This is a genomic window from Pseudoalteromonas tetraodonis (assembly GCF_002310835.1).
Taxonomy (GTDB): domain Bacteria; phylum Pseudomonadota; class Gammaproteobacteria; order Enterobacterales; family Alteromonadaceae; genus Pseudoalteromonas; species Pseudoalteromonas tetraodonis.
Window position 1 is genome coordinate 1,869,385 of sequence record NZ_CP011041.1, and the last position, 115,343, is coordinate 1,984,727.

Here is a 115,343-nt window from a genome sequence, read left to right on the forward strand (position 1 = left end):
AATGCCGCTACTTTTTCATCGCTGACATTGTGCTCTTTTAATATTGCAATAATTGGATTCATTATTAACCTTAAAATCGAAATAGTTTGTTAAAGTATATGGCTTCATATAGGGATTAACAATATTAATCCCTGTGGCATTACTTGTTTCACTCTACCAACAATACAACTTTACCTGAGTTTTCATTACCCTCTAAAATGGCATGTGCCTCACTAGCTTGTTGCCATGGCATGGTTTTATAAATATTAAAGTCATATTTCTGATTGGCAATATCATCATAAAAGCGCGCTACAAATGCATCTCTTAACGCACGCTTAAACGCGATACTGCGATTACGTAATGTGGAGGCATGAAACGAAATACGTTTTTGTAATAAGCGTGCAAAATCGACTTCGGCAAAGCGACTATCTAAAAATGCGAGCATCACAATCTGACAATCCATTGCGGCCACTTTGGCATTTTTATTCAAATAGCGGCCAGAAACCGGATCGACTATGGCGTTTGCACTTAAGTTATGTGCCTTCATATATTCAACAAAATCAGTGGTTTTATAATTAATCACATGGTCAGCACCCAAGCTTTTAGCGTGTTCACATTTTTCATCAGACCCTGCTGTTATTACCACCTGTGCACCGGCACTTTTTGCCATTTGAATAGCCGCTCCGCCTACGCCACTGGCACCGGCATGAATAAGCGCCGTTTGCCCTGATTGTAGTTTTCCTAACTCAAAGAGTGCACCAAAGGCAGTTAAATACACTTCACTAATAGCAGCACCTTGTGCCATAGAAATATTATCTGGCAATTCTATTAATTGCTGCGCATCTACCGCGACATATTCACTGTAAGCACCTCCAGCACATAGAGTAAAAATACGCTTATCTTGCCATTTAGGGTCTACCTCACTGCCAAGCTCACACACGGTACCTGCACATTCGAGTCCTAGAATAGGGCTATCCCCTTCAGGAGCAGGATACTTACCTTGACGCTGCATACAATCGGCACGGTTAACGCCAATCGCTGCTACTTTTACCAATACTTCATTACTGCTAATCTGCGGCTTATCGGTTTGTTCAAACGCTAATTGCTGATCTTGATGTGAAATGTACTGCATAAATCTCCTCGTATTTTATTCTATTTGATTTTCGCCATACTTCGGCTTCAACTAACTCGTTATTTTCTGTGTAATATATTTAAAGTGTGTAGTGGTTAGTAATTTTATTGATGTAACCTCGGGGTTTTAGCACTGGCAAACACAAAGCCTGACAAAAAAAGCGAAGCCAACTAATTTAAACTCATAATACTCCTTTTGGAGTTAACAGCGCCTTAAGCACAAAAATTCAGTGCTGATTTAATCAGTTTATTGGCCTTTGTGGACTAACCTTTGTTCAATTCAGACCGAACTCGTTGGGCAGTACATGTTCTGCATTTATGCTGCGTTATCAGCAATTGCTGGGGAAGCATTGCCTAAAAACACAACTTCAAATTTAACCTTGAAAGATAAACAAAACTATAAATTATTAAAGCGCCAGCTTTGTTTATAAGGATATACATCAGGAAGCTGACCTTGCTCAATACCTTGCTGAGTCATTTGCCAGTACTTTGCCGTAAATAAATCACTATGATAATGATTAAAATGGCTAAAGGCACTGCTGCTGGCACTAAAAAACACCTTAAATTGACTCGGGAATATATCATTTTGGTCTATATCAAAATAAGAATGTGAGCTTATTTCCTCTAACGCGTTGTCAGTATTTGGCACTTCTCTAAAATTACAATCAGTAAGAGGGCAAATTTCATCGTAATCATAAAATACCACTCGCCCCCAACGTGTCACGCCAAAGTTTTTCATTAGCATGTCACCGGCAAAAATATTAGCACTGGCAAGCTCTTTAATCGCTTTACCATAATCAACCATCACCTGCTGCAGTGATTTACTGCTACATTGACCGATATATAAATTAAGCGGTGTCATTTTTCGCTCAACATAGACATGTTTGAGTATTAACGCTTTACCCGAAATAATTAAGCTATCACCAATGTGTTTTTTCATTTGTGTAAGCAGTTCATCACTAAAACGACTTAAATCAAAGGCTAGGTATCTAAATTCATGAGTATCAACTAATCGCCCTACTCTATCAGCCTGTTTTACAAAGTTATATTTATCTTTTACCTGCTGTTTTGTCGCCGTTTTTGGTGCACTAAATTTATCTTTTATTACTTTGTACACATAGTCTAGGCCATCAATTGTAAAAACAAGCATCACCATACCTGGTGTACCTGGCGCTAAATGATATTTATATTGCTCGGGGCTACTTTTAGTCGTATCCACCTTATAGCGATAAAATTCTGTTTTCGCATGTTTAATAAAACCTATCGCATTAAACAATTCAAACCGTTGTTTGTGAGGCATTAACACACTTAAGTAATCTACATACCTTGCAGGTTGGTCGGTATCTACCATAAAGTACGTGCGCGCAAAGCCAAATAACAAGCTCAGCTGATCAGCACCCATCATCACAGCATCAATTGTAAGCCCGTCAGGGGTATTTAAAATGGCTATTGCAAAGGGCATATTATCGCCATTTTTAGCAATACATCGTCCTATTACATAACACGCTTTATTTCGGTAAAAGTGTGAATTGGCGTACTCAATATAGCCGTCATTTAAACTTATTAGCTCATACACTTGTCTGCATTGTTGCTGCGCCCCTTGGGTTAACGTTGCTTGTAGTTTAGCTAAGTCCTCGTTTAAATTTTTAAATGGCACTCTAAACACTTGTTCATTGACTAAAGTTTTAACTGCGCTATCAAAGCCTTCTTTTAAGGAAATACGACTCACAAGCCCTTCATAAGAACGTGGTTGCCCCCGGTACTTTGCTTTTAAGACAAATAAATGCACCGTACGAATTTTTTTATCATCCCAAATAGCGCCAAAAGTAGAATTAAAAAACGTATGTGCAATTGGCTGGTTTTCATGCTCTTTAACCATTTCGCCATAAATATTTTTTGCTCGTTGCCATGTTTGTGGGCAGTTTAGTTCATCATAGGCAATCACTTTAACGGCCTCACTCACCTGCTTTACTTGACGCTCATACACTTGCAAGCGCGCTCGCATTGCCGCTTGCACCTCATGATATTGGCGTTGTTCAAAGCGACTTTGTGCCCCTAAGGTAATATTTAAGAACTGTGCAAACATAGCTTCAAAGCCAGCAAATACAGCGCGTGCTAACTTAGTGGCTATGAGTTCTTGTATAGGATTGTGGGTAGACGTTAACGACGTGCTAGGCATAGTATAGGCGCTTCTATTTTTAGCAATTATGCTGATTATTTTTTATTAGAGGTTTACACCTTAGCAAGCACGCTTTAATTTAGATAATTAATACAGCAAATAAATAAAATTGATCATATGAATATAAGAAATGTCGATCTCAACCTACTCGTCTATTTAAATGTATTAATAGATGAAAAAAGTGTGTCTAAAGCGGCCAATAAACTCGCATTAACACAACCGGCTATGAGCAATGCGTTAAAACGCCTAAGAGACTTATTTGACGATCCTTTGCTTGTTCGTGCAGCTGGCTCCATGACCCCAACAGCTAAAGCCCTTGCCCTTAAGCCCGAAATTGAAGCGCTGTTAAAAATGGCAGAAGAGATCACGCAGCCCAGTGAGCAGTTTAATCCGGCTACCGCCAACGTGACGTTTCGTATTATGGCAAACGATTATATAGAATCGACGCTAATTGCCCCCTTTATTTGCGAGCAGCTAGCTAAAAATCCGGGCATTGACTTCGATGTACTTAGCCCCAGCGACGTTAACCTACAGGATATGGAAAAAGGCACTATCGATTTGGCAATAAACCGTTTTAATGGTCTGCCGCGCTCTTTTCATCAAGCTACTGTATGGCGAGATAACTACTGTTGTTTAACCCATCCACATAATCCATTTTTAAACGATGCAAACTTAGACCAATACTTAAAAAGTGAACATATTTGGGTTAATCGAGCCGGCTGGGGCCCCGAACCCGCTGTGACCAATAAATCAGGTAAACAAAAATTAGGCTGGGTCGATGAAGCATTATGGCAATTAGAACAAACACGTAAAATACGCGTATTTACTCGTCATTACATGATTGCCAGTTTACTGTGTCAATCTGAGCAACTCATTGCAACCCTTCCGCGTCGTCAAGCAAAGCTTTTAACTAGCCATACTAATTTAGTGATTAGCCCTGTGCCATTTCAAATCGTCCCCATAGAAGTAAAAATGATATGGAGCCCGTTATTACACCATACGCCAGCGCACCAATGGCTTAGACGCGAGTTGTTGGCGTTTGCAAATACAGTGATTGATAGGTAAAGAATTAAAATATTGATCAAATCAATATCAGTTATTGAAAACAACAATTTCATTAATATTACACTTAGCGCTACAGTGAAGTTAAGCCAACAAACTAAGAGTAATAATTATGCAAACATCAGCAAGCTTCACACAACAAGACGGATTATTCATTGATGCAAATTTACATCAATTCATTGAACAACAATTGTGTCGTAAAACAACACTTCAAACGCAACACGTTTACCAAGCGTTAGCCACGTTAGTTGATGAGTTTGGGTGTGCATGTCGTAAAACAAAACACCATGAAAACGACATTCTCGACGTGAATACTTTATTAAATGCATATCAACGTAAAAGTCATCCACATTGTCATGTCGATGCACAAACAACCGCAGCCGTTCTAGATGAATACTGTTGCCAAGTGCCTGCAATTATTGTGGTTGCTTTAATGGATACGCTTAGTGGCACACTCTGTGATGAGCCAAGCGCCCATAAACTTTACCACAGAGCTGCAGAGCTGACAGAGCGTCCATGCGTTCATCGCGAGCAAACAGCTAACGCCTCTGCAGCGTAAAATGCTGCCCTTTAAAAGTGCTCGATAACCTTGTTGGCAAATTGTTTGCAACTTAAGGTTGTCGAGTTATGATTTGATTGAGCTAAATCAAATGTAACCTGTCCACTGGCAAATGTGCTTTCAAGCGCGTTTTCAATTAAACAAGCAGCCTCACTCCATCCCATAAACTTAAGCATTAGCACCGCACTTAATAAGCTACTGCTCGGATTTGCCTTATCTTGCCCTGCTATGCGCTCAAATGTACCATGTGTGGGTTCAAAAAAAGCAACTTCGGTATTTAAGTTTGCCGTCGGCATAATCCCTACTCCACCGACTTGTGCACTGAGCATATCGGCTAAAAAGTCTCCGTTTTGATTAGTGGTGGCCACCACATCAAATTGAGCAGGATCCATTAAACACTGCTGAAGCATATTATCGGCAATTACTTCTTTAATAACCAGCGGCGGTAAATCAGCACGTTGTATTTCAAGCCAGCGCCCGTTTTGATGCTCAACGGCAGCGTATTCATGTCTGGCCAGTGCAAATCCCCAGCGCTTAAATGCGCCATCGGTGAACTTAAGTACATTACCTTTGTGAACTAAAGTGAGTGATTCACTATTATTTTTTAGGGCATAATTAATTGCATAGCGTATTAATCGCTCTGATCCCTCTTTAGAGATATTTTTAATACCTAAACCACACTCTTGGGTAAAACGAAGCCGAGTTACGCCCATTTCTTCACATAAAAAATCGAGCATTTTTTCACTTTCAACACTGCCCGCTTGCCACTCAATTCCTGAGTACACATCTTCACTGCTATCACGCAGCACGGTAATATGCGTGGTAAATGGGTTTTTTAATGGTGACGGTAATGCACTAAATCCTTTAATGGTTCGCATATTTACATACAAATCCATTTCATGACGAAGCGCGACATTTAGCGAGCGAAATCCGCCTCCAAGCGGTGTTGTTAAAGGGCCTTTAATCGCGATTTTACAATCTCGTACTGCATTAATCGTTTCTTGAGGGAACCAATCACCGTCATAAAGCTTGGCAGCTTGCTCACCATTGTAAACTTGCATCCAATGAATTTTTCGTCTTGCGCCATAACTATGCTCTATGGCGGCATCCACTACTTTTCGCATCACTGGCATCACATCGAGGCCGACGCCATCACCATCAATATAAGCAATAATAGGGTGTTCGGGTATATGCCACTGTCCTTGTTCATCAATAAGTATATGTTCACCATTTTCTGGCACAGTAATATGTTGATATTGCATTGTTAACACCTAGAAAAACATCCTCTTTCCATTAAAGCATGTTCGTTAATAGGTGTCTGTAATTGCATTTTTATAATTGATATCACCGCAGCGAATAACTGCACGGTATTCACTATTAGTAAAAATAAGGGAACGATTTTTTAATAAAGGTGGCATCAGGCATTTTATTTAACACCCGACCAAATAGAACATTACTGAGTAGAGCATAACTGCAGATTAATTTTAACCACCGGATGATTATAAAATTAACCTGCTAAGTGAGATTATTTATAATAGGCAAATAAGTATTTATTGAAACTATATTGGCTTTGTATAACCGCAATAACAAATCCTGCTTTACCATCTAAAAAGCCACGTCTTAAAAAATAATGGCGGATAAAAGCAAAAAAAGCGGAACTACTTGCCTTCAAGAGTGATGGTTTTTTACCCTTATTTACCATTTGCTCTGCACCTATGTGCGCATAATGATTTCTTTTATTCATATAGCCAAAAATATCTTCATGCTGAAAATGTAATATATTTTCTTTCAACTCAATTGGTTTACAATCAAGCATTACAACAGACTCATGCACTAAGTTTTGGTTATAACCTGTTATTTTTTTATTGTAGATACGCGCAATACGATCAGGATACCAGCCGCTGTGTCGAATAAATTGGCCACAAAAATACGTTAAACGGTTAAGCTTTAAAATATTTTTCTCATTGCATTTTGCCAATGTCGTTATTATTTCTTCCTTTAAACGCTCACTGACAACTTCATCACAGTCAATTGCAAAAATCCAATCGTTAGTTGCTAATGCTTCTGCCCTTCGTCTTTGCTCACCAAACCCTTGCCAGTCATCACGCACAAATACTTTATCTGTGTATTTATTTGCAATAGCACGTGTTTCATCAGTGCTACCTGAATCAAGTACAATGATTTCATCTGCCCACTTTACTGACTCTAAACAACGCTCAATTTTATCCTTTTCATTTTTACATATAATACAAACAGATAGCTTCACAAAATTTCCTTTTTAATAACGCTGTATTTTAAAAATTATCTTCCTATTATAAACAGATCATAACAACACAGGAAACAAGGCTTTAAAAAGTATGGTTTTAAGCTTCTAAAATAACGTCAATTGTATTGAGTAAAGCCTCTACTTGATGTCTATCAAGCACGGCGTTAGCGGATTTTAATCGTTTTTCAAACTCAACAGCTTGTTGATACAGTGCTTGGCATTCAAACATCCCTGCCGTTCCCTTAATCATATGTACGCTGCGTGCAAAACCGGTTATATCACCCTGCTTAAATTGCGATTGTAATGTGTGTTTTTGTTTTTTTAATCCTTTAATGTATTCTTGCTTGAGCAGTGCAAACTCATCATCAGGCAGCTTAATATTTTCGCATATATCAATATCAAGATAACTTGCGATTTTACTACTAAAGCACCGTCTATCGATGGGTTTGGCAATATGATCGGTAAAACCTTGTTTTAAATAGCGATCTACTTCATGCTTCATCGTATTCGCAGTAAGCGCCACAATCGGTGTTGTTACACCCGTGGCTTGCATAATATTAATTGCTTGTTCACCATCCATAATTGGCATTTGAATATCTAATAAAATTAAATCAAATTGTTCATCAAGTGTCGCTTGTGCAGCATCTCGGCCATTTTCTACTGCCACCACAGTTAAACCCATTCGCTCTAAAATCCGCTTAATCAGCTGTCGGTTTTCTGGGTGATCTTCAGCCACGAGTACCCTACCAATCAAATTTCGCTGGTTACTATTTAAAGGGAGCTCTTTGTTTTGTGACTTACAGATATCGTCAAATGCGTAAACCCATTTTGTATGCTCCGTTGTATGCAGTGCCATAGTAAAACAAAACTCACTGCCGCTACCGAGTACAGAATAAACCGTAATATCCCCATCTAGTTTAGTTGCTAAGCTTTTTGATATGTTTAATCCAAGTCCAGTGCCACCGTATTTACGAGAAATCGACGAGTCAGCTTGATGAAAGGGAGTAAATAGATCTTTTTGCTCACTGTCGGTCATACCTATTCCCGTATCTTTCACTTTAATAATTAGTTGTTTTTTATTACAGCTAACCGTTAGCTTTATATAACCTTGGCTGGTAAATTTAAGCGCATTGCTTGCTAAATTTAATAATATTTGTCTCAATCGAGTTGGATCTGAGACTATCCAATCAGGTAGCGGAAATTGATAATCAACTTTAAATTTTAAGCCTTTATCACGAATTTGTTTTCCTAATAACGATTCGATTTCAGCAATAGTGGCAAACAAGTCCGTTTCAACTAGCTCTATCTCTAGACGGTTAGCCTCAATTTTTGACATATCCAAAATGTCATTAATTAAGCCAAGAACATGACGACTATTTTGCAAAATCACCCGAATGCCATGGTTTCTCTCATGAGGCTGTATATCACCTAAAATAATACCATCAGCATAACCAATGATTGATGTCATTGGGGTGCGAATTTCGTGGCTCATATTGGCTAAAAATCGACTTTTAGCTTCACTTGCATCACGAAGTTCTTCAGCTAATTGTTGTAACTCTTGAGTACGCAAGTGTACTTTGTGTTCTAAATTTTTAGTCAACTCAACATTCTCATGGTGTAAAATGCTAAATTTATTTGCCACGGCAAAAGCAAGTAGCACTGCATCGAGTGCGGTACCAATGAGCCCAAGTAAATAGAGATCCATCTTTATGGGTTCAATTAGCCCTAAATTAGTTAAATTGCCGACCATATTAGGAATGGCCATCGCCAAATACGCTAAAACAAAATAGCGAGCGGGCTTAAAGCCACTTAACCAACTTCGTATACCAACAATCATACCCAGGCACAAAGTAGCCCCCGTTACTAAAGTAGCCCATATAAAGCCAAAACCTGGCCAAATGATTGCAAATGGAGTACCTGCGGTAGCAATAATGCCCAAATAAATTGAAAACCGTGATAATTGAGGAGACGTTTCCTTTAATTTAAGTAAGCTGTTAAAAAATAAGATATTTGTGATGGGAATTAAGGTAAAACCTAGCCAATGAAAATGGGCGTTGTAAAAACCAAAAATTTGATCTGGTATATGAAAAAACTGACTCCAAGCTAATACCCAGCACGCGGTAAACAGAGCGTAATACAAATGGGTTTTATCTCTATCACCCAAGTAAATAAGAAAATTATATAAACCTAATGCAATACCAACCCCGAAGCACAGTAGCATAATCATGTTATCTGATGTTTTTTTCACAAAAAAATCATCATAAGGTGAAAGCACTAATTTAGGTGGGGTATAAAAGTATTCACTTTGAAATTTTGCAATTAATATGTAGGGCCGATTAGGCGTCAGCTCGATTCTATTACCATAATGAAATGCAAACTCATTAGGGTAAATGCCACCCGTTGTATAACGATTTATTGGCTCATCAAAATTCGACATATCATAAATACGCGTCTCAATTTTTGAAAGCAGCGTGTTATAGGGATATAACACAAGTTCATTTAAATCAGTTTTGTTTTCCAGCTTAATCACAAACCAAAAACTACCACCAAAAAACGATGTTCTCGATTGTGGTTGCTTTTTTTCAAGCCACGTTTCTATATCGCTATGGTCTCGGGGAAAAGCGCCATCAGTGACTTGAAATACACTGCCTTGATTAAGCAAATCAGTATCTTGTTGTTTCAAAGTATAAGCAAAAGGCTCAAGTGCATTTGCCACTGCTAAATTGCTAAAGCATATAAATACACAATATATAAATAGCTTTAGAGCTGCCTTTATTGGCATACTTTGCACCTTAAATTAAAACTGATAACTAATATCCAAGCCAAAACGCCGGTCTTCACCCTTAAAATCTTCAAGCATGCCAAGAAAAGAACTTAAATCAAATTTTAAGTGACTGTATTGAGTACCAAACAGGTTTTTACCCCAAATGGCAACCCTCCAGTTATCGTGTTGATAGTGTATATTGGCGTTAAAAATACTATAGCTATCTTGCATCGCATAGGGGTTTTGATTCTGATCAAAATAGTAATCGGATTGATAATCAACTAATAATTGAGTAGTTAGTGGGTGATTAGCCACCTCAAGAGTGTATTCAATACCCGCACTGAGATTCCATTTTGAGGTAAACGGCAAACGATTATTAGTTAACGCATTCCCTAGTAGATCAACATATTCTTCAAACTCTGCATGAGGTATATAACCCATAGCAAACTTAACATTCAAATTATCGGTCAGCCAATACTCAAGATCAGCTTCTAAGCCGTAAATAATGGAGTCAGCCACATTTTCTAATAATTGAATTGGCGGGCTCTGCTCAGATGTTGAAGGCTGATTCATAAAGACTTGTTGATCATTATAATCATAATAAAATGCAGCCCAGTTAAATCGAATACCCTGCTGTGGCCACCAGGACTTTGATCCGATTTCATGTGAGTTTAACCGCTCTTTTTGATAGTCAGCGAGTTGGGCCTGTTCAACCGATGATAAAAAGCCACCGTTATAGCCTCCGCTTTTGGCGCCATTAGCAAAACGATAATAGGCGTAAGTTGAATCATCGACTTTAAAGTTCACTCCTAACTGCCCAGAAATGCCATTATCTGACTGCTCTCCTTGAACACGATAAAATGGAACCTTAACCCCCGTTAAATCGTTAGCATCTAAAATAACATTAAGCTGTGACACTGAGTCGTAGTCTAACGATTCATAAGAGTAACGAAGCCCTGCAGTGATCAGCCAATCTTGGTTTAATTGATAATCGAGTTGCGTAAACGCAGCCATACTCTTTGTGTTTATTTTATTATTATAAAAAAAAGTAGCGGTTAAATCTGTCGATAAAATTCCCCGATAGTCGCGTAAAATATCATTTACATTATCTTGAACAATAGACTCATCAGCATAATATATTCCCGTCGTTAAAAAATGCTCACCCAACTGAGATTGCAATCGCAATTCTTGCGTCACCAAATCAGTATTTAACCCTAAGTTGCCCTCACATAACTTTGCGGGAGAGCCATCACAATTAAAAGCATGGTCCCGTTTTAATTTGTTATAACTGCTTAAAAAAACAAGCTCATTGTGTGTGTCTAATTGCCAATTAGCATGGGCGCTAATGCCCTTACCATCTGTTTTATGAGGCGAATTATTATTTACGCTGACTGTATAAAAATCATCACTGGCATCATTAAAGCCAAAATTATCAAAACAGCTGGTTGAACCCGCTTGTGCTGGCGAGCATCGCTCTCCTGTTAGTGGATTAGCAACAATTCCAATACTACCAACCGGCTGTACTATGCCATCCCAATCGGCAATATGCCCTTTTATCAATAGCTGTACCGTGTCAAAATCAGCTAAAAAGGAAACTCGGCCATTCGTTTGTCGCATGCCAGCTTTCGGTGAGTCGGCAAAAATATTGTTAGTGGAATAATCATAATCTTGATGATTAAGCGCTATACGAACGGCAGTGTTTTCACTAATTGCTGAATTAAACATAGCATCAACACTGGTCGCATTGTTATTAGCAATGCCAGTGCTTAAATAACCACTTTGTTCAAACTCAGGGCGTTTAGAGCGGATTAAAATAGCGCCCCCTGTAGAGTTGCGACCAAATAAAGTGCCTTGAGGACCACGCAAAATATCAATTTGTTCAATATCAAATAAATTAACAATTTGGTTACTTGCAGAGCCAACAGCAATGTCATCAACATACATCGCCACAGGGGATGTATTCGCCGTATTGTAATCAACTAGCCCTACACCACGAATGTTAACCGCTGGCGGTGTGCCTTCCGCTGCGTTTTGACTAATTTTTAGATTAGGAGCAAATACAGACAACTCTGTCGAATCTTTAACGTGTTGTACTTGAAGATCATTACCTTTAATGGTGCTTACAGAAATGCCAACTTCTTCAATTTTTTGCGCTCTTTTTTGCGCATAAACTTCTATGATTTCCATATTACGCGCATTCGCACTTTCATCATCTACAAGTACTTTCGCCTGCAGTGGCAGTAAAAAGCCTGGTAAGCATATCAACCCTATTTTCTTATTGAGAAGCTTGCCTTTATTTTTCATTTCTTGTGACCTTTACGCTAGACAAATGTAAACAGCATGTTTAATTATATACTAATCAATCGATAATACGGTTATATGAATAATATTTTAATGTTTGAGGGCTGCAAATGCATCTTCGCCACTAATGTGTTGTGGGTAACCTACCATTGCTCTTGCTGTTTGCATACCAGCCATGACAGCCGCTTCAACACAACCGGCATTAACGCCTGTTTTTATCCAGTCACCGGTAATAAAAAGATTGGTAAATTGTGTTTCATCGGTTGCTAGACGATATTTACTTGAGCCCGCAACTGACAGTACATATCGCTCACTGGGATCCACATTTACTCGCCAGTATTGAGCATTTAATCGTTCATCCCCTGATAACTGAGAGCCATGCAAAACAGACCAGTCAAATTGATTATTTTGATACGCTAATGGCCAAATAGCCTGTATGTTATTTTCTAGCATACCTTTAAGATTAGCTTTTACTTGCGATTTTGCTTGAAAAACAAATTGATGTTCACTTTGTGGCGGGTAATAGTCACAAGGAAAAACACTGCAAAAGTAAGCAATGTTTTTAGGAGGACAATCGATAGGCCATTGCTCTTTGTCGATTAAATTCATCATCGCCGCCCATGTATCAAATGGTTCGCTAAAGCTACTGAGAATGGGGCCTTCTTTGCTAGGTGGCCTATATTGCCAACCTAATTGCTCGTCAGTCTTACTAAGCCACAATTGGGCTGCCTGCGTTGCCACCGTTTTAACTTGCTTTGCTTGAGCTGCAAAATTTGTATCCAATGCAAGTAAAGAAGGACATACATGTTCAAGTGAGGCAACAGATACGCCAAGAATAATCCTGTCAAAGTCATCTTTGTAGCGTAATTCTTTTATTGGTAGGGGCTGCCCAAAATGGTTTTCATACTGAGCAGTCCAGTTAGACCAAAAAGATTCTAAGTTAATATTATGCTGTTTTAATAGTGCAGCTTGTTCACTATTAATTTGCGCATAAAGCGGCTCACTTGGCCAACAAGGTAGTTTTTTCACATCAACAAGTGGTTGATATTCAGCGCCTGATTTCAAAGTAACTTGTTGCTGTAACTTAATTACCTCAACAAAACGTTCACCCTGCTCATTTAGGCTGGGTTCCAGGTTTTGCAATTGATGGAAATATTCAAACTTAACCCCTCTTTTTTTTAGTAGCTCATACAGTGGAGCAAAAATGACATCGCCCATCCCCGCTTGCATTTTCCACATGACGCCACCGCGATAACACAGCGCAATACGTAACATAGCTAGTGATGCAACACCGGCTTCAACATTAGGCTTACTGATGTCTCCATCAGCGTAAGCAAATACTAAATCATAAAATCCCCGTATTGGCGCAGAACTAGCGCTGTAATGCTCATTTGCCCCATTTCTTATCAGCCACTGTCTAAAATCAAATTTGTTTATGACCCCAAACCCATCTCGATATACTTTGTCTTTGACCAGGCCAACCAACATTGCAATAGCAAGGTCTGCACAAATATATAATCGTCTAAGCTGCGCATTATTGTCTAATAACTCAATCATTTCGCTATTTAGCCAACGCTTTAGTTTTCTAACTATATACCAAATGACAAGGCCATCTTTTTTCTCTTGTACTTGGGGTTTTAATGTATTGTCAGCGTGAGCAAACTGATTTAATTTACTTATTAATAAGCTGGGAGTAGAGGCTATTTCACTCGAGTATTGTTTTATATCATCAGCAAAGTGTTGCCAAGTTTCCTCTTTATCATCAACCAAGTCCGCTATTTGTTGATGTAAATGGCGTAATAAAGACTGATCACGAGATTTTTTTGTGCTCAGTTTTATATTTTTATTGGCTTTTTTTGCGGCTAATTGTAAATCCAGTATCCACTTTTTTAGCCAAGCTAGGGTCATTTTAATAAAGTCCCATGGCGTAATATCCAAACTACCCTCCGCAGGATTTCCAGGTAATAAGAGGAAATCTATTGGCCATGTTTGCCATTGATCATTAATATATTCTTCTAGTGCTATAAAACTATGCGGCTTTAATGCTTGCTGCCATGTAGATAAAGGTGAATCGACTGGGCGTTGTAACTGAGTGTAAACCGTTTCTATTGTTTTAAAGCTATTTACATAAGCACCAAACCATACATGCAAGCCATGCTCTTCAATACGCTGCCCACGAGCCGCATTGCGGCCACTTGTGCCTTTACCACCTAAACGCCAACCTTGTTGGTATACAGTAATAGTTCGATGCTGTTGCCAATCACGCTGCTCGGTTAAATACAGTGCAGCAGTCATAGCCGATACACCGCCACCAATTATCACAATTTTTTCTTGGCCCATGATAAATCCTTCTAAGTAATTTAAATTTTAGTTGCGGCTAACTGGTCAAAATCCATTTGAACATAAAATGGTAAGTGCAGCGCTTGACTACCTAACTTCAGACCAAACATATCGGCAAGGTGGAAACTATCTAATTTATTAAGATGTAAAGTAAACTCAGGTTTCAGAAATTTAAAGCGATGTATTTTTTTAATCATAGAGGGTGAGTGCATTACGCTTTGGTATACCGCTGAATCACTACTGCCATCGGGAAATTGCTTAAACAATATTTGATCCATTTGTGGATTAACAAACCCACTCAATAGCTGCTTTAATAATGACAAATCAATGCCTAAATGTTTACGAGAAAACAAATTTGCTACTTGCTCGCCAAAATCATCTAGGACAGAGAAAAAGTCATTTTCGTGCCCCTGAGAGTTTATTGTGATTGTAAATAACTCATGCATTTGCAGCTTTGATTCAGGCGAAAAATGATCAAAGCATTCTAAAGATAGTGAAAAATTCGAAAGCTCAGTTACACACTCGGGCATAATGTAATCACATAAATATTTATTATAGCCCCACGTTTCGCGACCATTTATAAGTGCATAAATGTTATTAACGCAGATAAATGCAGGATACCAATATAGGTAGGTTATATCCTCATCTTCAACTTTAGCGACAGGCAACCAGATGATAATATCTGTTTCTTGCATCCAACCATGCTGATCGAAAGGCGGTGTCATTGAGGCTATTTTTTCAATATCTGTAAATGTAATAAGTGCAAACTCGCCAAGTATTTTAAGACGAATATTCCCTTTAACGCCTCCGTTTAGCGTTGAATCAATATATCTTTGTGATTTAGCTAATTCTATCTCAGCAAAAAAACCATACATATTCGCATTGTGCATACGACAAGGCGGCTTTGCTATTGGATTAGATAAAAAATGTTGATATGGCGCAGATAGTGAGCTCATTTGACCCCCTCAGTTAAAAACTGAGTATAGTCAGATATATTTGGGTCTGCTGACCTTTGCGAATTAATATTTATGGCTATATGTGAATTCCACTCGATTCAAAGTATTTTAATAAATTGCTTGCAAAGTAAAATGTTGTGAAGTAGTATTGCTGCTTGGCTATAAAAAGCCCTAGCGGTTAACCTCTTTACCCTGATCCAGTAAGCCCCGCAAAACGTATATTCAAAAGCTAAGTTATTGTACGGCGAGAACCCCTATTAATACCTTGATGATTTATTTTTAGTATCATCGTAAAAGTGTCATAAAGATCGTCAACACTGTAATGAAGCTAAACACAATTAGATTATTTATCATCTGTAATGTGCTTTAAGAAAAAGCCCAGAATAAATAACAAAAATAAAGTGAGTTTTATTATGTCATACAAATATAACGGATCTATGATCCAAATAGCACATCCAGTGCAATCAATTTCGGTTAACAAACATCGTGTAATCTTTAGCGATACACAAGGTTTGAAAAATGCATTGTTTCAAAAAGCAAGTGATGCACGTCAATTTGTAAAGTGGCTCAAAGCCAGCTAATTATCATTGATAAGTTAAACACTTATAAATAAATCTAAATGCCAGCGTGAAGCTGGCATTTTACTTTTTGGTGTATTATTGACTACACTTAAATCCTTGTTTATTTATTCGTTGTAGTGCAAATGCGGTTTTCGTGGTTAATACTGTTAGTCTGTGTATTTTTAAGCACAAAGTGTAATGCCAGAACAATAAAATGGTTAACACATGATTTTGCGCCCTACTACATTATAAGCGGGCCGAACAAATCCCAAGGTCGTGACGAAAGTATTATTTCGCTTTTAGAACAGCAGCTGCCGCATATTACCTTTGAAAGAGTGATCATCCCCTCAGGTAAAGTGATTCAGGAACTCGCAAACCTGCAGTCTAATGCCTGTGCTTTGTCGCTCTATAAGAATAAATACCGCGAAGAGCGTGTTTATTTCACACATCAAAGCTCTACAGCAGGGCTTTCGCCATCAATTGCCATGCATACCAAGCTAAGTAGTGCGCTAGAGATTGAAGACGCTAAACCGGTGTCATTAACCAATTTATTAGTTAATAAAAAGCTTACCTTAGGTGTATCTATGAATCGCTCCTATGGCAGTGAAATTGATAAAATAATCAACACCACACCCGGTATAAATCTGGTCATTCGACCAACCCGCGATACCCTCAGTACGTTAACATATATGCTTAACCTTAAAAGAATTGATATTTTATTAGGTTACCCAAGTGAACATTATTATTTAGCAAAAACAATGGGCTTTACTGATAATTTAACCCAGCGGATGCTCACTGAAGCACCAGAAATAAGTTACGGTTACATTGGTTGTACTAAAAACGAGCAAGGTGCAGAGGATATTGCTACGCTTAATCAACAACTCAAACTGATTAAGCAGACTGAAGACTATAAACAGATATTAACTCGGTGGTTACCAAGTCATTTAAAACCCAAATTAGAAGCACATTTACAATAAAAAGCTAAGCGTGTTACTAATTAGCGCTTAGCTTTTTTAAAATAGTCTTACTGGCGAATACCTTCAATAAATAAACCAATATCAACATGGGTAGATGCTGGGCCTAAGTTATAGTCAATACCGTAGTCGGCCAGTTTTAAGCTAGTTTCTCCTTCAAAACCAACACGGTAACCACCCCATGGATCTTTACCTTCACCAATTTTATCTATTTCAAAGGTAATTGTCTTCGTAACACCGTTTAGAGTAAAGTCACCAGTTACTGTGGCTTCTTCACCGTCTTCGTCAAACTTAATCGCTGTACTCTTAAAGCTTGCCTGTGGGTATTTGCTTACGTTTAAAAAGTCACTACCACGTAAGTGTTTATCACGTTCTGCGTGATTTGAATCTAGACTTGCCGTATCAATATTTACACTAATTTGAGACGCATTTGGATTTTTAGCATCGTAGTTAAATTTGCCATCAAAGGTATTAAAACGCCCATGCAGCCAGCTGTAGCCTAAATGTTTAATCTTAAAGTTTACAAAAGCATGCGCACCTTTTGTGTCAATAACATAATCTGCGGCATTCGAAGTGGTCGCTGTCATAAACATCGCTGCTGATAACGCTGAAGTTAAAAATAATTTTTTCATTTTAATCATCCTTTTGTAATGTGAACATTCTAATTAATGTTTTATCTTTATCGATAAAGTGATGTTTTAGCGCACCTAACACGTGCAATACTACAAATCCAATTAATAAGCATGCGCTATAGAAATGGATTTGCCCGGCTATATCAGCCTGAGAATCAAACGCAAAGTCGATAGCTTTTACATAAAAAAAGCCAAATACTTCTATGGGTCGTCCATCAGCCGTCGAAATTAAATACCCTGACACCATAATGATCAGTAAAAACAGATACATTAAAATATGTGCTGTTTGGGCTAATTGATTTAACTGCTTGTTACTGCCAATCGGACTTGGTTTAACACTAAAGTGTCGCCATAACAGCCTAAAAACAAAAACCGCTGCTAAGCTAAGGCCAATGCTTTTGTGTAGGTCTAATGATCCTTTATACCAACTATCATAATAAGTCAGCTCAACCATATATAAACCTAAACCAAACAGACCAAACACGGTCAGCGCCATTAGCCAGTGTAAAAATATAGCCACCACGCCATAGCTGGTTTTTGAGTTTTTAAACATTCCCTACTGCCAATCTCTTATTTAGTAATAACACTACGATATAATGATTAAGTGGTGATTAAAATAGCATATGCAAACACTCATCGTGCGTATACGCACAGTAAAATGTATAAGGTTAATATAATTGCAAATGACGTTGAGAAGGGATTAGCTAGCAGCTGACTCGTTAAGAGACACGTATATTTGGCTATTAGGTTCAACCTGTAAGCAGGCAATCAGGCCCTCTTTTATTAGTTCTAATATGGCGATAAAACTAACAACAACCCCACTGCGTCCCTCTTCAAAGGTAAATAATTGAGTAAACGCAACAGGCGCTTTTGATTGGGATAAGGTATTTAAAATCAAGCTCATGCGCTCACGCGTTGAAAGGGTTTCAGCGCTAATTAAATGATGCTCGAATGTTTTTGCACGCGCCATGACATCGCTTAGCGCTAACAATAAATCTTTGATTGCCAGTTCAGGTAATGGTTGGTTTTTTTCTGCTAGCTCTGGCACGCTTGCCTGCGCTATAAAGATATCGCGGCCAACACGAGGTAGGCTGTCTATATTTTCGGCCGCTTTTTTAAATTGTTCGTACTCTTGTAAGCGTTTTATAAGTTCGGCGCGGGGATCGTCTTCTTCTTCTAACTCTTCATGAACAGGCAGTAACAGCCTAGATTTAATTTGGGCCAGCAATGCCGCCATTACTAAATATTCACCCGCGAGTTCTAGCTGGAACTCGCTCATCATTTCTACATATTTAACATATTGCTCAGTAATGCTAAAAATAGACAACTCAAGAACATCTAGCTTATGCTTTTTAATTAGATAAAGCAGCAGATCCAAAGGCCCTTCAAAGGTTTCTAAAATAACTTCAAGGGCATCAGGCGGGATATATAAATCTTCGGGTTTATCAACAACGGCTTTACCATGTAAAAATGCCAGAGGCAGCTTTTGCTGCACTGGCATATCAGGTGTTGGCGTTGATGATAGCGTCTCAGACTGTTTCATTGTTATTCAAATGGCGTTGTATCACCGCAACCAACACGAAGAATTTGAATATCATCTTCTGATAAATCAATCACTGTGGTCGCCTGCTCAGGTAAATACCCACCATGAATAATTAAATCCACATGTTTATCAAGGCGCTCTAAAATGTCATCGGGATCAGCTTGAGTAAACTCTTCGCCCGGTAAAATAAGTGAGCACGACATTAAGGGCTCACCCAGCTCAGCTAATAAAGCACACGCTATTGGGTGCTCTATAACACGTATGCCTATGGTTTTTTTCTTGTCGTTTAATAACCGCTTAGGCACTTCTTTTGTACCTTTAAAAATAAACGTGTAAGGCCCTGGGGTATTATTTTTAATAAGCCTAAACATTTGGTTATCAACACGCGCATAAGTAGACAGCTCAGATAAATCACGGCATACCAAAGTAAAATTGTGATGTTTTTCAATGCCACGAATACGTTCAATGCGCTCTTTAGCTTGCTTATTACCTAAATTACAGCCTATCGCGTATCCTGAATCTGTAGGATACACAACTACGCCGCCTTGTTTAATAATATCAACAGCTTGAGAAATTAATCTAGGCTGTGGATTATCTGGATGTATATGAAATAATTGACTCATAATGCAACTCCTTCGTGCTTTTCCCATGTTTGCCAAACCCCTTGGCAATCTTTAGGTAAGTATAAATTTTTTCCAAGTTCTAAATAGCTAGTCGGAAAATGAAAATCAGAGCCTTGTGAGCAAAGTAGCTCGTATTCTTGGCTCAATAGCCCTAAAAACTGACGTTCACTTGGCGCCTGCTGCGGCTGAGCAACTTCCATTGCATCTCCGCCTACTGATTTAAATTCCACTAACAATTTACGTAGCCACTTGTTCGACATTTTATAGCTACTTGGGTGCGCTAAAACGGCCACCCCACCTGCGGCATGAATCGCCGCAATAGCTGTTTGCATATCACACCAATTACTTGGCACGTAACCGGTTTTACCTCGCCCTAAATACTTTTTAAATACCCCAGGAAAGTTTTTAGCTACACCACGCTCAATCAATGCTCTGGCAAAGTGAGCGCGAGTAATTTGTGCATTTTCGGCCAGCTCGCGAGCTTGTTGGTAAATACCCTCAAAACCATTTTTATTTAGTCGATGGCCAATCTCTATCGCGCGGGTTTCGCGTTTTTGCTGCTGCTCGCTCAGTAATGTATGCAAGGTACTATCGTTGGTATCAATATTTAGTCCAACAATATGAATTTCAAAACTTTCCCACTTGGTTGATATTTCAACCCCGTTAATAAGTTTAAGCGGCAAATTTTCACGTTTGATAAAAGCCCGTGCAGGTTCGATAGCAGCCACCGTATCGTGATCGGTAATAGCAAATACATCAATATTTTTGTCGACTGCTCGCGCTAATAATTCCTCAACGGTTAAATGGCCGTCTGAGTGCGTGGTGTGACTATGTAGGTCGTATTTTATCAAATGAAAACTACTTAAATTTAGGGTTTAACGGTGTTTCACCCAGTATAACAAGTTTTTTAACTAAATTGTTTTAAATAAACACTTGACACAAAAGCAGTTGATACGTTTTACTGTAGCCACTTTTAGACATTAAAGAATTAAGAACAATGAAAAATACAATTCACAACATCATTTGGTGGTGGCACTCTTAAAATCAAGGGTGATGAATTGTCGTGTCTAAACAAAAAATTCTAACCCGCTACCATGCGGGTTTTTTTATCACTAAATTTTGCAATACAAGATTAACAGGAATTAAAAACATGAATAACGTAAACACTCTTACACATCATTGGTGGTGGCGCCTGGCATAGCGGGACGGTAATGGTCTATCTATAATTTAGACATCGTTATTCAAACCCCGCACTGCTTAGCATTGCGGGGTTTTATTTTTTTTAGGGGATGAGGTTTGATTTTTAGTCATATAACAACAACACCAGGTGAAGTGACCAGCATAACGCAAGTACGAGACTACATAAGTAGCCCACTTGCATTGTATGCCGCACTTGATAAACCTAACTCACTATTACTTGAGTCTGCAGAGATAGATTCTAAAGATAGCGTAAAAAGCTTAATACTTGTTGATTGTGCACTGCGTATTGTCTGCCAAGGCAACCAAGTGAGCGTAACAGCACAATCAAATAACGGTCAGCAGTTACTCAACTATTTACAAGCTAATGTAAAAAACTGCGCATCCCAGTTAACCGATACCACATTAACACTGGAGTATCACCCAGCAGATGACACAATTGACCAAGCCAGTAAGCTGATTGCAGATAACGCTTTTAGCGCATTACGCACCTGTTTAAATAGCATCAAAAGTACCACTAACAATCCATTCTCGGTGTTTTTAGGCGGTGTATTTGCCTACGACATGGTGGCTAATTTTGAACAGCTAAGCGATGTACACGACGGAGAAAACACCTGTCCAGACTATGTTTTTTATTTAGCAGAAACACTGGTTGTTATTGATCATCAAAAACAAACAACGGAATTAATTGGTAACGTATTTAATGGCCCTGATGTACATGCGAACTGCTTTGAAGTAGGCAAACAATTAGAGCGCTTGAATACATTATGCGACCACGCTGCTGACTTTAGCGCACCGAGCCAAACTGGCGACTGCCCAGTGAGTGTTGATATTAGTGATGAGCAATACTGCCAGCAAGTAATTAAGCTCAAGCGACACATAGTCGATGGCGATATTTTTCAAGTGGTGCCTTCTCGTACCTTCTCACTACCCTGCCCTGACTCTTTACATGCCTACAGCCAGCTAAAAAAACAAAACCCTAGTCCGTATATGTTTTACATGCGCGATGAAGATTTCTCATTATTTGGCGCATCTCCTGAGTCCGCGCTTAAATACGAAGTTCAGTCTCAACAGGTCGAGGTTTATCCGATTGCCGGCACACGCCCTCGCGGCAAATTTGCTAATGGACAAATCAACCCTGATTTAGATAGCCGTATTGAGCTTGAACTTAGAAACGATCAAAAAGAACGTGCAGAGCACTTAATGCTGGTTGATTTAGCGCGTAATGATGTAGCCCGCATTAGCGTACCGGGTACGCGCCATGCCAAAGAGCTTTTAAAAGTAGACCGTTACTCACAAGTAATGCACTTAGTGTCGCGCGTGGTGGGTAAATTAAAACCCGAACTAGATGCCCTACATGCTTATCAAGCCTGTATGAACATGGGCACATTAGTGGGCGCGCCAAAGGTAAGAGCTGCAGAGCTTGTACGCCAAACCGAAGGGAAACGCCGCGGCAGTTATGGCGGCGCAGTTGGCTATTTAACTGGTGATGGTGCAATGGATAGCTGTATTGTTATTCGTGCAGCCTTTGTTAAAAATAATATTGCTTATGTGCAAGCTGGCGCTGGGGTTGTGTTTGATTCAGACCCAATGTCAGAGGCTAACGAAACCCGCGCTAAAGCACAGGCGGTGATCACCGCGATTAAATCGACATATGAGGCTGTATAAAATGAGTGAAGCACACCCTATTAAAATTTACTTTTTAGATAACTTTGACTCATTTAGCTATAACCTTGTTGATGAACTAACAATGCTAGGTGCTGAGTTAGTTGTTTACAGAAATAACATTAGCGCTGAAGTAATATTCAACAAAATGCAGGCAGAGCATAAGCAGGTATTACTGGTTTTATCGCCAGGCCCAGGGGCACCCAGTGATGCGGGCTGCCTAATGGAATTAATTAGCTTGTGCAAAGGTAAATTTCCAATGCTGGGCATTTGTTTAGGCCAACAAGCACTAACACAAAGTTATGGCGGAGTAATCGGTCATGCTGGTGAAACCGTACATGGTAAGTCATCAATTATTGAGTTAGACGATCATCCGGTGTTTAATGGGATGGGCAGCACTATGCCAGTGGCGCGTTATCACTCATTAATGGCCACAAAAGTGCCTGATAACTTAGCGGTTATTGCAAAGTATCAAGATATCCCAATGGCTATTTATCATCATCAAGACACTGCGCTGGGTTATCAATTCCACCCAGAATCTATTTTAACGCCCAATGGCGCTATGCTGCTACAGCAAAGCGTTGCCTATTTAACGCGTGCCAAATAAAGGGAACATTATGACTACACAATTACAAAACTCGCTTAATGTTCAACAGGCTATTGAGCACGTTATTGCCAAGCAATCATTGAGCTATGCACAAGCAAAAACACTTTTTGATCAAATAATGCAAGGGAATATGAGCGATATTGAGCTCTCTGCACTGTTAATTAGCCTTAAAATGAAAGGTGAAATAAGCGATGAAATCGCTGGTGCTGCGGCCTCAATGCGTGAAAACGCCTTGGCATTTACAACCAATAAAACTCAACTTGCCGATAGCTGTGGTACCGGTGGCGATGGTTCGAACACTATTAATATCAGTACAACCGCGGCAATTGTGGCAGCCGCTGCCGGTGTTAATATGGTAAAACATGGCAATCGCAGTGTATCGAGTAACTCGGGGTCTGCTGATTTACTCAAAGCCTTGGGGATCAATATTGATATGACTCCCACGCAAGCGGCTAAATGCCTTGAACATACAAATTTTACTTTTTTATTTGCACCGCACTATCACAGCGGTGTGCGCCATGCGATGAACGTTAGAACCACTTTAAAAACCCGTACTATTTTTAATATTCTTGGGCCGCTAGCTAATCCTGCTGCCCCAGATGTTCAATTGCTGGGGGTATACGATGAATCCTTGTGCCTACCTATGGCGCAAACTCTTCATACTCTGGGCACTAAACGCGCTATGATAGTTCACGGCTCTGGCACCGACGAAATTGCCTTGCATGGCCCAACACAGGTTGTAGAGCTGGATAACGGCAAAATCACCCAATACACGCTCAACCCTAGTGATTTTGACCTTGCAAACTATTCACTTGAACAATTAGCCGGTGAAGGCCCACAATACAATGCAAACGCCAGCCTTGCCATTTTACAGGGCAAAGGTAGCGAGGCACATAACGCCGCTATTATTGTTAACGTTGCTGCATTGCTGTACTTAACTGGCCAAGCACAATCGTTAAAACAAGGTGCACAAATAACACACTCATTATTACGTTCAGGCAAGGCCATGGACACACTAAATGCAATTATTGAGGTAAGTCATGGCTAATGTATTAGACAAAATTATTGCCGATAAAAAAATAGAACTCATTGAACGCAAAGCAGCGCGCCCACTTGAGAGCTTTAAGCATCAAGCTAAACCCACCACACGTAGCTTTTATCAAGCGTTAGCGGCACCTGGCACGCAGTTTATTTTAGAGTGCAAAAAGGCATCGCCTTCTAAAGGGTTAATTCGTCAGCCGTTTGATTTAACAGAAATCACCCAAGCGTATAAGCAGTATGCCACTTGTATGAGTGTATTAACTGACGAAAAGTACTTTCAGGGTAGCTTTGATTACCTTGAGTTTGTGCGCAGCCAAGTAGAGCAGCCACTTATTTGTAAAGACTTTTTTATTGATGAATACCAAGTCTATATGGCACGTATTTATGGTGGTGATGCTATTTTACTGATGCTATCAGTGCTTGACGATAAGCAGTATAAAGCGCTGCATGCCGTCGCCGATTCGTTAAATATGTCGGTACTAACTGAGGTGAGTAACGAAGAAGAAGTGCATCGTGCACTGGCACTCAATGCACAAATAATTGGGATTAATAATCGTGACTTGCGCGATTTAAGCACCGACTTAGCCACAACCGAACGACTACGTAAACTTATTCCTAACGATAAAGTGGTTATTTCAGAGTCAGGTATTTATACCCATCAAGATGTAAAGCGTTTAGCGCCTTTGTGTAATGGTTTCTTAATTGGCAGCTCATTAATGGCTGAGGCTGATTTATTACAAGCGTGTCGCCGCGTAATTCTAGGCGAAAACAAGGTTTGTGGATTAACCCGTAATCAAGATGCCATTGCGGCTTACGACAACGGTGCCCTTTATGGCGGATTAATTTTTTATCCAAAATCACCGCGCTTTGTCGATTTAGATTGCGCCAAAGAAATCAGCCAAAGTACCCCTCTAAAATTTGTTGGGGTGTTTGTTAATGCCGCCATAGCAGAGGTTGCTGAGCACGCTAAACAACTAAAACTGTCTGCTGTTCAATTACATGGCCAAGAAGATGAACATTACATTGCATCGTTACGTAATGAACTACCACGTCATTGTGAAATATGGAAAGCACAGGCCATTAAAGATGCTTTGCCTCAACCTATTACAGGAGCCGATCGCCATTTATACGACACTCACAGTGATTCACAAGTTGGCGGCACAGGCAAAACATTTGATTGGTCGGTGCTTCGCGATGCCACGACCCCATTTATGCTTGCTGGCGGCTTAAACCCAGACAATATTAGCGATGCACTTTTTCAAGGTGCTCTTGGGCTTGATTTAAATTCAGGTGTTGAAGAGTCTCCAGGTAAAAAGTGTGCAAACAAACTACATCATGCTTTTACAAGTATCAGAAATTATTGAGGTTAAAATGCAAAATCCAGCTTATTTTGGCGAGTTTGGCGGTATGTTTGTACCCGAACTGCTTGTCCCTGCGCTTAAGCAGTTAGAAAACGAATTTAATAAAGCACAAAAAGATCCTGAATTTCAGGCAGAGCTAAGTAAATTACTTAACGAGTATGCGGGTCGTCCTACCCCGCTTACTTTAACGCGTAACTTAGTTAAAAACCCAAAAGTAAAACTGTACTTAAAGCGTGAAGATTTACTCCACGGTGGTGCGCACAAAACAAACCAAGTTTTAGGCCAAGCACTGCTTACCAAACGTATGGGTAAAAAAGAAGTGATTGCTGAAACAGGCGCCGGCCAGCACGGCGTTGCAACGGCACTTGCCTGTGCGTTACTTGGACTAAAATGCCGCATTTATATGGGTGCAAAAGATGTTGAACGCCAACAACCAAATGTATTTAGAATGAAGCTAATGGGCGCTGAAGTTATTCCGGTAACCGCAGGCTCGGGTACATTAAAAGATGCGGTTAACGAGGCACTGCGTGATTGGTCTGCCAATTATCAAGAGGCTCATTACCTTTTAGGTACTGCAGCGGGTCCTCACCCATTCCCGACTATTGTACGTGAATATCAAAAAATTATTGGTGAAGAAGCAAAACAACAAGTACTTAAAGCCGAAGGCCGTTTGCCTGATGCGGTTATTGCGTGTGTAGGCGGTGGGTCTAACGCAATTGGTATGTTTACCGATTTTATTGATGAGCCAAGCGTTAAACTCATTGGCGTTGAACCTGCAGGTAAAGGGTTAGACACGCACGAACATGGCGCAACTATCTGTAAAGGATCAAAAGGTATTTTGCACGGTACTTACACTTATATTATGCAAAATACAGATGGCCAAATTGAAGAGTCTTACTCTGTATCGGCGGGACTAGATTACCCCGCAGTTGGCCCTCAACATGCCTTTTTGCACGAAACTGGCCGTGCTCAATATGTCGGTATTACCGACACCAAAGCACTTGATGCCTTTCAAGCATTAGCTAAACACGAAGGGATTATTCCTGCGCTTGAATCAAGTCATGCGCTAGCCTATGCCCTCGAATATGCAGAAGAGCAAACGCAAGACAGTATTATTGTTATTAATTTAAGTGGTCGTGGCGACAAAGACTTAGCCCACGTACACAAGGTATTATCAGAGGAAGGTCAACTATGAGCCACGTAAAAACTGACCGTTATGGACAAATGTTTGCCGCGCTTAAAGAGCAAAACCAGGGTGCTTTTGTACCGTTTGTAACCATTGGCGATCCAGGCAAAGCGCAAAGCATCGAAATTATTAAAAGCTTAATTGATGGCGGCGCTGACGGGCTTGAATTAGGTATTCCGTTTTCCGACCCGATTGCCGATGGCCCTGTCATTCAAAAAGCCAATATTCGTGCCTTAAATGTGCATATTAATACGCAAGACTGCTTTGATATTATTAAAGAGATCCGTGAATATAACGCCGACATTCCAATTGGTTTGTTATTGTATTCAAACTTAATATTTAAACGTGGCTTAGAAAAGTTCTACACCGATGCAAAAGCAGTGGGTGTTGACTCTATTTTAGTGGCTGATGTGCCATTACATGAGTCTAAAATGTTTAGAAAAGCCGCCATGGCCAATGGTATCGACCCGATTTTTATCGCTACACCGAACGCCAGTGACGATACACTGCGTGAATGTGCCTCATACGGCCGTGGCTACACCTACTTGCTTTCTCGTGCTGGGGTAACAGGTACAGACACCAAAGCACAAATGCCAGCAACACATGTGGTTACGCGCTTACAAGAGTACCACAGTGCACCTGCATTATTAGGCTTTGGTATTTCAACGCCTGAAGATGTAAAAGCGGCACTTAAAGCCGGTGCTGCGGGGGCTATTTCGGGCTCTGCTGTGGTAAAAATAATTGAAGCAAACTTAGATGATTTAGATGCGATGACCTCGCAGCTAAAAACATTTGTAAGCGATATGAAAGCCGCTACTGCGCTTTAATAGCAAGCTGTGTTTTATCATTATCAATAAAAAAGGGCATGTAATATGCCCTTTTCTATTTAAAAGCCCACAGCTAATGCGCTTGGTGCTTACCTTCGATTATTTCTTCAATAAATTTTGCATTAAATGCATCTAAATCTGCAGGGCTGCGGCTAGTGACTAAGCCGTTATCAACACACACTTCTTGATCTACCCAATGAGCTCCGGCGTTAATTAAATCGCTTTTAATACTAGGGAAAGAAGTCACTTTTTTATCTCTGAGCTTATTAATTTCAGCTAATAACCACGGTGCATGACATATAGCGGCCACAGGTTTGTTTTTCTTAGCTCCAAAAAAGCCATCAACAAACGCTTTGGCATCTGTATTTTGACGTAAGCTATCGGGATTAAACAAACCACCCGGCAATAAAAGTGCATCGTAGTCAGCGGCATTGGCATCTGATGCTAATTTATCAACGGTTACTTTTTCACCCCAATTATCTTTATTCCAACCTGTGATCTGCCCTTCTTTAATAGACACCACCTCTATATCGGCGCCCGCCTCTAGTAATGCGCTTTGCGGCGAAAGTAGCTCGCTTTGTTCAAATCCATCGGTGGCTAAAATGGCAATTTTTTTACCTTGTAAACGGGTGCTGCTATGTAAATTACTCATTAAATACTCCTTATCTTATTTTTTGATACACAGAGAGGTTTGCATATCACATACCAAAAATAACATACTGATAATATTGGCGTTTTATATAAAGAGATGAGAGTGCTATGTAAATTATTTACAGTGGTTGCAGATACTACACAGCCATTTTTTAAAAATAAAAATAGCCTGCAAGGTACATGCTTTGTTTGAATAACAAAACTCCCTTACAAGCACTGACAATTAAAGGCTGTCTTTTAACGCTTTGGCTGGCTTAAATACGGCTTTATTAGCCCCTTCTATTTCTATTGCTTCGCCGGTTTGTGGATTACGACCCGTACGGGCTGGGTAATAACTTAATGCAAAAGTGCCAAAACCAGATATTTGTACCTGATCGCCTTCAGACAATGATTTGGTAATCACCTTTTGTAAGCTGGTTAACGCTGCTTGTGCGTCTTTTTTTGTTAACTCGCTCGTGTGTGCCATGGCTGTAACCAGTTCTGCCTTATTCATTTTTTGCTCCTAAATACACGCGCTGGCTTTAGCCAACTAGCGTGGCAATACAATGATGTAAAAATAAAAGCAGGCAGGCTAAGGGTTGCAAGGGGGTAAGTCAACCTTAACCAAGGGCTAAGGGGCTTAGTGAGAGTCATTGGGTTTAAATATAATCAGCTTGGCTGTTTTATAGTCATAAAGATGACTTAATCGCTTGCTAAGGTAAAATAAAAATCACCGTGAGCAAACGTGAACGCTAATCAATACCGCTGGTTTGAATTTACCTTTATTTTTATCATCCTGCCTTTAATTGGCTTTAATATTCGCCAGTATTTATCTAACTGGCTTATTCCAGCACTGATCATTTTAATGAGTGTGTGCTGTATGCTGCTGCTAAACGACATTCACTTTAAGCGCTTTAGATTAACCAGTATGGGGCAGTTTTCTGCTGTGAAGCGCCGTATGTTTAGCTTTTTCTTTATTGGCGCATTATTTTCAGGGGTGTTTTATAACCTACTCTACCAAGGACACTGGTTTACTTTACCGCGTGAAAACCTCACCGATTGGCTGATGCTATTGTTGCTCTACCCTTTATTGTCGGTGATCCCGCAAGAGTTAATATTTAGAACCTACTTTTTTCATCGCTATAAGCGCATTATGCCCAGTAAATGGTTGCGCATTATTATTAGCGCCAGTGTATTTGCATTGGCACATATTATTTACGCCAATTGGATAGCTGTTAGTTTAGCGTTTGTCGGTGGCTTACTATTTGCCTATACCTACGCGCAAAGCCGCTCAACTTTTGCCTGTGTTATTGAGCACAGCTTATGGGGCATTTGGATGTTTACCCTAGGGATTGGTGACTACTTAGATTCGGGTGCACTGAATTAACTAACCGCAAAATAAAGCCGCGACAAGCGCGGCTTTATTAAATTAGTTTTTAATTAAAAACCAAAAATACTGATATTAAAAAACTTGGTCGCAACGGTATTTACAAAAATAAGCAGTAAAATCGCTGGGATAAATGTTTGTAGTGAAAAGTTAACGTACTTTTCCATAAAGCTATTCGCATAATTAGGCGAACCTTGTCTTAGCTCTTCACTTAAACGAACCTTCTTCCATTTATACATTACAAACAAACACACCATTAAACCATTGAGTGGTAAAATAGTGTCGTAGAACACGTCATATACAATATCAAAAAAGCTCTTGTTACCACTGCCGTAGCTAGTAAAGGTAGTTAGGCTGTCAATCATACCAAACGACATAATACACATAATGGTTAACACACCGGTTGATAAGGTAAGTATGCCTAGCGCTTTTTTACGGCTAATGCCTTTACGGTCGCTGAGTGTGGCAGTTGGAACTTCAACAATAGATACCAATGATGTGATCGCAGCAAAAAATACCAGCAAAAAGAAAATAAACGCCACGGCTGATGCGCCAAAGTAACCAATATCGTGTTGTAACGCTAATAATATTTTTGGTAAGTACACAAAAATCATTGAAACTGACGAGTCAGATAACTTTGTTGGATCGGTATTTGGGTCAAAGCTAAAAATAGCCGGTAATACCATTAAGCCTGCAACAAAGGCAACTAATGAGTCGGTAATGGCAACCATTTTCGAACTGCCCACAATGTCATCTTTTTTAGAAATGTAAGAGGCATACGTAATTAAAATACCCATACCTAACGACAATGAGAAAAACGCTTGGCTCAATGCGCCATTAAGAACACTGGCATTCATTTTACTAAAATCAGGAATAATATAGTACTTCACACCCGCCATTGCGTTATCAAGGGTGAGTACGTAACCCACTAATATAATAAGCATGACAAATAACGCCGGCATCAAAAATTTAGCCGCTTTTTCTATGCCATCTTTTACGCCACCGACCAATATTAAGTTAACAATCACCACAACCAGTGCCATATAGCCAAACACCGTGTAGCTATTAATAAACTCATCAAAGTGCCCAGGGTTTGCCAACTTATCCAAATTACCAAATGCGGTTTGGCTTAAGTAACCAAAAATCCACACCGTGATCACCATGTAAAAAACGGCAATCATAAATGGCGTTAACACGGCTAAAAAGCCAGCAAACTTCCATTTTTTGTCGTTATTGGCTAACGCCTTGTATGCACCAAGAGGATCTTTCTGTGCGTGGCGACCCATAGCCATTTCGGCCATCATGACGGGTAAACAAATGAATGCGACGAACAAAGCATAGACGAGCAAAAATGCACCACCGCCATTCTTAGTCGCAGAAACGGGAAAGCCTACTAAGTTACCAATGCCCACAGCAGAACCTGCCGCTGCTAATATAAATCCTAAGCGGGAGCTAAAGTGCTCTCTATTTTCACTCATGTAATAACCTTGTTATTATTTATCTTATCCAAGGGACTCTACCAGTGTTACGCAGCGCTTTTCAAGCAATTACCGCGTAAAAAAACATTCTTGCTGTAAACATCGCCATAAACACTTTTAATTCACCATTTATCAACGCTATGCTAGTATGCAGTTAATTAAATTTAACAAGTTTTGAGAGTATTTTTATGTTGTATATGATTTATTCAACGGACGTCCAGAACAGCTTAGAGCACAGAAAAGCCGCTCGCCCTGCTCATTTAGCACGTTTACAAACGCTAGAAAACGAAGGTCGACTATTAACAGCCGGCCCCCTTCCAGCGGTTGATAGTGAAGACTCTCAAGATGCTGGCTTTACTGGCTCTTTAGTAATTGCTGAATTTAACTCTTTAGAAGATGCCAGAGAATGGGCCGCAGATGATCCTTATGTTGCGGGTGGCGTATATGAAAACTCAATCGTTAAACCATTCAAAAAAGTGTTCCCTGCTTAACATTAACGTGAGTTCCCCTGTTTAACTGCAACCAGTAATTCAGGGTTTGTTCACTCATTTTTAATTAGACTTTGTCTTATAAAAATTTAAATACCCAATAGAGTACTTAAATTTTAGTGGCTTAGTTTTTTAGGCTAAGCAGGTATGTTCTAGGAGTTTCGTAATGCGTGTATTATTAACACTCAATTTAATTGCTGTTTTTTGTTTGGCTAATGTTGCCCATGCAAATAATACTAACAGCACACCCGATAAAGTTGAGATAAGCAAAAAGAAAGCAGTAATACTTGCAAAACAAACTACAGACGGTACAACATTAAAAATTTCAGAAGAAACACAATTTTATACAGTACGAATTTTAAAAGCTGACGGCCACGTCGTCGATTTGAAGATAAACAAAAAAACTGGCGAAGTGAAAAAGGATTAACCAATGCGAATTTTAGTAATAGAAGATGATTTACATTTGGCAGATAATCTGCGCAATGCATTAGAAAAAGAGCGTTACAGTGTTGATTTATGTCACGATGGCGAAGCGGGCCTTTTTCATATAACAGAATACCCTTTAGACATGGCAGTGGTTGATTTAGGCCTGCCTAAAATAGATGGCATAGAGCTTATAAACAAAGCCCGCGCCCAAGGGATCACTATCCCTATTTTAATTTTAACGGCGCGCGATCGCTGGCAAGACAAAGTTGAAGGCCTCGATGCGGGCGCTGACGACTACCTAACTAAGCCATTTCATGTTGAAGAACTCATTGCTCGCTGTAATGCGCTTATTCGTCGAAGTGCAGGTAAAGCAAACCCAGAAATGACAGCCGGCCCTATCAAAATTCATACGCGTTCACAACAAGTGTGGGTAAACGACAAAGAGCTAAGCTTAACCGCATACGAATATAAAGTACTTGAATACTTAATGGTTAACCCGCAAAAAGTAATTTCAAAGTCTGAGTTAACAGAACATATTTATGACCAAGATTTCGATCTTGATTCAAACGTCATTGAAGTGTTTGTATTGCGTTTACGTAAAAAGCTCGACCCTGACGGTGTGCTTAACCCAGTCGAAACACTACGTGGGCGTGGTTACAGGCTTAAAAGCCAGTGGTAGCACCGCAAATTTCGTTAAAAATAAGGCAAGGATTTATCCTTGTCTTTGTTTTATTAGTTGCCTTACCTATTTTGTTTTACTCCATAGGTAAGGCGTATTACGCGTCACTTGTTGATGCCACCGAAAAAAACCTCGAAGCGCACCTGTATTCACTCATCTCCGAGGTTGATTTTACCGAGCGCGGTATTATCATGCCCAGCTCTATCTTAACGCCCGAACTCAATAACCTAAACTCAGACACCTACGCCATGATTTACCGTGACGATGTGCCTATTTGGCATTCTGAGTCGGCGGTTAACGTTAACTTTGTTCCCCAATATATAGAGCCCAAAGCCGGTGCTGCAGACTTTAGACGCGTGGTTTATAACAACACCGCCTATTGGCAGTTAAGCTTAACGGTCATTCTTAATAATATTGACCAATCAGAGCAAGCACGATTTATTTTATTAAAACGCAACGATGCCCTACTGCGTTTAATGGACGGGTTTAAACAAACCTTAGTCGATTGGATGTTTATAATGGGGATTGCTATAGCAGGGTTAATGGCTATTGGTTTTATTTGGAGTGCAAGGCCGCTGCAGCGCCTAGATAAAGAAATAAAAGCTATTGAATCAGGCGATATTCAAGAAATTAAAGGCTTATACCCCGTTGAACTACAAACAATAAAAGCCGACCTCAACCTATTGTTAGAGTCGCAGCAGCGCCAAAAAGAGCGCTACCGCGCCTCACTCAGCGATTTAGCACATGCACTTAAAACGCCCCTAGCTGTATTAAAATCAAGCCCACTGGCCAACGATGCCGACGCACAAGAACAACTCGACCGAATTAATGTGATGATCGAGCACCAATTAAAACGTGCTGCTACTGGGGCTTCCGATACATGGAAAAAGCAAACCCCCATCAAACCGGTTATCGACTCTATCTTAAGTGCAATGGGTAAGGTTTATCGCGATAAAGACATCATATTTAATTGCAAAGTGAGTGATAAAGATTACTTTTTAGGCGATAAAACCGATTTAATGGAGTTATTAGGTAACTTAATAGATAATGCCTGCAAAGCCTGTCGCTCCCAAGTCAGTATTGACGTTTCACAAGCTAAAACGCTCAGCATTAGTATTTGTGATGACGGCCCGGGTATTCAACCAGATAAACGCGAGTCATTGCTTCAACGCGGTACGCGCCTTGATACTTACGAGAGTGGCCATGGTGTTGGCATGGCGATTGTATCTGACTTGGTGAAGTCGTATCACGGGTTGTTAACTATTTCTCAGTCGCAAAGTTTGGGCGGCGCAAAATTTATTCTCGAGTTTAATTACCATGAAAAAAAATAACTATATTCTTTGTTTTACTCTAGCTCTGTTATTTTCTTGGGCTGTTCCAAGCGTTGCAGCGCCGCTTGAATGCACACTTGAAAAAAACGCCCTACCCGTACAAATCAAAGCATATACACAATGTTTAGATGCCAAATTAAATAGAGTACAGCAAGAACAAGATAGCTGGATCCAAAAGCGTACCTTTGAACTATCTGCATTAGAAAGCGAAACCGGCAACACCCAAATTTTGTCATTATTTAAACTAAGTATTAACGCTAAAGACAATTACATTCAAAGAAGTTGCCAATGGCGCTACATGCTAAAACAACCTAATGCACAACAAGCCGTTGTTACCTACAAAGAATGTGAAATAGCCATGACCGAGCAATTTATTCAGCAGCTTAAAACGGCTCTTTAATTAGCTCATAGGTAAGCGATGTGTGCTGTGGCTTGGTAATTTAGAGTTCAGTTTATTAGTGTTTTAAAAAGTGCAGCCTCAAAGGCTGCATTTTTGTTAGTTTTTATACTTTGTTATGTGATTACTCTGACCATACCGCAAATTCATTTCCATTAGGGTCGCTAAAGTGAAATCGTCTACCACCGGGAAATGAAAATGTAGGCTTAATTATTTTGCCTCCAGCTTTTTCAATTTTATTTTGAGTCGCTTCAAGGTCATTACTGTATAACACAATTAACGGGCTTCCGTTTTTAGTAGAAACAACTAAATCAGATTTAAAGAAACCACCATCAACCCCTTGCGCGGTAAAACTACAATATTCTGGGCCATAATCTACAAATGACCAGCCAAACACCGTACTGAAGAAAGCCTTTGTAGCTGCAATATTTTGTGCAGGAATTTCAATATAGTTAATTTTATTATTTTGAGTCATTTTAGTTTTTTACCCTTATTCTAGTTTGTATTATTTGCGACTTGAACTAGTAATAAATAAAGATAGCAGCAAAAGCATAAACAGCTGATAAAGTTTAATAAGAATGCGCTTAGACACTATTTATAATTTATACTGAATAAAACCCACTTAGAAAGCATTTGAAAGTACAAAATTAAGGGCTGATTTAATATTAATTATCGTTATTCATACGTTTCTTTTGTTTATTTTCACTAGATCGCACAACCATTCCGTTAAGGATATGAAAAAAAAGAACATAAACAACCCGACGCACCAAGTTACAAAAACCCAAATTGACGGTTTGAGCTCATACCAGCCTTGAATATTAATCGTGGCAAAGTAAAACATCCCTAACGAAATAAATGGCAGAATAAACAAAGAGTAAAAAGCTCCCGTAACAGCATGCAGTAATATTTTCTCACGAATACTTGAGCTATTAGATCCCAAATTCACAATTCCAAAAACACATTGTGTAGCGATAAACAGGCAACAAACCTGTAAAAAGGTCCAGCCTAAAGCTGCCAGAATAGCAACTAACTGAATGTATATTCCCTCACTCATCTTATCCTATTAACGAATACTGGCTTTAGCGAAACATGCATCAACTTTACTCTGTTGTTAATTGTTCTTCATAAAAGGATTATTTTCAGACATAAACTCTATCAATCATTCTCACTGATAAATTAGTCCTGTCATTTTTATCTTTTAAAAAGTTTTATAGTTTAATTTTCTTGGTTAACTTTAGTGGCATCAATGTCGTTTTAAGTTAACAGAACAAGTGCGGAAATTTAATTACTGCCAACCACACTATGTTTAAATATTGCCTTAGTCGTCTGAGACTTAAGTGAAATTACTTCAGCTTCTGAAAAATTAGGAACGATCTTGCTACTAATCTAATGATTTCTTCCTGAGCACCATACTTTCAACCATTGCGATGAGAACAAAAACAAACCCAGAATCCGATAAAAAATAAGTCGAGTTTTCAATACAGACTGCCACGTATACTTGCACCAATAATATTACAATATCGATCCTGATAGCCGTTGCTCTATTTCTTTTTAACTTAACTAAGATGAAGTAAAGATAACAACATCTAAAAAAAGATATAAACATAAAAAACAAAACTAATATCACTCTTCATCTCCATTGAAACAGAACTACTTGTACTTAAATTTGATTTGCATCATAAACGATCATGGGGACGGTTGCTGTTTGTAATGTCTTGCCGCACTGCATAGAAAGATTAACAAAGATTGTTTAAGTCTATAAAATATCAACACTTTTAATGGGTGTTTTCTATTTTTTGTTTTAAATTGGGTGTCTACATTATTTTTATTGAATAATAAGCTCATGGGCTAAAATCCGAGCGAAGCGAGTCAACCCACGTGTTAGCGTCCCAGCGACCAAATGGAGCCACAACAGCGTTTTGTTAGCTGCTCAGCTGCGTGATATGCAACAGTTCACCCACTGGCCCCCATAAATAAAAGATCTTACCCCAAGCTTCTTGTTGGATTGGGGTAATCTTTGTTTTGTGTTCGGATTTAGAGCATAACTCATATGCTTCGTAGATGTCTGAAACGCAGATTTGCAACATAAAATTTTTGGCAAAATCTTCATTGTAAAAGCGCTGCAAAAAGAAAAGACAATCACCGTTTTCAAAAAGTGTGAGATCGTCGGTTACGTACTCTGATTTAAATCCAATTTCCAAGTAGAAAGACTTTGAAATTTCGAAGTCCTTACTTGGGATAAATGTTTTTATATCTATTACATCCATGATTCTTTCCAAAAGCAGCTAACAATTTTATATTGCGCGACTCGCGTATATCTCTACCAGCGCTGCGCTTATTTTTTCTACTACATATAGTTTTAACAAATTAGCTAACACATTGCTATCATTAAGTTTTATTCTTTTAAGTAGTGCTAATTAGCATACTATACGCGCGTCGCTCATTTTCCTGAGTATGAGTGCACACTAAAGCTTACTCACTCAGCCCATAAAACGTTTTGACAAATCTGCATAAAAACCACAAACTACCTACCAGTAGATTGATTTAGCTAAAGTGATTTTAAAATGCATAAACCTGTGGTTATTATTGGTGGTGGCTTAGCGGGCTTATATGCCGCTTACAACCTAAAAAAGCGAAATATTCCGTTTTTATTATTAGAAGCCAAAGCCAATTTGGGTGGCCGAATTGCCTCTCACTTTTTGGCAACTAACAACATCATTGGCCATGATTTGGGCCCTACCTGGATATTTCCGCACCAGCCTAATATTCAACAGTTAGTTGCTGCTTTAAACATCCCTGTGTTTGAGCAATACACCCAAGGCGATGTGTTGTATCAAGCATCGCATACTGCCCCTGCCCAGCAAATTGCAGGGGCGGGTGAAATGCAGCTATTTAGAATACAAAACGGCATGACCCAGCTTATTAATGCGCTTTATCAGCAGCTTGACCCAAACACCGTTAAATTAGAGCACGCTGTTAGCGAAGTAAAAAAGCTCTCCGATGGCTGGCATATAAGCGCTAATTACCAAGGGAGTACGCAGCACTTTACTTGCGATCAGTTACTGTTTGCGTTACCCCCTAGAATGATCGGCCAGCATTTAACCCCGCATTTATGGGCTGATAATGTTTTAACTCAGCGTTTAACGTCGGTGCCGACGTGGATGGCTGGCCAAGCAAAATTTGTTGCCACCTTTGAGCACGCTTTTTGGCGAGATAAAAACTTATCTGGGCAATGTTTTAGCCGTGTTGGCCCGTTAGTAGAAATACATGATGCGTCAGCAAGTGATCATGCTCACCCTGCTCTATTTGGCTTTATTGGCGTGCCTTACTTACAGCGAAGTCAAGTAACTCGCGAGCAATTAACCCAAGCCTGCCTTGATCAGCTTGGCTATTTTTATGGTGAGCAGGCTTATACTGCCACTGATTGCATTTTAAAAGATTGGGCTGAGGATGAATTTGTGGCCAACAAAGATGACCAACTAGGTGTATCGCAGCATCCTGAATTTAATTTTTCAGGGCTTAGCGAGCAACTCAAACAGTTAAAAGTGCATTTTGTGGGCAGTGAGTTTGCAAAGCAGGAGGCTGGCTATTTAGAGGGGGCTATAAACGCCGTAGATAGCGCCTTAGCTAATTTAATAAATACTTAATAATGTTAAAGGCGTGCTTAGGCACGCCTTTGTAAGGTATTAGTCTTCTGATTTAATGACGGTTTCTTCACCTGTGCCAAGCATAGTGGCTAACCAACGCCCTTCGTCACTGGCTTCTAGCGCTATTTTTACAATCATAGTTAACGGCACCGATAACAACATTCCCACAGAGCCTAATAGCCAACCCCAAAATATTAACGATAAAAATACCACTAACGTAGAGAGCCCTAACCCTTTACCCATGTATTTAGGCTCTACAATATTACCCATTACGGTATTTATAGTTAAATAACCCGCACCAACGAGGCCTGCCACTAAAGGACCTTGAGTAATAAGCGCCAGTAACAGTGCTGGAACAGCCGCTATGATTGAACCAATGTTAGGAATGTAATTAAGCATAAATGCCAGTACGCCCCAAAGTACAAAGTAATCAACATCGAGTATCCATAAGTAAAAACCAGCAATTACACCGGTGGCTAAACTTACTAGGGTTTTAATAGCCAAATAAGAGTTGATAGAGTCTAAAAAGCGGTCAATTTGCTTAATTTTACTATCGGGGTCGTCTAGTGCTAAATGTATTTTTTTACCAAGTATGGGCCCTTCAAACAGCATAAAAACAACCGTTAAAATAATTAAAAACATATTGGCCATTACGCTACCTAAGCCGGTTAACATATTGGTGGCAACATCAACCATTTTACCGGGGTCGAACATAGACAAAATTTGTTCTTTATTAATTAATATATTGTATTGCGACGCCATATCAACCAGCCATACAAATTCTTCTTTTAACTGTGCTTTGTATTCAGGTAACTGCTTTGAAAAGTCATTAACCGACTGCCCCACTAAACCGCCTAAGCTAACACCTAAGCCCATAATAATAAGCACCACAAGCACCACCGCTATGCCTTTTGGAATACGGTAGCGAGCAAAAAAATTAATGAGTGGGCTACAAATAATGGCGATGAATGCTGCCAAAATAAACGGAATAACAATAGCACTTGCGGCTTTAATGCCCGCCAATACAATAACCAACGCTGCAAAAATAATTAAGCTTTTATTTACCCCAGTTAAACTTGCCAATACTCTTATCCTATTGCTGTTATTTGGCTTCAGTGTAAGGCAAAACCCAATAGAATGAAATATTTATGGGTGATCATAATAATGATTAGTACGTATAAATTTGCAAATCGTTGAGCTGGGGAGTATAAATTTTAAACATCCCGCTTTATTTATAATTTTGGAGTTGCAATGCATATATTTTTTACAGGCGCCACGGGCTTAATTGGTAGGCACCTTTGCCCTTTCTTGTTGCACCACCACGACATTACGGTACTAAGTAGAAACCCAACCAAAGCTAAAGTTTTGTTAGGCCACAGAGTAAATGCTGTTAGCAGCTTAGACGATGTCGATTTTAATACGGTCGATATTGTCATTAATTTAGCCGGCGAACCTATCGTTAATAAACGCTGGAGTGATAAACAAAAAGCAAAAATACGCGATAGCCGAATTATTATTACCCAAGCCATAAGCGATGCAATTAATCAGTGTCATACACCGCCACATACGTTTATTTCAGGCAGTGCAATAGGCTATTATGGTCGCCAAGGTAAAACCCAAGTTGATGAAAACAACACAGAACCACACGATGAATTTAGTCACCAACTTTGCAGGGATTGGGAACTCGCTGCATTAAAAGCTGAGTCTGACGATACTCGTGTTTGCTTACTTCGCACAGGCATTGTACTGGCTAAAAAAGGCGGCGCACTTGGAAAAATGTTGCCTGCATTTAAGCTTTGTTTAGGCGGGCCAATTGGCAATGGCGAGCAAGGTATGTCGTGGATCCACATTGATGACATGGTGCAGCTCATTTTATTTTTGATTCGTAATCAAGATATCTCTGGTGCTGTAAATGCCACTGCCCCGCATCCGGTAAGCAATAAACAATTTAGCCAATCATTGGGTAAAGCATTGTCACGCCCTGCCTTTATGCCCATGCCTGCAGCTGTGCTCAATGTTTTAATGGGAGAAATGGCAGATCTACTCACAACCGGCCAATTTGTGGTGCCTAAAAAAGCATTAGAAAATAATTACCGTTTTCACTTTTCTGAAATCGATGCCGCATTAAAAAGTTTAGTTTAACGACTGACCTTAAAGGGTTAAGTTTGTAGCAAGGGAGTATAAAGTTAATACTTTTTACTCCCTTGCTATTTTAGTGTTACTACCTAATAATGAGTTAAGCGTTATTTCTTATTCAGCTAAAAGAGCAACTAAAACATGCTTCATTTACCCACATTAATTAGCCTCTGTTTTATTCTTAACTTGTTTATTGCAGTGTTCTTTTTTTCAGTGTATTCATATAAAAAACAACCTAGCTTTTTATTTTTTGCTACTGCCTGCTGCTCGTTTATAACCGCTATTGCCCTGATTGGTTTGAGAGGAGTGATTGACTATCCACTTTTAACTTACTTTTTTGCTTACCTATTTATTATTTTAACCCCACTCCTGCTTATTTTAGGGTTAATACCACAAAGTACGGTGCCTGCAGTGAAGCTAACGCCTTTATATTATGCTTGTGCTATATGTTGCACATTGCTACTTGCTGTGTATCTCATTGATGCGGGACAAATTATTACCAGTATCATTACTACCGTACTATTTAGCTACGCGGCCTATTTAATGATCAAAACCCCCAGTGTTGCTAAAGTACAGCAACGACTACTAATTGCCTGCTTTTCACTACACAGTGTAGTAATGCTGTTGCAAGTTGTACTCCTTGTTTTACCCTACTTTAGCCAAATTAGTCAGGCGAACTTAGCCGCAGGGTTACAACTATTATTGGTCTCGCATTTATTTTTAACCACAGCCAGTGCGTTAATTCTGCCGTTTATTGCTTTTGCCAATGAAGAATCAAAACTAATAAACTTAGCTAATCACGATCCGCTCACACAATTATTAAACAGGCGAGGCTTTTTCCGCCTGTGTAAAAAAATAACCCACACTGCACCACTTAACAGCAGAGTGTCGTTAATTATGCTCGATATCGATCTTTTTAAACAAGTGAACGACCGATATGGTCATGAAACTGGCGACGAAGCAATAAAGTGGATTGCACAACATATTAACGAATTGTTTTTTGAAGCAGGCATTACCGCTCGAATTGGCGGAGAAGAGTTTGCTATTTTCCTTAATCAAAAAAATCTTACTCAAGCAAGGCAGTTAGCCCAAAAGCTATGCAGAAGTATTGATCAATATCCCTTTTATTTTAACGGTAATAGTATTGCACTGTCTGTTAGTGCTGGAGTAAGTAGCGCACTTATTCGCGATTTAAATATGCAAGAGCTGCTATTGCAAGCTGATAAACGCCTTTACCTTGCTAAAGAAACGGGCCGAAATAAAGTTGTTACTCATGATGAAAAAAGCGCGCTCATGAATAGCCACTCTGCCATTATTTAATTTAGCAATAAAAAAAGCGGGGTCAAACCTGACCCCGCTTTATAATCAAACCAATTAATTTTATTACTTACTGATCCAAGGCGTTACTTTAACTACCTCGTTTATATCAGCCAATACTTTTGTGTCGTTTTGCCAGCTGTCTGTTACTTCAAAATAACATACTGATTCTTCGCATGTTATGCGCTCATCATCAAATTGTTTAGGCGCATTAAAAGTAACAACCACCCCTTTTTGCTCAGGCAGTAAAAACCACATTAGTTTGCTAACAAAAAAGCCCGACAAGTCTGTTAAAAGCGCTTCAAGCTCATTATTAATGGTTAATAATGATTGCTTTGAAAAGGTTAGCCCTTCTAGCTCGTTGGCCTCTATTTGGAGCTTTAACTGACAATCATGAATCGGATTTTTAGGCTGAACCACAATCACCGCTTTGTCAGTATCGAGCTGCTTATCATACGGTAATAACAGTTGCGCTTTGTCAGTGTAATTAAGCGGGTACTCATTTTTTTCAGTTAAAATAGTCCCGCTTTTGATACTACATACTTCGTTAGTACCAATATCGCTAATATAAAAGTTTACGCGGGCGTACTGAAAATCGCCTTTGTTTACTACTTTTAAACGGTCGTAAAAACCGTCATACGACATAACAAACTCTTTAGCATAGGTGTTATTTGCCGCTATTGCTAAAAAGCAGGTCGCTATAGTCGTAACTAATTTTAATACTGGTTTATTCATCAAAGTACGCTCGGTTTTGATTGATCATCGTATTTAGCTCTTCAATATACGCTTCACCACGCTCTGAGTAGGACATCAGCCCAAGGGTTAGCTTAGTCGCCTTAATTGGCTTTTGCTGTGCGCGTAAATCTTCACGTATACTGCGTAATTGTTTATAGGCATTATGCGTATTAATATTTCTAAAATATGACGTTACAGCAGCGCGAACCGATTTAAATGCAGCCACTTCATGCTCGGCTTCATTATTACGTCTTCTTGGCACCATGCCACAGCCTTTTTTGTAGCACCATTGGCCAAAAAAGTTTAAGCCTATTCGGGCAAAGCGTGAGGTACCCCATGCCGACTCATTAGCAGCTTGCATTAGGGCAAGTTCTTTAGGAATAATATCTACACGGCGCAGCGCTTGAGTTAGTGTAAGCGTGTCTAAGGTTTCAGGTAAGCGGTATAATTTAAGTATTTTTTTAATATCGCTCGCTTGTTTTTTACTTAACGGCTCGTCGTGTTCTAGCATCATGCGCGCAATTTCAATGTTTGCACGTTGCTGTAAAATCTTTTTGTTTTCGGCTTCTACATGGGGCTTAATGAAGTTAAAAAACGCATGCTTTTTCTCTTTTACATCGGTGTATTCTGAGAATTTTGGCAACTTAACATTGTGCAATGGTTTTTCTTTCTTCTTTTCTTTTTTAATGTCGTCAGCACGTGTTTGTTCATCTGAAACAAACTCATCAGTTTGTATAAATGGATGAGTAAGTGCCCAAATAACAAGGGCGGCTAACAACAACTGAAAAATAGTTTTTAACATGTATTATCTCAATTAAACTCTAAGTTATGTATGGTGTAGTCACATACATACGAACACTCATTATACCTAAGCCACTTTATAAACGCGAATACCGAACAACTGAATAAAATTCATACGCCTATTGTGAGTTATTTATAATATACTAAGCGTTAAAGTCGTAGATATAGAGATAGGTTGTGACATGGATAAACAGTGGCAAAATAGAATAATTGAACAATATAAGCACCGCCCAAACGATAACCGCTCTCCTTGGCAAATAGACCGCTCTCGAATTATTCATGCTGCAGCATTTAGACGCCTTCAAGCCAAAACTCAAATAATGGGTATTGGTTTAAATGACTTTTATCGCACACGTCTTACCCATTCTTTAGAAGTATCGCAAATAGGCACGGGCATATTACGTCACTTAAAAGCCCAGCACCCTCGTTTTGAACATTTTCCATCAACCGGATTACTCGAAACCTTATGTTTAGCGCACGACATCGGCCATCCCCCCTTTGGGCACGGCGGAGAAATTGCACTTAACTACATGATGCGTGATCATGGCGGGTTTGAAGGTAACGCACAAACGCTACGAATAGTCGCCAAACTAGAGCCTTATAGTAATGGCTATGGCATGAACTTAACAAGGCGCACATTATTAGGGTTTATAAAGTACCCTGGTTTTATCGATCAGTTGTGGTACAACATTCCCAAAGTAGATAAACAACGCGCGTTTATAAAAGCCGACGACTGGCGACCTGCTAAAGGTATTTACAATGACGATGCACCTATATTTAATTGGATCATTGAACCACTGAGTCAAAATGATAAAGCATTATTAACCAGCCAAAATATTGTAGATTCATACCGAGCTAAAACACGCTATAAATCTCTCGATAGTGCCATTATGGAACTGGCTGATGACATTGCCTATGCCGTACACGACCTTGAAGATGCCATAGCCACCGATGTGTTAAGCCTAGACGATTGGTTAACCCATGCATTGCCGCACTTACAAGCACTCAACTATGATTGGTTAAATACGCTACTTAAATCACTTACAGAGCGATTATTTTCAAGGCACGAACATGAACGCAAAGATGCCATTGGTGAATTAGTAAATACCTTTATTATTCATATTCATTTAGACATACAAAACGATGCCTTTGAATGCCCTATTTTAAAGCACACCGCTAAATTAGATCAGCAATACGAAAACGTATTACAAATACTTAAACATTTTGTATTTCAACGCTTGATACGCGATCCACAAATGCAACAAATAGAATTTAAAGGGCAGAACCTGCTTATTGAACTGTTTACCGCATTTGCCAGCGATCCAATGCGGTTATTACCCGAAACCACGCAAGCACTTTACCTAGAAGCCGAAAAACACCATCAAGGCATGCGAATTATTTGTGACTACTTAAGCGGTATGAGTGACGAATACGCTTATAAAACTTATCAACGGTTGTTCTCTCCCATACAATAAAGTAGTGAGCATAAAAAAAAGCCGAGTCATTTAAGTAACTCGGCTTTTCGTTAGCTTATAAAGTCACATTAAAGTGATTTAATGCCCATGTTGTAAAGCGTAAAACCGTACATGTCGGCATAAAGGTCAATAATTTTACTTGTTGGCGTACCCGCACCGTGGCCTGCATTGGTTTCAATACGAATAAGCGTTGGATTAGTGCCCGCTTGGTTCGCTTGAAGCTCTGCTGCAAATTTAAATGAATGCGACGGTACAACGCGGTCATCATGATCGCCTGTAGTGATCATAGTCGCCGGATATTCAACCCCTGCTTTTACATTATGAATTGGCGAGTAGCCTTTTAAGTAATCAAACATTTCTTTACTTTGGTCGCTAGTACCGTAATCGTATGCCCAGCCAGCGCCCGCTGTAAAAGTATGATAACGCAGCATATCCAGTACACCTACCGCAGGTAGCGCCACTTGAAATAAGTCAGGTCGCTGGGTCATTACGGCACCGACTAATAACCCGCCGTTTGAACCACCTCGCAGTGCTAGGCGCTTTTTAGAGGTGTATTTTTTATCTTGTAAGTATTGTGCGGCGGCAATAAAGTCGTCAAATACGTTTTGCTTTTGCAATTGCGTACCCGCTTTATGCCACTCTTTACCATACTCACCGCCACCACGAATGTTTGCCACTGCGTATACGCCGCCTTGCTCAAGCCAAGCCGCTGTTGTAGAGCTAAAGCGAGGTGTTAAGCTTATATTAAAGCCACCATAGCCATATAAAATAGTTGGGTTGCTACCGTCTAATTTAATATCACTTTTGTAAGTAATAATCATCGGTACTTTAGTGCCATCTTTAGAGGTATAAAATACTTGCTCAGAGGTGTAGTTGTCGCTATTAAAATCAATCCCTGACTTACGATATACTTTAGACTCACCACTTTGTACGTCAAAACTGTAAGTCGTGCCAGGTGTTTTGTAGTTAGTAAATGAGTAATAAAGCGTAGTTTGCTCTTTTTTACCGCCAAAGCCACTCGCTGTACCAACACCTGGTAAGCTAATTTCGCGGATCAATTCGCCTTTTTTGTTGTACTGTTTCACTTTAGAAATAGCATCAACCATGTAGTTGGCAAAAAACGTATTTCCGCCAAGCGTTACATTAAGTACGTTTTCGGTTTCTGGAATAAAGTCTTGCCAGTTTTCAGGTTGCGGGTTGCTTGCATCAACCGTCACTACTTTTTTATTCGGAGCATTTAAGTTAGTAACCAAAAATAGCTTGCTGCCTTCGTTATCAATCACACTGGTATCAGAGTCGGTATTACCCACTACGGTAACAAACTCGCTATCTGGCTTAGTTAAATCTTTAATAAATAACTTATTGCCTGAGGTCGATACGCTAGCACTAATAAACAAATAACGGCCATCTTTGGTCGCTTTGGCGCCTACATAACGGTGTTTTTGCTCAGCGGTATCGCCAAATACTAGCGTATCCTCGCTTTGGGCTTGGCCTAATTTATGGTAGTACACTTTATGTTGATCAGTTTTTGCAGAAAGCTCACTGCCCTCTGGCTTATCGTAGCTTGAATAATAAAAACCATCATTTGCCAACCAACTTACGCCACTAAATTTAACATCAACCAGTGCTTGCTCTACTTGCTCTTTGGTTTCGGTGTCTATAACAATGATTTTACGCCAATCACTGCCACCTTCCGATATTTGGTATGCTAACAATGAGCCATCTTCTGAAAATGATAAGCCCGACATTGAAGTGGTACCATCTTCACTAAAGGTATTAGGATCTAAGAAAATCTCAGCCTCGCCGCCGTCTTTACTGCGGTATAAAACGTACTGATTTTGCAGGCCATCATTTTTGTAAAAATAGGTGTAATCACCTTCGGTGAACGGCGCGCTGATTTTTTCGTAGTTCATTAACTTTTCAAGGCGCTGCTTTAACGTATCTCTGTACGGTATTTGCTCTAAATATGAAAAGGTTAGGTTATTTTGTGTTTTAACCCATTGAGCCGTTTCATCACTCATATCATCTTCTAACCAACGATACGGATCAGCCACATTTTCACCAAAGTAAGTGTCAACCACTGTGCCTTTTTTAGTTTCAGGGTAATCTAGAGAGTTAACTGCTTTCATTGCTGTTTTTACTTCATTTTGAGAGGTGTTTTCTGCAGGTTGTGAACAACCCGCAAGTGCGATTACAACCGCACAGGTAAGTGTTTTTTTTAGCATTGTTATTTTATTTCCTTGTTGATAATCACTCTAAGTTATTAACTTTTCCTGCTTTTGTCTATTAAGATGCGGTAAACGTCATTTATCGCTGTTAACCTGCGCTTAGTTACGCTTAAATACATTAATGAACAACGTTTAAACACCAATAGGCTAAGTAATGACAGAAACCCAATCCTTTAAAAGCTTTAAACGCTTTTACCCTTATTACTTAAAAGAGCATCGTAATCAAACCTGCCGTAGATTGCATTTTATAGGCAGTAGTTTAGTACTGTTACTGGCAGGTTATGCGTTTTTTAGCTCACAACTTATGTTGTTATGGTTATTACCAGTGATTGGTTATGGCTTTGCGTGGGTTGGGCATTTCTTTTTTGAAAAAAACCGCCCTGCTACATTTAAGCACCCGTTATATAGTTTATGGGGCGATTGGGTAATGTTTAAAGATATGCTCACAGGTAAAATTAAATGGTAAATGGCGACTTACGCTACAGGCTACTCAAATAGTCCACCTGCTGCTGTAAATAAATTGTAGATTGAATGTAATTCAATTGACCTTGGTTGTAAAAATGGTCTACCTTGACAACAGAAATTTCAATTAGTTCATTAACAATTGAATTACCTGTAGAGCATTGAATGAGGGAAACTAATCATGCAACTAAAACAGCTATTTACAGCAAAAAAAACCATTACACTCAGTGTTGCCGCTGCACTACTTGGCTCGTGGTCGGTAAATGCCGCACAGCAAGAAACACAAGCAGAAGAAAATATTGAACAAATTAGTGTAATTGGCTCTCGCCGACTCGGCCGCACAGTTGAAGACAGCCCAGTTCCGATTGATATCATTAGCGGTGATGCCCTAAAAAGTTCAGGGCAAACTGAAACCAATGCACTACTGAGCACTTTATTACCAAGCTTTAATTTCCCTCAGCCATCAATCACCGATGGCAGCGACCATGTGCGCCCCGCTCAACTGCGTGGCTTAGCACCTGATCACACCTTAGTGCTCGTAAATGGTAAACGTCGCCATAGTAATGCACTGCTTAATTTAAATGGTTCAACCGGTCGTGGGTCATCATCGGTTGATTTAAACGCTATTCCAGCCAATGCCATTGAGCGAATAGAAGTATTGCGCGATGGTGCCGCTGCGCAATATGGCTCAGACGCCATTGCCGGTGTGATTAATATTGTCCTTAAAAGTAATAGCAGTGGCGGCAGCCTAGGTGCTGTATATGGAGCAAACATCACCGAAATGCAGGGTGTGCCTCAACTAGAATCCGTTTCTGAAGATGCCAATGGCAACTTAGCCTTTAATGAAGGCAGCGACCGTTCGCTTACCGACGGCCACACCTTAACCCTGCAAGGTAATATGGGGTTTGAATTGGGCGATAACGGCTTTTTAAGTATTTCTACTGAATATCGCGACCGTAGCTCAACGAATCGCTCTGATTATGACCAGCGCGAAAATTACGCCCGCCTACCTGATGGCTCTCTTGATCCGCGTGAGTTCACATGGGATCGTTACAATCATAACTTTGGTAATGGCACCGTTGAAGACTTCGCGCTGTTTTATAATGCCGGTTATCAGTTAACTAACGATGCCGAGCTTTACTCGTTTGGCTCTTACAGCAAGCGTGAAGGCGAAGGCGGTGGTTTTTATCGTCGCGCACAAGACAGCCGTAACGTAACAGATATTTATCCTGATGGCTTTTTACCGGTGATCACCTCAGATATTGACGATTTTTCATTAGCACTTGGCGTAAAAGGTTTTGCTAATGAATGGAATTACGACGCTTCTGCTGTATACGGCCAAGATGCCTTTAACTTTGGTGTTATTGATAGCTTAAACACCTCATATGGACCTAGCAGTCAAACCAGTTTTGATGCCGGTACACTTACCTACGATCAGCTGACTATTAATCTTGATTTTAGCCGCGAGATTGATGCAGACTTTTTAGCTAGCGGAATTAACGTCGCAGTGGGCGCTGAGTATCGTCGTGAAGGCTACGAAATTCAGGCAGGCGAAGAAGCCTCATACGCACAAGGCACTTTTGGCCCTGGTGGCGCAGTAACCGACCCAGTTAATGGCCCATTTGGCTCTGCAGGTTCGCAAGTATTCCCAGGTTTCACACCTGAGTCTGCGGGTGATAACAGCCGCCATAATGTTAGCCTTTACATTGATTTAGAAGCCTTTATTACAGATAACTGGAACGTTGCCGTCGCTGCGCGTTACGAAGACTACTCTGATTTTGGCGATACGCTTAATGGTAAAATTGCCACACGTTATACGCTAACAGAAGATTTAGCATTACGCGGCTCTGTATCAACCGGCTTTAGAGCGCCCTCTCTGCAACAGCAATATTTTACTTCAGTGGCCACCGTGTTTGTTGATGGTATTCCAACACAAACAGGGACGTTTGCCCCAAGTAGTGATGTAGCCGTTGCATTGGGATCACCGGGCTTAGATGCAGAAGAAGCCACCAACTACGGGGTAGGTTTTACCTGGTCAACCGACTTTAATTTCAGCTTATCTGTGGATTATTACCAAATATTAATTGATGACCGTATTGTGTTATCAAATAACCTGTCGGGTGCAGGTGTAGCAAGCTTACTTGAGGGCACTGGAGCTAACCAAGGGCGGTTTTTCTTAAACGCGATTGATAGCAAAACCCGTGGCGTTGATGTGGTTGCCTCTTACAACCTAATGACCGATAACTACGGTGATGTAGCATTTAATTTAGGCTATAACTACGGCAAAAACGAAGTGACTAATATTATTGCCCCACCCGCTGAGCTACAAAGCGTAGGTGTTGAACAAGATAATTTGTTCTCGGGTAATGAACTGCGTCGTTTTGAAGTAAGTACCCCGCGTAACAAATACAACCTAAGCGCTACATGGACACTAAACGAATGGCGTACCACACTTCGCAGCACTCGCTATGGTGAAACACAAGACCCATCAGAAATTCCAGAGCGTAACGAAGTGCTCAAGCCAAAGTGGATCACCGACTTAGATGTTGCTTATGCACTTAATAACAACATTACTCTGAGCTTAGGCGCGAATAATGTGTTTGATGTATACCCAGATCCAACTCGGGATTTAGTGAGCGATGTAACCACTTTCTCTCGTTTGTTCTCTTACTCGGGCTTTTCGCCATTTGGTTTTAATGGCCGCTATGTTTACGGCAAAGTTGAAATGAAATTTTAAGCTGCAGCTAAAAACAAAAAGCCACACTATTTAGTGTGGCTTTTTAATGAATTTGAACCCGATTAGATTTTAGTTAACCAACCGTGTGTATCTTCACTTTTACCCCATTGAATATCGTTCAATGCTTGGCGTAAACGTGCTGTTGTTGGTCCTGGTTCACCATTACCCACTTTGTATTCTTTATCGTTATGGATAAACGTACCTACTGGTGTTAATACTGCTGCAGTGCCTGAAAGTGCTGCTTCAGTGCCTGGTTTTGCTGCACGCTCTAAAAGCTCAGTTACGGTAAAGTTACGCTCGCTTACCGTCATTCCTAAATCTTTCGCAATGGTTAAAATACTATTACGAGTAACACCATGTAAAAAGGTGCTGTCGAGTGCTTTAGTAATGATTTCGTTGCCATCAATTAATATGAAGTTGGCCGCGCCGGTTTCTTGCACATCGCCACCTGGGCAAAATAAAATTTGGTCGGCTTTATATTTAGTGCGCGCTGCTGATATTGGGCCAAGCGCGCTAGCATAGTTACCACCGCTTTTAATCATACCCATATGCGGGGCACAGCGCATGCCGTCTTCTTCTAATAAAACACGTAACGCGGTAGCACCACCTGAAAAGTAGTCACCCACTGGCGATAATAACGTATAAAGCAATGAGCTCATTGAAGGCGCAGCCGCTTTGCCAATGGCAGCTTCAGTACCAATGTGGGTTGGGCGAATATACATAGAACCAGGAGGAAGCGGCGTTTCATCGGCGTATTCACGAACAATATCGATGATCATTGTTTTTAGCATCTCGCCATCAACCGCTGGTAAACTTAATAATTCAGAACTTTGCTGCATACGCGCAATATTTGCATCCATTCTAAAAATATTTACCGAACCATCTTCATGGCGAAAGGCTTTTAAACCTTCAAAACATGTACTTGAATAATGAAGAACGTGTGCACCTGCATGCAACTCAAGCTTATCGCAAGGAACAATTGAGCTTTCGCCCCACTGATTGTCAGAAAACTTAGCTTGAATCATCTGCGGCATAAACACAGTACCAAATGCGGCCATTTTTATTCTCTCTTGTGTGGTCTATTTTTCTCCATTGTATGACAACCCGCTACTATTTAACCATAGCAAAACAGGCTGTTTTTAAATTAATTAGACGAATTTTTTGCATGTACTGATGATTATTTAATCAAAAAAGCACTTGCTAACTCTTTAATGCAATAATCAGCTAACAATTTAAGGCTAGCTGATTATTTAATGCATACATTATAGTAGCGGCTATTTTATTAACCTCTATTTAAATGAATAACGAAATATACGTTTTAACACCGAGGTATATTGGTGAAAAAAACCGCCGGTGTTGTATGCAATGCCCTGCTTTTGTAAAGCAGCTTGCACTTGTGGTGCTATTTCTTGGTAGCGTGACGATGGCATATCAGGAAATAAGTGGTGTTCAATTTGAAAACTTAAATGCCCCGTTAAAATATGAAACCAACGCGCCCCTTTAATGTTTGACGACCCAAGCGCTTGGCGATAATACCACTGACCCTGGCTTTCGTTTTCACAATCTTGCTCGTAAAAGGTATGCGTTTGCTCGGTAAAATGGCCACAAAAAATAATGGTTGATGTCCATAAATTACGAATTAGGTTCGCCAATAAGTTACCGCTTAGCACCCATAAAAACAGAGGCCCCGCTAAAAGTGGAAACAGCACATAGTCTTTAATTAATTGGCGCGCCCCTTTACTAAAAAAGCGTTTTTTTAACGTACTATGCGCTACAGCCCCTTTGCGGTTTGGCTTCTTTTTACCTATAAACACACGCTCACCCGCCAGCTCATGGTACGACACGCCCCACTGAAATAGCACACTTAAATTTAAATAGGTAATAAACTGCCAAGTATTTTTTAAACGCCATTTAAAGTCATTACTTAATCTTAATAAGCCATAACCAAAATCGCGGTCTTTGCCAATAATATTAGTGTAAGTATGGTGCTCAAAATTGTGTACTCGGTTCCAACTTTGGCCGTCGCAGGCTATATCCCACTCGTATGTTTTTGAATTAAGCTGTTTGTCGTTCATCCAATCGTATTGACCATGCATTACATTGTGGCCAATTTCCATGTTGTCGAGAATTTTAGCCAAAGCCAGTAACAACACACCCGCCACCCACAATAAAGGCTGTACAAAACCAAGCATTAATAAAATGCGCCCACCTATTTCGCACAGTCGCTGCTTGCGGACAATAGAGCGTATATAATTAGCATCCTTTTGCCCTACTTTGGCAAACGTCGACATTTTTATGCCATCTAAATCTTCGGCTAATTGTTGATAATTTATGGTTGTCATAGCTGTAACTCCAAATCACTGACCGCTTGGCTAACACACAGTTGAATTAACTGCTCGCCGTTATCTGATAACTCACCGGTTTTTAAATTGCGCACCACGCCCGTTTTTTTAATGCACTGGCATTGATGACAAATACCAATCCCACACCCTCGCTGCACAGGTAGTTTTTTTGCCTCAAACTGAGTTAACAACACCTCATTCGCTGCTACGTCGTGGTGATCATTATTAATTTTTACAGTAAATTGACTGTCATCATTTAAGCTTGGCAATGCAAGGCCAAAGGCTTCTTGGTAATAGGTTAAATGATGCTGGTTTGCAAAATGTGCAATTTTTTGCATAAACGCTGCTGGCCCACAGCAGTAAATATCAGGATTGTCATCGATGTTTATATGCGTAGTTAATTGCGGGCTCATATCGCGAGTGAGTAACAAGTAAGAAAAATGCGCATAACGCTCTGCTAATGCGGCAAGTTCTTCAACGCATTGGTGCTCATTAGCTTTTGCAAAATACAGTAATTTGATAGTGTGCTGAGTATTTGCTAATTGCTGGCTAAGCATTGCCAGCATAGGTGTAATACCCGAGCCACCAGCAACAAAGGTGCTGGCTTTATGCCAGCTTTTAAATACAAAGTCGCCACTTGGCGCAGAAATATTACACCACGACGGCGCCTTTAATGTGCTTTGCAACTGAGCTGTAAAACGTCCTTGCTCATTGGTTTTAATTAAAACTCGCAGCAATCCGGTTGCTTTGTATTGCGCGGGGCTGCAAGCAATCGTAAATACACGGGTAAGCAAACGCCCGTTGAGCTCAAGCGTTAAACTAATATACTGGCCCGCAATGTGGGCGCGCCACTGTTTATTGGGTTTAAGCGTTACACTTAAAAACTGACCACTCAACGCGTGTACATCAACAATTTGCGCACGAAAAAAGCCGGCTCGCCATGCAGGTTTAACGACCTGTATTAAAGGCTCTATGTAAGCGGCAAAGCTTTGATGGTGTAAAAACCATTTTGAAAATTGGTCTAATACCGAAGTTAGCATGGTTATTAATTCTCTACTTAAATCGACTACCCATCACTTTGTGTTAAGCGAATTCAAGCAAACACATGTGCTGGGCTTTAAATATTTGAGCCTACACGTGTAAGCTCAACTTTCAGCGCACAAGTGTACGCTCGAATTTTTAAATTTCAACCCTAATAGAGTAATTATTCAATTTTTTTAAAGCGGTCTTTAATTCCTATACCCGTAAAGTTAGTTAAACACCTGAGGGACATAAACAAGCTCATTAAGCTAAAAACCAACATTAAAGCGGTTAAATAGCGTGCAATTTCATTCATCCCAAATACTTAACACTGTGATCAATAGCGTGCTAAGGTAGTTAAAATTTAGTTAATTTTGGAAGCCATTATGAACAAAGTAACAACGCGTAAAAAATTTTCTACACTCGCCACAGCCAGTTGTGCATTGGCATTTTCGGCGCTTACCAGCCTTAGTGCTCATGCAGTTGATTTTAAAGAACTGGATAAATTAGCGCTTAATGTAAAACCGGTCACTGTTGCCCAAGGGATTTCTATTCCCTGGGCTATTGAGGCTCTACCAAACGGTGATTTATTAATAACCGAGCGCAGTGGCACCTTATATTTATTGCGTAAAAATACCACCAGCTTAACTAAAATTTCTGGGCTACCTAAAATTGATGCCAACGGCCAAGGCGGCCTACTTGATTTAGAGCTGCATCCTGATTTTGCTAATAATCAATGGCTGTATATCACTTACTCAAGCAGTGAAGGTGACGGTGCTGGCAGTAACACCGCACTTATGCGCGCAAAATTAAGTAACGATCACAGCCAATTACGCGAGCCACAACAATTATACAAAGGCGAGCATAATTCTAAAAAAGGCCAGCACTACGGCAGCCGTATTGTGTTTGATAACCAAAATTATGTGTATTTTTCGATTGGCGATCGCGGCTCGCGAGATATTAACCCACAAGATTTAAGCCGCGATGGCGGTAAAATTTATCGTTTACACGACGATGGTAAAATTCCAACCGACAACCCATTTGTAAAACAAAAAGACGCAAAATCAGCGATTTGGTCTTACGGGCATCGTAACCCACAAGGCATGTGGTTCGATGGTGAAAATAATGTATTTTGGGCACACGAACACGGCCCCCGTGGCGGCGATGAGCTTAATATGATTAAGCCTAAAACTAACTACGGCTGGCCAGTGGTAAGCTATGGTATTAACTACAGTGGCACCTCGTTTACCGATTTAACTGAAAAATCAGGCATGCAAGCGCCCACATTACAATGGACACCCTCTATTGCTCCTTCAGACATGCTGCTCGTAAAAGGTGACAAGTATCCTGAGCTTAAAGGAAAATTTTTACTCGCTTCAATGAAATACGCGTTTATTAGCGTACTTGAAATAGCAGATGACAATGTCGTTAAACAAAGTAAATTACTGGAAGGCATTGGTCGTATTCGCAGTCTAGCACAAGGTGATGATGGCACTATTTACTTAGGATTGGACGGCCAAGGCATTATGCGCCTTGACCCACAATAATCTTTTAATACGCTAATTACAGTAACAGCAAACTTTTTGCGTCTTCACTGCGTATTGTTAATGTAACTAGCTAATAAACAACGAGGGTGTTGATGTTTTCATTTTTAAAGCCAGATCCAATCAAAAAATTACGTAAAGAATACGACGCAAAATTAGAACAAGGCATGCAAGCGCAAAGAAAAGGCGATATAAAAAGCTACGCTATGTTAACCGACGAGGCTGAAAAAATTTGGAATGAAATAGAAGCGCTCGAAGCAAAAAAGGCCAAGTAACATTAAACTAAATAAGTTTAAACCTATCCCCCGCATTAACAGTGCGGGGTTTTTATTTCCCCGACTAAATAACTTCGATAAACATTTACCCAACTAAGTAAAATTAAATACACTTCTTATAAGTTCACTTTGCATTTCCCCCATCACGTTATTACAGCCCTATTGGTGCGACACTCAAAAGCCATTTTATTTCTCGCATAATCAGTTGTTTACATTAAAGTTAATTAGTGGAATTATTAACCAATAATTACTTTCCTCTGTTTGAGGGATATCCACTTTTAGGTCACGGGGTATTTATGGAATTTAAGCAAGCACAAAAAGACATGGATCTCGCCTATTTTGGTGGCGCAACAGGTGTTGTTATTTCTGGGTTAGTTTGGTGTTTTGCTGGTTTAATTGCAGTACTGTATTCAACTAAAGCGAGTATGCTTACCCTGTTTATTGGTGGTATGTTTATACACCCGCTGGCTATGTTGCTATCAAAAGTACTTAAGCGCCCTGGACAACATGACTCCACAAACCCATTAGGCAAACTTGCTTTAGAAAGTACCGTTATTTTATTTGTTGGTTTTTTCCTCGCCTTCTATGTTTCTAAGCTGCATCTGCAATGGTTTTATCCAATAATGCTGTTGGCAATGGGTGTGCGTTATTTAATTTTTAATACTTTATATGGTGCAAAAGTTTATTGGCTTTTAGGTGCTGTGCTTATGCTAGCGGGAGTAGTTTGTATATTATTAAATGCTAACTTCGTCATTGGTGCTTTTGTTGGCGGCATAACAGAAGTTATATTTTCTATTGTGATCTTCAATAAATCAAAAGAGTCAGCAGTAAAAGCCTCGTAGCGAATTGTTATCTAAAAGGAAAGTTACAGATAAAGATACTCTTAGCTTAACACTATGCATCATTAACTTTAACGTCTCCATTATTTAAAAAATAGAAGTACACTGTCAGCACAAATTTAACTTAAATTTTTGCTAACAGTCCACTAATTCTCAGGCTATTTATATTCTACCTTGGCGGTTAAGCGATTAAATAAACTAGGGAAAAACCGTTTTATAAACGGTGCCCAACCACTTAACCCTTGGCCAACCACTACTTCGTCTTTTTTATTGTAAATTGCGGTGATCATTTTTGACGCAGCCACATTAACGTTCATACCATTTTCTATAGAGGGTTCAGGCTTATTTTGTGCCTCTCCCTGCTCGTTTAATGAGTTATGGGCAATAGCCGTTTTAATGGAGCCGGGGCAAATAGTTAAGCAATGTATATTGTGCTGCGCGACTTCGGCGCGTAAGCAATCCATAAAGCCTACTACAGCGTATTTACTGCCTGAATAACCCGTTCTAAACTTAGAGCCCACTTTGCCTGCCACGCTACTAATAGCCACTACAGAACCACTTTTTCGCGCCACCATTGAAGGTAGCACTGCTTTAGTGAGTGCAATTAAACCAAAGTAATTTACTTCCATGAGTTGGCGGTACACTTTAAAGTCGTTTTCTAAAAATAAACTACGCTGCGAAATTCCGCCGTTATTAATTAAAATATCAATCGGGCCTAAGCTATCTATTTGCGCTGATACATCCTGCAGTACGATTTCGGGCTTTGATAAATCAAGCGGTATTACCCGATGCCCTTGCCCTTTTAACTGTTCTTTTATCTCGTTGAGTTTATCAACGTTACGCGCTGATAAAATAACCTTCGCACCTTGCTCTGCAAATTGTTTTGCAAGCTCTTCACCAATACCTGATGATGCACCGGTGATCCATACTGTTTTATTGTTATAATCCATGGTTTACCTTATAGTCTTTGACTGATTATGCTTTAGTTGGGCCCGCTATTTCATTAACTTGCTGTTCTAAATTTTTATAAAAGCCCATTAAAAATAACAGCTCTGCGGTGACATACAAAGGGCCAATAATTAAACCCACTAAATCATCAACAAAGGCGGGCTTTTTGCCTTCAAAATAATGACCAATAAACTGTAACACCCAGCCAAATACAAACACACCCACACCAATCGTCAGCCAAGACGTAAAGGGCATTGCGGCGATAGGCTGCGCTGCCACTAACAATAAAGTAAAAATGATGCCCATGATTAAACCTAGCGAAAAGCTCAGCATAAAATAGTAAACCACACTGGCAAGGACAAAAAGCTGCGCCCCATCGACATTAAAACTCCCTAGAGTAATTTCAACACGCGCCAGTAAGCACAATGCCGCAAATACAATCAGTGGAATACCAAAAAAGTGAGTTAATACGTTACGCTTTGAACGATGATACAAGCCATACTGGCCAAGTTGTTGTTGTAGAGTTTTCATAGGTTGATCCCGTTGTTATTTTTATAAGCAAAGTTCACCTTATAAAAAAGTGCGCACAATAACAACAAATACCGATGGTTATAAATTAAAAGGCTAACTAATGGCTCTCTAATTGGGTATTGATGTAAACTATTTAAAATAAATGTTTAACTGTTGGCCCTTGTAATATAAGGAAATCATCATGTTATTAAAAGCTCTAGCCATAGGCTTATTACTTGCTTTAGGCGAGATAATTAATGGCAACATTCGGGTGCGAGTTCTGCATCAATTATATGGGCAACGACGCGCTAAAACACTTAGTTTACTCTCAGGCATCGCCATTATTTTTGCTATAGCTTGGTTAGCCCTGCCATGGGTTGCCCCTAAAAATTACCTAGATTGTTTTAAATTAGGCTTAATGTGGCTAATAATAATGCTTAGTTTAGATATTTTTGTGGGTAGGTATTTATTTAAATATAAGTGGCAGAGAATTTTTGATGACTTTAATCTCTTTAAAGGCAACTTGCTTAGTGTAGGCATGTTGATACTTTTTATATGCCCAAGCTTGGTTTTTTGGTTGCAGATGAAAGTTATGGTTTAGATCACTGCTCTAAAAGCGCAGCGTCTCTTCGCTCTCTTTGTGTATTAATCACTTAAAAATAATTTAAACTGATAGAAATGAATGAGGAATAAATGAGTAGAAAAATTTATTTATTTCAGCCACTTACTTTAAAAGCACAGCGTCTCTTCGCCCTCTTTGTAAATTGATCATAAAAAACAGTATGAACTGAGAGAATTGAATGAGGAGAAAATGAGAAGCCATAAAAAGTATGCTTTAGATCACTGCTCTAAAAGCGCAGCGTCTCTTTGCCCTCTTTGTGCATAATTCACTTAAAATCTATTTAAAGTCAGGAGTAAATGAGCTTGCAACGTGTCGTTATCTAAGCTAACGCGGTTACAAGCTTGCCTTTTTCATGCGTAGGTTGCATGGCCATTCGATCAGTGCCTTTTTCGTATTCTTGCTCCAGCATTTTTTGTAACTCTGCAAGCTGCTCTTTAATGGTGTCTATATCAGCACCTTGCTCTTGAAGTTTTTCTGCCAATGCTTCGATTGCTGCTTTTAACTCAGCAATTTTTTCTTTATCAACTCCTAATCGTTGATAGATAAGCGCCTCTTGCGCATTTTCTAAAAAGCTTTTGTCTTGTGGCTTAGCGCTTGCGATTTGCGTTTGTTCGCTATCGCTGGTTTTAGCTGTTGCCGCAGGGCCAGAAGTTGCCGCTACTTCGTCAGCTTTTGCCGGTTTATTTATTGTACTAACATAAGTACTATATTGATTTTTAAAGGTTATTGATGTCATCAGCTCAAATCCATTTTTGCGTTAAAATATCTATCTTTAACTATTTTCACTTAGATACTTGTATGTGAATAACTACAGCAACTTTAATACCAACTTATATTTGTTATTCGCTTCGCTTTAACTCTTTATTTTAAATTAAGCCCATTTAGCTCATTACGCACCCATTGCTTATCGAGATATTGCTCTAAATTCAGCTGGGCAAATTTTAAAAAGCTGCGCGCAGCATGAGAAATATGCCTGTCTGTGCGCACTACAAAATACCAATGGCTGGCTAAGCAGGTGTCGGTTACATTGAGCACTTTAAAACTGTTATCGCCTTTTGGTAATACATGATGGGAAAGCACAGCAATCCCCATTCCAGAGGAAACAGCAACTCGTATGGCTTCGTTACTGGCCATTTGCACACTATCACTAAGGACTAAACCACGGCTTTGTAATTCGCTTTCAAAAAGCATACGCGTAGCAGAGCCTGGCTCTCTTAATAAAAATCGATATGGCATTAAATCAGCTAATGTTAATGCTTTTACATCGGCAAGCGGATGATCAAGCGGCACAATAAAGACCAATGGGTTATGTAAAAAACGCGCGGCTTGGGCATGTTCAAGTGATGGTGGGTGGCTAAACACATAAATGTCGTCTTCTCCACGCTCAAAACGCGCTAACACTGCAGAGCGGTTGCCAATTTCCAATGGCAGCTCGACATGGGGATGGGCATTACTGTAAGGCCCAAGTAACTTAGGCAAAATATATTGTGCAGTGTTTACCATGGCAATTTTACAGCGCCCGCGCTCCCCGCCTTTAAGCTCGGCTAAATAGTCTTGGTAATCATCAAAGTGCCCAAACACTTGCTCACAAGTTCTAAATAATTGTAAGCCAGCCTCGGTAACCTGTAATTTTTGCTGTTGCATAACAATTAAAGGCTCATTAACGGCTTCTTGTAAGCGCTTAATTTGCAAAGAAACGGTAGGCTGGGTTAAATGCAATTGCCGAGCTGTTTCGCTAATGGAGCCGGTTTTAACTACACTCATAAAGACTTCGAGTAGCCTAAACGATAGTTGCCTTATGTTCATTATTCACCTCATAGATTTTTATCTATAAGATACTATCATTCATTTTATTATTTACTATACAAAGATAGGCTTACAATAGCGCCGCTTAACAAATTGAGTAACTAATAACAAAAAGGAGAACAGTGTGCCTGATATCGTCGTAATGTTTTTTATTCTAGGATTAGTGGCGGGGATTTTACGTTCTGATTTAGCAATACCTAAAGCCACTTATGACACACTAAGTCTATTGTTAATGCTCACCATAGGGTTAAAAGGTGGCATGGTGCTGCATGGTAACTTAAGCTGGCAACTTCTTCCTGAAATGGCCTCGGTTATGTTACTCGGTGGTCTTATTCCCCTTACTCTTTACCCTATTTTAAAATATGTTGTTAGACTCAGTGTGGCCAATAGCGCCAGTATTGCTGCGCATTATGGCTCGGTAAGCGCAGGTACCTTTGCAGTTGCATTGGCTTATGCAGAGTCAGCTAAATTAGAGGTAGGTGCTGAGGTTACACTGTATTTAGTGATGCTCGAATTACCTGCCATTATTGTCGGTTTAATGCTGTATCGTAAACTCGACAAACAACATAGCCAAAGTAATACACTGTCACTCAAAGCGCTTTGGCACGAAACACTTACTAACAAAAGCGTGATTTTGTTAGTTGGCGGTGTGATCATCGGAATGATGTATGGCACACAGCAAGGCAGTCAAGTAACCAGTCTTTTAACCAGTAGTTTTAAAGTAGTACTGGCATTGTTTTTACTTGAAATGGGTTTAGTGGCTGCGCAAACTCTGCGCCCATTTCCTTGGCAGCATTGGAGACTCGCTGCATTTGCTATTATTACTCCGCTATTTTTAGGTACTATCGGCGTGGCTGTAGGCACACTATTAAAATTAGAATTAGGCTCGGTGGTGATACTCGGTAGTTTAGTGGCTAGTGCGTCTTATATTGCAGCCCCTGCGGCAATTAAAGCAGCCGTTCCCAAGGCTGATATTGGCCTAGCTATGCTCAGCTCTTTAGGGGTAACGTTTCCGTTTAATGTGATTGTTGGTATTGGTTTGTACCATAAGCTTGCGCTTGCCATGCACTAAAATAAACACCAATAAAGCCCAACATGGGCTTGTATTTTTTAACTATGCCCCGCCATTACTAAGTTATTACCCTCTTTAAAAACTCAACAAATATAAAACAAAAACGCTAACTTATTTCTACAATCAGATTGCAATTAAGCGATTAGTTTACGTAAAAAAACATTTTAAAAATTATTTTGATTGAGCAATTAAAAAACACTTTACTTGGTATAAAAAGCAGCATAAATTCGCAGCCAAATTAATCTGCTTCAAATAATCGCGCCACTATCACACCTAAATCAGCAATTATTTAAACCCTTTTTATCGGAATAATCTAATGGTGGAACTTGCCGCTAATAGTAAATCAAATAATCCTTTAGCCCCTGTTATTGGTTTATCTTTTTTTGCTATTGCTTCGGGCTTTTTAATGAGCCTGATCCCGTTATCACTGAGTGCTTTTAAGTTAAGTATTGATCTTGCGCCTTGGCTTGCCAGCGTCTTTTATTTTGGTTTACTTATTGGCGCGCTGTGTATTGAGCGTGTGGTAGTAAAAATTGGCCATCGTGTGGCATTTATCGCATTTTTAATGTTGCTGATCATCAGTGTTATTGCACAGATCATTTCCCCTACAGCCACAATGTGGTTAATTGCGCGCTTTGTTGCTGGTATTGCTGTTGCGGGAGTATTTGTAGTGGTTGAGTCGTGGTTGTTAATGGCGAATACACCTAAGGCGCGAGCTAAACGCTTAGGTTTATATATGACCTCTTTATATGGTGGCAGCGCTGTGGGGCAATTAGCAATCACACCGCTTGGCACTGAAGGTGCCGTACCGTATTTATTTGTCGTGGCCCTTTTGGCGTTGGCTATTTTAGCACCATTATTAATTACCACAGGCCAACCTAATGCTCAGCAATTACAAAAGCTGCCACTTAAAGAGTTAAAAACTCTCAGCCGCCCTGCTATTTTAGGCTGTTTAGTATCAGGATTATTACTAGGCCCTATTTACGGGTTATTACCTGTTTATATAGCCGCGCAAACTGATCAAGCCCAATATACCGGCTTACTTATGGCGGTGATTATTTTAGGTGGCATGCTGGTGCAACCTTTAGTGAGTTATTTATCAACCCGTATTATAAAAAGCTTACTTATGGCTATTTTTTGTTTTGTTGGTGCTGCCAGCGTAATGGGAATATTAAACGCGCATAGCTTTGGTGGATTAGTTGTAAGTTACTTTGTATTAGGTGCGTGTAGTTTTGCACTTTATCCGATTGCAATTACTTTAGCGTGCGACTCCTTACCTATGGCAAAAATAGTGTCAGCAACTGAAATAATGCTGCTCAGCTACAGTGTTGGCTCTGTATTAGGCCCGTTGTTGGCAACGCATTTTTCTGATGCAAGCCATGGTGTGCTTATTTATTTAGGTGGTTGTTTAATTACCACCTGTATTTATATGCTCATAAAAAGTATGAAAAAAATACCCACAGGTAACACCCCTGTTGCAGGTTAATTAACGCGATAAACCGCTTAAGCTTATTCGTTTGCCACTAAGCGGTTTATACCTGCGCTACCACTTTACTAGCTATGTTTTTTAACTCTTTTAGCTCAATTTGATACTCGTTTATGAGCTCGTCAACAAAACAGCTGCGGTTGTTGTCATCACTTATGATAAACACCTTGTGTTTAGCACGAGTGAGCGCCACATAAAATAAGCGTCGCTCTTCGCTATGGGCATACAAATCTTTAGCGGGTAAGAGAGCTTCTAACATTGCAGGCGATGGCTTAGTGCTCGGAAATCCAAATTGCCCGCCATGCATACCTAATATAACTACATAATCGGCTTCTTTACCCTTTGAACCATGAAAGGTATCACACTCAATTTGTAATGAAGAAAAGGTGTGCTGCAAGGCGTTAATATCGGCTTTAGTAGGTAGCTGAAAGCGATACCGCGCCAGTAAATACACAATAGCGGGCTTATTTGTGTTGATAGCGCCAAGTACATGGTCAAGTGCCCCATTATTTAGCTCAGCTATTTTTGTATTTTTGCTTGAGACAACATTCGCTGTTTTTAATACGCTAATAGCGGGCTTTGTCACTTGTGATAACGAGTTAATTTGCTTAGCTAACTGGGCAGGGTTTTTCATGATAAAACATGAAGCAACCTCACTAATTTTATTATTAAAACGAAACGTAACATCCAGTATGGTTTGTGTGGTAAAACCAAAATGTGCGGCAAATTCTGTGGTCAGGCGCATATCAGCACCACTAAAACGGTAAATAGCTTGCCAGTCATCGCCTACTACAAACAATGAGCTTCTAGGCTTACTATCGCGCAGCGCTTTAACCAGCGCCGCACGCGTATGCGATATATCTTGAAATTCATCAACCATGATATAACGCCAAGATGATATAAACTTTCCTGTATTAACATAATCGAGGGCTTTGAGGATCATATCGTCAAAGTCTATTTCACCTTGAGTATGTAAATAATGGTTATAGTTGGCTAATAATGGCTTTAATAATTTCCAAGCCTGCTGTATCTGCTTTGAATCGTTCTCAAGCGTTATATTTGCTGTTTTATACACGCTAATTAATTGACTAAATAAAGTCGCTAACTTGGTTAAATAACCGCCAGCTTTTATCTCTTGTAGAAGCGCTATATGATTAGGCTTTGCAGTGCTTAATTCAAACCCACTTTTAACGTCATTAAGATTGTTATTTATATAGTTTACCAATGCTTTAGCATACTGTGGCTTAGCATTAGCAAGCGATTCAAAACACGCTTCAACCCATTTTATTTTAGCTTTTTCGTTTTCAGCAAGTTTAGATATTTTAGGCGTTTTTCTCTCAACCTCACTAATAATTGTTAAACCTAAGCTGTGAAAAGTGGCGGTTTTTATAGCCTGTGTATTCAGCTTAGCTTTAATACGTTCGTCCATTTCACTGGCAGCTTGCTTACCATAGGCGAGTAATAAAATATCATCGTAATTAGCTTGCTCACTGTTAACTAAATAGCCCGCTCGCGCCACCATTACACTGGTTTTACCTGTGCCGGCTCCGGCTAATACGAGGTTATTATCGTCATCGATAATGCATGCCCGTCTTTGCTTCTCAGTAAGTGGGTTTGCTTCAACGTTATCGAAAAAACCAGCATAACGCTGCAACTGTGTCTGTGTGTATTTATGCTGTAAAAAGCGAGTCAATGGATCGCTCCACTGACTATATTGTTCGAGCAGTTTTATTTGCGTGCTAACAACAGCCAATGCCTCACTCTTTTTTATCCAAGGTAACCAGCGGTTGTATTGTTGTTTAACGCGCTGTTTTATATCTGCCACATAGGATTGACGCAAAAATTGATGATGTGCAAATTGGTTAATATTTTCTAGCAGCTCATTTAATGGTTCAATATTATTATTGACCCATAGCTGATCCGTCTTGGCTTTAAGTATTCGGTGACTGCCATAAGCCCTCATCCACACTCGATACTGCCCAGACTGTGTTGAAAAACGTAGTGTTTGTCCAAGCACCCCATATTCATAACAAATAGGCGAGGTTAAATCGCACCAATTCAGTGTATCTGTGTGCTTTTTGTTGTTAATGACTAAACCTTGTTGATTAATATCAACAGCGAGGTGTGGGGTAAACAGACGGCCAAATACGCTGGGGAAAATAGAATTCATTAACAGCAGAATTCCTTTATAAAAATGAACCAATTAACGCTATTTTAAGGTAATACGCGCTGTAAGGATAATAAATCTGGCGGTAAAATTTTCAACGCGTTAAAGTTGGACAAAAAACAACCAATCAATTTATCCATTTCCTTGGCATAACTCCCTATTGTGACTAATATTTACTCTACATACAGTGATTTAACAAGGATTGAAACATGCGAATTAACTCAATTAGAACCAAAGTTATTTTACCTATTGCTTTTTTAGCACTGATCCTTGCAGGTTTACTTGTATCAATTGCATCAATTACTTACATACAAGACAACGCGATGAAAAGGCAAACCGAAACCTTTTTTGAAGCCGTTACCGTTATTTTAAATGCTGACAGAGACATATACCAAGCACGTATTGCACTGGAAAATCTACTCAGTGCCACAGGCGATAATGAGACCAATAAAGCAGAGTTTTTAGAAAACGCTGAACAAGTCAAAGACCGCTTCAACAAATACTTAACGTACTTAAAAGATGAACGAGCACTATTGTCAAAACATGACTCTTTTTCTCGTTTTGCGCCTTTATACAATCAATGGCTAGACCACAGTAAAACGTTAATGGATTCGAGTCACTCACAAAGTAAAATGCAAAGTGATTTGAATCAAACTGAATCTGAATTTTTACAAATACGAGAAATGATGGATCAAGCAGGTGAAGAGCTTCGCATCCATACCAATAAACAGCAGCAAGATAAAGTCGGCTCAGAGTTATTAAGTCGCTATGTAGAAGCAATGGCCGAGGTGCTCAATGCAGATAGAGATATATACCAAGCTCGACTAGCAAAACAAAAAATTGTAAACCAACATGGCGAATTGGCACAAAACCAAAAACTATTTGAAGAAAATGCAGCTCAGGTTATTCGTCGTTTTAATAGTTACCGCAGCTACTTAATTGATGAGCCACAACTGACACAAAAATACGCTAATTTTGATCAACTTTATCAACAGTGGTACGAGAAAGGAAAAGCGTTAGTTTACTCAAGTTCGGCTAATCAAATAGCCTTAATTGATGATAATTTAGCGCAAGCAGATAAAAGCTTTAATGAATTGAGAGAAATACTTGATATAGCGGGCGAAGAAGCGCGAACCTATGCTCGAAAAGTAAAACATGAAGTGCAAGCTAGTATTCAACTTTTTGAAAAAATTGTGTTTGTTATCATTATTATTGCCTTTATTGTTGCTTTAGCTGTGGGTTATTACATCCCTAAAAAACTCACCGACAATATAAATAATATTACTCTACGAATCCAAGAAATTGCCGCTGGTGATGGTGATTTAACGCAAAGAATTAATACTACATCACATGACGAGCTCGGTGAGCTGAGTAATGAGTTTGATAACTTTTTAGCGCACCTGCAGCAAATAATAAAAAACATTCAGCAGCAATCCATTCAACTAGGTACTGTGACCGGCGATCTTAATAATGTCTCTGATACCGCGATGGACGTGACCCAGCAACTTGCTAATGCGTCTGACTCTATTGTAAGCGCTGGTCATGAAATGGATATGGCAAACCAGCAAATGGCTGAGCTGGCTAAAAATACCGCCCACGAAGCTGATATTTCTAGCGAGCAGGTACAACAAGGAGTTCAAGCCATTGATGTATCGAGTAAAGCAATTGAAGATTTAATCAATGATATTCAATCGGCTTTATCAAACTCTATTGAATTAGAAAGCAGCTCAACCGATATTACGTCTGTACTTGAGGTCATTAGAAATATTGCCGAACAAACTAACTTATTAGCGTTAAATGCCGCGATTGAGGCCGCCAGAGCTGGCGAGCAAGGCCGTGGGTTTGCCGTTGTCGCTGATGAGGTTAGAACGTTGGCTACTCGCACACAACAAAGCACCGATGAAATAGATACAATGATCCAACGCTTAAATAACAATGTAAAAGCGTCATCAGATTCTATTAAAAACAGTCAAACAAATGCTAATGCCACACTCAGTAATTTTGATGCCGTTATTAGTATTTTTAGCAACCTAACTCACGCCTTTGAAAAAGTGCAGCAAATGTCGGCCGAAACCGCACAAGCAACACAAGAACAATCCCATGTAGCAAACGAGATTAATAGAAATTTGGTATCGTTAAAAGAACAGTCAGCACAAATGAAACAAATCTCTGAGCAAACAACATTGCAGTCAAAAAATGTATCAGCGCTTTACAAGCAAATGAAATCGCAAGTAGATAGCTTTAAGGTATAGTGCTGTATGTTTGTAAAACAATGGCGCAGTGTTTACTGCGCCATTAAGATAAACCCAACTAAGCCGAATAGCCTAGGCTAGTGTATCAATAATAATTATTTCACACTCTGTTGCTGCAGTTAGCGTGATAAAATCAGCATGAGTGACCTCAGCACCATCCCCTTTGTTCATGGTAATTACACTGTTTTTGTCATCTACAGTAAATGCACCATCAGATGCAAGTACATAAGCTTGATGATCAATACGCTGAGTGATGGTGGTACCTTTTGCAAGCTTTCCACCATAAATGCGTGCTTGTTGATTGATAAATAAGGTGTTACCCGCATCTTCTGCATAACCCGACACTAAAAGCGTAAGCTCGTTAGCTACGTCGGTCGGAAATTTTTTACTTTCCCAACGCGGCGGCACATCTTGTTTATTACTTTGAATCCAAATTTGATAAAAAGTAAGTGGCTCATTGGTACGATTATACTCAGAATGCACAATACCTGTGCCTGCACTCATTACCTGCACTTCACCTTGCTCGGTTATGCCTTTATTACCCATACTATCTTGATGAGTAATGGCACCACTGCGTATGAAACTAATAATTTCCATATTTTTGTGTGGATGAGCTCCAAATCCCATTTCAGGTGCAACCCAATCATCATTAACAACGCGTAGTGTACCAAAGCCCATACGTGCCGGATTATAGTAATGTGCAAAACTAAAATGATGTTTAGATTTAAGCCAACCGTGATCGGCACTGCCTAAACTATTCTTTGGATAATGATTGATCATGGTCTTTCCTCAAAAAGAATAAACATTAATTAATATGGACGTTCACGGTCGTGTGGAGCATCAAAATGATGCTTTGCACCCAGCGGTACTATTTGTGTTGGATTAATCGTTAAGTGGCTTACATAGTAATGCACCTTTGTGTACTCTAAATCGACTGTTTCTTTAACACCCGGTACTTGGTACAGCTCGTTAACGTAATTGCTAATATGGTGAAACTCGCTTAATTTTTGACGGTTACACTTAAAATGCCCGTGATACACCGCATCAAAGCGAATGAGGGTTGTAAATAAACGCCAATCAGCTTCTGTAATAACATCACCAACGAGATAGCGCTGCTTAGCTAAACGCGCTTCTAGCCAGTCTAAACTATCAAATAGTGCGGTGTAAGCCTCGTTGTAAGCTTCTTGTGTAGTAGCAAAACCGGCTTTATATACGCCATTATTAATGGTGTTATAGACACGGTTATTCACGGCTTCAATTTCTTCACGAAGTGGCTCTGGATAATAATCATCAGTATTGCCAGTGAGCTCATTAAACGCACTATTAAGCATACGAATAATCTCTATTGATTCATTATTTACAATAGTTTGCGTTTTTTTATCCCATAAAATCGGCACAGTAACCCGCCCTTCATAACTAGGATCGGCTTTTAAATACAATTGATAGGCGTAATCTAAGTTATAAAGTGGATCGCCCTGCTCGCCAAATTCCCAGCCGTTTTCCATCATGGGCGCTTCAACAATACTCATAGAAATAATGTCTTCGAGCTGCTTTAATTTACGAAAAATAATCGTTCTGTGCGCCCAAGGGCACGCTAGCGATACATATAAATGATAACGCCCCGCCTCAGGGGTAAATTTGCTTTGTGGCGCTGATGAAATAGTATCCCTAAAACGGCTGTCTTGACGTACAAATTTACCGTCGCTTTTTTCAGTGTCGTACCATTTATCGACCCATTCACCGTTAACAAGTAATCCCATGTCCGTCTCCTAAGTATGTAGAATGTGCCAACCTTACGCAGATTGGCAGCTTAAAGTTCAATCAGTTATGTGATCAGCTTATTGGTTTAATTTGTTATGAATTTTTCCATCAAGGGATAGCTTTCCAGCTCCTTGAATAAATAAGGCCAAGGTAATTGCCAACAACGATAAACCAAACTCGTAACCGTTGTTGCTCATAAATAAGCCGTTATCTATATGTACGGTAAAAATAGCAACCACCATAGTGATAGCCAGTACAAAACTCGCAGGACGCACCAACAAACCAACGATGAGTAGTAATCCACCAAAAAATTCAGCGCCACCCGCCATTAATGCCATTAAATAGCCCGGTGCTAAGCCAATCGACTCCATCCATTGCCCTGTGCCTTCCAAGCCATAGCCACCAAACCACGCAAACAGTTTTTGTGCCCCATGAGCACTAAACACTAATCCTGCAATAAGCCTTAATGGTAGTGTTGCAAAAGACTGTTCAGTTTTTGTGATGGCAGCTGTGATATTTTTAATCGTCATAATGTTTACCTGTATTGTTTCTGTTGATTATGCAGCTATTGTATAAGTTGAATTAAAATTAAATAACTCCTATTATTTGCTTTATATGTTCAAATATTTTGAACATTTAATATTTGGTATGATGATGAATACACCCCCTATTAGCATAGAAGCTTTACTGGTATTAGACGCCATTGAGCATCGTGGCAGTTATGCAGCCGCTGCAGAACAACTTAATAAAGTGCCATCAGCCCTGTCGTATATTGTTAATAAACTTGAAGAGCAATTAAATGTAACTTTATTTCAGCGCCAAGGTCGGCGAGCAGTTTTAACCCCCGCAGGTAAACATTTACTGAGCGAGGGGCGTAAAGTGCTCAATGCTATAAATAATTTATCGGAGCAAACACAAACCATAGCTAATGGCTGGGAGCCTAGAATACGGATTGCTTGTGACTCAATTATTGACGTAACTAATGTTTTTGCTGCTTTGCAACAATTTTTAATTGAACATAAAAGCATTGAAATTGATGTAAAAGAAGAGGTGATGAGCGGTACATGGGAGGCGTTAATAGAGGACAATGTTGACTTAGTGATTGGTGCACCCGCCCCCGTGCCTGCTCAAAAAGGGATCAGAGCAGTGAAAATAACGGATATTCAAAATGTACTTGTGGTTCACCCAACCCACCCTTTAGCAAAAGAGCAAAAACCCATCAAGCCTAGTGAGCTTGGTCAATACACCACAGTGATAGTTCATGACTCTGCAAAACAAAGTATTCCGTGGTCAGCTAATTTAATCGAAGGTAGTCAACGTTTTTATGTAAGCTCCGTAAAACAAAAAATTACCGCTATTTTATCGGGAATCGGGATTGGTTATTTACCAGTAAACCTTATTGCTGAACATATTAAAGCTAAAAAACTTCATGTTGTGGAGCTCATTGAACCACGTCCTATTCAAGACTTATACCTTGCATGGAAAATAACCAACAAAGGTAAAGGATTAAAAAAATTGACTCAACTTTTAATCGACAATAATTTACAGACATGAAATAAGCAAACTACATAAATGCAAAAGCCCATGCTAACTAAATTAGCATGGGCTTTTTTAATCACTAATAGATGTTATAAAGCAAGATCTTGCTTAGCACGTGTTAAGTTGTGCGACACTAACTCGTTACCTGATATTTGCTGTGCTTCGTAAAAGTCAGATAACGCTGCGGTTTCGTTTTTAGCCATTAAACGGCCAACACCGCGGTTACTTAAAGCAAATGAAGTCAGCTCACGTACTTTAAAACGTGGGCCTGTACTTTGCTGTAATAATGTAATTGCTTTTGAGCAAATTTCTTCAGCTTGGCTGTAGTTTTTTGATTTTACATTTAATGCGCAACTGTTAAATGCAACTTCGAATTCTTGTGGGGCTGTTGCAGCCTCTTCAATAACCATTAACTTGTAGTCACTTTGATCAGCCATTACAGCAGCTGAGCAAGTTAATAAAGAGCCAAGAGCGATGGTTTTGATAAGTGAGCGTTTCATGATTAGTTTCCTATTTGGTTAGTCGTGCTTGTTGCCGACAACTAAACTTTAGAGTGTTTACTTAATCTCGACAAACGATTAAAAACAAACCAATAAGTGAAAAAAACTAACCTATAGACTTTAGTCTAATTAAACTGAGTATATTTGTTTTAATAAAAGCGACAAATAACCGCTCGTTTAACTAGGCTGCAAACCCGATATGATTATTTACTGATTTAAGTAATCAATAACTTCTTCTTGTAAATCAATGTATTCGTCTTCAGACATATTTAACTTTTTAAGTATAAACGGTTCAAGGCGCTCCCAATCTTTAATTTTTTCATCACGTAAAATACTATTTACTATGCTTTCAGAGAGCTTTAACACACAAAAACAGAGCTGTTGATTAGGATCGGATGTGTCCTCAAGTAAACTTAAATCATGATGGCGTAGAATAAGCTGGCAAATATCTCTTGGTAAATGCCAACTCGATGCTAAGTAATAGCCGATAATGGCATGATTAGCGCCATAAACACGATCTTCAATATCAACTAAACTTTCTTTACTGCTTCTATTTGAACCATGCAGCACATTGACGTAGTCGTCATATTTAATCGCCATCGGAACTATGCCGCAATCATGAAATAAACCGAGTGTGTATAAATATTCAACTGGAATTTTATTTTTTACTCGCTGTCCAACAATCATGTTTACATTAGCAATTTCAGACGCGTTATCCCAAAAACGCTCTAAACTAATACAACATGTTTTTTGTAAAAACATTTGCTTTAATTTAAGCGCAGGAATAAGTGCTTCTATACCATTCCAACCTAAAAACATGATGGCTTGTTTTATGTCAGCAATGCTTCGCACTAAGCCGTAAGCGGGTGAATTAACAATTTTTAAAATAGCAGACGATATGGCCACATCTTTAGCAACTATATCTGCAGCAGCCATTAAAGACGGCTCATTTTGATGTGCTAATCTATCAAGATCATCTAAAATTTGCGGTTTTGGGGGAATAATAAAGTTTTTGTTTACATCAGATAATACCTGCTCATTAACGACAAACATCGATGTCTAGCCTCCAGCTAAGCTATATGGATTATTTATTTAATTCCATTTGAACTTTTATACTAGAAGTTGATTAGAGATTTATCAATTTGTAGGTGCTGAAATTGGTAGGGTAAAAATAATTTTTAAAACCAAAGCAGCACACGCCCGGTATATAGACGTGTGCTTTGAATACTAGCTTATTAGAAGTAATAGCCAATATTAATGTTGAAGCGGCGTTCAGTTTCGCTGCTATCGCCCGCTAATGAACCACCAACAAACGGCATGTTTTTACCATGAACTAAGTCAAAGTATGTAAATAAACCACCTGCAGCGACCGAGAAACCGGTTACGTTCATCCAGGTATCTTTGCTGTTGTCTGATTTGTCGTAAATAGCGCTGTAGTCATTATAAAACTGTAAGTTTGTTACTGCGCCCCATTGCACCGGCACACTGTATGCTACGTTTGCACTCGACATAGTTGCTTCCGCTGCCATGCTATCGTAAAACGAGTAAGCGCCTACAGCAATACGGTTTACGTTATCAATATCGTAGTTGTATTCGCCATGTTGTAATTGCAAGTTCCAAGGGCCCATATTACTGTTTAAGTGAAGCGCCCATGCGTTATAGTCACCTGCGCGGTCAACACCATCATGCAAGCCACCAGCAAGCGCTGACACACCAATTTCAGTTTTACCACCCTCATGCTCTATGTGGTAGCCGTAACGACCTGAGAACGTATTATATTCGCCAATTGGATTGGTCGGCTCAGCGTAAACACCATCACCAGCTTCTCTAAAACCAACAATATCGTATGAGTAGCGATCGCTGCGGTTATCTACATAACCATCAACACCACCTAATTCATCATTTTTGAAAAAGCCTAAATCAAGCTGCCAGTTATCGGCAATTTTACGCTTAAATAACACCCCTAAATCGTGGTCGTCTTCAAGGCCAACGTAATAGTTAGTGCTGAAAAAGTAGTTATGTGAATTGTAAGGCCAGTTACCAAAAGGAACCTGAGTAATACCTGCTTGAACTTGCCAATCATCAGCAAAATCGTAAGCAGCATAGGCGTATTTAACAGCTGTCATGTAATCAAAAAAACGAATTTCAGCGTTTAGTTTTACATCACCCACATCGCCTGAGAAATTTAAGCGAAAAATATCAAAGTCAAAATCGCCGCCGCGATTTTTATTGTCGTCATCATACGAGGTGTGGCTATAGTTGGTTCGAACAGCACCGCCAATTTTAATTCCCTGAGGCTTGTGTTCATGTTTAGTTACTTTAACTTCAGCTATATCTTCTTTCTGTTCAATGGTGCGCTCGATTGTCTTTTCACTTTTTTGCTCTGCTTTTGCAAGTTGCTTTTGCAGCATTTCCACTTGTTTTTGTAAGCTGCTTAATTGCTGCTTTACTTTATCAAGATCTGTATCTGCATGTGCCGGATGTGAAAAAACAACCATAGCCACTGCCAGTGCTAAAGGTTTCATAGGTGTCATAATTTGTCCTTGCTTGCCTTGTTGATGTTATTAACTCGAACTTGGTCAGCGTGAGCTAAGTACCTGCTTGATTTTACATGTTGTTTTACAATGATAACGTATTTTTACAACTCTTCAATTACACTTTATGATTTTGCGCAACACACCAGCAACACACACTACTTTTTAGCAGGGTAAGCATAACAATTAATCATCATTTTAATAAATGAAAGCAGCAGCTTGCAAAATTAAAGCTTAAAAAATAGCAGGATGATCATGTACCTATTTTTAATGTGTTATTATTTAAAAATCATATTTAAAACAGCCAGTTTGTTGCTACATATATAAATTAAGGATTCTCCAAAAATGAAAAATAACGATACCTTTAACACAATTGCTACGTTAATTTTTAAGCATCTTTATAATAACTTTCCAAGCCCAAGCCAGTTAGATCCTGAACAATTAATTAGCGATGCCTCAGATCATCAAGGTGAGCAAATAAAAGGAACAATTGCGTTTCTTCTTCATGAGGAATATATATTTTCGACGCCCAGCGCCACTTTTTTGCTAACCGAAAAAGGCTTTAGCCACGCTTTGTGTCCTAAGTTTTAAACTCACCACTTACAAAGCGATACCACAAAAAAAGCCCTAGCAATTAAAGCTAGGGCTTTATAATGATTTTTAACGTTTATTTTTTCTCTTTTTCTAAACGCTTCTTAAGGCTCAATGCCGCGTCGGCCGCCAGTAAGCGCATAAATTCAGAACCATTATTTTGCTCACCCTGCCCTGCACCTATAACAATTTCAGGCACTAAGCGACTGTTACCTAAGCTATTAAATAAAGCCGTTTGAATTTTAACTTCTGCTTTAAGTGTTTCATCAAATACATACTTAGGATCAAGCGCTGCTGATTTTGCGCGTAAACGTGCTTCAGCTAAAACGTCCATACCTAATGCTTCTAAGCGTTGCTGTTTTAAAATTTCTTCTTGCTCTTTTGCAAGCTCCGCTTTAACAGCTACACGTTGCTGGGCAGAAATAATCGCATTCGCTTTTATTCGTTCTGCATCAATTTGCTCTTTAATTTTTAGCTTTTCAGACTCAGCTCTTTGCTTTGCAATCGCTTGTTCGCCTAATGCCACTTCAGTACGTGCTTGTTGCTCTGCTTTTTTAAGGTTTTGTCTTGCCAGCGCTTCATCAGCAGCCGCTTGTTTTTGCGCCTCTAAACGTGCATTTACTTTATTTTCGTAATCAATATCAATAATACTCGCATCAACGACTGTGATCCCATAAGAGCCTAAAATAGGCGCATTACGTAGCGGATTACCTTCAGCATCCTTCTTTATATTAATGGTAACGCGTTGTTGCTTACTTAAATTACTTAAATCATCTGACTTATCACGCTCACCGGTACTAATAATTTGCTCAGTAACAAAAATACCATTCGTAAGTTGATCAGAAAAATCTTGGCTTAATTGACCATTACCACCTGAATAATGTTGCTCCACCGACATCATACGAGCCGACGCTTTTACATTTTCTGTTGTTGCACGCATTAAAAGGTTAGAAATTAGGGTTTCTTGGGAACCAAATTCTTCATGAATTTTTAATAAACCACGCAAAGCACCCGATTCACTAGCGGGTACGTTGCCAGGTAATCTAAAGCGGGAAACACCGCGTGCCCCACCGGTCGTGGTATCTAAGAATCGAATAGGAATGAGTGGTACAATGGCACTGGCTGTTGCGCTGCTATCGCCGGTAAAGTTAATTGAAATAACTTTTTTATAGGCTGATGTCGTACCAAATGCTTTTAAGTAAGGGCCCGCTTGATTTATTACCGTTAAATTACCAGTAAAAGCTGACTGATGAACTAGCCGTTCATCGGCTTCATTCCATGAAATAACCTGCGACGTTAATGTTGCAATCACTGCTAACACCACGACAACGGATGTTAGTAAAATCACATTACGACGACCAAAACGTGCCATAAATGAGGTGTTTTTTGCCTCAGCGACTGCTTGTTGCTCGCTATCCATTTTTAGTACTCTCCATGTTTAGTTTCTTTTTAACAAAATACGTAATTTCTTGTTCGCTTAAATGCGCACAAAAACTACCCGATCGATGCAAATCTACAAATGTTGCAAGGATCTCTTGTTTGCCTTTAATTGTTTTTTCCTGGTTTTCTTGGGTTTGGTTTTTCTCGCTAAGTTGAGCAATAAGTTCATCAATAATGGTGTCTTTATCAAATAACACATTATATTCTTTTGACTTTCTTACTCGGCTCTTACGTACATTGCTGTAAATCACATAAAGCGCCACACACAAAATAATAACAAGCGTACTTAACCCAATAATATAAAAAATCATAACGTCTGCTTATATTAATTGAATAATTAACCCTAACAACAAATGTAACGGTTAAATCACAAATGTTAAGCCGATAATTTTACAGAATAACGACCCAAATAACAGAATTAAAACTTGGCTTGTGTATATTTTTGTAAACTAAAAATTAATCAGTGCGATTAAGTAACCTGACTAGCTGGGTGATCACCATTTCTGGCTCATCATTTTGTGGATAGTGGTAACTTTTACTGGTTAGCACTATCTCACCTTGAGGAAAAGCATTAGCCCAGTTTAAATGCAGTTCTCCCCACATTTCACGCCCTTTATCAGTAAAAAATAACACCGATGGATTTTCATATTTTTTAACTGAGGCAATAACCGTCACGGGAATATCTGCTATTTGTGGGTAATCGGGCAAAGGCCGCTTCGACCAAAAGTCTAAATACTGATTCGACATGCCGTTTTTCATATCATCACGTTTTATAGCAGCAATTTCTTTTTCAGCGCGCGGTAAATCAATCTTACGCATAATATCAACATCATGCTCTGAGGCGGGTTCAATTAACATTAACGCTTTAATGTTATCGGGGTAGCTTGCTGCAAATACCCTTGCGATATAAGCACCATAAGAATGCGCCACATAAACTACCGGCTCTTCAATTTTTAACGCTTTAAGTAATAGTAAAGCCTCAGTAGCATACTCCTCTGAGCTATAGTTTTTCTTTATTTGCGAAGAGCCGCCATTGCCAATTCGAGAATAGCGAATTACTTTTGCATGCTTGATAAGCGAGTTATAAATGGGATCCCAATCACTCAGCCCTGCAGAGCCCCCCGCCTCAAGTAAAACAGTGTGTTTACCACTACCCGCCATTTCATATTCAATATCAAAGCCATTTACTTTAACTTTAGCAAGCTCAGCAAACACAGCGGTAGAGGTGATTAATACCCAAAATAGAGTCGTTTTTATTATTAGTTTCATGTTGTTAAAGCTAATTAGTAGTTAGCTTAAGTTTATAACATTAAGCACTATGTTTATAAATAATTTCTCTATCACATACCCTTAAAAATAAATAATCACGTCAATCACTCTTAAATCCTGTTTTGACTGATAGATTTCCCTATTCAAGCCTATAAACCTCTGTAACCCTATGCCATAATCTAAATAATTCATAAATTTAGTAACTTGGCGGTATATAAACCGTTTCAAGCTAACTTATAGGGTTTTTTAATGGCTTATCAAGAGCAAAACCAAGCAACAATCTACTGGCACGACTATGAAACGTGGGGGGCAAGCCCACAAAAAGATAAGCCGAGCCAATTTGCAGGTGTACGCACCGATCTTGATTTAAATATTATTGGCGAGCCGCTTATTGAGTACTGTAAGCCGCAAGCGGATTATTTACCGCATCCTGAGGCGTGTTTAATCACCGGTATTACCCCGCAAGTGGCGATGCAAAAAGGCTTAGTTGAGGCTGAGTTTATTGCTAAAATTCATGCCGAATTTAGCGTGCCCAATACCTGTGTAGCTGGTTATAACAGTATTCGCTTTGATGATGAAGTAAGCCGATATAGCTTTTATCGTAACTTTTACGACCCATATGAGCGTGAATATAAAAACAATAACAGTCGTTGGGATATTATAGATTTAGTGCGTGCCTGCTATGCACTTCGCCCTGAGGGCATTGAGTGGCCATTAAAAGAAGATGGCAGCCCAAGTTTTAAACTTGAGCATTTAACTGTAGCTAATGGTATTGAACATGCCGCTGCGCACGATGCATTAAGTGATGTAACGGCTACCATTGCACTGGCTAAATTAATAAAAGAAAAGCAGCCTAAGCTGTATCACTTCTTTTTTAGTTTGCGCAATAAAAAAGCCCTTGCTGAATTGGTGGACGTGTTTAACATGACCCCATTAGTGCATACATCGTCGCGTATTCCAGCAACCCAGGGTTGTACCACGTGGGTGGCACCTATGAGCTTTCATCCTCTTAATAAAAACGCAGTTATTTGTTTTGATTTAACCCAAAACCCACAGGTATTACTTGATTTAAATGTAGAAGAGCTACGCAAGCGTTTATACACCAAACGTATAGATTTAGCAGAGGGTGATTTACCCGTAGGTTTAAAGCTGGTGCATTTAAACAAGTGCCCTATTTTAGCACCAGCTAAAACACTGCTGCCTGAAAACGCTGCTCGCTTGGGTATTGACCGAGAGCAATGCTTGACTAATTTAGCCATTTTAAAAGCCAATACCGAGCTTCGCGATAAAGTCACTGAGGTATTTAATGAGCAAGGCGATTACAGCGCCACCACGAACGTGGATTACTTATTATATGATGGGTTTACTAGCCATGCTGATAAAGCTAAATTTGCGATTATTCGTGATGCAAAACCTGAAGACTTGGCAAGTTTAAAGCTTGAATTTGAAGATCCTAAATTTAATACTTTGTTGTTTAGATACCGCGCGCGAAACTGGCCACAAACGCTAAACCAACAAGAGCTTGATCAATGGCGTCAATATTGCCAAAGCAAGTTAATGCATGGCGAAGATCAGCCATCAATCAGCGCACAAGATTTTATGATCACCCTTGAAAACCTAGCGCATGAGCATGATGACAGCGAAAAAAATCTTACAATTTTAAAAGCGCTGTATAACTACGCGCAAAGCATGTAATTTGCTTTAGTGTATATAACCCATGAAAAACGCGACCCTTTAGCAAAAAGTGTCGCGTTTTTTGTTACTAGGTAAAAAACCAAAAAACTATCTCAACAAGAGAGGTAAATGAGAAAACATAAAACCAACATTTACTGTTTATGATTATCACTTCCTCTAAAAGCGCAGCGCCTCTTAGCCTCTTTGTGAACAGTTTACTTTTACCAATTACATTACTTTTTATGCAGTGCTTCAATACGCGCTAGTAAACTTGAGGTATCGTATCTGCCGCCGCCAAGAGCCTGTACATCGGCGTAGTATTGATCGACCGTTGCAGTCATTGGCAGCGTTGCACCATTATTTTTAGCTTCATCAAGGGCAATGCCTAAATCTTTACGCATCCAATCTACAGCAAAACCAAACTCGTACTCACCTGCCCACATTGTTTTGTAGCGGTTTTCCATTTGCCACGAACCAGCTGCGCCTTTAGAAATGGTTTCTATTACTTTTTCGCCATCAAGCCCTGCTTGTTTAGCAAAATGTAAGCCCTCAGCTAAGCCTTGTACCACACCAGCAATACAAATTTGATTAACCATTTTACATAATTGTCCAGATCCAACTTCCCCTAATAACTGGCTAAAACGGCTAAACGCCGCCATGATAGGTTGTGCTTTAGCAAATACCGTTTCGTTGCCACCGGCCATAACGGTTAATACCCCGTTTTCAGCACCTGCTTGACCGCCCGATACTGGCGCATCAATAAAGTCGATATGCTGTAAAGCCGCTTTTGCCGCAACTTCACGCGCTACCTCAGCAGAAGTAGTTGTGTGATCGATTAAAATCGTGTTTTTGTCCATACCAGCTAAAACGCCATCATCGCCGTATACCACTGACCGTAAGTCGTCGTCATTGCCAACACACATAAATACCATATCGGCACCACTTGCAGCTTCACGCGGGGTAGGTGCAAAACTGCCGTTAAAATCTTCAACCCATTTTTGTGCTTTAGCTGCTGTGCGGTTATAAACACATACGCTGTGCCCCGCTTTTGCTAGATGCCCTGCCATTGGGTAACCCATTACGCCTAAACCTATAAATGCAATTTTTACTGACATAAAAATGACCTATTTAACTGATAACTTAGAAACATAAGCTCGATTATGTCAATCGGCCGCTAAAAAAGCGAATGAAAGTCTTTTAAAATTTCCCTCATACGGAAATTAGGTAGGTAATCTATGGATAGTATTTATCAATTTAACGCACCACTTTGTAATAACGATGATTTTTCTTTGAGTCAGCTAAAAGGAAAAACGGTTCTTATTGTTAATACCGCCAGTAAATGTCATTTTTCTGCGCAATTATGCGCGCTAGAAAAGCTATATCAACAATACAAAAACGATGGGTTTACTATTTTAGCCTTTCCGTGTAATCAATTTGATAAAAATGAGCCATTAGAGGGAATGGCCATTAAAGACTATTATCAAAAACATTTTTCAATTAATTTTGAGGTGTTTAATAAGGTCATGGTAAATGGCCCAGATACGCATCCACTGTTTAGTTATTTAAAGTCTCATACACGAGGTATTGCACAAAACCGAGCAATAAAATGGAACTTCACTAAGTTTTTAGTTAATGCACAAGGGCAGCTGGTTGCTCGCTATGCACCGCGAACTAAACCGGAGTCATTACATAATGTAATAACAAGCTGCTTAGAATCAGTGCCCGTTATAAAACCGACGACCGCTCGTTTAGGAGTCCGTTCGGCTGCATTAAAATAATCCTGTCGTAATTAAAACAACAAGAGTGAAGCATCTATAGTAAGAATAGTTTATGGTAATAAAATAATTGATTACTTGGAGCTAGTTAATGGATATTGCTTTTTTTAGTGCTCAGAAATATGAGCGCCCTTTTTTTGAGCAAAGTTTAAATGGCTTTTCTAACATCACTATTACTTACTTTGAGCAAAGTTTATCGGCGCAGACGGCAATATTAGCTAAAAACTTTAACGCTGTGTGCGTATTTGTAAACGATACAGTAGATAAAGCAGTGATTGAGCAACTTGCCACATTGGGTGTTAGCGCTATTTTATTACGCTGTGCGGGGTTTAATAACGTTGACTTGCCTGTTGCCAAACAGCATAACCTCAGCGTATTACGCGTACCCGCTTACAGCCCTGAGGCAGTAGCTGAACATTGTGTTGCCCTTATGCTCACCCTCAGCCGTAAAACACACAAAGCTTATAACCGCGTGCGCGAAGACAACTTTGATTTAAATGGCTTACTCGGGTTTAACTTACATAACAAGACCATAGGGATTATAGGCTGCGGAAAAATAGGCTTGGCACTGTGTAACATTTTAAATGGTTTTGGCGCTAACGTTTTAGTGTGCGACCCTTTTGCAAAACCAGGCAATTACACTATTACCGATTTAAATACCCTACTTGCCCAAAGCGATATAATTTCACTGCACTGCCCGCTGAGCGAAGATACGCATCATTTAATCGATGACGCTGCATTTAATAAAATGAAAACCGGCGTCATGCTCATTAATACTTCTCGCGGTGCGCTGGTAAACAGCCAAGCGTGTATTAAAGCACTTAAATCACAAAAACTGGGGTACTTAGGGCTTGATGTGTACGAACAAGAATCAGAACTGTTTTTTAAAAACCACAGTGACGAAATAAATCAAGACGATATATTCTCTCGTTTAGTGAGTTTTAGAAACGTGTTAATAACAGGGCATCAAGGCTTTTTTACTCAAGAAGCTCTAACCGAAATCGCTAATATAACATTACAAAATGCATTTGAGGTTACTCAAGGAAATAGCTTAACAAACGAAGTGCTATAGCGCGGCTAAACAAAAAGCAAAAAAGCGAACAAAATATAGTGTTCGCTTTTTTGTTATCAATAACACATGAGTTATTAACGCGTTCTAGCCAAACGCAACGTTTGCAAATACTAAGGTCATTAGCACTGGGCAGACAAAACGAATGTACTGAGCAAACCAATAATGTGCACCAGAACTTGCTTGATGAAGCTTATTACCACGTTGCCATAGCCAGCCTACCGTTATAAAGTAAAACAGCCCCATTAACGGCAATTGGTATTGAGTAAATACCATAATCACTAAACCAAATAACCAATCAAAGTTTAAAATAATGGTACTGGCACAAACAAATACAATTGCACTGACTGCCCATGTTGCTTTGGTTCTATCTACACTGTGGTTTTCAACCAAAAATGCCACAGGGATCTCAGTTGATGAAATAGTTGAGGTAACTGAAGCTATCGACATCAATACAAAAAATAATAAGCCAACCAATAAACCAATTTCACCCATAGTGCCAAATAGCTCAGGTAATATGGCAAAAATAAGTTGTCCCTCACCAATTAATTTACCGTTATTAAATACTTCAACGCCATTGTACTGGGCAACATAAATAGCCGGAATTATTAATAAGCCCGCCAAAAACGCCACGCTGGTATCAAGTAGCGCAACACTTGCGGTTAATTTTGGTAAGTTAGCTCCGGGTTTTAAATATGAGCCGTAAATCATCATACAGCCTACCCCAAGCGACAACGAAAAGAACGCTTGCCCCATTGCGGCAATAATTAAATCAGGGTCGAGTATTTTACTAAAGTCAGGCACTAAATAAGCAGCAAACCCTTCGCTTGCGCCATCTAACGTTGCAATATAAATAATAAGCCCAATAAGGAGAACAAGTAAAAGCGGCATTAAACGGCGTGACCAGGTTTCTATTCCCGACTTCACCCCTTTTAAAATAATACTGGCGGTTAAAATAAGCATAAGCGGCGTAAAAATAAAATTACGTAACATAGAGTCGCTATGTAAAAACTCACTCAAGCTATGCAAGCCAAAAAAGCTACTTATAGGCTCTATAGCGTAGGAAAGCATCCAACCGGCCACAATAGAGTAAAAACTTAACATAACGATGGCACCGGCAAGGCCAATATAGCCTGCTGCGGCTCCCACTTTAGGGGCGTGATCTTGCCATGCTTGGCTTAGCGCTTTAACAGGGTTAGCTTGGGCTTTGTAACCTAAATACAGCTCGGTGTATAAAGCAGGTAACGCCAGCAAAAAAATAACGATAAAGTAAACCAGTAAAAATGCGCCGCCACCATGATTAGCAGCCTGCGTAGGAAAACCCCATATATTACCTAAACCTACGGCTGCACCGGCTGCTGCCAATACAAAACCTAGTCGACTTTGAAAACCATCACGCACTTGTGCCATACACCTACAAATCTGTTATTATTTTAACGAATGCGAATTAAACCATATTTAAGAGCCACTGAGTAATAAAAATGTACTTAGCGCTCACAACAACTAACAACCGCTCACAAACTATCCAGCTTTGGGTAATAAATATGTAATCGGTCGTCATTTATAACGAGCAATGATGAGTGTAACTTACTTTGAAAACCAGCTAGAAATCACGCCCGCTTTAGCAAATAACAGCCATTGCATTGCGTTGCTTAACGCGACCACCCTCAATGTGGGTGAATTTGATTTACCCCACTATTTAAGCCCTTTTGAGCTCAATGTTATTAATCGGCGTAAAAATCCACAGGCTAAACAAGAATATTTAGCCACACGTTTAGTGCTTAAATACCTAGTAAAATCCGCTTGTTCTTCTTATGCATCATTAAAGCTGTGTGATATTAGTTCTGAATTTAACCCCGATAACAGTAAATTAGAATTACATATTAAAAATACAACAGGCGTGATCAGTTGCTGTATTTCTCATTCTCATGGTTTTGTAGGTGCAGCGTTAAATGTAGCATCAACTCAATTTGGCTTTGATATTGAAAAAATTAGTTTAAAGCGCCCTTTTAATAAACTCGCTAAACACTTTTACCACCCAGCCGAAGTGAGCTTAATAACCGATACAGATAACATAACAACTCAAGCACATCATTTCTTTAGGATTTGGACATTAAAAGAAGCGCTGGCTAAAGCCACCACCCGCCCTATTGCTCAGCTATTAAGCCCTAATGTGTTTAACGAACTTAATAACGCCCAGCTTACAGCCTGCAGCAATACCGTGGTTGGAGCACATAACGACATGTTTGATATTAGCGTTGTGGCAAAAAAAAGCACCGACTGGCGGTGCTCAATAATGACTATTAACGATTTACGCAGCGCAATCACTTTCTAGTAATCGACTATGAATCGCTTGAACCACTGCATCAGACTCGCTTTGCTCAACTAAAAAGCACAAGTTATGTTTACTTGCACCATGGCAAATAAGTCTAATATTAAAATCACTTAATACTTTCATTAAATTCATTTCGTGCTGACGCAATACAATTTCAGACCCAATAAGTGCTACTAGGGTTAAATTGTTCTCAACCGATACATGGCAAAATTCAGCGAGTTTATCTAAGCACTCTTGATCTAGCTCTGGGCGTGATGCATTAGGCGCATTATCAAGGGTAATTGCTACACTAATTTCAGAGGTGGTAACCAAGTCTACCGAAATATTGCACTCACTTAAAATAGTAAAGATACGTGCTAAAAAACCACTCGCTAATAACATTTCTGGGCTTTTAAGGGTTAATAATATTTGATTTTTACGTTGCGTTACCGCACGAATACCAGGTAGCTGCGATTTTTCACGTTCAATCCACGTACCGCCAAGTTCTGGTTCTCGGCTAGAGCCAACAAACACATTTATATGGCTGCGACTGGCAGGCAAAATTGTAGCTGGGTGCAGCACTTTAGCGCCAAAGGTCGCCATTTCTGCTGCTTCATCAAAACTTAAACGCGCAATAGGAGTGGCTTTTACACACAAACGAGGATCGGTGCTAAAAATACCCACTACGTCAGTCCAAATATGCACACTTTTAGCGTTAATAGCCTCAGCAAGCAGTGCAGCACTATAATCTGAGCCGCCTCGACCGAGCGTGGTCGTTAAATTGTTTGCATCGCTACCAATAAACCCTTGGGTCACAATAACGCTATCATCAAGCAGCGGAATTAAATGTGTTTTAGCGGCTTGCGCTGTGGCGGCCACATTTGGTGTTGCTTTACCAAATTGGCTATCGGTTTTAAGCACCTGGCGCACATCAAAACGAGTGGCTTTTAAACCCTTTAACCTTAGTACTTGAGTAAATAAGTAAGACGATAAACGCTCGCCAAAGCTAAGTAGCTCATCGAACTGCTGCTCAGTATTGAGTGTTTGTGCCGCCAACGTTTGAAATGCATCTAGCGTTTGATTAAACCCAATGGCTAAATCCTCATCTAACGACAGGTCATTTAAAATAGCCTGCTGAATCGCAAGGACACCATCAATATGCTGTTGGCGTTTAGCGGCTTCAATACCCGCTTTGCAAAGCTCCACTAAATGATTGGTCACTCCGGCACTGGCGCTTACTGCAACAATACGTACATTTTTATCGTTTACGATAATTTCGCTACAACGGCTCATCGCCTCAAAGTTAGCAACGCTGGTGCCACCAAATTTGGCAACAATGTAATCTGATTTTGTGCACTGTGAACTTTGTGGCACTGGTTGGGTAGTCATTTCGTCTCCTTTCGCGGCATCCAAACCGCAATAAAACAAGAAGAACTTGGCAGGAAATAAAGATAAGAAAAATCTACTGCCAGAAGCTCTCCACCTAAATTGGTGACAGTTTTGAGGATTCAGCCCCATAAACCGAAAAACAATGGTAACGACCCATTATTTTCCTCGGCGAGTACTTCCCTCCTTAATGATCGCAGGCTGTCGTTGCCTCACATTAAGTACCTAAGTATCGCACCTCTTCTGAATGTATTATTAACCTGTGGCTAATAAAACAAAACCGCACTAAGAGTGCGGCTTTGAAAGTTATCGTTTAGACGTCTAGCTGTCAAGTCGTTTTACTATAAAATCAAATAAAACTACCCATTAAGTAAGAGCCCGCATAACCAAAGGTGTAACACAGTAATAAATACAGCGATAAGCGAAGGTAACTTGCAAACGTCAGCTCTTTTACCTTACTCATGGCTATAATACCGGCCGCCGAGCCAATGATTAGCATAGAGCCACCTACACCGGTTGCATACGTAAACGACAACCAATGCTGTTGACTCATTACAATGTCGGCTTTTAATAACGCTGCCGTTAGTGGCACGTTATCAACACCTGCGGATAAAATACCCATTAAGTAGTTTGCGTACTCTGGCGCCATTACCGTATACAAATTAGTAAATTGGCTCAGTACCCCAACTTCTTTTAATGCACCAACAAGCAGTAACACACCCACGAAAAACAATAAGGTGTCGTACTCTATATCGCGTATAAAATCGATCATATCTTTGTTGATGTCTTTTTTGCGCATTAAAAATTGCGCGACTAAAAACATAATAGATAAACCCAATAAAAAAGTAAGCAGAGGCGGTACACTGTATAAAACACTCAATGTAAGCGTAGCAATAACCGTAGTGAAGAAAATAACCGCAATGGTTATGTCGGTTTTTTCAATACGTTTAAATTTAGTTTTTTTAAACTCGAGTTGCTTATTCATGCCAATTGATAACAAAGTAGCCAGTAATAATACACTTAATAACGCAGGCACAATTAACAGTAATAAATTGCTAATTGTTACTTTACCATCAAGGAAAATCATAAGTGTGGTTACATCACCCGTGATAAGTGATACACCACCGGAGTTTACAGCAAATACAATAAGCGTGGCGTACTTAACTAGTTTTTTGGCTTCAAGCTTTAATGACATAATCACTGCCAGTGATATTAGCGTGGCCGTAACGTTGTCGGAAATAGATGAAAATAAAAACGCAAAACACCCCACCAAAAACATCAGCTTACGCTCACTAATGCTGGTTGGCATAATCCGGTTCACAACATTTTCGATAAGTCCTTTAGAGTTTAAATAGGCGACAAAGGTCATTGCGGCCATTAAAAACAGCCATAAAGAAGCAATTTCTAAAATATTGTGGTCTAGGAGGGTTTGAATCGTTTCGGGGCTTTGCCCATTAAGAGGAAAAATAAAGGAGATAATCCAACAAAGTGTACCAAAAAATAATGTCGTTTTTGCTTTGTTTACGTGGATCACATCCTCAATAACGATAAGCAAAAATGCAATCGCTATCAGCGTCAGGATAATCGAGGAAACCATGATATTAAACAACCTTCGGGGTTAAGTAAAAATTGAAACCATGTAAAAAATATACCCACAAACTCTATGTGCCTATATTCGGCGCGGATACTATCACTAAGCGGGTGTAAAAACTATTATTAAATCGTCGCAAAAACGAATACCATATAAGTTCGAGAAATATAAAATAACGAATACTAGGAAGTTGCAACGCCTTATGATCCCAGCTAAAAAGCTACTTAATACCCTAAATGAACACTGGGGTGTATTAGAGCTATTATTTAAGCGCTTTAAAATGGCCGACTTTAGTATTAAAGATCTTCAAAATGCCATTAAGCAAAAGCAACCCACGTGGAATAATGAGCGTATTTATAAAGAAACCAACCGGTTATTAAATCAAGAAATTATTATTCCGCTGGCTAAATCGTCACAACTGGAAATTAACCGCGCCGTTGCCGACTTTGCCACCTTTTTACTGCAAGAAGAACATTTAGGCTTAGCACAAGAAATTAGTGTCTTGGTTGATGATTTGGCCCGTTTAGGTAATCGGCTATCTAATGCCGGTGAAATGGAAGATTTTGATGATTTACGCCGCTTTAGCCGTATTATGGATGATCGGGTGCGTAAAATAATCAAACTGTTTTTACACAACGAAAACGCCATTTTAAATATTGTTGAGCAAGCCAAATCTAATAATGCAGTGCAGTCGCTACAAAAACGCTATAAAGCCGTGATAGAAGCGTTTGATGAATATATAGAACCCATGCTGGAAATGGTGGATATTAGAGGCGACTTTCATGCCTGCTTTACCCTTATTGAGCAACAAATTAGCACCCAAATAGAACATATTGAACGTTCAGGCAAAGCGTACAACGATAAACGCATGCTTGAACAATTGCGTACCCGCATTCTAGAAATGCACCTAGTTGGCCGGATAAGCTTACGTAAAAGTGCCGATATGTTAATGCCACTGCGTGAAGAGTTGCGCCGTAATAACCTTGTTACCCGCCAAGTAGCAAAAGTATTAGGGCTAATACGTAAAAATGGGGTAGATAATATGCTCAGCGCCGTGCAGCCACATTTTGTAAGCGATGCGCAAAAGTATTCATTGGGTCAACAGCGCCATATAGTAGCCTACATGGCAAGCCTGGCTGAATTTGAGCATCATGAATATCAGCTACCAGAGCAAAACGATGTGCCTGCGTTTGTCACACCAAACATTCCTGACTATCACGATGTAAAAGCGCAGTTTGCAAAACGCTTCAAAAAGCAGCGTAAAAAACCACAGCCTCTGCTGCAATTTTTAGACGAAAGCTATCCAGAGCTTGAAGCCGATGAAATGCTGTTTTTGTATCAAAAACTAGTGAGCGATACCACCCTACACATTAGCCAAAGCGATAAAAAAGCCCGCGTTAACATTGCAGGCCAGCACTTTTCTTTGTACCCCTTTAATTCAGAGCCTCAGGCTGATAAAGCCGAGCACGAGTAATGACCATGACACAGATAAACTTAAATGAGCTTTCTCACTTACAAGCCATTCATAAAAAATTAGTCGCGGGTTACCACATTTGCGAACAAGACACCCTAATGTGGCAAGAGCTTGACCAACAAATTGAAGCTTACAGCGCCTTATTCACAGCATTAGGCCATGATTTAAAGCACGACAGTCGTGGCTTTTATTATTTTGCTAGCGATGAAAGCACCCCCAATATGGGCAAAATATCGCGCGCGATAGCGCTCACTATTTATATTTTAATCGAACACTTTGCCAACACAGGTAAAGACCCAATGCGTGCATTATTTGATGAGCCAAACGATTTAGAGCTAATGCAAACCTTGGTACAACTTAATAAACATTTATTTGATCAGCTTGAAATATTCTCGGGTTCTGATTTACGCAAAGATGTGTATTTACGCATGGTGCGTTTAGGCCTTGCCCGCGAAGTGGAAGGCGGCTTTATGCTACAGGCGCCAATTCATCGCTATATTGATGCCTTAATGGAAGTAAATGAAGAAACCTTTTTAGGAGAGGACGAGGAATGAAAAACTTATACGGACTGAGTAAACTCGCCCTACTTAATACTGCAGGCTATGCAAAGTGTGTGATCCCACTTGATAAAAGTAGCTCGATTTGTGCGCCTAACAACACAGGTAAAAGCTCAGTTATTAATGCACTGCAATTTCCGCTAATTAACGATTTACGCCTTACCGAGTGGGATGGCCACGATTTAGATGAAACCCGTAAGTTTTATTTTTCATCAGATCAATCGTACATTTTATTGCAAGCCGATTTACCCCATGGCTCAGTTGTCATTGGCGTAGCAGGCTTAGGTAAAATTGCCGGTTATGCACACCAATACTTTTGCTATCAAGGCAAACTTGATTTAGCCCAGTACACCCAAGGCAATACCATTATTAAGTTTACCAAGCTGTTTAATCACTTAAAGCAGCAAGGTTACAACCCGATAGAGCTTAAAGCGCAAGAGTTAAACGCCCTACTTACTGGCGGTGCAACGCAATTTGATGGTGAGATCAATTTAAAAATGATCCCCCTTAACAACGTTCAAGACTCTGCAATATACAAAGAAATATTTCGTCGTATTCTTAATTTACATAAATTAGGCGCAAACGACGTTAAGCGCTTTATGTTACGTGTGTTTGAACGCCACATGTCAAATTCAAAGGTCGACTTTTACGAAGTATGGCGCCGGTCGTTTGATAAAGTAAACCGCGCAAAACGTGAATTAAAAGCCCTTGAGTCAATGCAAGAGCCCATAGCCGCCCTTGAATCTATGCTTGAAAACCAAACCGTTCTTAAAGGTAAACTGGCTGCTTATGCACCAAAAATTGACCAAGCACTGATTGATTTTGATACGTATCAGGAAGAGCAACTAAGCGAACTCAACATCGCTCTTGAAGATATTGAGCACGAAAAACACGAGTTTGAACAAAAACAAAGCCTATACGTTCAACAATCACGCGATATAGAGCGCAAACAAACCCAAATTGAACAGTGGTTTTTAGATTACAACGCCCTTAAAAGTGAATTTGAGCTAGTTAATAAAGCCACGCTCAAAACCAGCTTAACGCAGTTAAAAAATGACTACGAGTCGTTGTCACACTCAATAACGAGTGCACAAGGTCAAAGCCTGCACACCCTTGATTACCGCATTGGCGAAACACAAAAACAAATTAAAAGCTTAAAGTTACAACTTAAAAACTTAGAATTTAATTTATTCACTCGAATGCGTGAAGACTTATCACTGAAAGAAGTTGAAGAAATATCGCGACTATTAAACCCCGATCTTCTCTCCTTTGCTACCACCAGCAATGGCGATATCACCATTGATGATGACGACGCTTTCGGGGAATTTTTAGCACAGCTCAGCGAAAACGTAAAAGGCGGTGTACTCACCCTGCCCGGTGCCAGTATTAAACTTAAAAAACTCTCGCCTGTGCAAATGCAAAGCGGCGAAAACAAAGAGCAACTGAGTGCTCAATTAACCGCACTTGAGCAATCATTAAAAGAGTTTAAACAACAGCGTGAAGTGGCCGCCAATGTTGCAGATAAGCAAAAAGAAAAAGACGCGCTATACGATGAGCTTATGAGTGCTGAAAGTGCACTTAAACGCTTAGAGCAATTTGAAGTGATGCAACAATCGGTTGACGCCCAAGCAATGCTAAAAGAGCAGCTTTTAGCCGAACGCGAACAAGTTGACGACTACCTGCAAGATATTCAAAAAAACAGTGGCTCAATTGCTGATAGACGCTCGTTAATTAAATCAAAACAAGCGCAAATTAATCGTCAAACAGAGCGCTTACGCCAAGTTAAAACCGAGCGTATTGACCACACGTTAGATTTATACAGTGGTAAAGTAACGCCTTACATGATTGATATAAAAATCGATTTTGATAATTTAAGCGATTTAATTCACCACTTTAATAAAGACTGCCAAGAGCTACGTAATTTCGATATAAATGTACGTAATACTTATATGCATATTTACAATGCAGGTATTACCAAGTTCGATAACGAAAACGATGAGTTTAGTAAATACCAAAAACTTATTAGCGCGTTTCATAATATTGATAACGAGCGTGATGCTGTTGAGCGCCAAGGTCGCGTTGCTCTCACCGAAGTGGCCGCCACGATTAAAGGCTTACGTGAAGATTTAGACCGCTTACGCCGTGAAATGAATAGCTTTAATAAAGGCATAAGCCAGCATCGTATTTCAAACCTGCAAGCGTTTAAAATTAATATTATCCCGCGCAAAATGTTGGTAGATAGCATTGATACTATTATCAGTACCTCTAACCAAATTGAACAAGGCGACACCCTGGATTTACTCAGCCAAGAGCCGTACAGCGAAAGTGCGGTAAACGACGCAAAAGATCATTTAATTAAACTCGCCTCAGACAAAGCAGGCCTGACCCTTACCGATTTATTTGATATTCGTTTTGAAGTGGTTAACCGCGCGGGCGAAACCGAGCACTTTGAAAAAATAGATTCGGCTGGTTCAAATGGTACGCGTATCACCATTAAGCTGTTATGTGGCATGTTGTTTATTCGTTACTTATTAAGCGATCAGGAACAAAACTTATACCGTATACCTATTTACATAGATGAAGCGGCTGATATCGACCCGCAAAACCAAAAAGCAATTATTGAAACCGCCTTGAGCTTTGGCTTTGTGCCAATATTTGCCTCAGTTAAACCGCAAATAAGTTGTGATTATATTGTGCCAATTCGTTCAGTAAAAGACGGCGCACAAAACTGGGTAGATGAAAAAGATTGGATTGAGGTTGAACATAAAGCCTCTCTACTGGACTAAGAGTTAATTGGCTATTCATCTTAGCCAGTTACACTTATTTTTAGATTTTAAATTACCCTCGCCCATGGTAGTTTAAACAAACGCACTTTATTGGAGCAAACGGTATGAAACATATATTTATTGTCGCAGCACTGGCGCTACTTACCGCCTGTACACAAACGCCCGATTGGGATTACGATAAATCAGCAAACTTTAGTAACTACAAAACGTTTGCTTGGGTAGAAAACGCGAGCCTAACTAAAGACACGAATAACTACCAAATCAGTGGCCTTATGGAAAAACGCGTTCGCAATGCGGTAAACAACCAACTAAGCCAACAATTAGGTATGCAATTGGTTGACGTAGCGCAAGCTGATGTACTTGTTAACTACCATGCAAGTGTAGATAAAGAGCTTGAAGTTGATAGCTTTAACGTAGGCTACGGTGCACGTTGGGGTTACTGGGACACAGGCTTTAACCACGATGTAAGCGCACGCGAATATGAAGTAGGCACGTTAGTTATCGATATTATTAATCGTGAGTCAAACCAATTAATTTGGCGTGGTGCTAAAGATGGCCGTTTAAAGAAAAAACAAACACCATCACAACGTGAAGCCGCTATTAAAGAAACGGTTGCCAATATTTTAAGCAACTTTCCGCCTAAAGTGCAGCAATAAACTTTAATTAATATTTGAAAGCCCGCATGTTTGCGGGCTTTTTTGTGAGAAAAGGAATTTTTCGGTGACATTTAAAAAGCTCCTAACCCTTAGCTTATTTTTACCCCTGCTTTGTGCGTTCCATGCGTACGGCACTCAACTACAGTTAAAGCCTGGTATATGGCAAGGAATTTATAAAGATCATTTTGAGTACAATGTACTGGAAATTAAAGAAAACGGAGAACACCGTTTAATAATAGCAAGTATCGCCAATGCATTTTATAGAAATAAATCAATTGCGTTTAGCAATAATGATATCAAATGCAGTCGCATTAATTGCACTATCAAACTTGTTAGCCCTAATAAAGAACATCTGCAATTCACATTGATTTTAAGCCCCTTTTTAGATAATTCATTCGAGGTGTTAGAAATTTATTCTAATGCAGACGATAATTTTGTAATGTCAAAAACGTACCGATTGGAAGAACAAAAAGGGCAATCTACCGTTCGTACATTTATAGGTAAATACCGCTCTAAAATAGATGAGTTAGCTGCTATAGAAAAGACGGGCCTACATGGTTTTTGGGTAGGATTATTAAATTTAGACGGCAAGCAAGAACTAGCAAGTATTGAATTTCACCCCAATAAAAAGTCGTATTTCAATTATTTTACAAATGGGACCAATGACATAATTAGCACCTCTTTTATGCCACAAGATATTCAAGAAAAAGAGAGGATATTGGAAATAACCACCAGCCATCCACTTTTCGCAAATAAGCTAATTATTCATAAAGACAACCGAGAACTTAAAGGCTATATGTACTCAAACCACAAAGGCACAACACTTCAAACTGGCTCGTTCAAATTATATCGTTTTGAAAGGCCTGAGTACCCTTAAAGCTATCACGATTTATACTTGTGCAATAAATCAATTGGGATATGGCAATAATCATCAGGGTGATTGGTTAAACGGTCTTGATGCTCGGGATCGCTAGGGACATAATTAGTCAATGGCGCTACTTGTACCGCTATTTTTTCAGCATCATCACGCTGGCTAATATAGTCTCTGGCGATGTTTAAATGATTACTGTCTTGGCTAAAAATGGCGGTGCGGTATTTTTCCCCTACATCGTCACCTTGTTTATTGATACTGTATGGGTCAATAATCTCAAAAAAATAGCCGATTAATTCATTTAAGGTCACTTCTTGGCTATCAAAGGTTACTTTCACGCATTCGGCATAGCCATCGTATTCACCTTGTGTTGTGTTACTAGTGCCATTGGCACGCCCCGCCTCAGTAGTCACTACTCCAGGTAAATACTTCATAAATTCTTGCACGCCCCATAAGCAACCACCAGCAAAATAAAGTGTGTGCTGATTTAATGAATGACTCGATTGTTGTGTTTGCATAATAAAGTGACCAATGTAAATAATTTATAGGATGCAGAGTTACTATTTTGTAACGCTAGGTTTGATTATCAAATGCAGTTTTTTATCATTAATGTACAATAGCGCCCAAAATCACCCTAGCTTAGTGAGCTTACCTTATCATGTGATAAAAAATGATAGGTATTTAATTGTTAGCGCCATTGCATAAAATGAGAATAATGACATGAATCGTGCCCCGCACCTTATTATACCGGCTTTACTAGCCAGTATTTCGACTGTTGCTTATGCAGAACAGAGTAAAGAAACAGCAACCATAGAACAAATAACAATTGAAGCGTCTCCCACTGCCAATACCTTACCCGTTGGTACATTTGATTCACCTATTTCAAATTTAGAATACGACCCGCGTGTTGACTTGCAATCACGCAATATGGCTGAAGCACAAGCTGATGTAACGATACGCGGGGGTATTTTTGAAAATACCGGCTTTAGAGTCGGCAGTGCAACTCTACTAGACCCGCAGTCTGGTCACTACTTTGCAGAAATTCCTATTGCACCACAAATGCTAACAGGTGCTAGCGTATTAACCGGAGCCGATAACGCACTTTATGGCATGAATAGCTCTGTGGGTACTGTGTCGTTTGCTTGGAAACCAATAACAACCGGTGGCAGTGTCTCTTTGGGCGCAGGCTCAAATAACTTTAACTTACAAACAATTCATGCAGGTGTGAGTTCTCCACTTGAAGCAAACGCTAATTGGCGTATTGGTTTTGAAGGTGAATATTCGCACTCACAAAGCGATGGTTCGATTGATTTTGGCGATCATGACTTTACTCGTACCTCAGGTAGAGTGCAGTTAACCGGGAGCGATTCACAAACTGATTTATTTTACGGCTTACAAGAAAAGTTTTTTGGTTGGCCAAACCTTTATACCCCCTTTGGTGTAAATGAAACCGAAGACTTAGAAACGCAACTGTTAATGCTTAACCATAAGCAAGCTTATGCAATAAATAGTGAATTTGAAGTATCGGCTTATTACCGCAAGCATAACGACCATTATGTTTATTCAAGAGAGAACCCAAGCGCGTTCCAAGCATTTCATGAAACACAAGTAACATCACTGGCTGTTTCAGGTCGCCATGCGCAAACAAAGTCAGTTGCGGTTAATTACTCGGCGCAATATATAGGAGACAGTATTGACTCCACCACCCTTGAAAATAACTTTACTTCACGTAACTACTTTAAGCTTAGTGTATTACCAGAATACACAACAGCACTAGCAAGCAACCAGCAACTAACGGTGCGTTTAGGGGCTGCATTTGATAACACCAGTCGTGATGATTCCGAGCTATCGCTAATTGGGGATGTTAGTTTAAATACCCATAATAACGATGGCACTGAGCGAACATTGTATTTGTCGTATGCTGAGGCAAACCAAGTAGCCGGTTATACTGCTATTGGTGGCAGTGAATCAGGTGGTTTGTTTAGAAGTAACGCTAATCTTGAGCGCGAAACCACTAAAAATTTAGAGCTGGGCTTATTGCTTGAGCAACAAAGCTGGCAGCTTAATTCCGCACTTTTTTATCGTAAAGATAACAACCTAACCGATTGGACATTTAGCTTTGATTCAAGCTCAGCGCGATTTGCGCAGCCGGTTGATATTGACACCACAGGCCTTGAGTTTTTAGCCACTAAACAATTTAATAATACAGAAATTGTTGCCAGCTATACCTACTTACATAAAACAGAAACCTATGGCGCTGAAAATGTTGATGCTAGCTTTTATGCCTTAAATTATCCTGATCATCGTGTAACGCTCGGTGCAATTTGGAACCCGACGGATATGTTAGAGTTTCGAGTAGATAATGAGTGGCGTAAACAGCATAACAATGCGCTGCGCCGTTCAGATGACGAGGCACTATTTACTCAGCTGACGTTAAAAATAACCCCGGCTACACTGCAAAATTTCTTTATTACTTTAGCTGCGGATAATTTGTGGGATGAATCGTTTGAAGAAATCCCAGGCACGCCAGGTCGCGGTGAGCAATATACGCTAAGCGCAACGTATAGCTGGTAACAATTTAGCTCGGCGAGGGTGTATCCCACGCTGAGCTTGTTTTTTAAATTGAAATAATAAACAGACTAGTAACAAGCTGACTTAAAAATTTCATACCGCAATTCGCTCTACTTTACGTGCCCTAAAAGCGCAGCGCCTCTTCGCCCTCTTTGTGCATTTATCATTAAAAACGGTATGAACAAAGAGAATTGAATGAGAAAAAACACTAGCGACAATGCTAAGTGGATACGTAATTGAACTCTCTCAGTACTACTTTTAGAAACACAAAGTAAGTGTCTACACTTTTCAGGCGTATAAATTGTAAATATATGTGTATTTAATACAATAAATTAGGTTAATTGCTCTAATTCTGTAATTAACGTCAATGCGTGTTCATTAGTCGTCCCACAAACATCTAAAGTGGCGCTAAAATCACTACACACTTTAGGGCGCGACTCATCACCAAATAGCTTACATAAATTACGCTCATCCAGCTGAATACAACGTTCTCCGGCCTTTTTACCATTTGGCATACCCGGTATTGGCGAGCTAATACTTGGTGCAATACAACATGCTCCACAGCCTAAACGGCACGCCATTGATTGTGTTTTCATTATAACCTCAGTAATAAATTTCAATTATATTGTTGCTGCTTTGCATACAAACAGAGCGATTTGTTCTATTTGTAACCGTATTATGCAATGACTTGTTACATCTTCAAACACACTGTAAACACTTTATTGCGTATCATTAGTTCATCAGCACAATTTATGAAGGAATGCCCTGTGGCGACTAAAAAACAAATAATACTCCCTATCGCGGTCCTTGTTGGTGGCATCGCCCTTGCAGCGGGCTTTTCAGCAATGAAAAAACCACCAGAAGAAAAACCAGAACAAGATACTCGCCCATTGGTTGCAGCACAACCTATTCACCTTGATGCAATCACTCTCGATGTTAAATCGTACGGTATTGTGCAACCTAAAGACCGCACTGAGCTGATTGCTCAGGTAAGTGGCCAAGTTATTTCTGTTGCAGGGCAATTTGTTGAAGGTGCCTTCGTAAAGCAAGGAGATATTTTAGCACGAATTGACCCAAATGATTACGAAGCTGATTTAATTGAAGCTGAGGCTGGGCTCGCCCAAGCAAGTTCAGCGCTTGAGATTGAACGTGCTCAAGCGCATGTTGCTAAAGCTGAATGGGAACGCATTAAAGCAGACTCAAGCGATATTACCGCTTCTGCGCTTTATTTACGTAAACCGCAATTAGCAGAGAAAATGGCGCGTTATCGCTCAGCACAAGCAAGTGTAAAACGTGCTAAACGTAATTTAGAACGCACTTATATTAAAGCCCCCTACGATGCAATTATAAACGCGCGTAGCATTAGTTTGGGTTCTGTTGTAAATCCAGGTAATAGCTTTGGCTCACTCAGCGCCACTTCGGTCGCTGAAGTACGTTTACCGGTTGCCGATAAAGAGCTGCAATATTTAAATAATGGCGGTATTGGTGCAACAGTGTTATTTAGTGCGCAGTTCGCGGGCAAAGAAACCACATGGCAGGCTAAAGTGGTACGCAGTGAAGGGGTGATAGATCAAAAAAGCCGTATGAGCTATTTAGTAGCACAATTACCAACCCCATATGCTAACAAAACTCAACCATTGCGTTTTGGCTCCTATGTTAACGCTAGCATAGAAGGTCGTGCAGTTAATAACGCCATTGTTGTGCCACATCATTTAGTCAAAGAAAATAAAATTGCGATATTAAACGACGATTTAACCCTGTCGTTTAAAACTCTCAATATTATACGTGAACAAAACGGCATGGTGATCGCAGACCAAGGGCTTAATGAAGGTGAACAGCTAATTACTTCTGCCCTTGAATACCCTACCGAGGGAATGGCGGTAAAAATTGAAGACGTTGTAACAACCCCAGACGTTACTCAACTTGCATTGAAACAGGAGTAACTTATGTCTACACGTGAAAAAGGCCTAATTGCATGGTTTGCGCGCAACCCTGTTGCAGCAAATCTATTGATGATATTTATACTTATTGGTGGCATTTTAACGGCGTTTACTATTCGCAAACAAATGTTTCCACAATTTGAAAGTAACTGGATCAGTGTCTCTGCGGTATACCCTGGCGCAGCCCCGCAAGAGGTTGAGGAGGGCATTACCATAAAAGTCGAGGAGAACCTTGAGGGTATAGAGGGAATAAAGCGCCTTATCACCTACTCCAATAGAGGCTCTTCACAAGCGTGGATTGAAATAGAAGAGCAGTTTGACCCGCAAGAAGTACTCGATGAAATTAAAGTACAAGTAGATTCAATTAATACGTTTCCTGCGGGTATGGAGCGCCCTATTGTTCGTCGCGATAAGTACGAACAAGAAGTAATGATACTTGCCCTTTACGGTGACATGAGTAACTACCAACTTAAAGAGCTCGGAAACGATATAAAAGACGAGCTTCAGGCACTGCCTAATATTAATTTAGTTAACTTTAATGGTGGCCTTAATTACGAAATTGGTATTGAAGTAAGCCCAGACAAACTGCGTGCTTATGGATTAACGTTTAGAGATATTGCCAGTGCAGTGCAAAGCTTTTCTGCCAATATGTCAGCTGGGCAAATTCGCTCTGAAAATGGCTATATTTCAATGCGCGTTGAGAAACAAGCCTACCGTGGTAGCGAGTTTGCAAAACTACCACTGATCACCCTTGCCGATGGCGCGCAAGTTTATTTAGGTGACGTTGCCACTATAAATGATGGCTTTGAAGAAGGCCTGCAATACTCAAAATACAATGGTAAAAACTCATTGTCGTTTGAAGTAAACGCCTCTAAAGATCAAGATATTACCGATGTTGCTAAAGTACTTAAAACCTATATGGCTGAAAAAGAATCGCAACTGCCTGCAGGTGTTAAGCTCTCTCCTATTGTTGATTTAACTTACTACCTCGAAGGTCGCCTCGATATGATGGTCGACAATATGATTTGGGGTGGCTTATTAGTTATGTTGGTATTAGCGCTGTTTTTACCATTACGTTTAGCTTTTTGGGTAATGATGGGTTTACCTGTGTCATTTTTAGGTGCCTTTTTGTTTATGCCAATTGGCTTTTTAGATGTCACCATTAACTTAGCCTCGTTATTTGCCTTTATACTGGTGCTTGGGATAGTGGTTGATGACGCCATTGTTGTGGGCGAATCTGCTAGTGCTGAAATAGAAAAACACGGCCATACACTCGATAACGTAGTACGCGGCGTAAAGCGCGTTGCAATGCCAGCCACATTTGGCGTACTTACCACTATTGCGGCATTTTTACCGCAAACTCTTGCCACAGGCCCAGGTGCGGCTTTTTCTAAAGCCATTGGTGGGGTGATTATTTTATGTTTAATCTTCTCACTAATTGAATCAAAACTTATTTTGCCGGCACATATTGCGGCAATGAAAGACCGTAAACCAAATCCAAAAAACCCGCTTCACCGTGCACGTAAAGTAATGGATAACGGCCTAAAAAGTTTTGTTGATAACTACTACACCCCGTTTGTTGGTCGCTGCATTCATTATCGCTACACCGTAATTGTCGGTTTTATGTGTTTACTGATTGTCAGTGCGGGAATGTTTGCCGGTGGTTTAGTTAAATTTGTGCCTAATCCTAAAATACCGCACGATTTTCCTCGCATTGATATAGAAATGAACTTAGCGTCTTCTGAGCAAGCAACGCTTGAAACAGCTAAAAAAGTAGAGCAGCTAATACTGAGCGTTGATAACCAGCTCAAAGAGCAATACGGTAAACCGATGATCCGCGATTTATCAGTTAGCTTACGTGGGCGAACGCAAGCAAACATTATGGCTATTTTAGTTGAACCCGACCTGCGCCCTATTGATACCTTTGCACTGAGTGCCTTATGGCGCGAACAAATGCCTAACTTACCGGGTGTTAAAACCCTAACCATTCAAGACAGTATTATGAACGGGGGTCGAGACGATGGCGATGTAAGCTTTAAACTCGAAGGTAAAAATGCACAAGTACTTAAAGAAGTTGCTGGTAAGCTTAAAACCAAGTTGCAAAGTATGGAAGGCGTAGGCGATGTTAATGACTCAATGCAAAGCGCTACCGATGAAGTACAGCTAGATTTAAAACCACTTGCTTACAGCATGGGGCTAACCCTTGCCGATGTGGCCTCACAAGTAAGCTTTAGTTATTATGGTCTTGAAGCACAACGTATTCTTCGCGAAGGTGAAGAAATTAAAGTGATGATCCGCTACCCAGAAGATGAGCGTAACTCAATCAGTGATATCGACAGCGTACGTATTATCACCCCAACAGGCGCTGAAGTACCATTAAGTGAAGTTGCTAATATTTCATTAGTTGATGGGGTTAATCGTATTCGCCGTGAAAATTCAAAACGTACAGTAAACGTGTGGGCTGCGGTAAATACTGACCAAGTAGAACCCTTTGCCATTGCACAACAAATTCGTGATGAGTACTTACCTTCATTACTTAAAAACTACCCAGGGGTACAAAGTAATGTGGCTGGTCGTATTCAAGAGGAAATGGATAGCGCTGATGAGCAATTACGTGACTTTGCGCTATCGATGATCATAATTTTTGCATTATTGGCTATTCCTCTGCGCTCTTACTCTCAACCATTAATTATTATGTCGGTCATTCCATTTGGTGTGGTTGGCGCCATGTTTGGCCACATGGTACTAGGTATGACCATGAGCAGCTTATCGATGTTTGGCATTATTGCGGTAGCCGGTGTGGTGGTTAATGACTCACTCGTGATGGTAGATTTTGTAAACAAAGCGCGTGCTGAAGGCGTGGCAATAAAACAAGCGGTAATGCAAGCCGGTGCACGTCGCTTTAGAGCCATATTACTAACTTCAATCACCACCTTTATTGGGGTCATGCCGATTATTATGGAAACCAGCTTACAGGCAAAAATTGTAATTCCTATGGCGGTATCGCTCGCTTTTGGTGTGCTGTTTGCCACGGTAATAACGCTTATTCTTATACCGTGTCAGTATGTTGCGCTTGAAGATGCAAAACGCCTGATCCGCAAATGGCGCGGTAAAGATGCCCTAGTCGATGGCCAACCAGCAACGACGAATCACTAAATTAAGTAAAATCCCAACCAAAAAAGCTCGGTATTATTATGCCGAGCTTTTTATTTATAGTTAAAAAATAGCATTCAACTATTTGCCAGTTTGTCTCCCTACTGGTAATTTAACTCTAAACTTTGCTCTTAAAGGATTAACCATGGGCACATTTCAGCTTATCTTATTTATCGTCTTTGCCGTATTGACTACTCTGGGTTACAAAAAGAACAACCGCAATTTAATGCTATTGGGTGCAATAACTATTTCTTTTGCATTTGTAGGATTAGAATTTTTACTTGGGTTTGATGAAGGATTATCAAGGACTGACTATGAATAAAAAAGTAATACATTGGCCAAGTATGTCATTTTATTTAATCGCCTTATTCACGTTTATCGGTGGCATTATTGACTCCACCTATTCGAGCTTCCTCATTGGCTTTGGCTTTTGTTTTATGGGCTTTGCAAGCATTCGCTTAATCCCTGCAAACTTTCTTACTCGTAAACTAACTAGCCCTGTAGCGGAAACTCTCGTTCGCAAAAGAGATATAGCAACACAAATTATCGGATTTTTATTACTCATTACTGGGTTAGCTTTATCTATGTTGTTCAACGTTTAATTGCGTGATTAAAAAGATCCTATGATGAGCATAGTAAACTGCTCGTTTTTTATGCCTTTTACGTTATGGTATTTAATAATCATAATAAATAAGGCACAACTATGAATTCCCCTCAGTCTGAACACATACCTCAAGAAGCATTTGATTGGTATGACGAATACGCTCACGGTTTAATTGATAGACGCACGTTCATGAAAAAGCTTGGTGGCTTAGCCGCATTGGGCTTTTCAATGACGGTGCTTACAGGTGCATTATTACCTAATTACGCTCAAGCTGAGCAAGTCTCATTTAACGACGATGACATAAAAGCCACTTACCAAGAATTTGATTCGCCTGATGGCTATGGTTCGGGCAAAGGCTATTTAGTGGTTCCAAAAAATACACAAGGCAAGCTACCTGTTGTATTAGTAGTACACGAGAATCGCGGCTTAAATCCGTATGTAAAAGATGTTGCAAGGCGACTGGCTAAAGCCGGGTTTATTGCCTTTGCCCCTGATGCGTTGCACCCACTGGGTGGCTACCCAGGCAACGACGATGAAGGTCGAGCCATGCAACGTACCCTTGATCGCACTAAAATACAAAATGATTTTGTAGCCGCTGCGCATTTTTTAAAAGCACAGCCAAATAGTAATGGTAAATTAGGCGCGGTTGGTTTTTGTTTTGGTGGCTATATTGTTAACTATTTAGCTGCAGTAGACAGTAACTTATTGACCGCGGGCGTGCCCTTTTATGGCACACCTGCAAGTGAAAGCTTACATAAAAACATTAAAGCGCCGTTAATGATTCAATTAGGTGAACTTGATAAACGGGTTAACGCCACATGGTCTGAATATGAGCAGAGCTTAAAATCAAACAATGTTGATTACACTATGCACATGTACGAAGGCGCAAATCATGGTTTTCATAACGATTCAACTGGCCGCTACGATGAAAAAAATGCCGAACTTGCATGGCAGCGTACATTAGCATTTTTTAATAACCACTTAAGTTAACACTACTAAACGTGTATTTGTTACTCGTTAATTAATACACGTTTATCAACAATTCCCTCTTTTACTAGCTGATTCAATAAGTGAGCGGTTTTTTCTCTGCACACATCGCGTAGTAGTCGTACAGCGGGAGTAATCGATTGTCTGCTTGGGCAAATAAGCCACAGCTCCCCTTGGGTGTGCTGATAGTTAGGCATCACAGTAACAACGCGTTTATTTAATAAGTCATCAGCAATATCTAACGCCGATTTAACCGCTAAACCTTTATCTGCCACACACCAGCGCCTTACTAAATCGCCATCGTTTGAAGCACGTCTGCCCTGCATTTTTACTTTGTATTTTTTTTGGCCATCGGTAAACTCCCATACATTATTGATAATATCTTGCAGCTGATAAAATAACCCTTGATGCTGCGCTAAATCATCAGGGTGCTCTGGCTCACCATATTTAGCTAAATAGGTAGGTGTAGCACAGAGTAGTCGCGGTACGTTGCAAATTTTAAATCCATAAACACTGCTATCACTTGGGGAGCCATAACGCAGTGCAATATCAACCGAATCACGAAAAAAATCGATATTGCTATCGCTAATGTGCGTACGCAAGCTCACACTTGGGTACCTATCCATAATGTCATCAATCCAGGGGATCACTAGGTTGCGCCCTAAATCAGATGAAGTAGCCACCCGCAATTCTCCCTCAATAGCATCATGTTCTCCTTTGAGGTTTTGCCTTGCCGTTTCAAGTACAGCCAGCGCTTGTTCGCATTGGGGTATGTACCGCTCCCCTGCACTGGATAAACGCAAATGGCGAGTTGTTCTAATAAATAATTCGCAGCCAAGGGCTGATTCTACGCGCTTAATAGCCGCACTGGCGGTTGCTGTGCGCATATCTAACTTAGCAGCAGCTAAAGTAATACTTCGACACTCTGCTACTTTTAAAATCAGTTTTAAGTCATCAATCTGCATATTATCTATTTTTATTTGATAATGATTCAATAATTATGCTGTTTATTTTAAATAAAGCAAATTGTATTATGTTGCTCATACACTCAGTGAACACTGTTTATTAGCCCTTTTTTATTATGGAGAGACTATGACTCACCCTATTATTCGCGACCTTGAAAGCCGCCATACTGCTAAACGTTACGACGCGACAAAGCGCATTTCTCAAGACGATTTAACGGTATTGTATGATGCTATGCGTCTTTCTCCTTCGTCAATTAATTCGCAGCCTTGGAAATTTGTAGTGATTGAATCAGACGCTGCAAAAGAGCGTATGCACACTACCTTTGCTAATAAGTTTCAATTTAATCAGCCACACATTAAAGCGGCGTCGCACATTATTTTATTTGCTCATAATCCGCAATATACTCGTGAAGATTACGGACACGTAATTGATGCCGATATAAAGAATGGCCGAACTCAAAAAGAAAACCGCGAGCAAGCTTTTGGCGCCTTTGCGTTTGTTGATTTAAATACCGATGAGCAAGGTAATAATGCCGCGTGGACCAAAGCACAAACCTACATTGCTTTAGGCAATACTATGCATGCAGCAGCACGCTTAGGGATTGATACCACGCCGATGGAAGGCGTTGATGCACAGCTGATTAGTGAAGAGTTTGCAAGCGAATTAGACGGCTACATCTGTGATGTGGCACTTGCGCTGGGTTACCATGATGCAGAAGAAGACTACAATGCTAAGCTGCCAAAATCACGTTTAAGCAAAGAACAAGTAATTCAGGTTTTATAAGTCAAAGCTGCTCACTTTAAATTGTTAGTGAGCAGCTTACTTTATTAGGCTAGTTTTGTGACCACAGACGCACTAATAACTTTGCCTTGATCAACATCTGCGGTAACAGTGCATAAAGCTCCATTGATTAAATTTAAATTAGGAGGGATGTGACCAATATCGGCATCAATGATCACCGGAAACAAACACCCGCCAAAAGCGGCATTTAAGCCTTGGCGATAGTCAAACCCCGGATCTTGCCCCTGTAAGGTTACATGGCGGCCAATAATCACCCCGTTTATATCATCAAACATACCGGCTAATTTGAGTGACAATAAAAACCTTGCAACGGTCGCTGGCGTGAGCTCTGCGCTTTCTAAATAAAGTACAATACCTTGCGAGGCATTGTGCTTTTTAAACTCATGCAGAGCTAAAAAAGGCGAATCAAGTAACAGCCCAACCGTATCAAGACACCCACCAAACAACCGCCCTGACATTTCAATACTGCGCTTATCGGTGTAATTTAAACATTGCCATTGTGTGGGAACGCTGTGATCAAATAATACGTTTGGGTTTTGTGCATAATCAGGCTTGCTATGTTGATGGTAAGTCGAGGGGGCTTGCTCAAACTCACTATTAGCCTCATAGCTTAGACTTTCAAAAATTTGTAAACAATACGGGTCTTTTTCATCAGGGTGTAATTGAATTAAATTAGCGCTATGCAGTGTTGCCCAATTACATTTTGCTGTCAGTGCACAAGCAATCGTACTGACATCTGAATAGCCCACTAACCATTTAGGTTTAGCGTTTTTAATTGCGCTAAAATCAAGCAGAGGCAATATTTCCATTGCCAGCTCTCCGCCCATTGGCGGCATGATCGCATCTATTTCATCATCTAATAAAAAGCCCATTAATTGCTTGGCATGCTGCTTAGCTGTAAGTTGAGTTCGCGGCTCGTTTTGACGTAAAAACTCCCCTTCAACAACCTCATAACCTCGATGTTTTAAGCCATTAATGACAATATCTAACCGTGGATGGTATTTTGATTTGATCCCCGCTGATAAAGAACACACGGCGATTTTAGATCCCACTGTTAAAGGTGCCGGATACAGTATATTTGCCATATTATTTCCTTATTGAAGAATAGGTTACTACCATAACAACATAGCCTACATTTACAAACAATGAATAATATTCAACCGATTCTAAACCAAATATAAAAACCAAGCATAAAAAAACCAGTGCTTATTACTAAGCACTGGTTTTTATAAAACGTTAAAGTGAGTTAACTAATTAAATATACTCAACCTCAATGATTTCGTACTCTACATCACCTTTTGGCGTTTTGATAATCACAGCGTCATCCGCTTGTTTACCAATTAAGCCGCGAGCAATTGGTGAATTAACAGAAATTAAATTACTTTTAATATCTGCTTCATCATCGCCAACAATCTGATATTTAACTTCAGCGTCGGTTTCAACATTAACGATGGTTACTGTAGTCCCAAAAATCACTTTACCTGTATTAGGCATCTTTGTTACGTCAATCATCTGCATGTTTGAAAGTTTTGCTTCAATTTCTTGAATACGGCCTTCACAAAAACCCTGTTGCTCACGCGCAGCGTGATACTCAGCATTTTCTTTTAAGTCACCGTGTTCACGTGCATCAGCAATATCAGATACAATTTTTGGACGGGTAACAGTTTTTAATTCGTTAAGCTCATCGCGCAATAATTTTGCGCCACGAACTGTCATTGGAATTGATTGCATACTTTTCTCACTTAATCCCAAGGCCATGGTTATGGCCTTGGCACATTTCCTTAGTTCAATCGCAGGTGTAGTTCTTGAACAGACGTCACTTTACTGCGGTCATCTGCTTGGTTAGCAGTACAGTTAGCAAATGCCGCATTCAATGTCGTAGTATAATTGGTTTTGTGCTGCAATGCACCACGACGTAACACCTTCGAATCTTCAATCGCTTGGCGACCTTCGGTGGTATTAACGATATAGCTATACTCGCCATTTTTGATTCTATCAAGAATGTGCGGACGACCTTCGTATACTTTATTTACACGGCGAACCGTAATTCCAGCATCTTCAAGTGCAGCAGCTGTTCCACCTGTTGCGTCTAGCTCAAAACCAAGGTCTGTCATGGTTTTAGCTAGTTCTACAATACGTGGCTTATCGCTATTACGTACAGATAGTAACGCGCGACCACCACGTGGTAAAGTGTTGCTTGCACCTAATTGTGCTTTTGCAAACGCTTCGGCGAAAGTATCACCAACACCCATTACTTCACCCGTAGAGCGCATTTCAGGTCCACGAATAGGATCCACACCTTGGAACTTAGCAAATGGCAATACCACTTCTTTTACGCTGTAGTAAGGTGGAATCACTTCTTTAGTAATGCCTTGGCTTGCTAAAGATTGACCCGCCATACAACGTGCCGCTACTTTTGCAAGTGCTACACCCGTTGCTTTAGATACAAATGGAACTGTACGTGCTGCACGTGGGTTTACTTCGATTAGATACACTTTGCCATCTTTAACCGCAAACTGCGTATTCATCAAACCAACTACGCCAAGTTCAAGTGCCATATCAGTTACTTGCTTACGCATCACATCTTGCACTTCTTGCGTTAGCGAGTGAGCTGGTAATGAACATGCTGAGTCACCAGAGTGAACGCCTGCTTGTTCAATATGCTCCATGATGCCGCCAATAATCACTTGCTCGCCGTCGCAAATTGCGTCAACGTCAACTTCTATCGCGTTATCTAAGAAACGGTCTAGTAATACTGGCGCTTCATTTGATGCAGATACGGCTTCGGTCATGTAACGACGTAAGTCTTGCTCATCGTATACAATTTCCATCGCACGACCACCTAATACGTACGAAGGACGTACTACCAGTGGGAAACCAATTTCAACTGATTTAAGTAGTGCTTCTTCAGTAGAGGTTACGGTGGCATTTTCTGGCTGCAGTAAGTCTAAACGCTCAACAAGTTGTTGGAAACGCTCACGGTCTTCTGCACGGTCAATTGCATCAGGTGAAGTACCAATTACAGGTACGCCGTTAGCTTCAAGCTCGCGCGCTAGTTTAAGTGGTGTTTGACCACCGTACTGCACGATAACGCCTTTTGGCTTTTCAACACGTACAATTTCTAGTACGTCTTCAAGCGTAATTGGCTCAAAGTATAAACGATCAGATGTGTCGTAATCGGTAGAAACCGTTTCAGGGTTACAGTTAACCATGATGGTTTCGTAGCCGTCTTCGCGAAGCGCAAGAGCTGCGTGTACACAACAGTAATCAAATTCAATACCTTGGCCGATACGGTTAGGACCGCCACCAATTACCATGATTTTATCACGGTCAGATGCGTTAGCTTCACATTCTTCATCGTAAGATGAGTACATGTAAGCAGTGTCTGAGCTAAATTCTGCGGCGCACGTATCAACGCGTTTGTAAACAGGTACAATATTGAGTTGATGGCGCTTTTTACGAATTTCAGCTTCTGACACACCAGCAATTTCTGCAATACGCGGATCGGCAAAACCTTTACGTTTAAGTTTACGCAAGAAGTCCGCATTTAAGCCGGCCATACCGACTTCTGAAATTTTAGCTTCATCTTTTAGGATGTCTTCAATTTGTACTAAGTACCAAGGGTCAATCTTAGTCAGCTCGAACACATCTTCAACACTCATACCATGGCGCATTGCATCGGCAATGTACCAAATACGCTCTGCACCTGGCTCACGTAATTCACGAATGATTTTTTCTTTTGCTTTAGGGTCATCAAGTGCCACAATTGGGTTAAAGCCTGTTGCGCCTACTTCTAAACCACGTAATGCTTTTTGTAATGACTCTTGTTGGTTACGACCAATCGCCATTACTTCGCCCACTGATTTCATTTGCGTCGTTAAACGGTCGTTTGCACCGGCAAATTTTTCAAAGTTAAAGCGAGGAATTTTTGTTACAACGTAATCGATTGACGGTTCAAACGATGCTGGGGTTTTACCGCCAGTGATATCGTTTTGAAGCTCATCTAACGTGTAGCCTACCGCTAACTTAGCGGCGATTTTAGCAATAGGGAAACCCGTTGCTTTAGAGGCCAGTGCCGATGAACGTGATACACGTGGGTTCATTTCAATGATAACCATACGGCCATCAACGGGATTTACACCAAATTGTACGTTTGAACCGCCGGTTTCAACACCAATTTCACGCAATACGGCCATAGAGGCATTACGCATAATTTGGTATTCTTTGTCGGTTAATGTTTGTGCTGGAGCCACAGTGATTGAGTCACCTGTGTGCACACCCATTGGGTCAAAGTTTTCAATAGAACAGACGATAATACAGTTGTCTTTTTTGTCACGAACAACTTCCATTTCGTATTCTTTCCAGCCAATTAACGACTCATCTATTAATAACTCGCTGGTTGGTGAAAGGTCTAAACCGCGCTCACAGATTTCTTCAAACTCTTCCATGTTGTAAGCCACACCGCCGCCGGTGCCGCCCATTGTGAAAGAAGGACGAATAATACACGGTAAGCCGATACGGGTCATGGTATCGCGCGCTTCATCCATTGAATGGGCAATTTCAGCACGTGGACATTCTAGGCCGATGTTACGCATAGCAACATCAAAGCGTTCACGGTTTTCTGCTTTATCGATTGCATCAGCCGTTGCGCCAATAAGCTCAACGCCATGCTTAGCCAATACACCATGCTTGTCTAAATCAAGCGCACAGTTTAATGCTGTTTGGCCACCCATTGTAGGCAGGACAGCATCTGGCTTTTCTTTTTCAATGATTTTTTCTACCACTTCCCAGTGAATTGGTTCGATGTATGTTGCATCGGCCATTTCTGGGTCAGTCATGATAGTTGCTGGGTTTGAGTTAACTAATATAACTCGATAGCCTTCTTCTCTTAGTGCTTTACACGCTTGAGCACCAGAGTAGTCAAATTCACAAGCTTGACCAATTACAATTGGGCCTGCGCCTAAGATAAGAATGCTTTTTATGTCGGTACGTTTTGGCATTATTACTCCGGTTAAATTAGTGGTTACGCGCTTGCATCAAATCGATGAAGTGGTCAAATAATGGGGCTGCATCGTGCGGACCAGGACTCGCTTCAGGGTGACCTTGGAAGCTAAATGCTGGTTTATCTGTACGGTGAATACCTTGCAATGTGCCGTCAAATAACGATTTATGCGTTGCACGTAGGTTATCTGGTAATGTGGCTTCATCTGCAGCAAAACCATGGTTTTGTGCGGTGATCATTACGACATCGCGCTCAAGATCTTTAACTGGGTGGTTACCACCATGGTGGCCAAACTTCATTTTTACTGTTTTAGCACCTGAGGCAAGCGCTAATAGTTGATGCCCTAAACAAATACCAAAAATTGGCGTATCGGTTTCTAAAAAGGTTTTAATTGCATCAATGGCATAAGTACATGGCTCAGGATCGCCAGGGCCATTTGATAAGAAAATACCATCAGGGTTTAAGGCTAGTACGTCAGCGGCAGAGGTTTGTGCGGGTACAACCGTTAGTTTACAACCACGATCTACAAGCATACGTAAAATATTACGTTTAACACCGAAGTCGTAGGCAACAACATGAAACTTTTCATCGTCAGCGTGTAAGGTTTTAAACCCTTCGCCTAATGTCCAGCTTGATTCGCGCCACTCAAAATTTTCCTTGGTTGAGACAACTTTTGCTAAATCCATGCCTTTTAAGCCTGGGAAGGCTTGCGCAGCTTCAAGCGCTTTTTTCTCGTCTAGTTCGTCACCGGCAATGATACAGCCATTTTGTGCGCCTTTATCACGCAAAATACGGGTTAGTTTTCTGGTGTCGATGTCCGCAATACCTAAAATATTACGTTCTTTTAAGTAATCATCTAACGATTGCTCGTTACGAAAATTACTCGCTAGCAGTGGCAAATCACGGATCACTAGGCCTTTAGCCCAAATGTGACTCGCTTCTTCGTCTTCGCTGTTGGTACCCGTATTACCGATATGTGGGTACGTCAAAGTTACGATTTGTTCCGCGTACGATGGATCAGTCAAAATTTCTTGATAACCAGTCATAGACGTATTGAATACTACTTCACCGACTGACATGCCGTCAGCGCCGATTGCAGTACCGCGAAACACTGTGCCGTCTTCTAGGACTAACAGAGCGGATTTAGTCAAGTTAAACCTCCTAACAGTAAAAAACGGGAGTAAGCAAATTGCTTAACACCCCGCCAATACTCAGATAATTGGTCAAAACCTGATTTCTGTGAGCTTAAATTGTTTTACGCAGTCTTAAATGATGCCGATGTAAACCACTAAACCTTCATTCATTTTTCTTGCCTAAAACTCTTTTCATTCCCACACAAACCCCGGTTTTGCTAACCATATGAGTATAATTGGAAACACGCATTTAGTAATTTTTGGCAAATTGGCTGCATTCTACATGAAGTTGGCTTTTAGGTCTAACGCTAATTAGTAAATTGTAATAAATAAGTGGTTATAGCAAAAAACCACTCCAAAGCGTTAAAAAAGGAACTTAACTACTTTAAATCTAGCACATCTTGCATATCATAAAGTCCTGCAGGTTTATTTTTCAACCACTGCGCAGCTCTTATAGCACCTAGCGCGAAGGTCATTCGCGAACTTGCTTTATGGGTTAATTCAAGTCTTTCGCCCATTGTAGCGAAGTAGGCCGTGTGTTCACCTACTATATCACCGCCTCTTAGCACCGAATAACCAATTTCATTTTGTGATTTGGCCTGCTCTATGTTGTTGCGATCATAAACGGCAACCTCATCATGATCCCATCCTTTTGCCTGAGCAATCGACTCGCCAATGGCAAGTGCAGTGCCCGATGGCGCATCAATTTTATGACGATGATGTGCTTCAAAAATTTCTATATCTAAATCATCGCCTAGTTTTGTCGCTGCCGTTTGCACTAAGTTAAGCAGTAAATTTACGCCCACGCTATAATTACGCGCAAATACAATCGGAATATGTTTAGCGGCATCCGTTAATAGCGCCATATCGTCATGAGTTAAGCCGGTGGTGCCAATTACCATAGGTGTTTTTTGCTCAACGGCTGTTTTTAAATGATTTCTCATGCCTTCAGGCAAAGTAAAGTCTATAAGCACATCTACATTTTCAACCTGCTGTTCACTGCTAAACTTAATCTCTTTTGCCGCTGCGCTATTAAGCTGATTAACGGGCAGGTCTAATAACGGTGACTGACTGCGCACATAGGCCGCCGCTAATTGTGAATTTTTATTGATTGTTGCTGCTTCTACAAGTGCCAGTCCCATACGGCCATTCGCACCAAACACACCTACTCGATTCATCTTTTTACAACCTATGTATTTTTTAGTTAGCTAGATTTTATCTAAAACTCATGTAATAGTCAGGAAAGCTTATAAAAAAGCTTCGATTATTTTAGGGTCTGTTGACCTTTGCGGATTAAAATTTGTTCAAACTAGGAGCGATTTAATCGTGGCGCGAGGTTTGTAACCTAGTGGGCTAAGTAAAAACCGAGCAACAAAGAGTAAATCGCCCCTAGGCAGAACCCTTCGGGCAGCGCCTGTTTGGCATTGATGCTGAGTTATCGCCTATTTATGGGGAACAACCACACCACATAGGCTCTGCCTTGCCTAAATACCAAACAGACTGCTGCAAATTTAACCTTGAAAGATCAACAGACCCTCATAATAATAACAGATAGTCTTTGCATTTAGCCATCTATACATTTAAACTTCTTTTTTTGCGCCGATTTGGTCTTTGGCTTGCGGGCGCTGTTGGATTACTTATCTGGTTAGATAGTAAAACAAACAACTAAATTCAGCTAAAAGAGGGATGCTTTGGCTGTTTAATATATCAATCGACTTCGATTGCTATGAATAATTAACGAGGATTATGATGCAGCCATCATTTGATAAAAATAAAGCAAGATTTTCTTTGCTTCCCCTACTCACCTTTGTTGCTATTTTTTTAGGCTCAGGCTTATATTTACAATCTCAAGGGGTTGATTACGCGTTTTATCAACTCCCAGCACCAGTCGCTATTTTACCCGCGATTGTTTTAGCCTTTATTTTAAATAAAACCAACATCAACCAAAGCGTAGAAACCTTTATAAAGGGCGTAGGTAATAACAATATTATTACCATGTGTCTTATTTACTTACTAGCGGGTGCTTTTTCGGCGGTTGCTGGTGCTACCGGCGGTGTAGATGCGGTTGTTAATGCCGGACTTTCACTTATTCCCCCTTCGTTACTACTACCTGGTTTGTTTTTAATAGCGGCGGTTATTTCTACTGCTATGGGCACATCAATGGGAACTATTGGTGCTATTGGCCCAATTGCCTATGCAGTATCTATTAAAACAGGAATTGATCCTGCTTTAATGGCCGGTACCATTGTATCTGGTGCTATGTTTGGTGATAACTTATCAATAATTTCTGACACCACGATTGCTGCTACGCGTACGCAAGGCTGTGAAATGAAAGATAAGTTTAAAGAAAACCTTAAAATTGCTGTTCCGGCCGCCATACTCACTATTGCATTGCTATTATTTTTAACGCCTGCAGCACAAGTAGTTGATACCAAAGACTACGATATTTTATTAGTACTTCCTTATGCCTTTATTTTAGTCCTGGCGGTAATGGGCTTTAATGTGTTTGTAGTGCTGTTAAGCGGTATTGTGTTTGCCGCATTAATGGGCTTTACCGGCAGCTATGAAGGTGCAAGCTTTGTAAAAGATATTTACAAAGGCTTTAGTGAAATGCAGGAAATATTTTTACTGTCTATGTTTATTGGTGGCCTCTCTGAGTTTATTCGTATTAATGGCGGCCTCGACTATATCGCTCAAAAAATTCAAGCTATTACTAAAGTTATTGCCAAATGGCACCGTAAAGTAGCCGATCAGTTAGGGATCGCGGCATTAGTTGTAACCAGTAATATGTGTATTGCCAATAATACCGTGTCTATTATTGTGACAGGCCCTATTGCTAAAAAACTGGCTGATGATGGCGAAATTAGTGGTAAACGTTCTGCCAGTTTATTAGATATTTTTGCCTGTGTTACCCAAGGGTCTTTACCTTATGGCGCGCAAGCATTATTACTCGGTGCTACATTTAAAATTAGCCCGTGGGATGTTTCAACCTCATCTTACTACTGCTTTATTTTAGCCTTTACTGCTATTGCTGTTATTTGTTTGCGCCGCAATAAAGCATAATCTCCCTTTTTACAGTGTATTAGCTGCGTGCTAATGCACTGTTTATCACAATAAATAATTAACAAATTAACCGTGTTTGCTATAATGTGATATTCAGCGTGTCACATAAAATATGGTTATGAAAATTAAAAACTTACTTCCTCTCGTTGCACTAAGTGCGTGTGCATTAAGTTCAACAGCTACCGCTGCTAATTGGAGCAATACGGCGCTTCATATTAATAACGGCAACCACAAAAACCCATTTACTGAACAAAAATCTAATACCACGGTGTACTCAATTGAGCATGCTTCTGGGCATGATTATGGCGATAACTTTTTCTTTATTGATTACAGTACCGACAGCAACGATGATGGCTTTCAAGATCAAGACTTTTACTTTGAAGGTTACTCTACCCTTAGTTTATCTGCGGTAATGGACGAAAAAGTAGCGTCAGGGGCGCTTGTTGATGTTGGCCTAACCATGGGTATTAATGCTGCAGGCGATGCCAAAGTAGTTAAATATTTACCAGGCGTAAAATTAAGCTGGGATGTGCCTGGTTTTAATTTCTTTTCAACCCTTATCAGTGCATACATTGATGATAGCGAAGGCGTTGCAAAAGGCGGTGCACCCATTGAAACTAACAGCTGGATGTTTGATGTAGCCTTTGATTACCCGTTCATGATTGGCTCGCAAAAGTTTAACGTAAAAGGACATGCAGAGTACATTGCTGAACGAAAAGATGAGTTTGGTAACGATGTGCGTGCTTGGTTTTTAGCCCAACCTATTATTGTATGGGATATGGGACATGCGCTAGAAATGAAAGAAAATACCTTACTGTTAGGTATGGAATGGCAATACTGGCACAATAAATTTGGTACTGATGTTAGTGAATCAGTACCGCAAGTTCATTTAGAGTGGACTTTCTAATATATAATTGAATGTTTTAATTATAAAAAATAAAACCTGTCATTAGACAGGTTTTTTTATGGCTGATCACAACTTACACTGCGGATTTTTACCTTGTGCTTTAGCTGTTTTTTGCTCGCTAAGCGCTTTACTCATTTGCGATTGTAAATTTGCAATACGGCTCGTTGGTGCTGGGTGAGTTGATAAAAACTCTGGCGTAGCCCCACTGCCCGCTTGGCTCATATTTTGCCAAAGTGTTACAGACTCTTTGGGATTAAACCCTGCTTGCGCCATAAGATCTAAACCAATTGTATCTGCCTCTGACTCATGTGAGCGACTAAAGGGTAAAACCACACCATATTGAGCGCCTAAACCAAGGCCTTGCATAATTTCATTACGGTATTGCACGTTACCCATTTCAAGCGCCGCATTGCCCAGCTGCATACCCGTTTGTAAAATAGAACTTTGTGAGACCCGTTCATTTGAATGCTCAGCAATCACGTGTCCAACTTCATGACCTAAAACAGTGGCAACCTGATCTTGATTTGTGGCTATTTTTAAGAGCCCCGTATGTACACCAATATAACCGCCAGGCAATGCAAAGGCGTTTGCAGATTCATCTTCAAATACCACCACTTCCCAATTTTGAGATGCATATTCTGTAGGAAGCACGGCCACTACTTTTTCAGCAATGCAATTGACGTAACTGTTTACTTTTGGATCTTTATTTATCGGCTGCGTTTTTTTCATCTCTGCAAAACTGGCAGTACCCATTTGAGTCATTTGTTGATCTGAGTAAAGCGCAATTTGCGTTCGCCCAGTTGGTGATGTTTTACAACCTGCTAATACTGCACTGGCTAGAACTACCAAAACCAATTTTTTCATTGTGTTACCCTAAAAAAGTTTGTTACTAAGTATAGAATAGCAAACGCGGTGTTAGTTTAAAATCTTTGCTTTTTGCAATTAAACAATTAAGTTAGCAGGCAAACTAAGTTTATCCAAGGCTATTGCCCTGCTATAATGCTGGGCCTATATTCGTTGTTTTGAGTTTTTAAATGAGCGCTTCGGCTTCTTCTTTTAATACCCGTATTTTATTGCCTTTATTAGCCAGTATTGTCGCGATCACGCCTTTAGCCATTGATATGTATTTACCGGCGATGCTGGTGATTGCCAATGATCTCAATACCAGCATGCCAAATGTTCAAATATCGTTGAGTATATACTTAGCGGGTTATGCATTGGGCATGTTATTTTTTGGCCCCATAGCCGATCAAATTGGCAGGCGTAAACTGGCACGGATAGGTCTCAGTTTATTTGGCTTAAGTTCACTGGCGTTAGCATTTACCACTGAAGTGCATACTTTTTGGCTGTTAAGAGCTGTACAGGCATTTACAGGCGCGGCCGCTACGGTTGTCGTCCCTGGGATCATTAGGCATATATATCAAAAAAATACTGCTAAA

103 protein-coding genes and 1 riboswitch (2 of these 104 only partly in view) are annotated in these 115,343 nt (G+C 40.0%); of the genes, 50 read left to right on the forward strand and 53 right to left on the reverse strand.

All coding sequences use genetic code 11. From position 1 onward, the window contains the following. From PTET_RS08640 to aceK, 3 genes are all read right to left on the reverse strand, one after another. A protein-coding gene (locus tag PTET_RS08640) for a DUF2999 family protein (RefSeq protein ID WP_008113615.1) crosses the window boundary here: on the reverse strand, positions 1–62 show its 5' end (the start). It extends 193 nt beyond the left edge of the window; 62 of the gene's 255 nt are visible here — the first part of the coding sequence; it begins with the start codon at positions 60–62; its stop codon lies off the left edge, out of view. An 86-nt stretch (positions 63–148) separates the two neighbouring features. Further along, positions 149–1,111, reverse strand: a complete 963-nt coding sequence (locus PTET_RS08645) for a zinc-binding dehydrogenase (RefSeq protein ID WP_096038475.1) — start codon at positions 1,109–1,111, stop codon at positions 149–151. A 396-nt stretch (positions 1,112–1,507) separates the two neighbouring features. Further along, positions 1,508–3,289, reverse strand: a complete 1,782-nt coding sequence (aceK, locus tag PTET_RS08650) for a bifunctional isocitrate dehydrogenase kinase/phosphatase (RefSeq protein WP_013465066.1) — start codon at positions 3,287–3,289, stop codon at positions 1,508–1,510. A gap of 117 nt (positions 3,290–3,406) precedes the next feature. Here aceK and PTET_RS08655 point away from each other — a divergent pair, with 117 nt between their 5' ends. Together PTET_RS08655 and PTET_RS08660 are read left to right on the forward strand one after the other, a co-directional pair. Next, positions 3,407–4,354: a LysR family transcriptional regulator gene (locus PTET_RS08655; protein WP_096038476.1), complete on the forward strand. Its 948-nt coding sequence runs from the start codon at positions 3,407–3,409 to the stop codon at positions 4,352–4,354. A gap of 109 nt (positions 4,355–4,463) precedes the next feature. Then, entirely contained in the window at positions 4,464–4,910 is a 447-nt protein-coding gene (locus PTET_RS08660) for a hypothetical protein (RefSeq protein ID WP_096038477.1), read from the forward strand. An 11-nt stretch (positions 4,911–4,921) separates the two neighbouring features. On the opposite strand, the gene icd is transcribed toward PTET_RS08660, so the two are convergent. The 6 genes from icd to PTET_RS08690 all read right to left on the reverse strand — a co-directional run bounded on the left by icd (position 4,922) and on the right by PTET_RS08690 (position 15,537). After that, complete coding sequence (icd, locus tag PTET_RS08665; protein WP_096038478.1) at positions 4,922–6,172, reverse strand: NADP-dependent isocitrate dehydrogenase; 1,251 nt, start codon at positions 6,170–6,172, stop codon at positions 4,922–4,924. 263 nt (positions 6,173–6,435) lie between these two features. Then, entirely contained in the window at positions 6,436–7,176 is a 741-nt protein-coding gene (locus PTET_RS08670) for a glycosyltransferase family 2 protein (protein ID WP_058154721.1), read from the reverse strand. A gap of 97 nt (positions 7,177–7,273) precedes the next feature. After that, the gene (locus PTET_RS08675) at positions 7,274–9,958 is read right to left on the reverse strand and encodes a 7TM diverse intracellular signaling domain-containing protein (protein WP_096038479.1); all 2,685 of its coding nucleotides are present in this window, start codon (positions 9,956–9,958) and stop codon (positions 7,274–7,276) included. Between the two features lie 15 nt (positions 9,959–9,973). Then, positions 9,974–12,244, reverse strand: coding sequence for a TonB-dependent receptor (locus tag PTET_RS08680; RefSeq protein WP_036954555.1), 2,271 nt, complete (start codon positions 12,242–12,244; stop codon positions 9,974–9,976). A gap of 87 nt (positions 12,245–12,331) precedes the next feature. Next, positions 12,332–14,581, reverse strand: coding sequence for an NAD(P)-binding protein (locus tag PTET_RS08685; protein WP_096038480.1), 2,250 nt, complete (start codon positions 14,579–14,581; stop codon positions 12,332–12,334). 20 nt (positions 14,582–14,601) lie between these two features. Beyond that, a complete protein-coding gene (locus tag PTET_RS08690) occupies positions 14,602–15,537 on the reverse strand; it encodes an acetoacetate decarboxylase family protein (RefSeq protein ID WP_096038481.1) in 936 nt (311 codons plus the stop codon). Positions 15,538–15,950: 413 nt separating this feature from the next. Here PTET_RS08690 and PTET_RS19055 point away from each other — a divergent pair, with 413 nt between their 5' ends. Both PTET_RS19055 and PTET_RS08695 read left to right on the forward strand, forming a co-directional pair. Then, a complete protein-coding gene (locus PTET_RS19055; RefSeq protein ID WP_007375427.1) occupies positions 15,951–16,118 on the forward strand; it encodes a hypothetical protein in 168 nt (55 codons plus the stop codon). 122 nt (positions 16,119–16,240) lie between these two features. After that, positions 16,241–17,074 (forward strand): transporter substrate-binding domain-containing protein, encoded by an 834-nt coding sequence (locus PTET_RS08695; protein WP_036954547.1) that lies wholly within the window; start codon positions 16,241–16,243, stop codon positions 17,072–17,074. A gap of 47 nt (positions 17,075–17,121) precedes the next feature. On the opposite strand, the gene PTET_RS08700 is transcribed toward PTET_RS08695, so the two are convergent. From PTET_RS08700 to rnm, 5 genes are all read right to left on the reverse strand, one after another. Beyond that, on the reverse strand, positions 17,122–17,703 hold the full coding sequence (locus tag PTET_RS08700) for a YceI family protein (protein ID WP_096038482.1): 582 nt from the start codon (positions 17,701–17,703) through the stop codon (positions 17,122–17,124). A gap of 1 nt (position 17,704) precedes the next feature. Next, positions 17,705–18,256, reverse strand: coding sequence for a cytochrome b (locus PTET_RS08705; RefSeq protein ID WP_096038483.1), 552 nt, complete (start codon positions 18,254–18,256; stop codon positions 17,705–17,707). Positions 18,257–18,403: 147 nt separating this feature from the next. After that, entirely contained in the window at positions 18,404–19,246 is an 843-nt protein-coding gene (locus tag PTET_RS08710; protein ID WP_096038484.1) for a segregation and condensation protein A, read from the reverse strand. Positions 19,247–19,248: 2 nt separating this feature from the next. Beyond that, a complete protein-coding gene (locus PTET_RS08715) occupies positions 19,249–19,869 on the reverse strand; it encodes an L-threonylcarbamoyladenylate synthase (RefSeq protein WP_013465078.1) in 621 nt (206 codons plus the stop codon). Beyond that, entirely contained in the window at positions 19,866–20,720 is an 855-nt protein-coding gene (gene rnm / locus PTET_RS08720) for an RNase RNM (RefSeq protein ID WP_033103351.1), read from the reverse strand. The genes PTET_RS08715 and rnm overlap by 4 nt, the downstream gene beginning before the upstream one ends. A gap of 445 nt (positions 20,721–21,165) precedes the next feature. On the opposite strand from rnm, the gene PTET_RS08725 reads away from it, so the two are divergent. From PTET_RS08725 to trpA, 6 genes are read left to right on the forward strand one after another with little or no spacing between them, the layout of a single operon-like run. Continuing rightward, a complete protein-coding gene (locus tag PTET_RS08725; RefSeq protein ID WP_096038485.1) occupies positions 21,166–22,734 on the forward strand; it encodes an anthranilate synthase component 1 in 1,569 nt (522 codons plus the stop codon). Position 22,735: 1 nt separating this feature from the next. Then, the gene (locus PTET_RS08730; protein ID WP_013465081.1) at positions 22,736–23,338 is read left to right on the forward strand and encodes an aminodeoxychorismate/anthranilate synthase component II; all 603 of its coding nucleotides are present in this window, start codon (positions 22,736–22,738) and stop codon (positions 23,336–23,338) included. A 10-nt stretch (positions 23,339–23,348) separates the two neighbouring features. Continuing rightward, entirely contained in the window at positions 23,349–24,386 is a 1,038-nt protein-coding gene (gene trpD, locus PTET_RS08735; RefSeq protein WP_096038486.1) for an anthranilate phosphoribosyltransferase, read from the forward strand. Further along, positions 24,379–25,743 (forward strand): bifunctional indole-3-glycerol-phosphate synthase TrpC/phosphoribosylanthranilate isomerase TrpF, encoded by a 1,365-nt coding sequence (trpCF, locus tag PTET_RS08740; protein ID WP_096038487.1) that lies wholly within the window; start codon positions 24,379–24,381, stop codon positions 25,741–25,743. The genes trpD and trpCF overlap by 8 nt, the downstream gene beginning before the upstream one ends. Positions 25,744–25,750: 7 nt before the next feature. After that, positions 25,751–26,935, forward strand: a complete 1,185-nt coding sequence (gene trpB / locus PTET_RS08745) for a tryptophan synthase subunit beta (RefSeq protein WP_036954685.1) — start codon at positions 25,751–25,753, stop codon at positions 26,933–26,935. Continuing rightward, positions 26,932–27,753: a tryptophan synthase subunit alpha gene (gene trpA / locus PTET_RS08750; RefSeq protein WP_013465084.1), complete on the forward strand. Its 822-nt coding sequence runs from the start codon at positions 26,932–26,934 to the stop codon at positions 27,751–27,753. The genes trpB and trpA overlap by 4 nt, the downstream gene beginning before the upstream one ends. Before the next feature lie 73 nt (positions 27,754–27,826). Here the strand turns inward: trpA and PTET_RS08755 are convergent, their stop codons facing one another. Continuing rightward, positions 27,827–28,405, reverse strand: coding sequence for a type 1 glutamine amidotransferase domain-containing protein (locus PTET_RS08755; RefSeq protein WP_096038488.1), 579 nt, complete (start codon positions 28,403–28,405; stop codon positions 27,827–27,829). 222 nt (positions 28,406–28,627) lie between these two features. Then, a complete protein-coding gene (locus PTET_RS08760) occupies positions 28,628–28,897 on the reverse strand; it encodes an HU family DNA-binding protein (protein WP_036954530.1) in 270 nt (89 codons plus the stop codon). 231 nt (positions 28,898–29,128) lie between these two features. On the opposite strand from PTET_RS08760, the gene PTET_RS08765 reads away from it, so the two are divergent. Next, entirely contained in the window at positions 29,129–29,770 is a 642-nt protein-coding gene (locus PTET_RS08765; RefSeq protein ID WP_024603097.1) for a CPBP family intramembrane glutamic endopeptidase, read from the forward strand. Positions 29,771–29,823: 53 nt separating this feature from the next. Here PTET_RS08765 and PTET_RS08770 read toward each other — a convergent pair whose 3' ends face one another. Next, the gene (locus tag PTET_RS08770) at positions 29,824–31,248 is read right to left on the reverse strand and encodes a sodium-dependent transporter (RefSeq protein ID WP_036954525.1); all 1,425 of its coding nucleotides are present in this window, start codon (positions 31,246–31,248) and stop codon (positions 29,824–29,826) included. A gap of 188 nt (positions 31,249–31,436) precedes the next feature. Here PTET_RS08770 and PTET_RS08775 point away from each other — a divergent pair, with 188 nt between their 5' ends. From PTET_RS08775 to PTET_RS08795, 5 genes are all read left to right on the forward strand, one after another. Next, a complete protein-coding gene (locus tag PTET_RS08775; RefSeq protein ID WP_036954522.1) occupies positions 31,437–31,739 on the forward strand; it encodes a YciI family protein in 303 nt (100 codons plus the stop codon). 163 nt (positions 31,740–31,902) lie between these two features. Further along, positions 31,903–32,163, forward strand: coding sequence for a PepSY domain-containing protein (locus PTET_RS08780; RefSeq protein WP_013465090.1), 261 nt, complete (start codon positions 31,903–31,905; stop codon positions 32,161–32,163). 3 nt (positions 32,164–32,166) lie between these two features. Next, complete coding sequence (locus PTET_RS08785) at positions 32,167–32,841, forward strand: response regulator transcription factor (protein WP_008109187.1); 675 nt, start codon at positions 32,167–32,169, stop codon at positions 32,839–32,841. Beyond that, entirely contained in the window at positions 32,835–34,172 is a 1,338-nt protein-coding gene (locus PTET_RS08790) for an ATP-binding protein (protein WP_036954518.1), read from the forward strand. The genes PTET_RS08785 and PTET_RS08790 overlap by 7 nt, the downstream gene beginning before the upstream one ends. Next, the gene (locus PTET_RS08795; RefSeq protein WP_096038489.1) at positions 34,159–34,572 is read left to right on the forward strand and encodes a hypothetical protein; all 414 of its coding nucleotides are present in this window, start codon (positions 34,159–34,161) and stop codon (positions 34,570–34,572) included. Before PTET_RS08790 ends, PTET_RS08795 begins: the two co-directional genes overlap by 14 nt. A 121-nt stretch (positions 34,573–34,693) precedes the next feature. Here PTET_RS08795 and PTET_RS08800 read toward each other — a convergent pair whose 3' ends face one another. Together PTET_RS08800 and PTET_RS08810 are read right to left on the reverse strand one after the other, a co-directional pair. Beyond that, positions 34,694–35,044, reverse strand: a complete 351-nt coding sequence (locus PTET_RS08800; RefSeq protein ID WP_013465093.1) for a VOC family protein — start codon at positions 35,042–35,044, stop codon at positions 34,694–34,696. A 1,447-nt stretch (positions 35,045–36,491) separates the two neighbouring features. Further along, positions 36,492–36,836, reverse strand: a complete 345-nt coding sequence (locus PTET_RS08810; RefSeq protein ID WP_036954510.1) for a VOC family protein — start codon at positions 36,834–36,836, stop codon at positions 36,492–36,494. Positions 36,837–37,133: 297 nt separating this feature from the next. Here PTET_RS08810 and PTET_RS08815 point away from each other — a divergent pair, with 297 nt between their 5' ends. Continuing rightward, a complete protein-coding gene (locus PTET_RS08815; protein ID WP_096038490.1) occupies positions 37,134–38,216 on the forward strand; it encodes a flavin monoamine oxidase family protein in 1,083 nt (360 codons plus the stop codon). A 39-nt stretch (positions 38,217–38,255) separates the two neighbouring features. Here PTET_RS08815 and PTET_RS08820 read toward each other — a convergent pair whose 3' ends face one another. Continuing rightward, the gene (locus PTET_RS08820; protein WP_013465095.1) at positions 38,256–39,299 is read right to left on the reverse strand and encodes an AI-2E family transporter; all 1,044 of its coding nucleotides are present in this window, start codon (positions 39,297–39,299) and stop codon (positions 38,256–38,258) included. 168 nt (positions 39,300–39,467) lie between these two features. On the opposite strand from PTET_RS08820, the gene PTET_RS08825 reads away from it, so the two are divergent. Next, complete coding sequence (locus PTET_RS08825) at positions 39,468–40,358, forward strand: TIGR01777 family oxidoreductase (protein ID WP_036954506.1); 891 nt, start codon at positions 39,468–39,470, stop codon at positions 40,356–40,358. Between the two features lie 135 nt (positions 40,359–40,493). Then, positions 40,494–41,672 (forward strand): GGDEF domain-containing protein, encoded by a 1,179-nt coding sequence (locus PTET_RS08830; RefSeq protein ID WP_096038491.1) that lies wholly within the window; start codon positions 40,494–40,496, stop codon positions 41,670–41,672. Positions 41,673–41,735: 63 nt separating this feature from the next. Here the strand turns inward: PTET_RS08830 and PTET_RS08835 are convergent, their stop codons facing one another. After that, positions 41,736–42,404, reverse strand: a complete 669-nt coding sequence (locus PTET_RS08835) for a DUF2987 domain-containing protein (protein WP_016900395.1) — start codon at positions 42,402–42,404, stop codon at positions 41,736–41,738. Then, positions 42,397–43,206 (reverse strand): glucosaminidase domain-containing protein, encoded by an 810-nt coding sequence (locus tag PTET_RS08840; protein ID WP_013465099.1) that lies wholly within the window; start codon positions 43,204–43,206, stop codon positions 42,397–42,399. The genes PTET_RS08835 and PTET_RS08840 overlap by 8 nt, the downstream gene beginning before the upstream one ends. A gap of 181 nt (positions 43,207–43,387) precedes the next feature. On the opposite strand from PTET_RS08840, the gene PTET_RS08845 reads away from it, so the two are divergent. Then, a complete protein-coding gene (locus PTET_RS08845) occupies positions 43,388–44,680 on the forward strand; it encodes an anti-phage deoxyguanosine triphosphatase (protein ID WP_096038492.1) in 1,293 nt (430 codons plus the stop codon). Between the two features lie 68 nt (positions 44,681–44,748). Here the strand turns inward: PTET_RS08845 and PTET_RS08850 are convergent, their stop codons facing one another. Continuing rightward, positions 44,749–46,905: a prolyl oligopeptidase family serine peptidase gene (locus PTET_RS08850; RefSeq protein ID WP_096038493.1), complete on the reverse strand. Its 2,157-nt coding sequence runs from the start codon at positions 46,903–46,905 to the stop codon at positions 44,749–44,751. A 157-nt stretch (positions 46,906–47,062) separates the two neighbouring features. Between PTET_RS08850 and PTET_RS08855 the strand changes: the two genes are divergently transcribed. Together PTET_RS08855 and PTET_RS08860 are read left to right on the forward strand one after the other, a co-directional pair. Then, entirely contained in the window at positions 47,063–47,374 is a 312-nt protein-coding gene (locus PTET_RS08855) for a DUF962 domain-containing protein (RefSeq protein WP_013465102.1), read from the forward strand. Positions 47,375–47,551: 177 nt separating this feature from the next. Continuing rightward, entirely contained in the window at positions 47,552–50,107 is a 2,556-nt protein-coding gene (locus PTET_RS08860) for a TonB-dependent receptor plug domain-containing protein (protein ID WP_096038494.1), read from the forward strand. A 62-nt stretch (positions 50,108–50,169) separates the two neighbouring features. Here the strand turns inward: PTET_RS08860 and PTET_RS08865 are convergent, their stop codons facing one another. The 3 genes from PTET_RS08865 to PTET_RS08875 form a co-directional block, all read right to left on the reverse strand. Beyond that, positions 50,170–51,171 carry a branched-chain amino acid aminotransferase gene (locus PTET_RS08865; RefSeq protein ID WP_288369064.1) on the reverse strand — a complete coding sequence of 334 codons (1,002 nt, stop codon included), beginning with the start codon at positions 51,169–51,171 and terminating at the stop codon, positions 50,170–50,172. A 225-nt stretch (positions 51,172–51,396) separates the two neighbouring features. Then, positions 51,397–52,449 (reverse strand): fatty acid desaturase family protein, encoded by a 1,053-nt coding sequence (locus tag PTET_RS08870; RefSeq protein WP_036954487.1) that lies wholly within the window; start codon positions 52,447–52,449, stop codon positions 51,397–51,399. Further along, positions 52,446–53,489, reverse strand: a complete 1,044-nt coding sequence (locus tag PTET_RS08875; RefSeq protein WP_096038495.1) for a flavin reductase family protein — start codon at positions 53,487–53,489, stop codon at positions 52,446–52,448. Before PTET_RS08875 ends, PTET_RS08870 begins: the two co-directional genes overlap by 4 nt. Before the next feature lie 366 nt (positions 53,490–53,855). On the opposite strand from PTET_RS08875, the gene PTET_RS08880 reads away from it, so the two are divergent. From PTET_RS08880 to PTET_RS08890, 3 genes are all read left to right on the forward strand, one after another. Beyond that, positions 53,856–55,016 carry a PQQ-dependent sugar dehydrogenase gene (locus PTET_RS08880; protein WP_096038496.1) on the forward strand — a complete coding sequence of 387 codons (1,161 nt, stop codon included), beginning with the start codon at positions 53,856–53,858 and terminating at the stop codon, positions 55,014–55,016. A gap of 92 nt (positions 55,017–55,108) precedes the next feature. Then, positions 55,109–55,288 carry a DUF6435 family protein gene (locus PTET_RS08885; RefSeq protein WP_010390276.1) on the forward strand — a complete coding sequence of 60 codons (180 nt, stop codon included), beginning with the start codon at positions 55,109–55,111 and terminating at the stop codon, positions 55,286–55,288. A 296-nt stretch (positions 55,289–55,584) separates the two neighbouring features. Next, positions 55,585–56,130, forward strand: a complete 546-nt coding sequence (locus PTET_RS08890; RefSeq protein ID WP_024603118.1) for a DUF7010 family protein — start codon at positions 55,585–55,587, stop codon at positions 56,128–56,130. Positions 56,131–56,285: 155 nt separating this feature from the next. Here PTET_RS08890 and PTET_RS08895 read toward each other — a convergent pair whose 3' ends face one another. Together PTET_RS08895 and PTET_RS08900 are read right to left on the reverse strand one after the other, a co-directional pair. Next, positions 56,286–57,077, reverse strand: a complete 792-nt coding sequence (locus PTET_RS08895) for an SDR family oxidoreductase (protein WP_096038497.1) — start codon at positions 57,075–57,077, stop codon at positions 56,286–56,288. A gap of 25 nt (positions 57,078–57,102) precedes the next feature. Further along, on the reverse strand, positions 57,103–57,606 hold the full coding sequence (locus tag PTET_RS08900; RefSeq protein ID WP_096038498.1) for an Mpo1 family 2-hydroxy fatty acid dioxygenase: 504 nt from the start codon (positions 57,604–57,606) through the stop codon (positions 57,103–57,105). Between the two features lie 181 nt (positions 57,607–57,787). Here PTET_RS08900 and PTET_RS08905 point away from each other — a divergent pair, with 181 nt between their 5' ends. Further along, positions 57,788–58,186 carry a hypothetical protein gene (locus PTET_RS08905; RefSeq protein WP_096038499.1) on the forward strand — a complete coding sequence of 133 codons (399 nt, stop codon included), beginning with the start codon at positions 57,788–57,790 and terminating at the stop codon, positions 58,184–58,186. 340 nt (positions 58,187–58,526) lie between these two features. Here PTET_RS08905 and PTET_RS08910 read toward each other — a convergent pair whose 3' ends face one another. Beyond that, on the reverse strand, positions 58,527–58,943 hold the full coding sequence (locus PTET_RS08910; RefSeq protein WP_013465115.1) for a hypothetical protein: 417 nt from the start codon (positions 58,941–58,943) through the stop codon (positions 58,527–58,529). A gap of 125 nt (positions 58,944–59,068) precedes the next feature. Continuing rightward, positions 59,069–60,013 (reverse strand): LysR family transcriptional regulator, encoded by a 945-nt coding sequence (locus PTET_RS08915; protein WP_024603121.1) that lies wholly within the window; start codon positions 60,011–60,013, stop codon positions 59,069–59,071. A 124-nt stretch (positions 60,014–60,137) separates the two neighbouring features. On the opposite strand from PTET_RS08915, the gene PTET_RS08920 reads away from it, so the two are divergent. Next, entirely contained in the window at positions 60,138–61,085 is a 948-nt protein-coding gene (locus PTET_RS08920; protein ID WP_024603122.1) for a sodium-dependent bicarbonate transport family permease, read from the forward strand. Between the two features lie 316 nt (positions 61,086–61,401). Beyond that, on the forward strand, positions 61,402–62,571 hold the full coding sequence (locus PTET_RS08925) for an MFS transporter (protein WP_096038500.1): 1,170 nt from the start codon (positions 61,402–61,404) through the stop codon (positions 62,569–62,571). A 46-nt stretch (positions 62,572–62,617) separates the two neighbouring features. Here the strand turns inward: PTET_RS08925 and helD are convergent, their stop codons facing one another. After that, on the reverse strand, positions 62,618–64,741 hold the full coding sequence (helD, locus tag PTET_RS08930) for a DNA helicase IV (protein WP_096038501.1): 2,124 nt from the start codon (positions 64,739–64,741) through the stop codon (positions 62,618–62,620). A 206-nt stretch (positions 64,742–64,947) separates the two neighbouring features. On the opposite strand from helD, the gene PTET_RS08935 reads away from it, so the two are divergent. Beyond that, positions 64,948–66,990 carry a methyl-accepting chemotaxis protein gene (locus PTET_RS08935; RefSeq protein ID WP_096038502.1) on the forward strand — a complete coding sequence of 681 codons (2,043 nt, stop codon included), beginning with the start codon at positions 64,948–64,950 and terminating at the stop codon, positions 66,988–66,990. 72 nt (positions 66,991–67,062) lie between these two features. On the opposite strand, the gene PTET_RS08940 is transcribed toward PTET_RS08935, so the two are convergent. The 3 genes from PTET_RS08940 to PTET_RS08950 all read right to left on the reverse strand — a co-directional run bounded on the left by PTET_RS08940 (position 67,063) and on the right by PTET_RS08950 (position 69,281). Beyond that, a complete protein-coding gene (locus PTET_RS08940; RefSeq protein ID WP_096038503.1) occupies positions 67,063–67,770 on the reverse strand; it encodes a pirin family protein in 708 nt (235 codons plus the stop codon). A gap of 29 nt (positions 67,771–67,799) precedes the next feature. Next, on the reverse strand, positions 67,800–68,750 hold the full coding sequence (locus tag PTET_RS08945; RefSeq protein ID WP_024601612.1) for a glutathione S-transferase family protein: 951 nt from the start codon (positions 68,748–68,750) through the stop codon (positions 67,800–67,802). Between the two features lie 78 nt (positions 68,751–68,828). After that, positions 68,829–69,281, reverse strand: coding sequence for a DoxX family protein (locus tag PTET_RS08950; protein ID WP_058154782.1), 453 nt, complete (start codon positions 69,279–69,281; stop codon positions 68,829–68,831). Between the two features lie 124 nt (positions 69,282–69,405). On the opposite strand from PTET_RS08950, the gene PTET_RS08955 reads away from it, so the two are divergent. Beyond that, the gene (locus PTET_RS08955) at positions 69,406–70,305 is read left to right on the forward strand and encodes a LysR substrate-binding domain-containing protein (protein WP_024601610.1); all 900 of its coding nucleotides are present in this window, start codon (positions 69,406–69,408) and stop codon (positions 70,303–70,305) included. A gap of 74 nt (positions 70,306–70,379) precedes the next feature. Here the strand turns inward: PTET_RS08955 and PTET_RS08960 are convergent, their stop codons facing one another. The 3 genes from PTET_RS08960 to PTET_RS08970 all read right to left on the reverse strand — a co-directional run bounded on the left by PTET_RS08960 (position 70,380) and on the right by PTET_RS08970 (position 73,324). Further along, positions 70,380–70,790 carry a hypothetical protein gene (locus PTET_RS08960; RefSeq protein ID WP_013465125.1) on the reverse strand — a complete coding sequence of 137 codons (411 nt, stop codon included), beginning with the start codon at positions 70,788–70,790 and terminating at the stop codon, positions 70,380–70,382. Positions 70,791–70,997: 207 nt separating this feature from the next. Beyond that, a complete protein-coding gene (locus PTET_RS08965) occupies positions 70,998–71,843 on the reverse strand; it encodes an HDOD domain-containing protein (protein WP_033103322.1) in 846 nt (281 codons plus the stop codon). A gap of 182 nt (positions 71,844–72,025) precedes the next feature. Further along, positions 72,026–73,324 (reverse strand): porin, encoded by a 1,299-nt coding sequence (locus tag PTET_RS08970; protein WP_096038504.1) that lies wholly within the window; start codon positions 73,322–73,324, stop codon positions 72,026–72,028. Between the two features lie 345 nt (positions 73,325–73,669). On the opposite strand from PTET_RS08970, the gene PTET_RS08975 reads away from it, so the two are divergent. Continuing rightward, positions 73,670–73,915 carry a hypothetical protein gene (locus PTET_RS08975; protein WP_013465128.1) on the forward strand — a complete coding sequence of 82 codons (246 nt, stop codon included), beginning with the start codon at positions 73,670–73,672 and terminating at the stop codon, positions 73,913–73,915. Positions 73,916–73,991: 76 nt separating this feature from the next. On the opposite strand, the gene PTET_RS08980 is transcribed toward PTET_RS08975, so the two are convergent. The 3 genes from PTET_RS08980 to PTET_RS08990 form a co-directional block, all read right to left on the reverse strand. Continuing rightward, on the reverse strand, positions 73,992–75,335 hold the full coding sequence (locus PTET_RS08980; protein ID WP_013465129.1) for an SPFH domain-containing protein: 1,344 nt from the start codon (positions 75,333–75,335) through the stop codon (positions 73,992–73,994). Further along, positions 75,328–75,666, reverse strand: coding sequence for a methanolan biosynthesis protein EpsI (locus tag PTET_RS08985; RefSeq protein ID WP_096038505.1), 339 nt, complete (start codon positions 75,664–75,666; stop codon positions 75,328–75,330). The genes PTET_RS08980 and PTET_RS08985 overlap by 8 nt, the downstream gene beginning before the upstream one ends. A gap of 145 nt (positions 75,667–75,811) precedes the next feature. Next, positions 75,812–76,624, reverse strand: a complete 813-nt coding sequence (locus tag PTET_RS08990) for an alpha/beta fold hydrolase (RefSeq protein WP_096038506.1) — start codon at positions 76,622–76,624, stop codon at positions 75,812–75,814. A gap of 249 nt (positions 76,625–76,873) precedes the next feature. Between PTET_RS08990 and sbcB the strand changes: the two genes are divergently transcribed. Further along, a complete protein-coding gene (gene sbcB / locus PTET_RS08995; protein WP_096038507.1) occupies positions 76,874–78,319 on the forward strand; it encodes an exodeoxyribonuclease I in 1,446 nt (481 codons plus the stop codon). A 212-nt stretch (positions 78,320–78,531) separates the two neighbouring features. Here the strand turns inward: sbcB and PTET_RS09000 are convergent, their stop codons facing one another. Beyond that, positions 78,532–79,413, reverse strand: a complete 882-nt coding sequence (locus tag PTET_RS09000) for an NAD(P)-dependent oxidoreductase (protein ID WP_058154791.1) — start codon at positions 79,411–79,413, stop codon at positions 78,532–78,534. Positions 79,414–79,533: 120 nt separating this feature from the next. On the opposite strand from PTET_RS09000, the gene PTET_RS09005 reads away from it, so the two are divergent. Next, positions 79,534–80,076 (forward strand): glutathione peroxidase, encoded by a 543-nt coding sequence (locus tag PTET_RS09005; RefSeq protein WP_036954398.1) that lies wholly within the window; start codon positions 79,534–79,536, stop codon positions 80,074–80,076. A gap of 88 nt (positions 80,077–80,164) precedes the next feature. Then, the gene (locus PTET_RS09010) at positions 80,165–81,145 is read left to right on the forward strand and encodes a 2-hydroxyacid dehydrogenase (protein WP_036954395.1); all 981 of its coding nucleotides are present in this window, start codon (positions 80,165–80,167) and stop codon (positions 81,143–81,145) included. An 84-nt stretch (positions 81,146–81,229) separates the two neighbouring features. Here PTET_RS09010 and PTET_RS09015 read toward each other — a convergent pair whose 3' ends face one another. Further along, positions 81,230–82,552: a sodium-dependent transporter gene (locus PTET_RS09015; protein ID WP_036954392.1), complete on the reverse strand. Its 1,323-nt coding sequence runs from the start codon at positions 82,550–82,552 to the stop codon at positions 81,230–81,232. Between the two features lie 166 nt (positions 82,553–82,718). On the opposite strand from PTET_RS09015, the gene PTET_RS09020 reads away from it, so the two are divergent. Beyond that, complete coding sequence (locus tag PTET_RS09020; protein ID WP_036954390.1) at positions 82,719–83,477, forward strand: 4'-phosphopantetheinyl transferase family protein; 759 nt, start codon at positions 82,719–82,721, stop codon at positions 83,475–83,477. On the opposite strand, the gene lysC is transcribed toward PTET_RS09020, so the two are convergent. Then, positions 83,454–84,845 (reverse strand): lysine-sensitive aspartokinase 3, encoded by a 1,392-nt coding sequence (gene lysC / locus PTET_RS09025; protein WP_174818630.1) that lies wholly within the window; start codon positions 84,843–84,845, stop codon positions 83,454–83,456. The two genes, PTET_RS09020 and lysC, sit on opposite strands and share 24 nt — an antisense overlap. Before the next feature lie 75 nt (positions 84,846–84,920). Then, positions 84,921–85,093, reverse strand: a riboswitch (Lysine riboswitch). A 98-nt stretch (positions 85,094–85,191) separates the two neighbouring features. Beyond that, positions 85,192–86,439 (reverse strand): sodium:proton antiporter NhaD, encoded by a 1,248-nt coding sequence (nhaD, locus tag PTET_RS09030; RefSeq protein ID WP_013465139.1) that lies wholly within the window; start codon positions 86,437–86,439, stop codon positions 85,192–85,194. A 196-nt stretch (positions 86,440–86,635) separates the two neighbouring features. On the opposite strand from nhaD, the gene PTET_RS09035 reads away from it, so the two are divergent. The 5 genes from PTET_RS09035 to PTET_RS09055 all read left to right on the forward strand — a co-directional run bounded on the left by PTET_RS09035 (position 86,636) and on the right by PTET_RS09055 (position 92,783). Continuing rightward, the gene (locus PTET_RS09035) at positions 86,636–87,907 is read left to right on the forward strand and encodes a hypothetical protein (protein WP_096038509.1); all 1,272 of its coding nucleotides are present in this window, start codon (positions 86,636–86,638) and stop codon (positions 87,905–87,907) included. Positions 87,908–87,912: 5 nt separating this feature from the next. Then, positions 87,913–88,461, forward strand: a complete 549-nt coding sequence (locus PTET_RS09040) for a condensin complex protein MksE (protein ID WP_096038917.1) — start codon at positions 87,913–87,915, stop codon at positions 88,459–88,461. Further along, on the forward strand, positions 88,458–91,250 hold the full coding sequence (locus PTET_RS09045; protein ID WP_024602960.1) for an AAA family ATPase: 2,793 nt from the start codon (positions 88,458–88,460) through the stop codon (positions 91,248–91,250). The genes PTET_RS09040 and PTET_RS09045 overlap by 4 nt, the downstream gene beginning before the upstream one ends. Before the next feature lie 104 nt (positions 91,251–91,354). After that, positions 91,355–91,906 (forward strand): DUF4136 domain-containing protein, encoded by a 552-nt coding sequence (locus PTET_RS09050; protein WP_096038510.1) that lies wholly within the window; start codon positions 91,355–91,357, stop codon positions 91,904–91,906. A gap of 64 nt (positions 91,907–91,970) precedes the next feature. Continuing rightward, positions 91,971–92,783: a hypothetical protein gene (locus PTET_RS09055; RefSeq protein ID WP_033103309.1), complete on the forward strand. Its 813-nt coding sequence runs from the start codon at positions 91,971–91,973 to the stop codon at positions 92,781–92,783. A gap of 5 nt (positions 92,784–92,788) precedes the next feature. Here PTET_RS09055 and PTET_RS09060 read toward each other — a convergent pair whose 3' ends face one another. After that, positions 92,789–93,295, reverse strand: a complete 507-nt coding sequence (locus tag PTET_RS09060; protein ID WP_090492351.1) for a peptide-methionine (S)-S-oxide reductase — start codon at positions 93,293–93,295, stop codon at positions 92,789–92,791. 202 nt (positions 93,296–93,497) lie between these two features. On the opposite strand from PTET_RS09060, the gene PTET_RS09065 reads away from it, so the two are divergent. Next, positions 93,498–95,351, forward strand: a complete 1,854-nt coding sequence (locus PTET_RS09065) for a TonB-dependent receptor plug domain-containing protein (protein WP_096038511.1) — start codon at positions 93,498–93,500, stop codon at positions 95,349–95,351. A 329-nt stretch (positions 95,352–95,680) separates the two neighbouring features. Here PTET_RS09065 and PTET_RS09070 read toward each other — a convergent pair whose 3' ends face one another. Next, positions 95,681–95,944 carry a YkgJ family cysteine cluster protein gene (locus PTET_RS09070; protein ID WP_008109286.1) on the reverse strand — a complete coding sequence of 88 codons (264 nt, stop codon included), beginning with the start codon at positions 95,942–95,944 and terminating at the stop codon, positions 95,681–95,683. Between the two features lie 171 nt (positions 95,945–96,115). Between PTET_RS09070 and PTET_RS09075 the strand changes: the two genes are divergently transcribed. From PTET_RS09075 to PTET_RS09090, 5 genes are all read left to right on the forward strand, one after another. Continuing rightward, positions 96,116–97,291, forward strand: a complete 1,176-nt coding sequence (locus tag PTET_RS09075) for an efflux RND transporter periplasmic adaptor subunit (RefSeq protein ID WP_024602956.1) — start codon at positions 96,116–96,118, stop codon at positions 97,289–97,291. 3 nt (positions 97,292–97,294) lie between these two features. Continuing rightward, positions 97,295–100,444 carry an efflux RND transporter permease subunit gene (locus PTET_RS09080; protein WP_028835091.1) on the forward strand — a complete coding sequence of 1,050 codons (3,150 nt, stop codon included), beginning with the start codon at positions 97,295–97,297 and terminating at the stop codon, positions 100,442–100,444. A gap of 142 nt (positions 100,445–100,586) precedes the next feature. Next, positions 100,587–100,763, forward strand: coding sequence for a hypothetical protein (locus PTET_RS19060; RefSeq protein ID WP_167378569.1), 177 nt, complete (start codon positions 100,587–100,589; stop codon positions 100,761–100,763). Next, positions 100,756–101,043, forward strand: a complete 288-nt coding sequence (locus PTET_RS09085) for a hypothetical protein (RefSeq protein ID WP_096038512.1) — start codon at positions 100,756–100,758, stop codon at positions 101,041–101,043. Before PTET_RS19060 ends, PTET_RS09085 begins: the two co-directional genes overlap by 8 nt. A gap of 101 nt (positions 101,044–101,144) precedes the next feature. Then, positions 101,145–102,035, forward strand: a complete 891-nt coding sequence (locus tag PTET_RS09090; protein ID WP_096038513.1) for a dienelactone hydrolase family protein — start codon at positions 101,145–101,147, stop codon at positions 102,033–102,035. Positions 102,036–102,055: 20 nt separating this feature from the next. Here the strand turns inward: PTET_RS09090 and PTET_RS09095 are convergent, their stop codons facing one another. Continuing rightward, a complete protein-coding gene (locus tag PTET_RS09095; RefSeq protein WP_167378573.1) occupies positions 102,056–102,997 on the reverse strand; it encodes a LysR family transcriptional regulator in 942 nt (313 codons plus the stop codon). A 127-nt stretch (positions 102,998–103,124) separates the two neighbouring features. Between PTET_RS09095 and PTET_RS09100 the strand changes: the two genes are divergently transcribed. Beyond that, the gene (locus tag PTET_RS09100) at positions 103,125–103,781 is read left to right on the forward strand and encodes a nitroreductase family protein (RefSeq protein WP_028835086.1); all 657 of its coding nucleotides are present in this window, start codon (positions 103,125–103,127) and stop codon (positions 103,779–103,781) included. A 44-nt stretch (positions 103,782–103,825) separates the two neighbouring features. Here the strand turns inward: PTET_RS09100 and PTET_RS09105 are convergent, their stop codons facing one another. The 5 genes from PTET_RS09105 to dapB form a co-directional block, all read right to left on the reverse strand. Next, entirely contained in the window at positions 103,826–104,884 is a 1,059-nt protein-coding gene (locus PTET_RS09105) for a S66 family peptidase (protein ID WP_096038515.1), read from the reverse strand. A 169-nt stretch (positions 104,885–105,053) separates the two neighbouring features. Further along, positions 105,054–105,530, reverse strand: coding sequence for a transcription elongation factor GreA (gene greA / locus PTET_RS09110; RefSeq protein WP_010388635.1), 477 nt, complete (start codon positions 105,528–105,530; stop codon positions 105,054–105,056). 50 nt (positions 105,531–105,580) lie between these two features. After that, the gene (carB, locus tag PTET_RS09115; RefSeq protein ID WP_055012948.1) at positions 105,581–108,799 is read right to left on the reverse strand and encodes a carbamoyl-phosphate synthase large subunit; all 3,219 of its coding nucleotides are present in this window, start codon (positions 108,797–108,799) and stop codon (positions 105,581–105,583) included. A 16-nt stretch (positions 108,800–108,815) separates the two neighbouring features. Then, the gene (gene carA, locus PTET_RS09120) at positions 108,816–109,952 is read right to left on the reverse strand and encodes a glutamine-hydrolyzing carbamoyl-phosphate synthase small subunit (protein ID WP_096038516.1); all 1,137 of its coding nucleotides are present in this window, start codon (positions 109,950–109,952) and stop codon (positions 108,816–108,818) included. Between the two features lie 362 nt (positions 109,953–110,314). Next, positions 110,315–111,112 carry a 4-hydroxy-tetrahydrodipicolinate reductase gene (gene dapB / locus PTET_RS09125; RefSeq protein WP_008463955.1) on the reverse strand — a complete coding sequence of 266 codons (798 nt, stop codon included), beginning with the start codon at positions 111,110–111,112 and terminating at the stop codon, positions 110,315–110,317. Positions 111,113–111,683: 571 nt separating this feature from the next. Between dapB and PTET_RS09130 the strand changes: the two genes are divergently transcribed. Together PTET_RS09130 and PTET_RS09135 are read left to right on the forward strand one after the other, a co-directional pair. Beyond that, positions 111,684–112,997, forward strand: coding sequence for a Na+/H+ antiporter NhaC family protein (locus tag PTET_RS09130; protein ID WP_096038517.1), 1,314 nt, complete (start codon positions 111,684–111,686; stop codon positions 112,995–112,997). Positions 112,998–113,115: 118 nt separating this feature from the next. Next, a complete protein-coding gene (locus PTET_RS09135) occupies positions 113,116–113,904 on the forward strand; it encodes a nucleoside-binding outer membrane protein (RefSeq protein ID WP_024602952.1) in 789 nt (262 codons plus the stop codon). A 66-nt stretch (positions 113,905–113,970) separates the two neighbouring features. Here PTET_RS09135 and PTET_RS09140 read toward each other — a convergent pair whose 3' ends face one another. Then, positions 113,971–114,768, reverse strand: a complete 798-nt coding sequence (locus tag PTET_RS09140; RefSeq protein WP_013465162.1) for a M48 family metallopeptidase — start codon at positions 114,766–114,768, stop codon at positions 113,971–113,973. Positions 114,769–114,938: 170 nt separating this feature from the next. Between PTET_RS09140 and PTET_RS09145 the strand changes: the two genes are divergently transcribed. Beyond that, positions 114,939–115,343, forward strand: the beginning of a protein-coding gene (locus tag PTET_RS09145; RefSeq protein ID WP_013465163.1) for a Bcr/CflA family efflux MFS transporter. Its footprint extends 795 nt past the window's final position; 405 of the gene's 1,200 nt are visible here — the first part of the coding sequence; its start codon is at positions 114,939–114,941; its stop codon lies off the right edge, out of view.

What these genes read in the sequence shown, in the direction of transcription:
- PTET_RS08950 (WP_058154782.1), bottom strand. Translation starts at nt 69,281, where the DNA reads ATGACGATTAAAAATATCACAGCTGCCATCACAAAAACTGAACAGTCT.
- PTET_RS09070 (WP_008109286.1), bottom strand. Translation starts at nt 95,944, where the DNA reads ATGAAAACACAATCAATGGCGTGCCGTTTAGGCTGTGGAGCATGTTGT.
- PTET_RS08660 (WP_096038477.1), top strand. Translation starts at nt 4,464, where the DNA reads ATGCAAACATCAGCAAGCTTCACACAACAAGACGGATTATTCATTGAT.
- PTET_RS08860 (WP_096038494.1), top strand. Translation starts at nt 47,552, where the DNA reads ATGCAACTAAAACAGCTATTTACAGCAAAAAAAACCATTACACTCAGT.
- PTET_RS08990 (WP_096038506.1), bottom strand. Translation starts at nt 76,624, where the DNA reads ATGAAACTAATAATAAAAACGACTCTATTTTGGGTATTAATCACCTCT.
- PTET_RS08895 (WP_096038497.1), bottom strand. Translation starts at nt 57,077, where the DNA reads ATGGATTATAACAATAAAACAGTATGGATCACCGGTGCATCATCAGGT.
- PTET_RS09135 (WP_024602952.1), top strand. Translation starts at nt 113,116, where the DNA reads ATGAAAATTAAAAACTTACTTCCTCTCGTTGCACTAAGTGCGTGTGCA.
- trpD (WP_096038486.1), top strand. Translation starts at nt 23,349, where the DNA reads ATGACTACACAATTACAAAACTCGCTTAATGTTCAACAGGCTATTGAG.
- PTET_RS08980 (WP_013465129.1), bottom strand. Translation starts at nt 75,335, where the DNA reads ATGGATAGCGAGCAACAAGCAGTCGCTGAGGCAAAAAACACCTCATTT.
- PTET_RS08845 (WP_096038492.1), top strand. Translation starts at nt 43,388, where the DNA reads ATGGATAAACAGTGGCAAAATAGAATAATTGAACAATATAAGCACCGC.
- PTET_RS08715 (WP_013465078.1), bottom strand. Translation starts at nt 19,869, where the DNA reads ATGAGTCAATTATTTCATATACATCCAGATAATCCACAGCCTAGATTA.
- PTET_RS19055 (WP_007375427.1), top strand. Translation starts at nt 15,951, where the DNA reads ATGTCATACAAATATAACGGATCTATGATCCAAATAGCACATCCAGTG.
- PTET_RS09010 (WP_036954395.1), top strand. Translation starts at nt 80,165, where the DNA reads ATGGATATTGCTTTTTTTAGTGCTCAGAAATATGAGCGCCCTTTTTTT.
- PTET_RS08875 (WP_096038495.1), bottom strand. Translation starts at nt 53,489, where the DNA reads ATGCTAACTTCGGTATTAGACCAATTTTCAAAATGGTTTTTACACCAT.
- PTET_RS08825 (WP_036954506.1), top strand. Translation starts at nt 39,468, where the DNA reads ATGCATATATTTTTTACAGGCGCCACGGGCTTAATTGGTAGGCACCTT.
- PTET_RS08885 (WP_010390276.1), top strand. Translation starts at nt 55,109, where the DNA reads ATGTTTTCATTTTTAAAGCCAGATCCAATCAAAAAATTACGTAAAGAA.
- PTET_RS08785 (WP_008109187.1), top strand. Translation starts at nt 32,167, where the DNA reads ATGCGAATTTTAGTAATAGAAGATGATTTACATTTGGCAGATAATCTG.
- PTET_RS08755 (WP_096038488.1), bottom strand. Translation starts at nt 28,405, where the DNA reads ATGAGTAATTTACATAGCAGCACCCGTTTACAAGGTAAAAAAATTGCC.
- PTET_RS08695 (WP_036954547.1), top strand. Translation starts at nt 16,241, where the DNA reads ATGCGGTTTTCGTGGTTAATACTGTTAGTCTGTGTATTTTTAAGCACA.
- PTET_RS09065 (WP_096038511.1), top strand. Translation starts at nt 93,498, where the DNA reads ATGAATCGTGCCCCGCACCTTATTATACCGGCTTTACTAGCCAGTATT.
- PTET_RS09020 (WP_036954390.1), top strand. Translation starts at nt 82,719, where the DNA reads ATGAGTGTAACTTACTTTGAAAACCAGCTAGAAATCACGCCCGCTTTA.
- PTET_RS08690 (WP_096038481.1), bottom strand. Translation starts at nt 15,537, where the DNA reads ATGAGCTCACTATCTGCGCCATATCAACATTTTTTATCTAATCCAATA.
- PTET_RS08910 (WP_013465115.1), bottom strand. Translation starts at nt 58,943, where the DNA reads ATGACATCAATAACCTTTAAAAATCAATATAGTACTTATGTTAGTACA.
- PTET_RS09015 (WP_036954392.1), bottom strand. Translation starts at nt 82,552, where the DNA reads ATGGCACAAGTGCGTGATGGTTTTCAAAGTCGACTAGGTTTTGTATTG.
- PTET_RS08680 (WP_036954555.1), bottom strand. Translation starts at nt 12,244, where the DNA reads ATGAAAAATAAAGGCAAGCTTCTCAATAAGAAAATAGGGTTGATATGC.
- PTET_RS08970 (WP_096038504.1), bottom strand. Translation starts at nt 73,324, where the DNA reads ATGACACCTATGAAACCTTTAGCACTGGCAGTGGCTATGGTTGTTTTT.
- nhaD (WP_013465139.1), bottom strand. Translation starts at nt 86,439, where the DNA reads ATGGTTTCCTCGATTATCCTGACGCTGATAGCGATTGCATTTTTGCTT.
- PTET_RS09090 (WP_096038513.1), top strand. Translation starts at nt 101,145, where the DNA reads ATGAATTCCCCTCAGTCTGAACACATACCTCAAGAAGCATTTGATTGG.
- trpCF (WP_096038487.1), top strand. Translation starts at nt 24,379, where the DNA reads ATGGCTAATGTATTAGACAAAATTATTGCCGATAAAAAAATAGAACTC.
- PTET_RS08985 (WP_096038505.1), bottom strand. Translation starts at nt 75,666, where the DNA reads ATGATTTTTTATATTATTGGGTTAAGTACGCTTGTTATTATTTTGTGT.
- PTET_RS09100 (WP_028835086.1), top strand. Translation starts at nt 103,125, where the DNA reads ATGACTCACCCTATTATTCGCGACCTTGAAAGCCGCCATACTGCTAAA.
- PTET_RS08730 (WP_013465081.1), top strand. Translation starts at nt 22,736, where the DNA reads ATGAGTGAAGCACACCCTATTAAAATTTACTTTTTAGATAACTTTGAC.
- PTET_RS19060 (WP_167378569.1), top strand. Translation starts at nt 100,587, where the DNA reads ATGGGCACATTTCAGCTTATCTTATTTATCGTCTTTGCCGTATTGACT.
- PTET_RS08675 (WP_096038479.1), bottom strand. Translation starts at nt 9,958, where the DNA reads ATGCCAATAAAGGCAGCTCTAAAGCTATTTATATATTGTGTATTTATA.
- PTET_RS08960 (WP_013465125.1), bottom strand. Translation starts at nt 70,790, where the DNA reads ATGAAACGCTCACTTATCAAAACCATCGCTCTTGGCTCTTTATTAACT.
- PTET_RS08760 (WP_036954530.1), bottom strand. Translation starts at nt 28,897, where the DNA reads ATGAATAAGGCAGAACTGGTTACAGCCATGGCACACACGAGCGAGTTA.
- PTET_RS09105 (WP_096038515.1), bottom strand. Translation starts at nt 104,884, where the DNA reads ATGGCAAATATACTGTATCCGGCACCTTTAACAGTGGGATCTAAAATC.
- PTET_RS08945 (WP_024601612.1), bottom strand. Translation starts at nt 68,750, where the DNA reads ATGGGATTACTTGTTAACGGTGAATGGGTCGATAAATGGTACGACACT.
- PTET_RS08655 (WP_096038476.1), top strand. Translation starts at nt 3,407, where the DNA reads ATGAATATAAGAAATGTCGATCTCAACCTACTCGTCTATTTAAATGTA.
- PTET_RS08830 (WP_096038491.1), top strand. Translation starts at nt 40,494, where the DNA reads ATGCTTCATTTACCCACATTAATTAGCCTCTGTTTTATTCTTAACTTG.
- PTET_RS08890 (WP_024603118.1), top strand. Translation starts at nt 55,585, where the DNA reads ATGGAATTTAAGCAAGCACAAAAAGACATGGATCTCGCCTATTTTGGT.
- PTET_RS09140 (WP_013465162.1), bottom strand. Translation starts at nt 114,768, where the DNA reads ATGAAAAAATTGGTTTTGGTAGTTCTAGCCAGTGCAGTATTAGCAGGT.
- PTET_RS09050 (WP_096038510.1), top strand. Translation starts at nt 91,355, where the DNA reads ATGAAACATATATTTATTGTCGCAGCACTGGCGCTACTTACCGCCTGT.
- PTET_RS08855 (WP_013465102.1), top strand. Translation starts at nt 47,063, where the DNA reads ATGACAGAAACCCAATCCTTTAAAAGCTTTAAACGCTTTTACCCTTAT.
- PTET_RS08835 (WP_016900395.1), bottom strand. Translation starts at nt 42,404, where the DNA reads ATGAATAAACCAGTATTAAAATTAGTTACGACTATAGCGACCTGCTTT.
- trpA (WP_013465084.1), top strand. Translation starts at nt 26,932, where the DNA reads ATGAGCCACGTAAAAACTGACCGTTATGGACAAATGTTTGCCGCGCTT.
- PTET_RS09005 (WP_036954398.1), top strand. Translation starts at nt 79,534, where the DNA reads ATGGATAGTATTTATCAATTTAACGCACCACTTTGTAATAACGATGAT.
- helD (WP_096038501.1), bottom strand. Translation starts at nt 64,741, where the DNA reads ATGAATTCTATTTTCCCCAGCGTATTTGGCCGTCTGTTTACCCCACAC.
- PTET_RS08840 (WP_013465099.1), bottom strand. Translation starts at nt 43,206, where the DNA reads ATGTTAAAAACTATTTTTCAGTTGTTGTTAGCCGCCCTTGTTATTTGG.
- PTET_RS08900 (WP_096038498.1), bottom strand. Translation starts at nt 57,606, where the DNA reads ATGAAAACTCTACAACAACAACTTGGCCAGTATGGCTTGTATCATCGT.
- PTET_RS08940 (WP_096038503.1), bottom strand. Translation starts at nt 67,770, where the DNA reads ATGATCAATCATTATCCAAAGAATAGTTTAGGCAGTGCCGATCACGGT.
- PTET_RS08800 (WP_013465093.1), bottom strand. Translation starts at nt 35,044, where the DNA reads ATGACTCAAAATAATAAAATTAACTATATTGAAATTCCTGCACAAAAT.
- PTET_RS09035 (WP_096038509.1), top strand. Translation starts at nt 86,636, where the DNA reads ATGATCCCAGCTAAAAAGCTACTTAATACCCTAAATGAACACTGGGGT.
- PTET_RS09045 (WP_024602960.1), top strand. Translation starts at nt 88,458, where the DNA reads ATGAAAAACTTATACGGACTGAGTAAACTCGCCCTACTTAATACTGCA.
- PTET_RS08965 (WP_033103322.1), bottom strand. Translation starts at nt 71,843, where the DNA reads ATGTTTGTCGTTAATGAGCAGGTATTATCTGATGTAAACAAAAACTTT.
- PTET_RS08705 (WP_096038483.1), bottom strand. Translation starts at nt 18,256, where the DNA reads ATGTTTAAAAACTCAAAAACCAGCTATGGCGTGGTGGCTATATTTTTA.
- trpB (WP_036954685.1), top strand. Translation starts at nt 25,751, where the DNA reads ATGCAAAATCCAGCTTATTTTGGCGAGTTTGGCGGTATGTTTGTACCC.
- PTET_RS08710 (WP_096038484.1), bottom strand. Translation starts at nt 19,246, where the DNA reads ATGAAACAGTCTGAGACGCTATCATCAACGCCAACACCTGATATGCCA.
- PTET_RS08975 (WP_013465128.1), top strand. Translation starts at nt 73,670, where the DNA reads ATGAAAAATAACGATACCTTTAACACAATTGCTACGTTAATTTTTAAG.
- PTET_RS09095 (WP_167378573.1), bottom strand. Translation starts at nt 102,997, where the DNA reads ATGCAGATTGATGACTTAAAACTGATTTTAAAAGTAGCAGAGTGTCGA.
- PTET_RS08815 (WP_096038490.1), top strand. Translation starts at nt 37,134, where the DNA reads ATGCATAAACCTGTGGTTATTATTGGTGGTGGCTTAGCGGGCTTATAT.
- PTET_RS08780 (WP_013465090.1), top strand. Translation starts at nt 31,903, where the DNA reads ATGCGTGTATTATTAACACTCAATTTAATTGCTGTTTTTTGTTTGGCT.
- PTET_RS08775 (WP_036954522.1), top strand. Translation starts at nt 31,437, where the DNA reads ATGTTGTATATGATTTATTCAACGGACGTCCAGAACAGCTTAGAGCAC.
- PTET_RS09130 (WP_096038517.1), top strand. Translation starts at nt 111,684, where the DNA reads ATGCAGCCATCATTTGATAAAAATAAAGCAAGATTTTCTTTGCTTCCC.
- PTET_RS09085 (WP_096038512.1), top strand. Translation starts at nt 100,756, where the DNA reads ATGAATAAAAAAGTAATACATTGGCCAAGTATGTCATTTTATTTAATC.
- PTET_RS09000 (WP_058154791.1), bottom strand. Translation starts at nt 79,413, where the DNA reads ATGTCAGTAAAAATTGCATTTATAGGTTTAGGCGTAATGGGTTACCCA.
- PTET_RS08935 (WP_096038502.1), top strand. Translation starts at nt 64,948, where the DNA reads ATGCGAATTAACTCAATTAGAACCAAAGTTATTTTACCTATTGCTTTT.
- PTET_RS08850 (WP_096038493.1), bottom strand. Translation starts at nt 46,905, where the DNA reads ATGCTAAAAAAAACACTTACCTGTGCGGTTGTAATCGCACTTGCGGGT.
- PTET_RS08770 (WP_036954525.1), bottom strand. Translation starts at nt 31,248, where the DNA reads ATGAGTGAAAATAGAGAGCACTTTAGCTCCCGCTTAGGATTTATATTA.
- icd (WP_096038478.1), bottom strand. Translation starts at nt 6,172, where the DNA reads ATGCAATATCAACATATTACTGTGCCAGAAAATGGTGAACATATACTT.
- lysC (WP_174818630.1), bottom strand. Translation starts at nt 84,845, where the DNA reads ATGACTACCCAACCAGTGCCACAAAGTTCACAGTGCACAAAATCAGAT.
- PTET_RS08700 (WP_096038482.1), bottom strand. Translation starts at nt 17,703, where the DNA reads ATGAAAAAATTATTTTTAACTTCAGCGTTATCAGCAGCGATGTTTATG.
- PTET_RS08810 (WP_036954510.1), bottom strand. Translation starts at nt 36,836, where the DNA reads ATGGATGTAATAGATATAAAAACATTTATCCCAAGTAAGGACTTCGAA.
- carB (WP_055012948.1), bottom strand. Translation starts at nt 108,799, where the DNA reads ATGCCAAAACGTACCGACATAAAAAGCATTCTTATCTTAGGCGCAGGC.
- PTET_RS08795 (WP_096038489.1), top strand. Translation starts at nt 34,159, where the DNA reads ATGAAAAAAAATAACTATATTCTTTGTTTTACTCTAGCTCTGTTATTT.
- PTET_RS09080 (WP_028835091.1), top strand. Translation starts at nt 97,295, where the DNA reads ATGTCTACACGTGAAAAAGGCCTAATTGCATGGTTTGCGCGCAACCCT.
- sbcB (WP_096038507.1), top strand. Translation starts at nt 76,874, where the DNA reads ATGGCTTATCAAGAGCAAAACCAAGCAACAATCTACTGGCACGACTAT.
- PTET_RS08685 (WP_096038480.1), bottom strand. Translation starts at nt 14,581, where the DNA reads ATGGGCCAAGAAAAAATTGTGATAATTGGTGGCGGTGTATCGGCTATG.
- greA (WP_010388635.1), bottom strand. Translation starts at nt 105,530, where the DNA reads ATGCAATCAATTCCAATGACAGTTCGTGGCGCAAAATTATTGCGCGAT.
- PTET_RS08905 (WP_096038499.1), top strand. Translation starts at nt 57,788, where the DNA reads ATGTTATTAAAAGCTCTAGCCATAGGCTTATTACTTGCTTTAGGCGAG.
- PTET_RS08955 (WP_024601610.1), top strand. Translation starts at nt 69,406, where the DNA reads ATGAATACACCCCCTATTAGCATAGAAGCTTTACTGGTATTAGACGCC.
- PTET_RS08925 (WP_096038500.1), top strand. Translation starts at nt 61,402, where the DNA reads ATGGTGGAACTTGCCGCTAATAGTAAATCAAATAATCCTTTAGCCCCT.
- aceK (WP_013465066.1), bottom strand. Translation starts at nt 3,289, where the DNA reads ATGCCTAGCACGTCGTTAACGTCTACCCACAATCCTATACAAGAACTC.
- PTET_RS08880 (WP_096038496.1), top strand. Translation starts at nt 53,856, where the DNA reads ATGAACAAAGTAACAACGCGTAAAAAATTTTCTACACTCGCCACAGCC.
- dapB (WP_008463955.1), bottom strand. Translation starts at nt 111,112, where the DNA reads ATGAATCGAGTAGGTGTGTTTGGTGCGAATGGCCGTATGGGACTGGCA.
- PTET_RS08645 (WP_096038475.1), bottom strand. Translation starts at nt 1,111, where the DNA reads ATGCAGTACATTTCACATCAAGATCAGCAATTAGCGTTTGAACAAACC.
- PTET_RS08870 (WP_036954487.1), bottom strand. Translation starts at nt 52,449, where the DNA reads ATGACAACCATAAATTATCAACAATTAGCCGAAGATTTAGATGGCATA.
- PTET_RS08915 (WP_024603121.1), bottom strand. Translation starts at nt 60,013, where the DNA reads ATGAACATAAGGCAACTATCGTTTAGGCTACTCGAAGTCTTTATGAGT.
- PTET_RS09060 (WP_090492351.1), bottom strand. Translation starts at nt 93,295, where the DNA reads ATGCAAACACAACAATCGAGTCATTCATTAAATCAGCACACACTTTAT.
- PTET_RS09040 (WP_096038917.1), top strand. Translation starts at nt 87,913, where the DNA reads ATGACACAGATAAACTTAAATGAGCTTTCTCACTTACAAGCCATTCAT.